Source organism: Dictyobacter formicarum (assembly GCF_016587435.1).
Genome location: NZ_BNJJ01000009.1, coordinates 1 through 115343, shown reverse-complemented (window position 1 = coordinate 115343; position 115343 = coordinate 1). Strand labels below are relative to the sequence as shown.

84 protein-coding genes, 2 tRNA genes and 1 pseudogene (1 of these 87 running past the window's edge) are annotated in these 115343 nt (G+C 51.2%); 32 read left to right on the top strand and 55 right to left on the bottom strand.

Translation table 11 applies throughout. The annotated features are described in order from the left end of the window. The 3 genes from JMI88_RS16970 to groES all read right to left on the bottom strand — a co-directional run. Positions 1–68, bottom strand: partial view of a class I SAM-dependent methyltransferase gene (locus JMI88_RS16970; protein ID WP_201363121.1) — the beginning only. The gene continues 733 nt to the left of window position 1, outside the view; the window shows 68 of its 801 coding nt (coding positions 1–68); its start codon is at positions 66–68; its stop codon lies off the left edge, out of view. A 276-nt stretch (positions 69–344) separates the two neighbouring features. Further along, positions 345–1994 (bottom strand): chaperonin GroEL, encoded by a 1650-nt coding sequence (gene groL / locus JMI88_RS16965; RefSeq protein ID WP_201363120.1) that lies wholly within the window; start codon positions 1992–1994, stop codon positions 345–347. A 41-nt stretch (positions 1995–2035) separates the two neighbouring features. After that, positions 2036–2329, bottom strand: coding sequence for a co-chaperone GroES (gene groES, locus JMI88_RS16960; protein WP_201363119.1), 294 nt, complete (start codon positions 2327–2329; stop codon positions 2036–2038). Between the two features lie 610 nt (positions 2330–2939). On the opposite strand from groES, the gene JMI88_RS16955 reads away from it, so the two are divergent. Beyond that, on the top strand, positions 2940–5333 hold the full coding sequence (locus tag JMI88_RS16955) for a serine/threonine protein kinase (RefSeq protein ID WP_201363118.1): 2394 nt from the start codon (positions 2940–2942) through the stop codon (positions 5331–5333). Between the two features lie 89 nt (positions 5334–5422). Here JMI88_RS16955 and JMI88_RS16950 read toward each other — a convergent pair whose 3' ends face one another. From JMI88_RS16950 to JMI88_RS16935, 4 genes are all read right to left on the bottom strand, one after another. Next, positions 5423–6079, bottom strand: coding sequence for a regulatory protein RecX (locus tag JMI88_RS16950; RefSeq protein ID WP_201363117.1), 657 nt, complete (start codon positions 6077–6079; stop codon positions 5423–5425). Between the two features lie 713 nt (positions 6080–6792). Continuing rightward, positions 6793–7221 carry an aspartate 1-decarboxylase gene (gene panD / locus JMI88_RS16945; RefSeq protein WP_201363116.1) on the bottom strand — a complete coding sequence of 143 codons (429 nt, stop codon included), beginning with the start codon at positions 7219–7221 and terminating at the stop codon, positions 6793–6795. A gap of 198 nt (positions 7222–7419) precedes the next feature. Continuing rightward, positions 7420–7692: a hypothetical protein gene (locus tag JMI88_RS16940; RefSeq protein ID WP_201363115.1), complete on the bottom strand. Its 273-nt coding sequence runs from the start codon at positions 7690–7692 to the stop codon at positions 7420–7422. Positions 7693–8021: 329 nt separating this feature from the next. Next, on the bottom strand, positions 8022–11555 hold the full coding sequence (locus JMI88_RS16935; RefSeq protein ID WP_201363114.1) for a beta-sandwich domain-containing protein: 3534 nt from the start codon (positions 11553–11555) through the stop codon (positions 8022–8024). Positions 11556–12060: 505 nt separating this feature from the next. On the opposite strand from JMI88_RS16935, the gene JMI88_RS16930 reads away from it, so the two are divergent. After that, the gene (locus JMI88_RS16930; protein WP_201363113.1) at positions 12061–12522 is read left to right on the top strand and encodes a hypothetical protein; all 462 of its coding nucleotides are present in this window, start codon (positions 12061–12063) and stop codon (positions 12520–12522) included. 100 nt (positions 12523–12622) lie between these two features. Here JMI88_RS16930 and JMI88_RS16925 read toward each other — a convergent pair whose 3' ends face one another. Next, complete coding sequence (locus JMI88_RS16925) at positions 12623–13183, bottom strand: ribonuclease FAU-1 family protein (protein ID WP_201363112.1); 561 nt, start codon at positions 13181–13183, stop codon at positions 12623–12625. Between the two features lie 389 nt (positions 13184–13572). On the opposite strand from JMI88_RS16925, the gene JMI88_RS16920 reads away from it, so the two are divergent. From JMI88_RS16920 to JMI88_RS16910, 3 genes are all read left to right on the top strand, one after another. Beyond that, positions 13573–14574, top strand: coding sequence for a TIGR03557 family F420-dependent LLM class oxidoreductase (locus JMI88_RS16920; RefSeq protein ID WP_201363111.1), 1002 nt, complete (start codon positions 13573–13575; stop codon positions 14572–14574). Between the two features lie 191 nt (positions 14575–14765). Next, the gene (locus JMI88_RS16915; protein WP_201363110.1) at positions 14766–16187 is read left to right on the top strand and encodes a class II fumarate hydratase; all 1422 of its coding nucleotides are present in this window, start codon (positions 14766–14768) and stop codon (positions 16185–16187) included. A gap of 302 nt (positions 16188–16489) precedes the next feature. After that, positions 16490–16565 (top strand) — tRNA-Ala (locus JMI88_RS16910). 58 nt (positions 16566–16623) lie between these two features. On the opposite strand, the gene aspS is transcribed toward JMI88_RS16910, so the two are convergent. From aspS to JMI88_RS16890, 4 genes are all read right to left on the bottom strand, one after another. Next, complete coding sequence (aspS, locus tag JMI88_RS16905; RefSeq protein WP_201363109.1) at positions 16624–17931, bottom strand: aspartate--tRNA(Asn) ligase; 1308 nt, start codon at positions 17929–17931, stop codon at positions 16624–16626. Positions 17932–19090: 1159 nt separating this feature from the next. After that, a complete protein-coding gene (locus JMI88_RS16900; protein ID WP_201363108.1) occupies positions 19091–20374 on the bottom strand; it encodes an MFS transporter in 1284 nt (427 codons plus the stop codon). Between the two features lie 530 nt (positions 20375–20904). Next, a complete protein-coding gene (locus tag JMI88_RS16895) occupies positions 20905–22569 on the bottom strand; it encodes a PrsW family glutamic-type intramembrane protease (protein ID WP_201363107.1) in 1665 nt (554 codons plus the stop codon). Between the two features lie 708 nt (positions 22570–23277). Then, on the bottom strand, positions 23278–26775 hold the full coding sequence (locus JMI88_RS16890; RefSeq protein ID WP_201363106.1) for a DNA polymerase III subunit alpha: 3498 nt from the start codon (positions 26773–26775) through the stop codon (positions 23278–23280). Positions 26776–27609: 834 nt separating this feature from the next. Between JMI88_RS16890 and JMI88_RS16885 the strand changes: the two genes are divergently transcribed. The 4 genes from JMI88_RS16885 to JMI88_RS16870 all read left to right on the top strand — a co-directional run bounded on the left by JMI88_RS16885 (position 27610) and on the right by JMI88_RS16870 (position 35030). Continuing rightward, positions 27610–30045, top strand: a complete 2436-nt coding sequence (locus JMI88_RS16885; RefSeq protein ID WP_201363105.1) for an FAD-dependent oxidoreductase — start codon at positions 27610–27612, stop codon at positions 30043–30045. 540 nt (positions 30046–30585) lie between these two features. Beyond that, complete coding sequence (locus JMI88_RS16880; RefSeq protein WP_201363104.1) at positions 30586–32535, top strand: cyclic nucleotide-binding domain-containing protein; 1950 nt, start codon at positions 30586–30588, stop codon at positions 32533–32535. Positions 32536–32621: 86 nt separating this feature from the next. Next, positions 32622–33515, top strand: a complete 894-nt coding sequence (locus JMI88_RS16875) for a hypothetical protein (RefSeq protein ID WP_201363103.1) — start codon at positions 32622–32624, stop codon at positions 33513–33515. 123 nt (positions 33516–33638) lie between these two features. Continuing rightward, complete coding sequence (locus JMI88_RS16870; RefSeq protein ID WP_201363102.1) at positions 33639–35030, top strand: zinc ribbon domain-containing protein; 1392 nt, start codon at positions 33639–33641, stop codon at positions 35028–35030. Between the two features lie 136 nt (positions 35031–35166). Here JMI88_RS16870 and JMI88_RS16865 read toward each other — a convergent pair whose 3' ends face one another. After that, positions 35167–35355 (bottom strand): hypothetical protein, encoded by a 189-nt coding sequence (locus tag JMI88_RS16865; protein WP_201363101.1) that lies wholly within the window; start codon positions 35353–35355, stop codon positions 35167–35169. Positions 35356–35640: 285 nt separating this feature from the next. Here JMI88_RS16865 and JMI88_RS16860 point away from each other — a divergent pair, with 285 nt between their 5' ends. Beyond that, a complete protein-coding gene (locus JMI88_RS16860; protein ID WP_201363100.1) occupies positions 35641–36489 on the top strand; it encodes a TRM11 family SAM-dependent methyltransferase in 849 nt (282 codons plus the stop codon). A 99-nt stretch (positions 36490–36588) separates the two neighbouring features. Next, the gene (locus JMI88_RS16855) at positions 36589–38565 is read left to right on the top strand and encodes a DUF6909 family protein (protein WP_201363099.1); all 1977 of its coding nucleotides are present in this window, start codon (positions 36589–36591) and stop codon (positions 38563–38565) included. A gap of 239 nt (positions 38566–38804) precedes the next feature. Here the strand turns inward: JMI88_RS16855 and JMI88_RS16850 are convergent, their stop codons facing one another. Both JMI88_RS16850 and JMI88_RS16845 read right to left on the bottom strand, forming a co-directional pair. Then, positions 38805–40100 carry a hydroxymethylglutaryl-CoA lyase-like TIM-barrel protein gene (locus tag JMI88_RS16850; protein WP_201363098.1) on the bottom strand — a complete coding sequence of 432 codons (1296 nt, stop codon included), beginning with the start codon at positions 40098–40100 and terminating at the stop codon, positions 38805–38807. Positions 40101–40424: 324 nt separating this feature from the next. Continuing rightward, positions 40425–41690 carry a hypothetical protein gene (locus JMI88_RS16845; protein WP_201363097.1) on the bottom strand — a complete coding sequence of 422 codons (1266 nt, stop codon included), beginning with the start codon at positions 41688–41690 and terminating at the stop codon, positions 40425–40427. 419 nt (positions 41691–42109) lie between these two features. On the opposite strand from JMI88_RS16845, the gene JMI88_RS16840 reads away from it, so the two are divergent. Beyond that, positions 42110–43069 carry a ring-cleaving dioxygenase gene (locus JMI88_RS16840; RefSeq protein WP_201363096.1) on the top strand — a complete coding sequence of 320 codons (960 nt, stop codon included), beginning with the start codon at positions 42110–42112 and terminating at the stop codon, positions 43067–43069. A 2-nt stretch (positions 43070–43071) separates the two neighbouring features. Further along, complete coding sequence (locus tag JMI88_RS16835) at positions 43072–43731, top strand: alpha/beta hydrolase (RefSeq protein ID WP_201363095.1); 660 nt, start codon at positions 43072–43074, stop codon at positions 43729–43731. 107 nt (positions 43732–43838) lie between these two features. On the opposite strand, the gene JMI88_RS16830 is transcribed toward JMI88_RS16835, so the two are convergent. After that, a complete protein-coding gene (locus JMI88_RS16830; protein ID WP_201363094.1) occupies positions 43839–46502 on the bottom strand; it encodes a serine/threonine-protein kinase in 2664 nt (887 codons plus the stop codon). Positions 46503–46930: 428 nt separating this feature from the next. Between JMI88_RS16830 and JMI88_RS16825 the strand changes: the two genes are divergently transcribed. Continuing rightward, entirely contained in the window at positions 46931–50551 is a 3621-nt protein-coding gene (locus JMI88_RS16825; RefSeq protein WP_201363093.1) for a BACON domain-containing protein, read from the top strand. Between the two features lie 29 nt (positions 50552–50580). Here JMI88_RS16825 and JMI88_RS16820 read toward each other — a convergent pair whose 3' ends face one another. Further along, the gene (locus tag JMI88_RS16820; RefSeq protein WP_201363092.1) at positions 50581–51561 is read right to left on the bottom strand and encodes a deoxyribonuclease IV; all 981 of its coding nucleotides are present in this window, start codon (positions 51559–51561) and stop codon (positions 50581–50583) included. Further along, positions 51521–52123 carry an SMC-Scp complex subunit ScpB gene (gene scpB / locus JMI88_RS16815; protein ID WP_201363091.1) on the bottom strand — a complete coding sequence of 201 codons (603 nt, stop codon included), beginning with the start codon at positions 52121–52123 and terminating at the stop codon, positions 51521–51523. The genes JMI88_RS16820 and scpB overlap by 41 nt, the downstream gene beginning before the upstream one ends. 141 nt (positions 52124–52264) lie before the next feature. Between scpB and ubiG the strand changes: the two genes are divergently transcribed. Next, the gene (ubiG, locus tag JMI88_RS16810; RefSeq protein WP_201363090.1) at positions 52265–52984 is read left to right on the top strand and encodes a bifunctional 2-polyprenyl-6-hydroxyphenol methylase/3-demethylubiquinol 3-O-methyltransferase UbiG; all 720 of its coding nucleotides are present in this window, start codon (positions 52265–52267) and stop codon (positions 52982–52984) included. Positions 52985–53013: 29 nt separating this feature from the next. On the opposite strand, the gene JMI88_RS16805 is transcribed toward ubiG, so the two are convergent. Together JMI88_RS16805 and JMI88_RS16800 are read right to left on the bottom strand one after the other, a co-directional pair. Beyond that, positions 53014–53604: a helix-turn-helix domain-containing protein gene (locus tag JMI88_RS16805; protein WP_201363089.1), complete on the bottom strand. Its 591-nt coding sequence runs from the start codon at positions 53602–53604 to the stop codon at positions 53014–53016. Between the two features lie 34 nt (positions 53605–53638). Then, positions 53639–54391, bottom strand: a complete 753-nt coding sequence (locus tag JMI88_RS16800; protein ID WP_201363088.1) for an RNA polymerase sigma factor — start codon at positions 54389–54391, stop codon at positions 53639–53641. 531 nt (positions 54392–54922) lie between these two features. Here JMI88_RS16800 and JMI88_RS16795 point away from each other — a divergent pair. Further along, the gene (locus tag JMI88_RS16795; protein WP_201363087.1) at positions 54923–56083 is read left to right on the top strand and encodes a radical SAM/SPASM domain-containing protein; all 1161 of its coding nucleotides are present in this window, start codon (positions 54923–54925) and stop codon (positions 56081–56083) included. Between the two features lie 62 nt (positions 56084–56145). Here JMI88_RS16795 and JMI88_RS16790 read toward each other — a convergent pair whose 3' ends face one another. The 5 genes from JMI88_RS16790 to purK form a co-directional block, all read right to left on the bottom strand. After that, positions 56146–57090: a ribose-phosphate diphosphokinase gene (locus tag JMI88_RS16790; protein ID WP_201363086.1), complete on the bottom strand. Its 945-nt coding sequence runs from the start codon at positions 57088–57090 to the stop codon at positions 56146–56148. A gap of 341 nt (positions 57091–57431) precedes the next feature. Then, positions 57432–58517, bottom strand: a complete 1086-nt coding sequence (gene queA / locus JMI88_RS16785; protein WP_201363309.1) for a tRNA preQ1(34) S-adenosylmethionine ribosyltransferase-isomerase QueA — start codon at positions 58515–58517, stop codon at positions 57432–57434. Beyond that, positions 58514–59545, bottom strand: a complete 1032-nt coding sequence (gene ruvB, locus JMI88_RS16780) for a Holliday junction branch migration DNA helicase RuvB (protein WP_201363085.1) — start codon at positions 59543–59545, stop codon at positions 58514–58516. The genes queA and ruvB overlap by 4 nt, the downstream gene beginning before the upstream one ends. Positions 59546–59756: 211 nt before the next feature. Then, positions 59757–60362 carry a 5-(carboxyamino)imidazole ribonucleotide mutase gene (locus JMI88_RS16775; RefSeq protein WP_201363084.1) on the bottom strand — a complete coding sequence of 202 codons (606 nt, stop codon included), beginning with the start codon at positions 60360–60362 and terminating at the stop codon, positions 59757–59759. A gap of 9 nt (positions 60363–60371) precedes the next feature. Next, the gene (gene purK / locus JMI88_RS16770) at positions 60372–61538 is read right to left on the bottom strand and encodes a 5-(carboxyamino)imidazole ribonucleotide synthase (RefSeq protein ID WP_201363083.1); all 1167 of its coding nucleotides are present in this window, start codon (positions 61536–61538) and stop codon (positions 60372–60374) included. 574 nt (positions 61539–62112) lie between these two features. On the opposite strand from purK, the gene JMI88_RS16765 reads away from it, so the two are divergent. From JMI88_RS16765 to JMI88_RS16755, 3 genes are all read left to right on the top strand, one after another. Continuing rightward, positions 62113–62334, top strand: coding sequence for a carboxymuconolactone decarboxylase family protein (locus JMI88_RS16765; protein ID WP_201363082.1), 222 nt, complete (start codon positions 62113–62115; stop codon positions 62332–62334). An 18-nt stretch (positions 62335–62352) separates the two neighbouring features. Next, a complete protein-coding gene (locus tag JMI88_RS16760; RefSeq protein ID WP_201363081.1) occupies positions 62353–62619 on the top strand; it encodes a carboxymuconolactone decarboxylase family protein in 267 nt (88 codons plus the stop codon). Positions 62620–62685: 66 nt separating this feature from the next. Beyond that, on the top strand, positions 62686–62925 hold the full coding sequence (locus tag JMI88_RS16755) for a hypothetical protein (protein ID WP_201363080.1): 240 nt from the start codon (positions 62686–62688) through the stop codon (positions 62923–62925). Between the two features lie 155 nt (positions 62926–63080). Here the strand turns inward: JMI88_RS16755 and ychF are convergent, their stop codons facing one another. Next, positions 63081–64256 (bottom strand): redox-regulated ATPase YchF, encoded by a 1176-nt coding sequence (ychF, locus tag JMI88_RS16750; protein ID WP_201363079.1) that lies wholly within the window; start codon positions 64254–64256, stop codon positions 63081–63083. Between the two features lie 373 nt (positions 64257–64629). Between ychF and JMI88_RS16745 the strand changes: the two genes are divergently transcribed. The 6 genes from JMI88_RS16745 to JMI88_RS16720 all read left to right on the top strand — a co-directional run bounded on the left by JMI88_RS16745 (position 64630) and on the right by JMI88_RS16720 (position 69014). Then, on the top strand, positions 64630–64860 hold the full coding sequence (locus JMI88_RS16745; RefSeq protein WP_201363078.1) for an FmdB family zinc ribbon protein: 231 nt from the start codon (positions 64630–64632) through the stop codon (positions 64858–64860). A gap of 71 nt (positions 64861–64931) precedes the next feature. After that, positions 64932–65441, top strand: coding sequence for a hypothetical protein (locus JMI88_RS16740; RefSeq protein WP_201363077.1), 510 nt, complete (start codon positions 64932–64934; stop codon positions 65439–65441). 302 nt (positions 65442–65743) lie between these two features. Then, entirely contained in the window at positions 65744–66514 is a 771-nt protein-coding gene (locus JMI88_RS16735) for a ParA family protein (protein WP_201363076.1), read from the top strand. Then, positions 66507–67505 carry a ParB/RepB/Spo0J family partition protein gene (locus JMI88_RS16730; RefSeq protein ID WP_201363075.1) on the top strand — a complete coding sequence of 333 codons (999 nt, stop codon included), beginning with the start codon at positions 66507–66509 and terminating at the stop codon, positions 67503–67505. Before JMI88_RS16735 ends, JMI88_RS16730 begins: the two co-directional genes overlap by 8 nt. 31 nt (positions 67506–67536) lie before the next feature. Further along, complete coding sequence (locus tag JMI88_RS16725; protein WP_201363074.1) at positions 67537–68019, top strand: DinB family protein; 483 nt, start codon at positions 67537–67539, stop codon at positions 68017–68019. 179 nt (positions 68020–68198) lie between these two features. Continuing rightward, positions 68199–69014, top strand: coding sequence for a response regulator (locus tag JMI88_RS16720; RefSeq protein ID WP_201363073.1), 816 nt, complete (start codon positions 68199–68201; stop codon positions 69012–69014). A 19-nt stretch (positions 69015–69033) separates the two neighbouring features. Here JMI88_RS16720 and JMI88_RS16715 read toward each other — a convergent pair whose 3' ends face one another. The 3 genes from JMI88_RS16715 to JMI88_RS16705 all read right to left on the bottom strand — a co-directional run bounded on the left by JMI88_RS16715 (position 69034) and on the right by JMI88_RS16705 (position 72133). After that, positions 69034–69276, bottom strand: coding sequence for a hypothetical protein (locus tag JMI88_RS16715; protein ID WP_201363072.1), 243 nt, complete (start codon positions 69274–69276; stop codon positions 69034–69036). 11 nt (positions 69277–69287) lie between these two features. Next, positions 69288–70775, bottom strand: coding sequence for a glycosyltransferase family protein (locus tag JMI88_RS16710; protein WP_201363071.1), 1488 nt, complete (start codon positions 70773–70775; stop codon positions 69288–69290). 110 nt (positions 70776–70885) lie between these two features. Further along, complete coding sequence (locus JMI88_RS16705; RefSeq protein ID WP_201363070.1) at positions 70886–72133, bottom strand: sensor histidine kinase; 1248 nt, start codon at positions 72131–72133, stop codon at positions 70886–70888. Between the two features lie 924 nt (positions 72134–73057). Here JMI88_RS16705 and JMI88_RS16700 point away from each other — a divergent pair. Beyond that, positions 73058–73951, top strand: a complete 894-nt coding sequence (locus tag JMI88_RS16700; RefSeq protein WP_201363069.1) for an FG-GAP repeat domain-containing protein — start codon at positions 73058–73060, stop codon at positions 73949–73951. Between the two features lie 345 nt (positions 73952–74296). On the opposite strand, the gene JMI88_RS16695 is transcribed toward JMI88_RS16700, so the two are convergent. From JMI88_RS16695 to JMI88_RS16660, 8 genes are all read right to left on the bottom strand, one after another. After that, complete coding sequence (locus tag JMI88_RS16695) at positions 74297–74680, bottom strand: hypothetical protein (RefSeq protein WP_201363068.1); 384 nt, start codon at positions 74678–74680, stop codon at positions 74297–74299. Between the two features lie 66 nt (positions 74681–74746). Beyond that, positions 74747–75703, bottom strand: coding sequence for a hypothetical protein (locus JMI88_RS16690; protein ID WP_201363067.1), 957 nt, complete (start codon positions 75701–75703; stop codon positions 74747–74749). Positions 75704–75747: 44 nt separating this feature from the next. Beyond that, positions 75748–76056 (bottom strand): 4Fe-4S dicluster domain-containing protein, encoded by a 309-nt coding sequence (locus tag JMI88_RS16685; RefSeq protein ID WP_201363066.1) that lies wholly within the window; start codon positions 76054–76056, stop codon positions 75748–75750. A gap of 36 nt (positions 76057–76092) precedes the next feature. Further along, the gene (locus JMI88_RS16680) at positions 76093–77913 is read right to left on the bottom strand and encodes an NAD(P)/FAD-dependent oxidoreductase (protein WP_236022957.1); all 1821 of its coding nucleotides are present in this window, start codon (positions 77911–77913) and stop codon (positions 76093–76095) included. An 83-nt stretch (positions 77914–77996) separates the two neighbouring features. Continuing rightward, complete coding sequence (locus JMI88_RS16675; protein WP_201363064.1) at positions 77997–78326, bottom strand: hypothetical protein; 330 nt, start codon at positions 78324–78326, stop codon at positions 77997–77999. 527 nt (positions 78327–78853) lie between these two features. Continuing rightward, a complete protein-coding gene (locus tag JMI88_RS16670) occupies positions 78854–79519 on the bottom strand; it encodes a response regulator (protein ID WP_201363063.1) in 666 nt (221 codons plus the stop codon). A gap of 46 nt (positions 79520–79565) precedes the next feature. Continuing rightward, a complete protein-coding gene (locus JMI88_RS16665) occupies positions 79566–80768 on the bottom strand; it encodes a GAF domain-containing sensor histidine kinase (RefSeq protein WP_201363062.1) in 1203 nt (400 codons plus the stop codon). 26 nt (positions 80769–80794) lie between these two features. Continuing rightward, on the bottom strand, positions 80795–83230 hold the full coding sequence (locus tag JMI88_RS16660) for an ATP-dependent helicase (protein WP_201363061.1): 2436 nt from the start codon (positions 83228–83230) through the stop codon (positions 80795–80797). Between the two features lie 324 nt (positions 83231–83554). Between JMI88_RS16660 and JMI88_RS16655 the strand changes: the two genes are divergently transcribed. The 3 genes from JMI88_RS16655 (at position 83555) to JMI88_RS16645 (ending at position 86960) form a co-directional block, all read left to right on the top strand. Then, positions 83555–84715: a M48 family metalloprotease gene (locus tag JMI88_RS16655; protein ID WP_201363060.1), complete on the top strand. Its 1161-nt coding sequence runs from the start codon at positions 83555–83557 to the stop codon at positions 84713–84715. 27 nt (positions 84716–84742) lie between these two features. Then, on the top strand, positions 84743–85498 hold the full coding sequence (locus JMI88_RS16650; protein WP_201363059.1) for a DUF554 domain-containing protein: 756 nt from the start codon (positions 84743–84745) through the stop codon (positions 85496–85498). A 583-nt stretch (positions 85499–86081) separates the two neighbouring features. Beyond that, a complete protein-coding gene (locus JMI88_RS16645; RefSeq protein ID WP_236022942.1) occupies positions 86082–86960 on the top strand; it encodes a PHP domain-containing protein in 879 nt (292 codons plus the stop codon). Between the two features lie 121 nt (positions 86961–87081). Here JMI88_RS16645 and JMI88_RS16640 read toward each other — a convergent pair whose 3' ends face one another. Further along, positions 87082–87897 carry a hypothetical protein gene (locus JMI88_RS16640; protein WP_201363058.1) on the bottom strand — a complete coding sequence of 272 codons (816 nt, stop codon included), beginning with the start codon at positions 87895–87897 and terminating at the stop codon, positions 87082–87084. Positions 87898–88485: 588 nt separating this feature from the next. Here JMI88_RS16640 and JMI88_RS16635 point away from each other — a divergent pair. Then, positions 88486–89787: a TolB family protein gene (locus tag JMI88_RS16635; protein ID WP_201363057.1), complete on the top strand. Its 1302-nt coding sequence runs from the start codon at positions 88486–88488 to the stop codon at positions 89785–89787. Here the strand turns inward: JMI88_RS16635 and purN are convergent. The 9 genes from purN to JMI88_RS16590 form a co-directional block, all read right to left on the bottom strand. Continuing rightward, a complete protein-coding gene (gene purN / locus JMI88_RS16630; RefSeq protein WP_201363056.1) occupies positions 89784–90470 on the bottom strand; it encodes a phosphoribosylglycinamide formyltransferase in 687 nt (228 codons plus the stop codon). The two genes, JMI88_RS16635 and purN, sit on opposite strands and share 4 nt — an antisense overlap. Positions 90471–90515: 45 nt before the next feature. Then, complete coding sequence (gene purD, locus JMI88_RS16625; protein ID WP_201363055.1) at positions 90516–91793, bottom strand: phosphoribosylamine--glycine ligase; 1278 nt, start codon at positions 91791–91793, stop codon at positions 90516–90518. A 133-nt stretch (positions 91794–91926) separates the two neighbouring features. Beyond that, entirely contained in the window at positions 91927–93423 is a 1497-nt protein-coding gene (gene purF / locus JMI88_RS16620; RefSeq protein ID WP_201363054.1) for an amidophosphoribosyltransferase, read from the bottom strand. A 68-nt stretch (positions 93424–93491) separates the two neighbouring features. Next, on the bottom strand, positions 93492–94256 hold the full coding sequence (locus JMI88_RS16615; protein ID WP_201363053.1) for a phosphoribosylaminoimidazolesuccinocarboxamide synthase: 765 nt from the start codon (positions 94254–94256) through the stop codon (positions 93492–93494). A gap of 120 nt (positions 94257–94376) precedes the next feature. Further along, the gene (purM, locus tag JMI88_RS16610; RefSeq protein WP_201363052.1) at positions 94377–96221 is read right to left on the bottom strand and encodes a phosphoribosylformylglycinamidine cyclo-ligase; all 1845 of its coding nucleotides are present in this window, start codon (positions 96219–96221) and stop codon (positions 94377–94379) included. Continuing rightward, complete coding sequence (gene purL, locus JMI88_RS16605) at positions 96221–99304, bottom strand: phosphoribosylformylglycinamidine synthase subunit PurL (RefSeq protein WP_201363051.1); 3084 nt, start codon at positions 99302–99304, stop codon at positions 96221–96223. The genes purM and purL overlap by 1 nt, the downstream gene beginning before the upstream one ends. 115 nt (positions 99305–99419) lie before the next feature. Further along, the gene (locus tag JMI88_RS16600) at positions 99420–100250 is read right to left on the bottom strand and encodes an NUDIX hydrolase (RefSeq protein WP_201363050.1); all 831 of its coding nucleotides are present in this window, start codon (positions 100248–100250) and stop codon (positions 99420–99422) included. 12 nt (positions 100251–100262) lie between these two features. Continuing rightward, a complete protein-coding gene (guaA, locus tag JMI88_RS16595) occupies positions 100263–101909 on the bottom strand; it encodes a glutamine-hydrolyzing GMP synthase (protein ID WP_201363049.1) in 1647 nt (548 codons plus the stop codon). Between the two features lie 302 nt (positions 101910–102211). Then, on the bottom strand, positions 102212–102571 hold the full coding sequence (locus JMI88_RS16590) for a cupin domain-containing protein (protein ID WP_201363048.1): 360 nt from the start codon (positions 102569–102571) through the stop codon (positions 102212–102214). 304 nt (positions 102572–102875) lie between these two features. Here JMI88_RS16590 and JMI88_RS16585 point away from each other — a divergent pair, with 304 nt between their 5' ends. Together JMI88_RS16585 and ftsH are read left to right on the top strand one after the other, a co-directional pair. After that, entirely contained in the window at positions 102876–103589 is a 714-nt protein-coding gene (locus JMI88_RS16585; RefSeq protein WP_201363047.1) for a zinc ribbon domain-containing protein, read from the top strand. Between the two features lie 639 nt (positions 103590–104228). Further along, entirely contained in the window at positions 104229–106241 is a 2013-nt protein-coding gene (ftsH, locus tag JMI88_RS16580; protein WP_236022941.1) for an ATP-dependent zinc metalloprotease FtsH, read from the top strand. Positions 106242–106354: 113 nt separating this feature from the next. Here ftsH and JMI88_RS16575 read toward each other — a convergent pair whose 3' ends face one another. The 8 genes and pseudogenes from JMI88_RS16575 to JMI88_RS16540 all read right to left on the bottom strand — a co-directional run. Beyond that, positions 106355–108847: an ATP-binding response regulator gene (locus JMI88_RS16575; protein ID WP_201363045.1), complete on the bottom strand. Its 2493-nt coding sequence runs from the start codon at positions 108845–108847 to the stop codon at positions 106355–106357. Further along, positions 108840–109421, bottom strand: coding sequence for a chemotaxis protein CheW (locus JMI88_RS16570; protein ID WP_201363044.1), 582 nt, complete (start codon positions 109419–109421; stop codon positions 108840–108842). Before JMI88_RS16570 ends, JMI88_RS16575 begins: the two co-directional genes overlap by 8 nt. A 17-nt stretch (positions 109422–109438) precedes the next feature. Continuing rightward, positions 109439–109828 (bottom strand): response regulator, encoded by a 390-nt coding sequence (locus JMI88_RS16565; protein ID WP_201363043.1) that lies wholly within the window; start codon positions 109826–109828, stop codon positions 109439–109441. A gap of 545 nt (positions 109829–110373) precedes the next feature. Next, the gene (locus JMI88_RS16560) at positions 110374–111498 is read right to left on the bottom strand and encodes a sensor histidine kinase (protein ID WP_201363042.1); all 1125 of its coding nucleotides are present in this window, start codon (positions 111496–111498) and stop codon (positions 110374–110376) included. A gap of 122 nt (positions 111499–111620) precedes the next feature. Beyond that, a tRNA-Asn gene (locus JMI88_RS16555) sits at positions 111621–111692 on the bottom strand. 77 nt (positions 111693–111769) lie between these two features. Next, positions 111770–113710 carry a magnesium transporter gene (gene mgtE, locus JMI88_RS16550; RefSeq protein ID WP_201363041.1) on the bottom strand — a complete coding sequence of 647 codons (1941 nt, stop codon included), beginning with the start codon at positions 113708–113710 and terminating at the stop codon, positions 111770–111772. A 659-nt stretch (positions 113711–114369) separates the two neighbouring features. After that, positions 114370–115065: a dTMP kinase gene (locus tag JMI88_RS16545; protein WP_236022940.1), complete on the bottom strand. Its 696-nt coding sequence runs from the start codon at positions 115063–115065 to the stop codon at positions 114370–114372. Positions 115066–115088: 23 nt separating this feature from the next. After that, positions 115089–115343 (bottom strand): annotated as a pseudogene (locus JMI88_RS16540) (hypothetical protein); the annotation flags it as partial.

Genomic DNA, 115343 nt, shown 5'->3' with positions numbered 1-115343 from the left:
CGCGCAGCATATGTATTGCGAATTTCTTCCGCATGAAAATTAATAGGCGTGATCAGATCTCCTTTCATTTTCATCGTATTTAAGTGATGAAACTCTAGTAGCTATTCTACCATATCATAAAGTGGCCTTCATCCTGCTTGCTGGCCCTTCTCAGGATCTCTAACTGCGCTTAGATTCTTTGTAAAAGATGCCATGGCTGGTTGAAATCTAAGACGCGGGGGCGTTAAATTTTGGGGAAAGATTGGCTATGTCTGTAGAGAAGAAAAATCCATCTGACCAAGGAAACTTGGTCAGATGGACTTCATTTATTGGTTCACTGCACAGAGGTGATGTTTGTTAGTTGATTACATCATTCCCATGCCGCCCATACCGGGCATGCCACCCATGCCAGGAGCACCAGCAGGAGCAGCGGGGGTCTCTTCAGGGATGTCACTGATCAGAGTGTCGGTCGATAGCACCATGCTGGCGATGCTGACGGCGTTCTGCAGGGCGGAACGGGTCACTTTCACCGGATCAATGATGCCAGCTTTGACCATGTCGACATATTCGTTGGTGAGGGCGTTGAAGCCGTAACCACGGGGGCTGTTGAGCACACCGGCTACGACTACGGCACCGTCTTTACCCGCGTTGTGTGCGATCTGGCGCAGTGGCTCTTCGAGGGCGCGGCGCAGGATGTTGACACCTGTGGCCTCGTCACCTGCTGGAGCCTGCACTTTGTCGAGGGCTGAGATGGCCGCGACCAGTACGGAACCACCACCAGGGACGATACCCTCTTCGATGGCGGCACGTGTGGCTGAGAGGGCATCCTCAACGCGGTGCTTTTTCTCTTTCATTTCCACTTCGGTGGCGGCACCTACGCGAATCACACCAACACCACCAGCCAGTTTGGCCAGGCGCTCCTGGAGCTTCTCGCGGTCGTAGTCGCTAGTGGTTTCGTTGATGAGCATGCGGATCTGAGCGATACGGGCCTGGATGCCCGAGTGATCACCAACACCTTCAACGATGGTGGTGGTCTCTTTGTTGGATGTGACGGTGCGAGCGCTACCGAGGTCTTGCAGGGTGGCGTTCTCCAATTTCAGACCGGTCTTCTCGGTGATGACTGTGGCACCGGTCAGGATGGCGATATCTTCCAGCATGGCCTCGCGGCGATCACCAAAGCCTGGAGCTTTTATTCCCAGTACGTTGAAGGCACCACGCATTTTGTTGACCACCAGGGTTGCCAGGGCCTCTCCGTCGATGTCTTCGGCGATGATTACTAGATCCTTGCGGCCAGTCTGCAGAACTGCTTCGAGGATTGGCAGGATGTCTGCAATGGCGCTGATCTTTTTGTCGGTGATAAGGATATAGGGATCATTCAATTCGGCGACTGTATGCTCGGCATTGGTAGCCATGTAGGGCGAGATAAAGCCGCGGTCGAATTGCATGCCTTCGGTGTATTCTTTCTCGGTTGTGATACCACGGCCCTCTTCGACTGTGATGACTCCGTCTTTACCGACTTTCTCCATCACTTCTGCGATCAGGTTGCCGATTTCGGCATCGCCAGCTGAGATTGCTGCTACCTGGGCGATCTCTTCGCGGGTCTCAACAGGCTTGGCCAGAGATTTGATCTCGGTAATAACGGCCTCAACGCCCTTCTCTAAACCACGGCGCAGAATCATCGGGTTCGCACCAGCTGCCAGGTTCTTCAAACCTTCGTTGACTACTGCATGAGCCAGCACGGTTGCTGTGGTGGTGCCATCGCCAGCGACGTCGTTGGTCTTGGTCGCGGCCTCTTTTAATAATTGGGCACCCATGTTCTCAAATGCATCAGGTAGCTCAATTTCGCGAGCGATGCTGACACCATCGTTCGTGATTGTGGGAGCGCCAAACTTTTTGTCTAGCACTACATTGCGCCCCTTTGGTCCAATTGTTACGCGGACCGCATTAGCTACCGTGTCCATTCCCTTTTTGAGGGAGTAGCGCGCCTTCTCATCAAACTGTACTCGTTTTGCCACGAAATTTACTCCTCTGATACAACCTAACTAAAACAATAGACCTATTCCACAATTCCCATAATGTCGCTCTCGCGGAGGATCAAATACTCCTGGCCGTCGATTTTGATTTCGGTGCCAGCATATTTGGCGAATAATACACGCTGCCCAACCGCTACTTCGAGCGTTGTGCGTTTGCCATTATCCAGAACTTTGCCGGGACCAACTGCCAGGATCTCGCCCTCCTGGGGCTTCTCTTTTGCTGTATCTGGCAGTACAATACCACTGCGCGTAACGGTCTCGCGGGCCAGGCCCTTGACTACCACGCGATCACCAAGTGGCTGAAGCTTTGTTGACATACTCCATGTCCTCCCTGTTCAGTGTGTATATGTGCAAGAAAGCCGTGTTTTCGCGACCTTCTACTATTTAGCACTCTAATTGAGAGAGTGCGAACCGGCTATATAATACAACATAGGTTTCCAATCCGCAAGAGGATGAGCATGCAATTATGGCCTTTGCTCTTCACTTCTGACTATACAAGTGCTATACTGCACATAGCATGTAGTTATGTAAAACCTTTCTAGTATACTGAAATCATTTTCGCCACACTCAAAATACAAGCACTTAGTACAAATTCTCTGTAAATCATCGTCCGAAAATCGGGGATGCAAAGGTCCTCCCGAGGTAGTGCCCTTCCATGTACAGATTTGGTAGATCATTGTCGGACAAGCGGGGATGCAAGGGGCCTCCCGAGGTAGTGCCCTTCCATGTACAGATTTGGTAGATCATCGTCGGGCAAGCGGGGATGCAAGGGGCGGCGAGCCCCTTGGCTGGGGGCTCCGGGCGAGCATGTCGGGGACATGATCTCGCTGTGCCCCCCGGCTCTCCCTTCCCTCCCCAGTGCCGCCGTCAGGCGGCACTGTGAGCTACTTACAGCTAGAACAATAACAACACAACAAAAGCAGATACATGAACGAACAATATGGTTTCTTTGCGGAGCGCAAGCGCCCTAAAATGGAAGAGGGACTCGACCTGCAAAAATTCGGAAATTACGACCTGGTTCGCCGCATCGATGTCGGTGGTATGGGTGAGGTTTATCTGGCCCATCAGCGCACTGCCTTTGGCCGAGAGGTCGCGGTAAAAATTATTCGCTCTGACCTGGTGAACGATGCCCGAGCACGCCAGCGCTTTTTGCGTGAGGCTGAGGTTGCTTCCTATCTCAAACATGATCATATTCTACCCCTGCTAGAGTTTGGTGAGGAGCAGGGGCGTCTGTTTATTGTGACTCCTTATATTAAGGATGGGACGCTCGCTCAGCGCCTGGCGCTCGGTGCGCTGCCGGTTTCTGAGGTATACGAGCTGTTTAGCGCGCTCTGTCGCGCGGTTTCTTATCTCCATAAACGTGGCATTGTGCATCGCGATCTGAAGCCGTCCAATATCCTGTTGGATAAAGAAGAAGATAGCGGTCGTGTCTATGTGCGGCTGATTGATTTCGGTATCGCCTCTTCGCAAGGTGTGTTGACTAGCGGTGCGCTTTCAGCCACTGAGCGTGAGTTTGGTACCGCCGATTATCTGGCCCCTGAACGTCTGCAGGGTGTTGCTGCACCGAGCAATGACATTTATTCGCTAGGCGTTATTCTACATGTGATGCTGACTGGCACCCTCCCTCATTCGGATGCGACGCCGAATCTGCCTTTTCCGCTGATCAGCGTTATCGATCGCTGCCTGGATGTTGAGCCGGAGGATCGCTTTGCCAGCGTTGATGATTTGTTGCTGGCGTTTGAGCATGCTTATAAGTCTTTGACAACATCCCAGCAGATGCAGCCGGCCTCTCCTTTGCCCGTTGAAAGTGTTCAGCCAGCACTGGATGTGGAGAGCCTACCTCTGGATGAGGATGAGCCTGCCGTTGCTCCTTTTGAGGAGCAGGTGGCGGAGCCTCCGTCTCGTCCATCTTTGCGCGCGAACCGGCAGCCCTCGGTGTCGCGACCTCCCTTGCGCGCCGGAATGGGTTCAGAGCCCACTTCTCGTCCACCTGTACGCAGAGATATAGCTGAACAGCCAACGTCGCGTCCGGCTCGTCGCGATATAGATGAGCAGCCGACTTCGCGGCCAGCCCGGCGCCTGGCGTCGGGTGAACATGCACCTTTGACGCGCCAGCCACGCCGCGCTGATAGCAATGAACAAAAGGTGGTGATGGCCTCGACGGCCAGTGGTTCTCACCCTCCTGTACGCCCTCGTGGTGCTTCCGACCCCGCGCTTACGCGCGGTACGGTTCTTCCGCATGTGCCGCAACGGGGCGACAATTTTAGCAAAGTTGATTATGATGCGCCAACGACTGAGCTCGGTCGGGAGCGTCTTCCCGCGCGTAAATCGGCTCCGATGGATAAGTACGCCCAGATGCAGACACGTAAACCAGCGTCGGCGTTGCCGAAGAAGACGAAGCGCCGTCGCCGTGTCTCGCCGTTTGTGGTCATTTCTGTGTTTATTGTTGTTATCGCCGTTGTAATCGGAGGCATTGTTTCTGTCATTTTTCAGGCGTCGATTACGGCCGACGTAACTGTGTCTCCAAAGGTGCAGACGGTCAGTGGCGTTTTTACGTTTGTGGCCCGACCCGGTGTTAAGACGGCCAATGCTGCGACCGGTGTGATTCCAGCCAGCGTGTTTACCAGTTCAAAGCAAACCTCTACCCAGGGACGCCCCACTGGTGTGAGCGGTTGTGTATTGGGTATCTTTGAGTGTAAAGAGACGGTGTCGCTGGTCGATGTCAGTGTGATATCTGCCCGGCTGCGCCCAACCTTGAAGCAGCAGATCGCGCAGGATTTGCATAACCAGGCTGTTCGAGCTGGCGCTACTACGGTTGGGGACATTTTTTATGCTGATGGACCAATTACTTCTACTCCTCCTGTGGGCACTGTCAGCAAGACAATGACGGTGACGATGACGGAACAGGGGAGCGTTGAGTATCTTAAGTCTAAGGATGTGCAGAGTCTGGCCTTGCAAATGCTGAAGCGGAAGTTGAGTGGCAATTATGCGCTATTGGATTCGACGACCCGTGTCGGTCAGCCGGTGGTCCAGAGTGTTAACGCCAATGGCGAGATTAAGGTATCTGTCGCTGCGGCTGGCGTTTCACGCTATCAAATTTCTGATGCTGAGATGAACACGATTAAAAATCATATCAAGGGCATGAATTTGAAGAAGGCACGGGCTACCATCCTGCAAGATGCTAATCTGGACCCGACCACGCTGTCGGTTCGTATGTCGTATGGCGATACGGTCCCTACCAATGTCCAGCAGATTAAGATCACACTGTTTAATCCTACTAACCTACCAGTTGTCCAATTGCCTGCGGTCCCTAAGCCGTAGCTGCGCTCCTCGCGGGCGCTTCCACCCTCGTCGCACGCTCGTAGCTGCGCCCCTTGCGGGCGCTTTCTTCCTTTCCGCTCGAAAAAGCTCTAAAAATCGTCATCTTCAACAGCTTCTTGTGATGTCTCTTCCCATAGCTGCTGTACTACCCGTTTGGTAACTTCATAGCTAAAACCGCGCCGCTGTAAAAACGGTCCTAGTTTTGTGCGAAAGGCGTTATAGTCTATGTCGGCCTGTCGCAGCAGCGACTGCGCCTTTTTACGGCCAGCGCGTAGCGCCAGCTCTTCATCCTGCTCGTCCGTCACTACCTCATCGATTACCTCGCGCTTCACGCCCTTCATTTTCAGCTCATTCTTAATGGCCTGCGCCCCTTTAGGGCGAAAACGCTCTCGTGACTCAATCCAGAACGAAGCAAATGTTTCATCATTGATCAGGTCGAGCTGATTTAGCCTCTCAATCACCGCATCAATCAGCTCAGCAGGAGTTTGCTTCTGCCGCAGATAGCGCCGTACCTCCTCGCGACTACGAGGCCGAAAAGAAAGATAGTTCATTGCTCGATCCACAGCCTTCTGTAGCGCCTCCTCCTGCTCCAACTGCTGCACCTGGACCGGCGTCAGCTCTTGATCGAGCCGCAACCCCATCTTTAGCACAATCAGCGTATTTACGCCTATCAAAAAATGCCCATCCACAAAGATGCTGGTCCGGTCCGGATTATTGGCCTGCGGCTGCAACCCCGTAATATGCATCGATCTGTACACTCCTCCCTTTTTCCTAATATATTCTAATTTACCAGTTCCCAAAAGGAAATTTCCATAAATTCCCTATGTCCCAAACCAGGTATGCATCGCTTCCACAAAAATGAGCACTATCACCATCCCAAACTAGGTATGCATCGCTTCCACAAAAATGAGCACTATCACCATTCCAAAACATTTATCATGTGGTGTGCGGTGTGCCTGCGGCTGCAGCCGCAGGCACACCGCACACCACACCAAAAAAGCGCCGCCGCATGATCTTTTACAAATAAAGCTGGTATAAGGCGCGAGGTGCAGGAGGGCCGGCGAGGCCCTCCTGCCGGGGTTCGGGGTGTCCCCGACTACTCCTCCCCCTCCGCCCGCCGAAGGCGGGAATGCAAGAGGTATTTTTATACCGTATTAAAAAGTAAAAGATCATCAGGCGGCGCCCGAATAGTAACTACATATTTGCCTGTGAAACATGAATCCCGCTGGTCAAGGCCAGCGGGATTCATGTTTCACAAGTATTCAATATAATTTTTTAAGTCTACTTAATTTCCTCTATGTATCACAGAAAGGGCATAATTATACACTCTTATATTGTGCTTTTATTGGGGAGATAAACACCAGGATGAGGAAATATACTAACTAACGTTTGTTAGGCGAGAGGCAAGTAGCAATTCATTCAACCCATCAGGCCGAATGAACTAGACTACTCGAAGTTCCTATGAGAGGGCAACTTCAACTTCTGGCATCAATTGATCATCGAATTCGGGCAACATTTCGATCAAGGGTACATCTTTTTTCTCAGTCAGGCGATTCTCATCATCTACGAAGGCGATCTGTGGGACCAGGCTACGAATCTCTTCCTCGTCATACTGGGCATAACTGATGATAATAACTTTGTCACCCTCAGCGGTCAGGCGTGCAGCTGCACCGTTCAAACAAATGACTCCGGAACCACGAGCACCTGCGATGGTATAGGTTTCTAGGCGTGAACCATTGTTGATATTTACCACTTGTACTCTTTCATAGGGGTAAATGTTCGCTGCATCCAGCAAATCCTGGTCAATCGTAATGCTGCCGACGTAGTTCAGATTGGCCTGGGTAACAGTGGCACGATGGATCTTCCCTTTGCACATGGTACGTTGCATAAGTGTAACGGTTCCTTTCCCGTAATAGAATAACTAAAAACTAGTGGAGATATACTTAAAATTGTTATCCGTTTTTACTCCACCTAATAATATTAAACGACATTGGGGTCAAATTGGAAACAGTATAGGAACAAGGTAACGGTATATGAGAAATAGTACCGCTTTGCTTTATTCTGTCTGCTCTGTTTCAGTATGTACTTAATGCCTGTCTTGTTTATCCATAGCTGGTTGTAGTAGCGCCAGGAGGCCCATAGCATAGGCTTCGGATACGTTCTGGGCATCGTACATGCTTTCTTTCATCATCAAGCGATATTGGCATTTCCAGCGCCTGGCAGGCCATTCAGCCAGTTTGATCAGGGTATAGGTAGTGGTGTGCTTTTCGAGGGCCTGGCGTAGCGCTACCTCATCAAACTGCGTGATATTATATCGTGCGAGTTGCTGCTGTAGCGCCTCCGACAATTCTAAGGCCATGTGCTCCTTTTCCTTCTCTCTCTGTCTTTTTCACCCGCTATTCATCCTTTTGCTAACATATATGCCAGATTTTATTGCTTGCTTATAAAAGTATATTTAAATTATACGTCTTGCTCTGATCGTGTACAAGCCCTTACGCATAGCCTGGATGCCCGGTATGCCCTTTGGGCTACTGAGAATACTCTGCATGGGCTTAGCAAGGCCTGATGGTCATTAGAGGGCGTTGTAAGAAGGAAATCTTTGAGGTTTTCTGTATAAAAAAAAGAGGTAGGGCTAACGAGATCAGCCCTACCTCTTTACTATGAAGTGATGGTCACTTCGGGTTGCTATTAATGGGTTCCCACTGCGAAGATGTGAATGTGATTGTTGTTTGGCAATGTTACGCTGACCACCGGCAGATTCTGACGCAAGCCGATTTCAATGTAGTAGACGTAGTTCTTGACTACCTGCCTACCACCTGAGTAGTTGCGATAGCTCTGTGTGGTTGCGATCGAGTTGCCCACCGAGATCTGCTGTGTACCACCGCCCAGTGTCCAGTCACTGAAGTTCACGGTATCCTGTTCGGTGACGCCGTTAGCATACGTAATAGTGATTGTGCCGCTGGTTGGTCCACCGTGAGCACTGGCCAGGAAGGCTAGCGCTGTCGCTCCGTTGACCGCATTGACCGGGACTACCTGGCCACTGGCTGCGTAGTTGTTGTTTTGAGCGATACCACCGGGCCAGATGAAACTGGTGGAGTTGTAGGTAAAGATGTTACCAGGAGTCAGACCTGATTGCTTTAAGGCCTGGGCTGAGTAGCTATATTTACCGTCCAGCGAGGTTACTCCAGGATGGTTATCGTCGGTCGTACCTGCGTTGTTGGCGCTAATTGCTGCATAGGGAGCAGCGCTCTTGGTAGTGATCGAGAAGATGTGCATCTGTCCACCAGTTGGATTGTTGGGCAGAGTCACACTCTTGATATTCTTGCCAGCAGTTAAGCCAACTTCAGTGTAGAAGACGAAGTTGTTGAGGGTCTGTCTGCCACCAGAGTAGTTACGATATGGCATGGCTACCGCGATCTGGACGCCTGGGAACAGAGACTCGTTGCCTCCACTGAGGGTCCAGTCGTTGAAGTTGAGCGCAACCTGCGCCGATGTGCCGTCGTCGTAATTGATAGTGGCGGTTCCCTTTGAGTCACCATTGGTGGCTGATCCCAGGAAGGCCAGGGTCTGGGCATTGCTGACAGGCGTTACCGGAATTACCTGTCCCTGTGCTAAGTAGTTGTTGTTCTGTCCCGCGTCAGCTACTGGCCAGGTGAAAGTGCTACCATAAGCATTGACTGAGACGCCTGGGATCAGTCCCTGCATCTGGGATGCCTGGAATGAGTAGCTGTATTTACCGTCCAGGTTGCCGACTGTGAGGTTGTTGTCGTCTGTGGCACCGGCGTTGTTGTATGGTACGCTTGGTACCGGTGTCGTTGGCGTTGGACCATCTTTGGTGGCTACGGAGAAGACGTGCATGGTACCACCAGTGACTTTCGATGGCAGTGTGACGCTCTTAACCGCTTTGCCCGGCTGGATGGCGACGTCTGTGTAGAAGACGTAGTTGGTAACCAGTTGGTAGCCATTCGGTGTGTTGCGATATGGCAATGCTACCAGTGTGCCGTTGCCGAAGGAGATCGGTGATTTTCCACCACCGAGGGTCCAGTCGCTGAATCCTAGAGTAAATGACTGGGTTGAACCATCAGTATAGGTAATGGTGGCTTTGCCGTAGCTCGGCCCATTTGTTGACGATCCCAGGAAACCCAGGATGTTGGCGTTTGGTACCGAGTCAACGCTTAATGTTTGACCACCCGCTACGTAGTTATCAGGCGCGCCTGATGGGACGTTTGGCCATGTAAAGACCATTCCTGTTGGATTGTAGAAGGTGTTGTCACCAGCGTTGATGCCTGCATTACGCAGAAGATCTTCGGAATAGCCGTTGTGCGAGTTGTCGTAGCTGGCGCCGCCAGGATTGGTGTCCGGCGTGATACCGACATTATTAAATGTAGCTCCCCCTGGGTTAGGCGTTGGCGTTGGTGTTGGGGTACCGCCTGGTGTAGGAGTGCCGCCTGGTGTTGGCGTTGGTGTTGGGGTACCAGTAAACAGGCCATAGATGTCCAGGGAACTCTTTGTGCCGACAAAGACTTCACCATTGGCAACTATAGGTGTTGAGAATTTTACATATGTACCACTCGGTCGATCCTGTGAAGCATGCGTTTCACTGTTGTAGATTTCATTGCCCAGGTTTGTGGCGTCATATGCGCGCAGTACTGCTGTGTAATCTGTACCATTGCTGGTTCCTGGCGAGATGCTCCAGAGGATGCCTGTTCCAGCCTGGGTTCCATTACTCGAGATAACTGGATTACCACCAGTAAACGGTGATGTTTCCGGGCTACGTGATGAGTATGGTGTTGTGAGTTTTCCGGTAGTTGTATTGAATTTGAATGCTTTGATGTATTCGTGAGAACCAGCGATGTAGACGTTGCCGTTCCAGTAGGCTGGATTGCTGTAAACACCACCTGTGGTGTTGGGTGGCAGCTCCTGGACGACTTTATCGACGTCTGTACGTGTGCGCTCGGTTGAACTCGATGCGCAGTTCAGGTTGGGGTCTGCGGTGAAGCGTCCCATTGAGTTGGGATTGAGTACGTAGATGCGACCTTCTTTGCCACCCTGGATTATTTCAGGCCCATTTGCAGTTTGGACAAATAACAAACCGCCTGAGCCCAGATCGGCGTCCGCTTGTTGCAGACATGTCTGATTGAAAGGCGAGAAGTAGTCCAGCACTTTGGACAGGTCTGGCGACAGTTTGACGATTGAGTCGCCACCGTTGACGCCACCGCTGTTCAGGTTGAAGTCACCGTTGCCACTGACGTAGTAGATATTGCCATTTGCGTCTGTGGCTAATGGTCCACCGGAGGCCCAGATGCCGCCATCTTGACCGTTAGCTGTGGTGTTATAGATGTGTGTTTGTGTTAGATTTGTGCCATCGTAGCTATAAGAGATAATCCAGCCATGATATGGTCTGTAGTCACAGAATGATCCAAATGAGACGTATACCTGTCCATTTGCTAACATGAGAGCCGAACGCTGACGCTCGAATTTAGCCTGGAAGGGTACACGACCATTAACTGTGGCAGAACCTGTTCCGGGTACAGATCCGCTGATCACTGTGGGGCTACCCGGTTTCTCCTGGCCTGTCGTTACATCGAGCGCATGTATGCGATAAATCAGGTTGCCACCTTCGTTGGTCATGGCTACCACATACATGGTGTTGGTTGCTGGATCAATGACTGGTGTGCCGGAAAGGCCAACCTCGGGTTTCATGTCATTACAGCCACCGATGTCCATGTAGCTCGGTGAGGTAGCTCCATTGATCAAGAACGATGTCTGCCACAAAGGTGGTGTGTTGGGATTTGTCTGGTCTGCGTCAAAAGCATAAACTGTGTCATGCTCGGTTTCAACTATTACAACGTTATGTGTAGCGCCATTAATTGAAACATTAGGCAAATATAATGGCTGAGTATATACCTGTCCATCAACTTGATATGACATGCGTTTGCCAAATTTTGAAGGGTTAACGTTGCCTAAATTCAGCGTTTTTTCAGTGGAATAATTGCCGGTATGGCTATTATCGCCTTTGAAGGTCACTACTGCTGTGCTTGGGTCGGCCGCGAAAGCCGATTTTAGCGTTGCGAAGTTGAGTGAGATGAGTGTTCCACCTGCGATACCTATCAGCAATAGTGCACTTACAATTGCAAATAGATGTGATGGTTTGCTACGCTTCGTGCCCGGAGAAGGAGGCTGGGCACCCGCGTTAGGATGAGATGAATTCTGGGAAATCATCCATAATCTCCTTGGATATAAACTTTCTCTGCTACATTTTTTATAAAAAGAATAGTTATAGGGTCCGAGTTTTTGCCATAGAGAACCACTGTGTGTGCATTGAGATATTGAATGCAGACATTAGTAGGAAAGGGCATATTGATCTGTTTTTACATTTGCATATTATAATATATAAATCATATAATTGCAATAAACAATATTGTGTCCAAAAGTGGGCATAAAGTACTTAAATATGAATCCTTTTGAATCTTCAGGCGGTAAAAGTGTACAATTCTCTTTGTGAATGGCGAGATCTTCTATAAATCGCGAGATATTCTGTGATTGCGGAACCTCTTGTGATTGCGGGACCTTTTGTGATTGCGGGACCTTCTATGAATTAGGGGTTACAGTTATGGTTAGCAATTGTTTACGTTTTTAACTAAACTGAATACGAATATATGTTTGCTCTTGTGGCTTAAACGTTATTAAAGTAAAATAACCTTTTAAAATGATTGGGAGATTTATTATGAAGCGGATTATTGTCGCTGGTTTTTTTATTTGTCTGCTGTCTTTACTTTTGTTCGCGTGTAGTAGCGGGGAGAATCCTGCACCTGTTAGTAAGGCGACGCCGTATCCAACGCCAACACCGATGACCCTACCTAAGAGTTCGGTTCTCAGTATTCCTACGGTGGCTTTGTATTATGCGGCTGCCAAGGCGCGGAATTATGATAAGGCCTATACTTTCCTTTCTCCCGATGCTGTCGATGATAGTGGTAAGAAAGTGACGAAGGATGTCTTTATGCGTATGGCTCAGGAAGGCGATAATATGAATGGGGCGATCACTAATGTCGAGCTGGCTCCTTATGGAAAGGATTCAACTCAGGTGATTGCGACGATCGATCGCAATTCGGGCATTCGCTATCATGCACATTTAACCTTGAAGCTTGAGGGGAAGACCTGGAAAATTGTTTCGCTGGACCGTGTGTAGTTAAATATGCTGTGGGCCGTAGCATCAAGAACCATTATATCTGCTGGTGCGAATGAGTATGCGCTGGCAGATTTATAAACAGTATCTTGCTCTCAGGCATCTACATTTGCTCTTTCAGGATTTTTGCCGCTTCCTCTGGACTGTATATTTCAAAGTTTGTGCTGGGCAATTGGCGGGGGATAACTTTAAACGGCCCTGTCCATTGCCTGGCCTGTTCTTCTAACTTATCTAGCGTTTCATATGATTGTTTGCGCACCTGCTCTACAATTGGATAGGCTTTGGCCGCTCGCTCAAATACTTCCTGGTCTTTGGTGTAGACACTGTAGTCTTCTCTTACTACTGCATCTATGTATAGGTCCGTATAGATGAGCTCTTCCGCAGTATTCGTATAACTCGAATTTGGCAATACCACATCACAATATACGCTGATACACTTCCCCTGTTCATTATACCCTGCATGTATTGTGTACCAGGCTGCTGGCCAGAAATAGCTCAGTTGATGTTTATGGGCAATCCATGTACCGGGTTTCCAATGCATAGAGGTGCCAATTGGCGTCCAGATGACAAAATAATGTTCACTTACCGGCACATGATAGCCCTGCCAGCTGGCCCATTGATCACCATCTACGAGCATTTTGCGAATCTGCGCTTCTAATAACATGCCTTCCTCCCTCTAAACAACCTGCTATTCACTGTGTTACGCCCCAGCCGAGTTTATACGTACGATTATAAACGAATCTGAGGCACAGAGACAAGTTGACCTCTCTGTTACTCCACCTGTGATCTTCAATCGGACTCGTAAATAGTTAGACATCGAAACTTTCTTGATGGCTAATGCATGTAACAAGAGATATTGAAACGTCAGGTATCGCTATTATTTATCAGCTCCCAGACTGTACAAATAAGTGGCTATGCCTCTATAAATAGGAAGCCGATGCCAACCATCCGATGATGTGAAAATTACTTTGAGGAAATTTTGCCTGCCAACAGGCTTTTGGTTTTGTCTCAGGTATGTTCTGCATTAAGTATGAAGATTGGAGTGAGGAAAGTATGTTACAATTTGGTTGGAAAGCGGGAACAGAACAGTATGCTCCTGTGGAGTTGATGGAGTACGCGGTCGCAGCTGATAAGGCTGGCTATGATTGGATTGATGTCAGCGACCATTTTAATCCCTGGAGCGAGGAGGGGCAATCGGCTTTTACATGGACCTGGCTGGGTGCGGTTGCTCCCCAGACGAAGCAGATCAGGTTGAGTCCTGGTGTCACTTGCCCGATTTTGCGTTACCATCCAGCTATTATTGCTCAGGCGGCTGCTACTTTGTCCCATTTTGCTCCCAATCGTACGGGACTGGGATTGGGCACCGGCGAGGCTCTCAATGAGTTCGCTGCAATCGGTGAGTGGCCAGGCTATGCTGAGCGGCGCAGTCGCCTGGCGGAGGCGATTGCGATTATTCGCGGTTTGTGGAGCGGGGAAGAGGTAAATTATAAGGGCAAGTATTATCAGACACGTAAGGCTAAGCTTTTTACTCCCCCTACCTCTCCAATTCCTATCGTGATTTCTGCTCTGGTACCACATAGCGCCGAGTTTGCTGGCCACTATGGCGATGGTCTGTGGACCTTTGGTGGTAAGAAACCAGGTCTCTATCAGGAGATGATCAAGAATTTTGAGGCGGCGGCTCGCAACGCGGGGAAAGATCCTTCGCGTATGGTGCGTATCATCGAGTTAAATGTGGGATACGGTAGTGATATGGATGCTACTATCCAGCAGCAGTTGAAGTTCTGGGCCGGTACCTATATTCCCGCCCTCTTTGACCAGAAAATCTATACGCCCGCGATGTCGCAGGAAAATGGTGAGGTGGTAGGACCCGATACGGTTAAGAGCACTGGCTGTTTCTCTCCTAATATTGAGGACCATGTGAAGTTTGCCCAGCAATATATTGATATGGGCTTCGATTGCTTGATCTTCCATAATCCTGGTCCCGATCAGAAGGGCTTTATCGGAGCGTATGCGCGCGATGTTTTGCCTCGTATTCGCTCAAATAACACCCGCTAATCTGAGCGTGCATTACTTTTTTTACATGCGGTATTGGCTGAAGTACGCAGCGCCTGCTTCAGCCAATACCGCATGTAATTTTTTGAGCGCTGCAGGTGCTCAAAAAAGCTTTCCTGATTTCTGAACAGAAACTGCATGGCGGGTGGTGGTATAATACTTGAGTGATAAACAATGCTCAAAGAGGAGGCTTTATGTCGCAAACAGCGCAAGATACCCGGGTAGAACGCGATTCTATGGGTGAAATGCAGGTACCCGTTCAAGCATATTATGGCGCGAGTACACAGCGTGCTGTGCTTAATTTTCCGATCAGTGATCTTCGTTTCCCGCGTGAGTTTATTCGTGCGCTCGGCCAGATTAAGCAGTCAGCCGCGCGAGTAAATCGTGAACTTGGCCATATCGATGCCCAGATTGCCGATGCCATTATTCAGGCCAGCCAGGAGGTGATCGATGGTAAATTGGACGATCATTTTGTGCTGGATATATTTCAAACTGGTTCAGGCACATCGACAAATATGAACGCCAATGAGGTGATCGCTAATCGTGCCAGTGAGATCCTTGGCGGCTCTCGTGGCTCGCGCAAGGTTCATCCCAATGATCATGTTAACTTTGGCCAATCCTCCAATGACGTTATTCCTAGCGCTATTCATCTCTCTGCTCTTTTAAGCATTGAACAACACTTGATTCCAGCTCTGCTTGAATTGCAGCAGACTCTCAGCGATAAGGCTGAAGAATTTCATGCGGTCATCAAAACAGGACGTACCCATCTACAGGATGCGACACCGATTCGGCTGGGCCAGGAATTCAATGGCTATACCGGACAAATTGAGCGTGCGATCATTCGTTTAAACCATGCGCAGAGTGAATTATCCGAACTGGCACTTGGTGGCACAGCGGTTGGCACCGGCGTCAATACCGATCCAGTTTTTGCTTCACGTGTCTGCGATCGTCTTTCAGAGATCAATGGCATCGATGTTAAAGAGACCAGCAATCATTTCCAGGCTCAAAGCACATTGGATAATGTGGTTGAGGCCAGTGGTGTGCTTAATACTATCGCCGTCAGCTTGATGAAGATCGCTAATGACATACGCTGGCTTGGCTCTGGACCGCGTGCGGGCATTGGTGAAATTGAACTGCCTGCCGTACAGCCTGGCAGCTCTATCATGCCTGGCAAAGTAAATCCAGTTATCGCTGAATCGGTCTGCATGGTTTGTGCGCAGGTTATGGGTAATCACACTACGGTTACCGTCGCCGGTCAGTCTGGCAATTTTGAAATCAATGTCATGATGCCAGTTGTGGCCTATAATATCCTGCAATCTATCAGCCTGCTAGCAGCTGTCAGCCGCAATTTCAGTCGCCAATGTATCAAAGGTCTTAAAGCCACCACTCGAGGACCTGAAATGGTCGAACGAGGACTCGCTATCTGTACCTCGCTGGCACCTGTAATCGGCTACGATGCCGCCGCTGATATTTCCAAACACGCCCACAAAACCGGCCGCACCGTCCGTGAAGTAGCCCGCGAAAAAACCAACCTCACCGAAGAAGACCTCGACCGCATCCTCAACCCCGAAAGCATGACCAAACCCGGCCTCGAAGGTGGCCCTGCTGGAGGCTGATTTTAGCGTCGAAGTCCCACTGACTGGCAGGCGGGCGCATCAGCGCCCGCACTGTTTTCATTATGTGGTGATGCAGAAAATGTGCCCGGCACATTTTCTGCATCACCACATAATGAAAATTTTTGAGCGCCAAAGGCGCGAACAGTCCGGAGTCGCGGGCACAAAACGCATGCTTTTTCAAACATTCCCCCAACCAATTTTGCTGAATTTATATAAATTCAGCAAAATTCCCCCCAAATTCTATTGAAAAAATGGAAGAGATAGCGTATAATTTTACCTCGTAAGCAACAAATACAGGACATGGGCTTGTAGCGCAGCTGGTAGAGCGCCTCCATGGCATGGAGGAGGTCAGGGGTTCGAGTCCCCTCTGGTCCACCACTATAAAAACCCTTTCATTCACGTGAATGAAAGGGTTTTTTGTATGTATCATTCAGGCCTATGGGACCAAACGATGTATGTCGCGTGGAAAGAGTGTGGTGAGTTTGACGTTCTGAGTGCCCAGCAATTGCATCAATAGACGCTCGGAACCAATAGCGAACCCTCCATGAGGAGGCATGCCATATTTAAAGGCCTCCAGATAGTACTCAAACGGCTCGATCGGCAGTCGCGCTTTCTCCAGGGCCGCCATATAATCCTGATAGCGGTGCAGGCGCTGCCCACCTGTTACCAGTTCTGTTCCTCTGAAGAGCAGGTCGAATGAGTTCGAAAACTCGGGACGCTCCGGGTCGGGATATGTATAAAAGGGCCGTTTGCGCATTGGATATCCGGTGACAAACAAGAAGTCGCTATTAAATTCCTTTTTGGCCCATTCGCCCAGCCAGCGCTCGTCCTGCGGAGAGAGGTCTGGCTCTCCTCGCACGTCAACTTTGTGTAGTTTGAAAATCAGCTCTTGCGCTTCGGCGAAATGGATATGTGGCACCTGCGCTGGTATGATCGGCATCTCAACTTTTAATAGCTCCAGTTCGGCACTATAGGAGTGTTGGAGTGTTTGTAAGATGTGGGCCATGACATCGCGCAGCAGAGCCATGACTGTGAAATGGTTTTCGATAAAACCGAATTCGGCATCCAGGCTGACATATTCGTTGACGTGTCGGGTTGTATCATGTGGCTCGGCTCGGAATACGGGTCCGACCTCGAAGACGCGTTCAAAGACGCCGACCATGATTTGTTTGTAGAACTGCGGACTCTGTGCCAGGTATGCTGGTCGTCCAAAGTAGTTGAGCTCGAAGACGTTCGCACCACTCTCGGTGGCGGCAGCAACTATCTTTGGTGTTTGAATTTCGGTAAAAGCTCTGGATGTCAAGATGTCCCGAAAAGCGGCCATCACGCCTGCTGAAAGTCGCAGGGTGGCGCGCCGCAGCAAATGACGATTGGTGACCGGCGCATGGTCTAGTAAGGTACTGGGTTGGGCGTTGAGCTTGCGTTTGTTGAGTGAAATCGGCGGCAGCTCCGCGATGGGATTGAGAACCTCTACCTTCAGTTCGTGCAATTCGACGCCCCCGGGTGCCTGGGTTTCACTGACCACCAGACCTTCGACTGCAATGATGCTCTCTACCCCTACGTTTTCAGGCAATAAGGCTGTGATCTCAGCCTCTGTTTCTGTCACGGCCTGCAGCAGTCCCCAGCCATCTCGGATCACTAGAAAATTGATGCCGCCCATGCGGCGCAATGAATGTAGCCAGCCCGCAACGCGCACGCGTTTTCCTACCTGCGCTGCCACTTCAACAGTACGAATACGTTCCATCTGAAAAACTCCTTTTAGATCTGCCATCATCGCGACAGGCTTGCCATTGTCGGTGCTAAAGAGGAAGGACACCTGGCAAGCCTGTCGGTATATTACAGACCATGGGTGCCTTCCTCCAGATCGTTATCGTCTCCGTCGTTATCCATCGTGCATTCCTTTCGTGGGTTTGGCTGCAACGCGCTTTCGTTTTTTGACCATTGATAGGGAAAAAAGGACAACAAAAAACCCTCATCCTATCAGGAGGACGAGGGCGCATTTCTTCGCCTATCGTGGTACCACCACCATTTATCCCACATAGTGGGACCTCAATCGATTCTATCGCTCTCATCTCTATTAGTGCTTGAGAGCCGCTATAAATCGCTGCGCTATAACGGGCGCGAACCCGAAGTCCAGCTACTACTGTACAAATCACTCAAATCACAGGTTCGCTGGTTGGCTCATGGGTGTCATTGGTGAAGGACTAATGGCAATGCTTTCAGCCTGGACATTGCTCTCTGTCTATTAGCTTGTCTCCCCAACCTGCCCCATTCACTGCCTCTATTGTTTTTGCTTCTTTCCAAACTATATCATGACACCAGAAATGCTGTCAACCTTATGCCTGACCTTTTCTCACAGCTACCTATAACTGCTTTATATCCTGACCTTTTTATCCATTCCTCACTTTTTTATCAAAAATATTGACATGATTCATAAGGCAAGCATATATTAGCTGTTGCATATGCATTTGTAATTTCGTTGATTACCAATATTAAGTCGTAATCATCAAATTTTGTCTTTGTTTATGCCCTTCGTATTGCCCCTGTTGCCATTTTTGTATATTTACCTATACTGATGGAACAACTCAGGATTTCCAACTGGATTTTACTGATTGGTGTGCCAGCACGGTCTCGTTCAACAATACTGTGGCCGTGTTAACCCATTATCGCAATACGCCTGCTGGTCAGCAAACACGGAATGTATCAATTTACTACACTGATGTAGCTTTGGATAGCAGCAAGGTTATTCAAAGCGTTACATTGCCGGTGAATAGCCATCTGCATATCTTTGCTATTGGCACCAAATAGTTTGTAATTCTATATCTTCCCGCATAAAGAAGAGGATCGAGGCCCTACGTGGGTCCCGATCCTCTTCTTTATGCTGCTAATGATACATCGATGGTTTAGACTATGGTTGTTTCCTCGATGCTATCTACTTCTTCCTCGCCGTATGTTGGGACCTTCTGGCTGAGCCCCAGGGCACGCCAGAAAAAGACGATGGTTGGGGTGAGGATGGCGCTGGTGCTGATCAGGGCGGCCCGTAGGGATGCTATAGTGCCGATATAGCCCACTGCCGGTCCTCCTGCAATTTGTCCGATGGCATCTACCTGGCCAAACATTGATATGATGGTGGCGCGCATCCCTGGCTGGCTGTTCTGTGTGATCCAGGTCATGTAGAATGGATTGGCTGCGCTACGGCCAATGCTGGCACACCAGAAGGCAATCAAGGCCAGGTAAAAGTTGCCCGAGAGGGCGAAAACCACCAGGCTGACAATTAAGAGCATCTGAAAGCCGAACATCACTTTGATCATCTGTGTGTGCTGGTTGACGTGGACGCGTCGACGTACCAGCTCTGTGATGATCAGGCAGAGAATAGCGGATCCGGCGCTGATGATGCCAAACCAGGCCAGACGATTTAGTGGTTCCAGTGCTGGAAATGTAAAGTTTTTGATGAAGTGGTCGGTTTGTAGTCGATCAAAGCCTTCGCTGGCCATGGCTGAGAAGGCTGTGATGCATAGAATGGTCAGCAACATTTTGCTTCGCGTTACTGCTTTTCCTCCGTCCACCATCATTTTACCCATGGCCTGCCAGGAGCTGTGCTCGCTGCTCTTGCTGGATCGGAAGTTGCGCTCGGGCATCCAGATGTACAATAGCACAACCAGTAGCAGGTGGAGCATTGCGCCCAGAATAATTGGCAGGTTGAGCCGATAGGTTGCCAGCCAGATGCCCAGTAGTATACTCACCAGGGAGGCTGCCTGCCCGATCTGGTTGCCGCGAATAAACGCGTTGCCAACCTGTTCTTCTCCTAGTTCATCTGCACACCAGGCCTCTTCAGCTCCAGTAACAAAGGTAGCACCCCATCCCCAGAGTACATTTCCTGCTATAACTGCCAGGAAGGTCGGTACGAACCCTTCCAATAAGAAGCCGACCCCCATCAGGAGGTAGCCCAGCATGACCGCCATGCGCCGACTATACGTGTCTGCTAGTATGCCGGTGGGAACCTGACAAACAAAGCAGGCGATTTCCATTGCGGTGCCTACCAGGATAAGTTGCAATGGATTGAGCTTGACGGTCTCGATCTGATATACCATGTTGATAGAGAAGATGATGTTATTGGCAAACGAACCCAGGCCCGCGATCAATAAATAGATCGCGAAGGCATTAAGTTTGCGCTGCTTGAAATGCATGCGGTGTCACTCCTTGCGTCATAATGACGTCTGTATGTTTGTGGCTAAAATGGGGGAAAGAGTGCACACGTGGCATCAATAGCTATATAAGCTATGTGCATGACATTTCTAGCATAACTCTGGCGAGCCACAGTGTGCGGCACGGCTAGCAGTTATAGCTTAGTTTGGCATGAAGAAATGTATTGGAGCGTAATTTTTTTATAATATTTACGCTTAGTGAGAGCACTCAACCCCGGAAAAGCTGTTTGTAGTCGTTGCAGCAACTGCTGAGAGGATGGTTGGTGCTATTAACATTTGTGGTGTCCCTTTCTGCTATGCAGATATCTCTATTTGTAGAGATTAACCGTCTAAACAATAACATAAAATCTTGCGCAATACAAGCTTCGCTCTCTGCAGACAAAACATCAACCGAACAAAAAAGCATCAAGATCGTAGATGCGCCCCTTGCGGGCGCTTTTAACCCTCGCAGCACGAAAAATCGTAGGTGCGCCTCGTGGGCGCACCTACGATCCCTTTTTGATCTGTGCGATTTAGCGCGCTGAATGCGGTTGAGGTTGAGGATGTGGATGCGCGTAAGAGACACTGTGTACCGCTTCTTGTGCCTGTCGCTCCTTATCAACCGGTTTAGGGGCATTGCCCGGTTGCCGATTGTCGGTGCTATTTCTTCCCAGTTTGCCTGTGACAAAGAGGAAGAAGACTATCATCAGCGCAGTTTCAATGCTGTAGATGATCATGATGGATGGTATTGGATAGCTTCCAATCGTGATCGTCCCTTTGTCAAAGTATGGGCCAAGGGGAGCGGGCAGCAATTGGAAGACAAATGAGCCGTTCCAGATGGCGTGCTGCATTATGGCGTATACTCCACAGCCCAGGCCGATCCAGATGCGGTTGCGCTGGAGGGATTTCGAGTGGGTCAGGTAATACCAGCCCAGAGCCGTCATGCCTGCTCCAAAGCTATGCAGAAGTCCGGCTGAACTACGTTGGATGGCAACGTCGACCCAGTTGCTGTACCCCATGCCAATGTAGCCTGAAGTCTCGACGAGGTCGAAACCTATGCCACAGGCCATGCCGAGTAAAAAGGCTTCCGAAGCACTGCTGATTCGTCCAATCAAAGCTACGACGGCGAGCGGCTTGACGCCTTCCTCAACCAGTGGCGCGACAACCGCTACCAGCAGAAACAGGTAGACAATGGCACGCATATTGTTAGGTATCGGCATATTTGGATCATCTAGCTGAAAACCATTAATATGCAAGCCAGCCTGGATTACAAGGCCTAGAAGCAGTTCAAAGATCATGGCAAAAAGGATGGCGGAGGTTGCACCGCTGGTGATCGCGACTGCTACGCGCCTCCAGGTGGTTGTCCAGTGCTCATCATTTTTGTGGCGAATACGCCAGGCTCCTAGCGTGAAGATTGTTAGTGCCGGCAACAAGCCTGCCAGGCCAATCATGAGAACGGTTAGCCAGGTGGTTTGGGCAACCTGTACATTGCCACGGATCATCAGGCCGATGGCGACCATGACAATATAGAGGACCAGGAAGACGGCAAACCATGGAAGCTTGAAATTGCTCAGCTTGATTGACGGAACCTTGAATTCCCACGATTTCTTGCGGCGTAGGGCTTGTATACTGTGATAAAGACTAAATGTGCCTCCACCCAGACCCGCGATGGTCAAGGCCGTAAACATTGTAATGCTGCCAAACATCTGCTCTGGTTTGTTATGGAGCGTGCTGTAGGGCATCATGATCACTGTTATAAACAGTATAAATCCACAGATAATGCCTGTGAGGCACACAATACTTGAACAGATGGTGGCGATAATGGCAATTACAAATTGATAGGTGTCCCGTGCTGGTTTAGGTGGTTGCCAGGTATAGGGCGGATATCCATAGGGTGGATAACCATACGCATTATAGTAACCATTATATGGTTGATAATATCCATGAGGCGCATAGTTATACATAGGTTGACCTGCCGCATAGGGAGGAGCCCAACCGTTGCCTCCAGCCTGCGACCCCGGCTGATGTTGTCCATACCCATTTTGAGGCTGCCCGTATCCAGGCTGAGGTTGCCCATAGGCTGGATAAGGTTGCCCAGGATGTGGTGCCCCATAGACTGGTTGATGCTGTACAGGATATGGTGGTCTATATCCAGGTTGCTGGTTATTTGTTGGATAATATGTTGTCTGCACCGGCATCTGAGATCCATGTGATGGTTGTATGGGGGCATTGGGTGGTGCCTGTGTGCCTGAAAACTGTAATGGTCCCGAAACATGCTCCCTGTATTGCGGTTCCCTATAATTCTCAAGCTCATTTGCAGACTGGTTTGACGTCAACCGCGATGGCTGTCCGCCATCCTGTTGCGCGGATGCGTTGGCTTCTGGAGAGGGCTTTTTTTGTGTAATGTGTCTATTGGCGTCTGATTCAGAACCCTTGTATTCGAAACCCACAATCTTATAACCTTTTCTGCTTTTTTTGAGTTGTATCAATCAATGTATCTGCTAGTGAGTATACGAGTGTAGAAATGTTTAGGTTTCCTCTCAGTATAACGAGTATCATACTGAACTGTCAAAATTGGAAGCAACTGAATAGGATCAGGCATATGCTTACGCACTATGAACGCTCTGCCGGTTGTTTTTTTTTACCATCGAAGAATAACGAGCGCCGATAAGATTTTTTCACTACTTAGTAGTGTGTCTGAAGTCCATGACGATGGGAAGTCAGGCGCCCCCGTACGGGCGGGCGCATGCGCGCCCGCACCCCTGTAATGAATGGTGCAGAAAAATGTGCACAGCACATTTTTCTGCACCATTCATTACAACTGTTTTGAGCTCCGAAGGAGCGTAGTGTGAGGGGCCGATTTGTGTGTCCTGATGGCCGAGCAGGCACACCTGGATTGGCTGTGCTTATGCCAGCACTTTGGCTTCGATCATGCCGGGTCCGAGCTCGTCCTCCAGCCTGCTCCGTAGTTCCTCGGTATAGAACATGGTGTTATCTTGAGGCGTCAGGCGCATTTCCCATTCGCCGTTGGCGACCAGAATTTCATAGTGGTCGCGTCCCGGTTTTTCGCTCAGGTAGCGCTTGATGTTCTGAACCTTCATGATGTCGTTGGAAACAGAGATTTCGTCGGTGCCGGTGAGCTGGAGCTTGAGCCAGACCATGTATTGTTTGCGATTCATCTCTTCTTCGACGGCTTTGAAGGTGCTGACACTGTTGCAGAGGATACAGGGCTCGTCTCGCCTGAATTGGACTTCACCGCGTACGATGACAACTGTGTCTTCTACCCATTTGTCGGCGGTCTCTTCATATGTGCGAGGGAAGATGGTGACGCTTATGGTGCCAAACATGTCTTCTAGCTGCACAATGCACATGGTGTCGCCTTTTTTGGTGGTGATACGCCGGGCCTCTTTGATGGTACCACAAACGACGACTTTTTGTTTGTCGATCTCCTCTGTGATGTCGGCTGTACTATGGGTGGCTTTATCTTTGATCAGATCGCTGATGTAGGCCAGCGGGTGTTTGGAGATGTAGATGCCAACCAGTTCTTTTTCCCATGCGAGCAGCTGTTTGCGCGAGATTTCTGCGACGTTCTGGTTCAAGGAAAAGCTCAATGAACTGCTGATCTCTTCCATGTCTCCAAACAGGCTCATCATGCCGCGCTCCTTGGCTGAGCGCTCGCTTTTGCCAAATTGCATGGCACGCTCCACGGAGGCCAACATCTGGTGGCGCTTGTTCTCTCCTTCGAGCGAGTCCAGGGCGCCTGCTTTGATCAGTGTCTCTATCGCGCCTTTGCCGACCGCTTTGGGATCCACACGCGTGCAGAAGTCGGCCATAGATTTAAAGGGGCCACCTTCTGCACGTGCACGGACGATTTCGTTGATTGGTCCGTCACCGATGCCTTTGATGGCGAGCAGGCCGAAACGCACGCCATCGTTTTCGATGGTAAATCCGCGCTCAGAGTGGTTGACATCGGGTCCGTAGACTTCGACGTTCATGCGTTTACATTCCGCGATGGCATTGGATATTTTGTTGGCGTCGGCGGCCTCAGCGGTCATGGTGGCGGCCATAAACTCGGCCGTATAGTTGGCTTTGAGATACGCGGTGTAGAAGGCTACGACGGCGTAACTGGCGGCGTGGGCCTTGTTGAATCCATACCCACCAAATGGCAGGATCAAGGTGAAGAGCTGGTCGGCAACTTCAGGCGCCACACCATTTTTGATGCAGCCCTGGATGAAGTCGTTTTTATAGCCCTCAACTTCGTGCATGATCTTTTTACTAAGGGCTTTACGGAACTTGTTCACTTTACCCCAGGAGAAGCCGGCCAGGTTGACGGCGATCAGCAGCACCTGGTCCTGGTAGACGATGACGCCATAGGATTCGGCCAGCCACTGCTCTAGCCGTGGATCAAGGTAGGTAATCTTCCTGCGCCCGTGTTTGGAGTCAATAAACTCTGGAATACTATCCATTGGACCCGGACGGTAGAGGGCGACCATGGCGGTGACGTCTTCGATGCAGGTTGGGCGCAGCATTTTAATATATTCGCGCATCTTCGCACCTTCTAACTGGAAGACGCCGGTCGTTTCGCCCGCCGCCAGCAGATCAAAGGCTTTTTGACGCTTGGCGTTTTGCTGTTCGTTCCCCTTAACTTCATCCAGGGGAAGCTTCTCCAGGTTGATGTCTTCTCCACGCGCCTCCTTGATAAACTTGAGGGCGTTATCAAGGATGGTCAGGTTGGACAGTCCCAGAATGTCATATTTGATCAGCCCGAGCTCTTCCAGGTGGGCGTGCTCATATTGAGTTGAGTAGCGACCCTCACGAATCTGTAAGGGGACAAAGTTGTCGAGGGCTTCGTTGGCGACGAGCACGCCGGCGGCGTGGACGCCGGTTCCGCGTACGGAGCCTTCGAGCTCTAAGGCCAGGTCAAGCAATTCTTTGGCGTCTGGATCCTGGTCGCGCAGATCACTTAGTTCTTTGACGGAGTCCAATGAGCCTTGTAGGGTGACCTTCGGGCCGCTCGGAATCAGGCGCGCGATGCGATCGCCCATGGTTTGTTTTTCCAGCACACGGGCGACGTCGCGTACGGCTCCTTTAGCAGCCATGGTCATGAAGGTGGCCATCTGGGCGACGCACTCGTGCCCATATTTGTTGGCCAGGTAGTTGATGACCTCTTCACGGCGATCATCCGGGAAGTCCATGTCGATATCAGGCATGTCGTCGCGTTCTGGATTGAGAAAGCGTTCAAAGAGTAGTTGATAGCGCAATGGATCGACGTTGGTGATGCCCAGAGAGTAGGCGACAACGCTTCCCGCGGCCGATCCTCTGGCCAGACAACGAATGCCGTGGTCACGTGCCCAGCCAACGTAGTCCGCCACGACCAGGAAGTACGGGACGAAACCTTTCTGGATGATGATGCTGAGCTCGTAATCCAGTTGCCTCTTGATTGGCTCGGTCATCTCGCCATAGCGATAGGCGATGCCTTGTTCGCAAAGGGCATAGAGATATTCATCTGGCGTGCGATATTGGGATGGAATATCGACCGCTGGCAGTTGCGCTTTATACGCGAAGGGATCGACCTCACACCGCTCGGCCAGCCGTACGGTGTTGAGAAGTGCATCGCCCAGTTCAGGGAAGAGCTGCTGCATCTGGTCTGGACTGCGCAGGAAGAATTCGTCGCTCTCAAATTTGAAGCGCTTGGGGTTGTTGATGCTGTTTTGCGTCTGTACACAGAGAAGGATTTCGTGGGCACGCGAATCTTCATGGGTGACGTAGTGCAGGTCATTGGTTGCCAGCAGGGGTATCTGCAGATCTTTGGCCATTTGATAGAGATGTTGATTGACGCTCGATTGCTCTGGATAGCCGTCGTGATCCTGGATCTCTAAATAAAAGTTGTTGGGACCCAGCGTGTTGCGAAACCAGCGGGCGGTATTATAGGCTTCGTCAATTTTGCCTTCGATTAGTAGTTGGGGAATTTCGCCACCCAGACACGAGGAGGTGGCGATGATGCCCTCGCCGTATTGTTCGAGCAGATTTTTATCGATACGAGCCCGGTTGGCGTGCATGCCAGCTGTATTGGCTAGCGTCATGAGCTTCATGAGATTTCGATAGCCGGTATTGCTTTCAGCCAGCAGCAGCAGGTGATAGTAGCGCTTGTCGCCTTGTTTAAATTTCGGCTTATCTTTATGATCGGCGACCAGATAACTTTCTACACCCAGAATAGGATGAACCCCACCTTTACGGCACTCTTTATAAAATTCCAATGCCCCATACATTGCTCCGTGATCGGTAATAGCCAGGTGATTCATGCCCAGCTCTTTAGATTGCTTTACCAGCTTCTTAATGCGGCTGAATCCGTCCAGCAGCGAATATTCTGTATGAACATGTAAATGCGCAAAGTCCGCCCCCATTAAATATCCTCCGTCTCGAAAAACTCAAAAAATAGCATAGCAAGCAAGTGATTTATGAATAAGTTAGCTTTATAAGTATGCCTTATATTTCAGATGATTGGCAATATCCACTTCGAACACTTGTTTTTGTACTAGCCTTTTTGGGGCTATCTGCTAGCTGCTAAATCTCCTCCCCACTGCCATTGTATCCGCATCTCTAAAATGCTATCCCTCCCTCAATTCTCAAAAAAAGGAGATGAGAGGATGTTTGAAAACTATGCTTTTTGTGCCTTCAGCCCCTGACGGTTCGCACCTTCGGCGCTCAAAATTTTTTATTGTGAGGTGGCGCGGCGCCCGGCGCCGCGCCACCTCACAATAAAAAAGATATGGTATGGATGCGCGAATCCTCGGCATACTCAAAAAACCTGTATGTTGCAACAAAATGCACCCGGCGCATTTTGTTGCAACATACAATAAAAACCCCGGGCGGGCGCGTCAGTGCCCGCCCGGGGTAAAAAGGAGCTGCTTGTGCCCACGCACAAGCAGCGTCATCATTACTTTTTCATAAATTACTAGGAAATGGGTAATGGTAGCAGAGTCAAGATAGATACATTTCTAGCTTTCTCTGGTAAGATGAAAGGTGATATAGGTACAGGGCGTTTCAGGAAATATAGCGAGATATGTACCTATAGTTATGTCAGGGTGTGCAATCCTGTATATTGGGAGGTTGTATGTGGGCATGTGGGTTGTGTGGGCTGCACAGATTTATCTATCTCCACGTTTCTAATGGAGTGCTCTGTCTGCCCTGTCTCGATTTTTCACGTTGTAGCGGATTAATGGGTGTTGAGGATACGCATGGCTGATCAGATTTCATTTTTAGTTATCGGGAATGGTATTGCGGGAATTACCGCGGCTGAAACGTTACGCCAGGAGGCTCCGCAGGCGACGATCGGAGTGATTTCTGAGGATGCGCATCCTGTCTACTTTCGTCCAGCCCTGAAAGATTATCTGGCCGGTCGTGTTGTTGAGGAGAAATTATGGGCTCGCCCGACTAACTATTATCAGTCTCAGCGTATTCATTTCCTGGCTGAGAAGGTAATACGTATACAGCCCGAACAACATACGGTTTTGTTACAGAGTGGCGGTCAGGTGAAATATGAGAAGTTGTTGCTGGCCAGTGGTGCTCGGCCGGCGCATCTCACCTGTCCTGGTATTGATCTGGCGGGTGTATTCACTCTGCGTAGCGTAAAGGATTATCAGGCTATAATTGAGCGCTTGCCTTCTGCGCGCAGAGTTGTGGTGTGTGGCAGTGGGACGCTGGCTCTGGAGACAGTGGAGACGTTGCGCCATTGTGAGCATCAGGTTTCGCATTTAATTCGTAAGTGCCTGCTCTGGTCCGAGGTTTTAGACGCTACAGCGTCAGACCTGGTTCTACAGGAGGAGTCCCGCGATGGAGTGGATGTACAGCTAGAGACCGAAATTACTGAGATTATTGGGTCGCGTGGCCAGGTTTCCGCCGTTAAGACCAGTAGAGGCGAACGTATTGCCTGTGATCTGGTGCTGGTCGCCATCGGCGTTAAGCCGAATATTGACTACGCTCAGGCCAGTGGATTACGGTGCCGCCGTGGATTGCTGGTAGATGAGCAGATGCGCACCAGCGCCAGGGATATATACGCCGCTGGCGATGTGGTGGAAACAATTATTCCAGGCACGCAGCGAGCCCGCGTGATCGGCCAGTGGTATCCATCTATTCAACAGGCGCGGGCCGCTGCCTATAGCATGCTCAATATTCTGGATACGAGCCGGCCATTTCAAGCCGACACCTTTTATAACGCTACATTCCTTTATGGGCTACCTTTTGCATCTGTTGGTTTAACAAATGACAAAGGTTATCGCGAACTGGTTGCCGAACCGCAGCCACGTTCCTATCGTAAGGTTCTGCTTTGCGATGGCGTCCCGGTCGGTATGCTGGCTCTGGGAGATCGCAAGCATACGCTGGCTTTTAAACGCGCAATCGACTACCAGGTCAATCTGGCGTCTGTCGCCTCCTCTTTGATGAAGGAGGATTTTGATCTGGCGGCCTACCTGGATCGCTTAAAGGTTCCTCCGCTGCAGTTGGGGGTGCAGCGTGCAGGTGATACTGTTATGCGACAAGCGGTTGCTATATCTGGCAATAGCCAGGAGCCGCAAGCGGGGGAAGATCCTATGTTACATGAACTATTACCGTCTCAACATACAGAGGCACTGCTGGTGCACGTGGCCGATCCGCATGTTCCATTGCACATTGCCGAAACTGCTTTGAGTCGCGAAAAGTCTGTGACGATTGGACGCCAGCCGGGGGTAAACCTGGTCGTCAATGAAGGTTCGATCTCGCGCCGCCACGCTCAGATAGGTTTTCAGAATGAGCACTATGTAATTATTGATTTGAAAAGTCTAAATGGAACTTTTTTGAACGAGCAGCGGCTTGAACCCGAGCGACCTTATCCCTTGAAGGTTAATGATGTGTTACGTTTGGGCAATATTGTAACATTTTGTTTTCTCTTGCGCGCCCTGGATTTTGATAATCTTGCTCCTGCACGCCAGAAACTTCCCAGCGCCCCCGCTCCTGCCAGGCCACAGCAGCAAGAACTGGACGAGAATTTATTGCCCGCCGGCGCAGCCCAGCCCTTGCCACCGGCGATAATGAATGCCTTAAAGATGACACCTGCGCTGATCATTCTGCCCGCTAACGGCAAAAATGGACGCAAACAATCGCCACGTGTACATCTCTTGCAGCCAGAAAAATCCATTATCATTGGTCGCGAAGCAGGCAACGACCTTGAGATCGGTGACATGATGATCTCGCGTCACCATGCTGAAGTCTTTTCCACCACAGAAGGTTTTTATATTCGCGACATAGGTAGTAGCAACGGTATCACTATCAACCAGAGCCAGATCGATCAACCATATCGACTCTCACACGGTGATCATATCGTCTTAGGGAGCACTATTATATTCTTTATCGACCTGCAATCTGGACAGGAAAAGACCTCCAAAATGCAATCAATGGCTGTTAGTAAGCCACCTGTGCCACGGAACCCAAATCCAAATGTCAGTAAGGGATCGTCTATTGCCATTCAGCCGACATTGGGTGCCCAGACACAGGTCAAAATACCAACCGTGGCCACGGCCCGCTCAAAGCCAGCCACCAAACCGCCGTTCTCGGTTGTCATATGTCCAAATTGCGGAGTCGTCAACATGCCGATTGCCCGTTTCTGCGCCGGCTGCAGCTCTGCACTACACGCATCCTGATCACCAAAAGGCCCGGAGGGAACACTGTTCCCTCCGGGCCAGGAATGACAAGGAGTAGTACAGAGGACTGCCAACCCTCTGTCTGGAGGAAAGGAAATAGTGTTCCCTCCCGCCCATTGCTACCACATGATCTTTTACTTTTTAATACGGTATAAAAATACCTCTTGCATTCCCGCCTTCGGCGGGAGGGGAGAGAGAAGATGATGCGGGGACACCCCGCACCCCGGCAGGAGGGCCTCGCCGGCCCTCCTGCACCTCCCGCCTTATACCAGCTTTATTTGTAAAAGATCATCAGGTAGCAGCAAGCGGGAGTGCAGAGGGCGGCCGCCCTCTGCCTGGGGGCATGGAGGCTGTGCCCCCATCGCTTCCCCTTATCAATTGCCGCCGCAGGCGGACACAAGTGGGAGTGCAGAGGGCGGCAGCCCTCTGACTGGGGGCGCGGGGGCTGTGCCCCCGTCACTTTTCTTTTGTCTGGTGCTGCCGCAGGCAGCACCAGACAAATACCGCCCCTTTGAATAAAAGGAAAGAAACAACAACAACATGCAAATACAAACAACCCAAAAACCCTTCAAAGTCGGGATGACCCATCGCACAGATATGCACACGCTGACCGCAGAAGAAATCAACTTTGAAATAGACATGTGTATTGGGTGTGATCGTTGTATGCGTGCATGTCCAGTACCCCTATCAAGCCAGGTCACCATCGCTGACCTCAACCACGCCACCAACTCAGAAGAGATCACTCCCATAGTCGCACGCTTTACCGACGAATGCGTCATGTGTGGTTCATGCGTCCCCGTCTGCCCGGTCGACAACCACCGCGACCTCCTGATGCTCTCACTCAAGCAGCGCCTGGGTATTTCCTGGGATGGTCAGGTTGATTTATCTAAAGCCATGAGACACTTACCTGCTGGTTGGGATGTTTCACTGGTATTGCGTTGCTTGCGCGAACAGACTATATTTCGTGATGCGCAACTGGTACCAGATAACTATTTGCTCCATTTTGTGGCCACCTCGGAGATGCAAACCTTGTCCGCTGGCACCGAGTTGATGCGCGAGGGTGACTTTGGACGCGATATTTTCTTTATCCTGGATGGTCAATGTGAGGTCTTTTCCCAGGGAACCGATCAGAAGTCTCTGCCATTGGCGGTTTTGCGCCGTGGCGAATATATAGGTGAACAGGGGATGCTGACCGGCCAGCAGCGCAGTGTGACGGTACGGGCCGCCCAGGATCGCACCATTGTTCTTAAGGTTCCTGAGCAGGTTATGCAGCGCCTGATGGAAGTTGTTCCGGCGGTCCAGGATTTCTTTGTGCAATTGAGTAGCGCACGGGCGGTTGAGAACATGCTCGCGCACCTGGAACTATTTGCGGGTATTGCAACTGAAGATATGCGTGCGTTGGCTACGCAGGCGACCATTCGACGCTTTGAGCGCGATGAACAGCTTTTTAGTGAAGAGCGGAAAGCGCAGCCTGTGCGTGAGACCTTCCATTTACTGTTGGATGGCTTTGTGAAGGTTGCCCGCAAAACGGGGCGCCCCCAGCATCCAGAGCGTATTATCGCTTATCGTCAACGCGGCGACTATTTCGTTGGTGGACTGGATATGCTGGGCGATCGACGCGCGGTGACGGTGACGGCGATTACACGTGTGACCGTTGCCGAGATTACGCGTGCGCAATTAAAGTCGCTATTGACGCGCTATCCGGCGTTTAAAGAGCGTATTCAGGAACGCGTGAGATTGTACCAGGAGGCCAATACCGCCGCCCATAGTGCGGTGTTCGAGCCTTTTGATCGAATGCAGTTAGAGCAGGCATTGGTGAACACCTCTTCAGATGCTGAAGCTCGCTCAGGCCTGCATGCACTGGTGAGCGACGGAGTTGTCGAGGGCACCGAGGTACTGGTAATCGACCTCGACAAGTGCATTCATTGTAACGAATGTGAAGAGGCCTGCGAGCGTCGCCATGGCCAGTCCCGTATGAATCGTGAGGGCATGGTCGTTGGCAATATGAGTATTGTGACGGCCTGCCGCCAGTGTCAGGACCCCGTATGTATGCTTTGTAGCCGGGCTGGGATTGCGCGTAAGCCGAGCGGCGAGGTCTATATTACTGAAAGTTGCATTGGGTGTGGTATCTGTGCTGAGCGCTGTCCTTACGATAATATTTCAATTGTCTCTCTGACCGAAGATGGGGATGAAGCCCAGCCTCCCAGTTGGCAGCGTTTCAGTCGCTTTTTCAGCAAAGGCTTTGGTAAAGAGCGGGGTCGCAAAATGTTACCCATGGCCCAGACTCCTGCTGAGCCCGGCCCATTGCAACCTTTCGCTAATAATGGCCTTGAGAATCTACGCAAGAAAATTGCTATCAAATGCGATCTCTGTGCAGGCTACAACAATCAAGCCTGTGTACAGGCATGTCCAACAGGCGCGGCCATTCGAGTGAACCCAGTCACCTTCTTTGGCTCAACCGAAGACATCCTGAGTCGCAAAGCCCGCTGATCTATTATAGGTTCTGGATATAGGTTTTGGATCGTCTTCGGAAAAGTGGGATGCAAGGGGCGGCGAGCCCAGGAAAGGAAAAATGTATGTCGGTGACTACAAAACAACCACAGGTATCTCAACCTCGCGGCTTGCGGCGTTTATGGAAGTCTCCCACTTCTCGAGCCCGCTGGTTCTGGTTGGCAATTAGTGCATTGTTCTACGTTGCCCTTCTCGCTTGGTATTATTATGCGCTCCGTACACAGGATGATCCTGAGCCATTTGCAGATCCACTGCGCCTCTTTGGGATCATTGCCTATGTGCTGGTTCTGGGAACCGCTAGCTATTCGTTGCGTCGCCGCTTTGTGCGTGGCTTGCCCGGTAAAGTACAAAACTGGTTATGGATGCATACCTGGCTGGGTGTGATTACTATTTTGATTGCGGTCCTCCATGAAAATTATGTGCGTATCACCCATGACTATTGCCGTAATTTGAGCTGTCTGACGGAAACTTACTGGGCGACCAGTGCGCTTTTCGCCTTGATCTTTCTGGTTGTCAGTGGTGTCTTTGGCCGCTTATTAGATGTATGGCAGACCAGGGTGATAGCGCGTGAGGCCAGTTCTAATGGCATCGGGATCGAGCGTTCGATCGAGGAGCATCTGCGCACATTGAAGTATACGGTTGGACGCTATAGTGCCGGTAAATCAGATGAGTTTAAACGTGCTTGCGCTGAAGCTTTGGAGTCCCAGGGACGCACGATCTATCCAGACTCAGACCTAGCTCCTCATGAGCGAGCAGATTGGCAGCGTGTCCAGCCTACTCTGCTGGAGCATGCCAAACTGGAGCGCTCACTATTCCGGCAAAAACGTGCTAGACGCGTTATTCAATCATGGCGAACCCTACATATTCTGCTGGCTTCCCTTGCTCTGGTCATAATTTCCTATCATAGTATCATGGAATTGCTGACAAACGTACTGCATGTAATAAGGATTGCTGAATAAAAACGTTGTATTGATTAATATAGAGGGTAATTATTTGATAGCACATGTTGCTATCTCGCGTGGCACACTGTCGCGTAGGGTTTGTAGTTGTAGAGTAGTGTCTGGTTAAAGGAAAAAGTATTAATGTTGTGCCCCGGTTGTCAGGCGCCGATTGAGTCGGATGCTGTTTTTTGTGGACATTGTGGTTCGCCGCTACCTCCTGTTCATTTATGCCGATCAGAAGTTGAAGAGTCTGTTCAATCACAATCAGCGGAGCAGTGGTCGGATGATGGTGCGAGCGTTGCTGAGGAACAGGAGCACCAATCTTTTGTTGTTCCTGAGTATCCATTGACGCCTTTGCCAGCCAGTAAAGTTTCTGGCTCAACTCCCTCACCGGCTCCGCTGCCGTTTACGGGAGGACCATCCCTGCATCGTCCCGCTCAAAAGGCGGGGGCGCCCTCTACTGGTCGTAATCTCGTCTTTATTGCGGTCATTCTTGCCATTCTGGGAGTTGGTATTGCGGCTGGTATCTTTGCGCTTTGGCAGAACAAGCATATCCCTTCCCATCAACCTTTTACTACCGCTACTTCTATGCCGCTTCCCCGCATCAGTGGTGTAGCCACTTTTCATGATACTTCTAATGCCCGGTCGGGTATTAATAGTGTGTCTCTGAGCGTGCATGGCCTGCAACCGCTGGCAAACGGCTCCCATTATGAGGCCTGGCTGGTCAATGAACACGAGTTACATATTCAGCCACTGGGTACGCTGGCAAAGGCAGGGGATACCTATGCTGTGAACTTTAGCCAGCCGGATGGCAATATCCTGGCTCTGGGTAATACGCTGCAGGTGACGGTAGAGACAACGCAGGCCACGCTCCCAAGTGGACGAGTTTTGCTCAGCGCGCACTTTCCACCCATGGCCGGGATGCATATCAATCATTTGTTGGTCTCATATCCTGAGACGCCTGATAAAATAGCCTTATTGCCCGGCCTGCTGGCCCAGACTCGTCAGCTCTATGATCAGTCCCAGCAATTGCGTACAACCAATGATAAAACCGCCATCCAATGCCTGGCCCAGAATATGCTCGTTTTACTGGATGGTCAGTCGCCAGCAAAACCAACTGTTAAATCTCATACATGCTCCTCAGCCCATGTGCCTCAGCTCTCAATCAATTATGGTTTATTGGGACAAAATAACAACGGTTATGTCAGTACCGTGGGCGCTCATGCATCGCTGGCCGCCACGCAGACCGATTCTACAGATAACATCAGGAAATACGCGCAGCAAGTTATCTTTTCCAGTGAAAACCTCTCAAACTGGTTTTCAACTTTACATCAAGATGCTCAGGACCTGCTTGCGCATCCCAATGATCACAACAAAGCGGTCGAGATTATGAGCCTGGCTGATCATGCGTTGAGTGGTGTCGATAGCAATGACAATGGTAGTGTTGAGCCCATACATGGTGAAGCAGGTGCTATGCAGGCATATCTCTCTGGTCAGTCCATGGCAACACTTAACCTCACCAGCAACAAATAAAAAGCTATTCAAAGCTTTCTTCTATTCGATCATTATTCTCACCGGCATGGCCTCGCCCTCCAACGTGGAGGCGCTGACGCCCCCATATTCTTATTTAGTGTTGCATGAATTGCACTATAGTGCAATTCATGCAACACTAAATAAAGCCCTTTTTATTCGTTGGATGCAGCATTCGCGCTTGCGCGAATGCTGCATCCAACGAATAAAAAACCTTTTGGGCGCCGAAGGCGCGTAGCGTCAGGGGCCGCAGGCGCGAAATCTCACGAGGAGCGCGGACGAGCGCGCATGCGCCCGTCCGTAAGAACGGCACTGTGGTTCCCATCATTATGGGAACCATCCCTTTCCACAAAAATGCCGCTAATTGTAGCCGAGCAACGTATAAGCATTATAATTACTATTCCACAGTAGTCGCCAAAAGCAAAAGATGGAGATATTACTAGGGGGAAATGTCAGGCATGGGGACACCCAACATTTTAGTAATACCTCCTCTCAATAGTGTACGCTAAAATAGCCCGTTTTGGCGCGATGATTTGCGTTTATCAATGCATAGGTAGGTATATCCGGGGTCAATGCCTGCTGGCATTAGTAGCTTTTTATTGGGAGTGGTACCATGGAAAATGATGATATTTCGATGCGTAACACTTTGAATGAATTGACTGGAGCTGAGTGGCTCTATTTTACAAAAAGTATTATCACAACTGCGTACCCTTCCGAATATGGACATCAGCATCGTAAAGCTCATGGTGCCAACAAGCCTCCTCAGTTGATGTGCCAGTTGATTGAGTTTTTTACGAAACCTGGTGGGAAGGTGCTTGATCCTTTTGCTGGTGTTGGTGGTACACTGATCGGCGCCTCCATCTGTCGCAAAGCGCGCCAGGCTCTGGGAATCGAAATTAACCCGAAATGGGTCGATATTTATCGGCTTATCCTGGCTGAGAGCCAGGGGGCGCTCTTGCCACAGACGCTCATCTGTGGCGATTGTTTGCAGGTACTAACTACGCTTGAGCCTGCCTCCTTTGATTTTATTGTGACCGATCCCCCCTATAATATTCACCTGGAGCAGACGATGGTGAATGGGCGCTATGCCTCGACTTATTCTAATCGGCGTACCGATTATGATATGCGCTCGACCGATCCATCCGATCTGGCGAATCTCACTACCTATGAGGCTTATCTGGATGCTATGGAGCAGGTGTTTTCTCACTGCTACACTTTGCTTAAGCCACAGAAATATATGGTGATTATCGTGCGTAACGCCTATCAACATGGCGAGTATATGTTTACACATGTAGATTTAGCGCGTCGCGCCAAGCTACATGGTTTTGTGCCCAAAGGGGAGATTATCTGGTACCAGGCGGGCACTCGTTTGCGTCCCTATGGTTATCCTTTCGCTTATATTCCCAATATTGCCCACCAATATATTGTTGTGTTACAAAAACCTAAGCAATTAGTCGTGTAACTTTCTCTTTTCTCCCCATTGTGTTGGTGTACGCGTTATAATAGATGAAACATATTGACGGTACGTTAACCTCCTGCCTCAGAGAAGAGGAGCACATTTATGCCATATAAACGGAAGCCTGATGATCAACATAGTAATGATATCCATCCTTTGAAGCACGTTCCTCGTGATGAAACAGCTGGCGATCAGCGGATGGACGATGAGGTGCTGAGCGAGCAGAATCGGCAGGCCACCACTCTGACTCCTAGCTTTGAACATGGTGAGAAATATCATGCAGCCGGCAAACGCGATGTTGAGCTTTACATTCGAACCTATAATACGCTGCTGCGGAGCTCTGGTGAGATTAATCTAAAGGCCTTGATACAGGCACATTATAATATTGATTCAAGCCTCCATCCCGATGCTCGTAGGCCTTATCCAGATATGTCGGCGTTTATCTATAGCGTATTGCGTTTACCCGATGTGATTAATCAGTGTGAGCTAGTGTTATTGGGTCAGTCTGAAGAGGTTTTTCTTCAGCAGGGCTTTCATGTAAATAAATGGCAGGCTGTGACGGCTTCTGCGCGACGCCGTAAGTGGTTCTATAATGGCAAGAAAACATTGGCCGCCTATGTTGCCAGTGTCAGCGATACAGATGATATTGTTCCCGTGCTGGTGGCTTTCCAGATTGAGTGGAACAAAATATATTATCTATTGAAGGAAGACCCCACTACTATGCAGCTTTTGGAGACCCAGGTGGATCCAGGGTCACCGGTTTTTGCTGAGATCAGTAAGGTTCTGCGCCAGCGCTTGCATATTGCTGAGGATGATTGGCAGCGCCTGCAGGTGATCTGGGGCGAGCATTTGTGGGAGAAACTGCACGAGATTGGCTCTCAAAAGAAGAGCTTTAATCTGCGGATGCTGGGTGGCTCGCACGTTGGATATGTGAAGGCTACGCGCAAGTGGTGGGCGCCGGTCAGGAGTCTGCTGGATACCCTGGGATTGCCCGATCGCCCGGTCTACTTTGTTTCTAGTAATACCCATAGCTTGATTAATCTGCTTTCGGGTTTTTCGCTGCGCCATGAGAAGGCGTTGTCTGAGTTCGCACGCAGCGGAGCTGATCCTTATCTGGCCGAGGAATGTCTGAAGATCCAGGATGGGACGGTGCCGGGTAACTGGCAGAATTTCCTTTACTTTGCTACCCGTGAGTGGCTTAATACCTCTGCTGGTCGCGATGCTGCCCGTACGCGACTGCAGGAGGCGCAGGATCGTGGTATCTGGCATGTCGGGGCTCGTCATGGCCTGGAGATTGATGCTCAGGTCTTCGAGTTGTCCAAGTTGCTCCCTGCCGAGCTTGATCCTCGTAGTCGTATGTCTGGCCTGGATATCCTCAAAAAGAGTGATGCGGTCATTCTGAATATCGATTATCCTCTAGGTATGGCGGCTTATCGTATGATGCGTGAGATTATGGAAAATCTCTCTCAGATCTGTGGTATCTATGTGCTGGGTAAGGCTGCTACCCTCAATGGGAGCATTGGTGATGTGATGATTTCCAACGTGATTATGGATGAGCATAGCCAGAATACCTACTGGTTTGATAATATGTTCCGCGCTAACGAGGTTCAGCCTTACTTAATTTATGGCTCTGTGCTGGATAATCAAAAGGCTGTTTCCGCCAAGGGCACCTACCTGCAAAATCGCCAGTACCTGGATTTCTACTACCAATCTAACTACACCGTTGTTGAGATGGAGGGCGGCCCTTATCTGAATGCGATTTATGAGGATCAGTATCTGACCCGCTACCCCACCAGCGATAATATCAATTTGTTGAGTCTGCCATATGATCTGGGTATATTACACTATGCTTCAGATACTCCATATACACGCGGCAAAAACCTTGGCGCTGGTAGCCTTTCCTACTTTGGTATGGATTCTACCTATGCCAGTACGGTTGCCATTGTGCGGCGCATCTTTGCGAATGAGATCGCGGCCATTCAACGCCGCCTGACCCATCCCCTGGATGAAGCCTTGACTCCTCTGCCCGATGAGGGTATTCCCGCCGAAAATAACGTTGACAAAAAAACTAAAGCCGTTTAATCAATATGCCTCGCTCCACTGCCATGGCAAAAGCTTTTGCCATGGCAGTGGAGCGAGGCATGCTGTTTTCTTAATGTGCGTTTCAGGAGTTCGTTTGTATGATTCAAGTATTGCTACTCGATGTCGATGGCGTTCTCGTACAAGGTGAAGCATTTTCTAAACATCTCGAACGTGACTATGGAATTTCCCCTGCCATTACTGCTCCTTTTTTCTTGTGCTTTCACCCTCACATTGACACGTTAAGCCAGATCGATTATGGGTGCAATCTCTTCCCATTCGACGCTGGTCTGACGACCTGCATCAAATTCTTGTAAGAGCCAGGCATAAGCTTTTTGCAGCTGTGTGTCGTCTTTGGGCAACTCGCGTCCTGTATGCTGGCGTACCAGGAAAATCAGTCCGGCCAGGCCACTTTCTTTAGTGAGTGAGACCTCCAGCGGCCTATCAAGTAGCTCGGGCACGTTGAAGGGAGCGTACATCCACCAGAATTTGTTGAGTCCGTCGGCGTGCACTCCAGCTCTGGTGCGATGTGCATCGCGGCCGTAGAGTGGATATTTAGGGGGGATTGGCTCATTCATTTCATCATACAGCCGTACAAGTTCATTCAGAGCCGGGAATTGCGGCTGCTTCTCGCGATAATATCCCATGCCAATCAGGTGTAGTAAGACGGCTTCGAGCGGCGCATTGCCGGTTCTTTCACCTTTTCCAAGTGATGTGCCGTTGATAACACTACAACCAGCGCGCACTGCTGCCAGACAATTCGCAACGACGAGCCAGGTATCGTTGTGCGGGTGAAATTCAAGATCGCTGGATTGTAGGCCGAGCTTGTGCATCTCCTGAAAGATGCGTGGTATGCTGCGTGGCAGCGCTACCTCCTCGAATGGCAGGCCGAGCCCCATGGTATCGCAGACGCGAAATTTCGGGCGTAGCTCAGGCCCATAGGACGCGCTGATCTCCTGTACGTTCTGGATAAAAGGACGTAAGAAATCCATCGAGGCGCGCGTGGCATCTTCTAGATGGAGCCGAGGACGAATGCCGGCATCTAACGTCATCTTTACTGCATCCAGGTATGTTTGCGCAGCCTGGTTTCTGCCTCCTGGTTTGAACTTGTGAAATGTATGGTAGTCTGAGGCTGAAGCTAACATCCCTGTCTCTCGAATGCCCAGACTCTGAATGAGCACGACATCTTTGGCCGTGGCTCGTATCCAGGTTGTTGGCTCAATGGGAGCACCGCTGTGGTAGCGCTCCAGCGCACCCTCCAGCGCAGCCCGATCCGAGGCTCGATAGACAAAAAACTCTGCTTGTCTGATGGCCCTTGAGTCGGCGGTGAAGCGGCAGAGGATATCATAAATCTTCAAGCTCTGCTCAGTGGATAGTGGTAGGCCTCCCTGCTGACCGTCGCGATGGGTTGTCTCCGTGGTCCAGGCATCGTCGGGTAACGTGGCGGGTCGCTCCGTCCAGTCGTAAGTGGGAAAAGCATCACGTGGGAAACTCGTAAGAAAGTATTCAGGCTCTGTTGGCTCAGGAATTATGTGCACTTTCTCTCTCCTTTGATAAGCAAGTTGCATGTCAAATCATACTTCTCTCTTCTTTCTCTATTAGTTGTACGCGATAGCTCGACAAAAGTCAATTATCTTTGACCTTACTCGATATTACTTGATTTATGTCGATTAAAGTAGCGTCCTAATCAATAGAAACGGTTGAACATTGGTAAGTGGATCGAAAAAAGCAAGCGGTATTGTTTTCACAAAATCGCTGCTGGAGTGAATGAAGGAAGGTTTTTATGCTACTTTGCTGATGGGTTTTAAGTGCCACAAGTAATAAAAAGTCAGCGATAGCTGGCCGGATTTGATTACTCTGTATTAGCGCCAGATCAGGGTATCTTCACTTCCGGGCACGCGCTCGCTTCCCTCGGCAGGCGCCTGTCTCCATACACAGCGTACTTCCTGTTGTGCTATCAACTGCTGCATACAGTGATCATATTCCTGGCAGGTAAATTGCCCGAAGCTGTCGAGGATAAGCTGTTGCCGTAGATCGGGCCAGCGGCGGATGCGCAGGGTAGTTCCCTGCTGCTGAATCTGTTCGCGTAGCCATTGCAGCCCTTCATCCAGACGTTTCTGGTGCTGCAGGGCGAACCAATCTTCGCTGAGGACACCCTGGTAACTTTGTTGATAGGTGCGGCGGCGATACTGGCAGAGTGCGTCGTTCATAATCAGCAGACCATCTGAGCGCCTGGTTGCGTAGATCAGTGTGTAAGGGAGGGATGTGACGCTGGCCGGTCCGTTTTGGATGGGTAGCTCAATGCTCTGTGGTGACCACTGGAAGTGTCTGCGCATCGATGTAATGAACAGGCGTGCAAAGCCCTGTATGGTCGTTTCTTCTGTAGAGAGCAGCGTTTTCCAGCGGTCGCTGCGCAGTAGTGCGGTCAGGGCATTGGCCTGCGCTGTATGGGTGGCTGCGGCTCGTAAATGTTGCTCGATCTGTTTATGCGCCAGCAAGAAACATAATTCAGTTGGTCCGGTCCGTTTGTACAGAGGTGCCAGATCTTCGTAACTGAACGTGGTTGGTCCCAGGGGATTTAAAAGAAATATGGCGGGCGATTGTTCGATTTCTTTGAGCAGATTACTGGCGATATCCAGCCAGCTGGTAGTAAGTATGCTGCTTTCTCTGACTAAGACATTGCCGTCGTCGACGTTTTTGTTATCTCGTGAGCGGCGCGTGCTGCTGCCAGCGCTGAGTAGCAGGCTATGCAGAGCGATGGGACAACTTTCCTGGGCCAGCGTCTGGGCTAGCGTTACGCCGGGCTGTAGTGCTGCTGGCAACGCTATGGCTACGCTTTTCTGTTTGCCTTTCCCTTTCCCGTTGCTGGACGGTGGATTGACCTGCTCTGCCAGTGCACTCAGGCTTTTCGCTGTATATCCTCCCAACGCATCTATCCAGTAGCAGTGTCGGAAAATGCGGCTGGCACCCAGCGAGCGGCAATAGGCGGCCCCAAACTCTTCGAGTAGCCAGTTTCGCAGCAACGACAAGATGGCGCGATCGGAAAGCCGGCGTGTGCCACGTATGGCAGCTGTAGAGCCGTTTTCCGCTGCGCCTGTCAGCGTTTGATCGTGTTCGTCTTTGTTCATCCATAGGTTCATCTTGTGCGTATTCTACCACAAAGATACCCATCATTTCGCAACCCTGGTGAGCAAAAACCAGAGCAGGGTGCAGGGGCACAGCCCCTGACTGGGGTTTGGGGCTGTGCCCCGATCACTCTTGCCTTTCCTCCCTCTGCTGCCGCAGGCAGCAAAGCGGGGTGCAGAGGCACAGCCCTGACTGGGGTTTGGGGCTGTGCCCCAATTAATCTCTCCTTCCCTCTGCCCCACCGCAGGCAGCGCGTGGGGCAGAGGGAAGGAGAGACCTGATCTGCAAAGTTGCTGACTTGACAAAACTTGTAACGTATGTTAGATTGATTACTAACAAAATAAAAGTAACTATTGTTTAGATAGTTAAAAATAGAACTCGCCTTTACCAATGTGGAGCCTGGCTCCATAGGAGAAATTACATGGAAAATCATGTTTTGGGTATTCATCACGTGACGGCTATCACCGATGACCCACAGCGCAATGTTGATTTTTACGCCGGCATTCTCGGCTTGCGCTTCGTCAAAAAGACGGTTAATTTTGATGCTCCAGATACATATCATTTCTATTATGGAGATGATATCGGGCGGCCGGGTACCATTCTGACTTTCTTTTCCTGGCCTGGTTATCCTAAAGGACGCCAGGGGGCCGGGCAGGTATCGGCCATTGCGTTTTCTATTCCTGAGTCTGCGCTGGCTTACTGGCAGGATCGCCTATCGCGTAATGGGGTGACGGTTAATGGTCCGATTCCTCGTTTTGATGATCAGGTGTTGTTGTTCAATGATCCTGATGGGTTGCCACTGGAACTGGTGGCGCATCGTGGTGCCGATCAGGGCTCGGCCTGGACTGAGGGGCCTATTCCTGCTGAATCCGCCACCCGTGGTTTCCATAGCGTGACCCTCTCTGTGGCTTATGCGGAGGCTACTTTTAAGGTGTTGACCGATGTTCTGGGCTTCCATGAGGTGGCGCAGCTGGGCAATCGTCGCCGCTACGCGGTAGGTGACTCGGGTATGGCTACCCTGGTGGATGTGTTGGCGGTCCCTGGCAGCCGACGTGGTGCGGAGGCCGTTGGTTCTGTACATCATGTGGCCTGGCGCACGGCGACCGATGAGTATCAGGTGGCCTGGCGACAGAAAATTACTGAGGTAGGATTGAATGTAACGCCGATTTTGGATCGCAATTACTTCCATTCGATCTACTTCCGCGAGCCGAGTGGTGTGTTGTTTGAGATCGCTACCGATCAGCCTGGTTTCCCGGTCGATGAGGCTCCGGCTGAATTAGGTACCCATTTGAAATTGCCAGAGTGGCTGGAGTCGCGGCGGGCTGAACTGGAGCGCGCCTTGCCAGCTATTACGCTTCCAACTAGTGAACAGGGTAAATAGTTATGTCCACCCATGAAAATATTACTGCCCAATCTTTGACGACCTTTGTCCATCGTTTTATTCCAGCCTCGGCTCCTGCTACTGCTCAGCAGCAGGTTCCTACCCTGTTATTGCTGCATGGTACAGGTGGCAATGAGGAGGACTTGTTGAGCCTGGGAAATATGTTGTTTCCAGGAGCCGCTCTGTTGAGCCCGCGTGGTAATGTGCTGGAGAATGGCATGCCGCGTTTTTTCCGCCGCCTGGCTGAAGGTGTTTTTGATCTGGAAGATCTGCGTCAGCGAACGCAAGAGCTGACCGCTTTTGTGCGCGCCGCTGCTGAAGCTTACCATTTTGATCCCTCTAATGTGATTGCGGTAGGCTATTCGAATGGCGCTAATATTGCCGCCAGTATGTTGCTAGCATCTCCTGGCGTGCTACGTGGGGCCATCCTGCTGCGCCCGATGGTACCTTTTATACCGGAGCAGTTGCCCGACCTGGCAACCACCGCTGTTTTTGTGAGCGCTGGACGTATGGACCCGATTGTGCCTATGGCCCAGACCGAACAGTTGATCCAGTTGCTTAAACGGGCTGGCGCCAATGTTCGCGTTCACTGGCTCAATGGCGGCCACGGCATCAGTCATGAAGATGTCCGCGCAGCTCGCTCCTGGCTTGCCACCATCTAAAAAGCGGATAAAAAGTGAGATGTACAGGATGGGCCTCGTCGGCCCATCCTGTACATCTCACTTTTTATCCCTCAAGCGCCGCCGCAGGCGGCGCTTGAGCTCAACTCTTATTTCCATACTTTGGCGTGGCTGAAAATTACGTCGGTGGGAGTATTGGTGGTTGAGTCTGCGCCTGTATCGTTACCACCTGTGGCCATGACGCCAATGTTTCCGCTACTGTATGGTGCGCTGATCTGGTCTGTGACGGTGCTGATTTTCTCTTTATTGATGAACAGCGTAAAAGTGCCTCCGTCGGCGACGACTGCCAGCGTGTTTGTCACGTTGATCCCTTGTTTAAAGGTAGTCAGAGCAGGCTTCCCCAGCTTGTAGCCGTCCATTGAATTGGTGCAGCCTGCGGTTGTCGTACATTTTTGCAGGCTGTAGTTGCCGCTGCCATAGATTTCGAAGAAGTAATATTCTTTTGTGTTGATATTGCCACGGAAGACGATTCCTGCTCCGCTGAAACTTTGTCCGATATTGGTGAATGTCATGTCGACCTGGTAGGTGAAATTGCTATACGTTTCTTTATTTTGGAAGCACATGGTTGGTTCAAGAGCTGGTGCCACTATTTTATAGCCTTGATCCGTGAATGAGCATGTGCCGGCGGTGATGCCGGTGGAGTCGGTTCCCTCTTGCCAGGCGTTGCGGTTGCTGGTGAGGGGATCATCCAATATCAGTGAGCCTGTGCCGTTGGTGACATAGGGATTGGCATTTGCTATTTTTACCTGGGCGGTTTGGGTGGCCTTTAAGGCTGCCGCGGCTTTGTTGCTTGTGACGGTGGACTGCGTTGAGACGTTGGTAGCAGTGGCATTTGTCTGCCGCTGTGGCGCGTTATTGCTTAAGATTAGCGCAATACCAATGCTCCCGACGATGACGACGATGATGGCGACGGCGACAAGCAATATATTGCCCGCCAGTAGCCGACCCGGTTTCCCACTTGCTGTTTCTTCATCACTACGATTGATTTTAAAGGCAAATTTTGCCGCTATCTGCTCGTCTCTTGAACTGGTTGTTTTGAGAGCATCCCTTGTATTCAAAGGCATACCTGACTGTTTCTGTAGTTTAGATGACCAGGATAGCTGTGTTTGATGTGCGCCGGGGATCGAATCCGGTCCCTCCGTTGCCTTTTCGGTTGCATGTATGCCGCTGGGCAGCGACTGTTGCAAGCCAGTCATCAAGGCTGGATTTGCCGGGGCAATTGGACGTGCCCCCAGGGGAGCTTTGGGGAGCGCTGCTGGCGTTACGTTGGTTGGCGCGGATTGCCCCGGAAGCGTTAGCTGTGTCTTTGAGGTATGGCTTTCCTGGCCGGTGTGTGGTGAGGCCTGTCCAATATTTGCTGTATACGTGTTCTGACCACGCGGTGAGAGTTCAATTGGGAATAGCGATGGGCTGTCCTGGAGTGAATGATCCTGCATCATTCGATGTGGTCCCTGTTCGTTAGGGGAAAAATACGGATGTTGTTGCGTCGGCTGATACTGTGCTGGTTGGCTCGGTGATTGTTGTTTTGTTGGGAATGTGGGCAGATTCTGCTGTGAAGCTGGTGGGGTTGGCTGTGCCCGCATATTTAAAAATGATCCGCCGAAATCTTTGCTGTGAACAGGAGGTGTGGTAGGGGGTGTGTTGGCGAATGCTGTTGGTTGTATAGCCGGTCGCAGACGTTCTGGTTGAGAGATCGCTGCTGGCGCCTGCCCTAAACCCGCTGGACGCTTGAGATTTGTCGATGTGGTGCTCTGATCCGGTCTCACAAATGGCTTTTCTGTGTGTGCTGCTGGTTCATTCCATGCTTTTCTTATAGTTTTATTTTGTTGCGCATGATTGGTCCCGGTCACTGTCTGTGATGTTACATTTCCATGTATGGATGCAATGGGGACGCCATCATTATTGACCAGCGGTTGTTGCCACTTAAAGGAATATTGTTTGCTCGCCAGGCAGGCTTCTTCGAGGGCAAGCGCAAAGTCACGCACATTGGGAAAGCGTTTCTGTGGATCCTTTTCGAGTGCGCGTATAACGACTTTCTCGACCTCAGCTGGTGTGTGGGGCGCTCTATCCCGCATTGGCGGTGGTGGGGTCAACACTTGCTGGCTAGCGATTTCAAAAAATGAGCCCTGGAATGGGCATAAGCCGGTTAGCCATTCATAAGCAATTATGCCGAGCGCATATTGGTCACTGGCTGGTCGAGATTTGCCTTGCAATTGTTCGGGCGCCATATAAGCGGCCGTGCCAGCTGTTTCGGTCGGTGCGCGTGAGTTTGAGTTGTATGCTATCAGTGCCAGCCCAAAATCACTCAACAATACCTCATCGTTTTGGCTAAGGAGCATATTTTCTGGCTTGACGTCGCGATGGATGAGTTTTTTATCGTGCCCGTATTGCAGTGCTGCTGCGGTCTGTTTTATATATGGCACCAGCGGTGCCGCAGGCAGTGGTTTACCCTGCAGGAAGCGCTGGCGGAACGTTCCGTTTGGAGCATAATCCATGACCAGGAATGGGGTGTTGTCTTGAATGCCGAAGTCTAGGACGCGAACTATGTAAGGATGGACCAGGTGTGCGATGGTGCGTGCTTCGTTGAGGAAATTGTGTTTGTTATTCTCGCCCAGGCGCACCTGGAGAACTTTTATAGCTGCTTGTGTTCGTAGATGAATATGTTCGCCCAGGTAGACATTGGCGAAGCCACCCTGCCCTACCATGCGCAATAATTTGTAATTTCCTAGTTGCTGACCAATGTGGCCTTCCATTTTATACCCTCCGGCACGTGTGCACGTAGTTATCGTCCCATCGTAGTTTAAAACGAATATACATCAATCCTGTAGTTCTTTCAGATTGTATTCAGTACGTAAGGGCTATTACTTCCAGCGTGATCAGCTTATTTTCCATACCAGAAGTTGATATGCAAATTTGATACATATGCATCGTTATACTGATGTATCAAGGATTTATATGCTAAAGTGGAGTTGACAGTATTCATCTTCTTCCGTACACTTCATGTATAGGGGTGTATGCCTTTTAACGTGAAGTAGGGGGGCTGCCATCTTTGAATAGAATTCATTGTCCACATTGTGATACACCGTTACCGGATAAAACATCTGCCTATTGTGCTCTTTGTGGTGAAGCTTTTTTATCACATACGGCGGTAATAGATGCTGATGCGTCTACTGAGGTGATTATGCGCCCTAGTACCGCTCCGGTGTTACGTGCTGCTCACGTGAGAACTCCTGCTGAGCGTGTGAGTTCCTCTGCTGGCAATGCTGCACTTACTAAGAAGCGTTCACAGGCTGCTCGCTCAAAGGTTCTGGTGGCTCCTTCCACAGATGGTTTTGATACAGAGCCTACGCGCCGGTTGACCTGGCAAAAAGTTGTTGAAACTCCCAGTCGTCCTGTCGCGGTATATCCTCCACGTCCTCCTTTGCCCCTGCAATCCTTACCAGTATTGCGGCACCTGCCTTATAGCTGGTTTGCGCTGCCGCGCGTATTATTTGGGCCAAAATCTATCTTTTGGGTTTGCCTGGTGCTGGTCTTATTGTTGGTTGGTGGTGGCACGCTGAGTATGGTGGAAGCATTCAAGCATAATTCTTCCGCGGCCAGTCAGTCTTCTGGGCCGGCGTTGCAGGTTAATCCTAGCAGTGCCGATGTCGGGGCTATTTTATCTCTCTCTGGTAGTGGATTATCGCCTCACGCGCTGATCGGGCTCTTCCGCGATAATGCTATTCCGATTAGTGATACGAATAACGCTTCTGCAATTTATGCTGATGCCACTGGTACAATTAATGATACTGTGATCATCGGTTCAGATTGGGGTGGCGGTCCACATACTATTATCTTAGAAGATGCCCATACCCATCGCTATATCTCGACTCCTATTCAGGTTACTGGCAGTATTGGTCCGTTGCGCCCGGCCCATCTGCGTTTGTCGGACAATGAGCTGGATTTTTCGGCCGGAGATCAGGCGACTAATACGCTGAAGAAGATGTCGTTATCCAATAGTGGCGCTGGCCAGATTACATGGCAGGCTACCACTACTCAGCCCTGGTTGATGTTGAGTCCTCAGGGGGGAACGCTGTCCGCCAATATGCCACCTACGGATGTAATGGTGGCCGTTAATCGCGCGGATCTACAGCCTGGTGATTATACTGCCCAGGTACTCTTTTCTTCCAGCGCTGGCGATAGCAAGCTTCCGGTTAAGATGAAAGTTTTGCCGTTGCAGGCGGAACATGGCCCTGTGTTGCAGTTGTCTCCTGCGCTCTTATCCTTTACTGGAACTGATGGTGGCTCTAATCCAGATCCACAGGTGATTACGGTGAGCAATCCTGGTGCTCTGCCATTAGATTGGAAGGCGACCGCCGATGTTCCCTGGCTGAACGTCTCGGCTTCTAGTACGCGAGTTGAGCCTTCGGGTAGCTCGACTGCTACCATTAAGGTCAATACGAGCTCGCTCTTGCCCGGTACATATAGTGCCCATGTCACCTTTACTGGTACAGGTACAACGTCTGTGTTGCATAGTCCTCAGAGCGTCTATGTGAGTGTAACCATTACGCCAAATTGTAGCTTGATGGTGTCTCCAGGCATGCTAAATCTCACCAGCATCTATCAAAAAACTGATCATGTCTCGCAGGCGATTACATTAAATCAAACCCAGAGTTGCGCTGGCTCCGTTTCCTGGAGTGCGAAAAGTAATACAGCCTGGTTGTCAATCAATCAGGCGCATGGAGTGACGCCCGCGGCCCCGACGGTTGTGGCGAGTACTGTAAATCTTGATCCGGGCAATCATACCGGCTCAATCACTTTTACCTCCAGTTATGGAACTCAGGTATTATTAGTGAGCGTAGCTGTAAGTCGGTCAAATGCACCATCATTAAGCGTTGGCCTGTCTACTATCTCTTTTGGAGCTAATGCGAGCGGAACCAGTCCGCCTGCGCAGGTACTCAGTTTGAAGAATAGTGGCGGGGCTGCTCTTTCGTGGTCGGCTTCGGCGACCACGCTGGTGGGTGGTAACTGGTTGCACCTGAATCAGACTTCGGGTCAGCTGAATGCTTATCAGTCTATGTCTATCAAGGTGCAAGCTACTGTGCTTGATACGATGACTCCCAATACCTATTCGGGCATCATCCGCATCTTTGTTCGCGATGCGGCGGGTAATTTACTGTCGCAGAATCCGCAGGTTATCCCTGTCAACTTTGTTGTGGGAGCCGCCTGTACGTTGCAGGTTTCTACCCTGCCATTAACGTTCTATGGCTCTGCTAATCAGGTGAATACGAGTGGCGCTGGTAGCGCCAATTCGGTCCATGTGGTGAGTATGACCGCGAGTAGCTCTTGTAAGAGTAATTTGAACTGGCAGGCTAGTCCATCTACTACTGATGGCGTGAAATGGTTACAGGTTACCCCCGGTAGTGGTTCTATTGCTCCCACTAAGTTGGCTAAGACACAGGTCAGCGTTAAGCTGGCTGGTTTGAATGCTGGTCCCTATTCAGGTCAGGTGACGTTGATTGCGACCGATCGCAGTCAGAAAATCGTCAGCAAGCAGCACATCAATGTTTATTTGACGGTGCAGCCTCCCTGTACGTTACTGGCTCCTACACCCGCTAGTTTAAATTTTTCGGCCCTGGGCAGCGCAGTACCGGGCCCGCAGACCTTTAAGGTCGGCGTGGTTGGTACCTGTGATGGTGGCACTGTGAATGTTAGTGCTGGAGGGGTGACGGCAAATTCACAGGACTGGTTGGTCATTTCACCTCAGCATGTCGCCCTTCATAGTGGGGAGACCGCAACGTTTACTGTGAAACCGAATACGGCAAATCTACCTCCAGGAAAGCAGTACCTTGGCGCTGTTGCTCTGGCCGCCCTTGATAATGGAATAGCGATTGTAGCAAGCCCACAGTCGATACCGGTGTCATTAAGCCTGGGTGGAACTCCTAAGCTGACCGCTGGTCCCGGCTCTTTGAATATGAGTTCCTCTGCTGGTAAGTCATCTCAGTTGATTGCTATTAGCAATATCGGGGATGCCCCTTTAGACTGGACTGCTTCTTTGCCGAGTGGTACGCCTGCGTATTTTTCGCTGTCGGCCAATGCGGGCAAGCAGCTTGCGGCGGGCGCTTCCACTAATGTTGCTCTGCTGATCGATACTACCAATGCTCCTGCAGGCCCTTATTGGCCAAATGTAATCATCAATGCTACCAATAGCCTGACCGGTGGGAACGTTGGAACGGTGACTATTCTTGTTACGATTACGGTGGTTGCGCCGCCAGCGATGAGTATCGATAAGGCAGACCTGTTTTTTAGCACAACTGCAGGCAGCGATCCAACTAACCAGTCTGTGACGATTAGCAATAGCGGTGGGGGAACTTTGAATTGGACTGCGTCGGTTCCTGATCAGCTCTGGTTGAGCCTGGGATCGACTTCGGGCCTGGCGAATGCCAGCACTACTTCGACATTGGTTTTTAAGGTGAGTGCCAGTGGTTTAGCTGCTCAGGCTTATACTGCTTCTACTACTGTAACACCTTCGAGCGGGACTCCAGTGACGATTACGGTACACTTAACGGTGATAGCGGCTGCTCCCACTCCTGTGGTTACGCAAGCGCCTGTTCCATCTCCTCAGGTAATGCTAACTCCAACCGCGCAGGTGAATTTGACGCCTGCGCCAGATCCAAAACCGTCAATTGGCCCCATGCCTACTGTGGCAGCTCAAATACCGGTTGCTGCCACTCCTGGTGTGGCTTCAACGCAGGGGCCGGTTGTTAATTCAACGACTGGCCAGGGGGTTCAAGCTGCTAACACAACCCCGCATAAACGCTGAGATCATTGCTCCGCACGTCAGGATTGCGCTTATGCTTGTACCTGTATTTCTGCGTTGCTGAGCTGCCGCGTCGGTTGAGGATAGCCAGCTAGCTCTTTGGCTCTGGCGATCTGGCGGCTATCATGTTCCCAATCTTCTTTACTGTTTTCGTCCAGCTTGATCGGCGTCTCCATGAGAATCGCACTATGCTGTACGCGTAGGTCTTGTAGAAGCGTTTTGAGGCCTGCCTGGCCAATGATGCCTTCACCCAGCCGAGCATGGACATCGCGATGGCTACCCAATGCTTTCTCTGTATCATTGAGGTGAATAACCTGCAGGCGCTCCAGGCCAAAGGTATTATCGCACTGGTTCAGGACCTGCAGGGCGGCCTCGGCTGTTGAGATGTCATGGCCAGCTCCCCATAGGTGGGCTGTGTCAAGGCATACTCCCAGTCGGTGTTGGTACTGTGGTAGTTGATTAAGTACGATGGCGAGATGGTCAAAGCTATGTCCCAGGGAGTTTCCTGCTCCTACATCATTTTCCAGCAGGAGCATGACTTCCTCGGGCGTCTCAGGTAAGATGCGTTCAATTCCCCGTGCGATACGGGCCAGGCCTGCTTCTATACCAGTGCCTCGATGGCTGCCAGTATGAAAGACTACATAGCGGGCCCCTAATAGTGCTCCCCGCCGTAAGGTCCAGCTCAAGAGCGCAATGGATTTTTCCCAGACGATATCATCAGAGGTACCTAGATTGATCAGGTAAGGTGCATGTAGTACGATTGGATCTAGCTGGCAGGCGCGAGCCGCTTCCGCAAATGCGGCGCAGAGCTTTGGATCGTCGGCGGGTGGTCGCCAGCTGGTCGGATTGCTGGCAAAGATTTGGATGGCTTCGCAACCAATTTGTTGCGCTGTCTGGGCAGCTTTTACCATTTTTGAGTTGGTGGGCATGTGTCGGCCAATACGCATGGTTAGTTGTTCCTCTTCCTCTGCTTTACTGGGGAGTATTTGTTGCTGTGCCAGTATCCTGATCATCTGAATGTTCTTCAGCTGGCCTCGATAGCGTGAAGCCCGGCAACTCTTCAAGCGATGTCAGACCAAATTGTTGTAAAAATTCTGCCGTCGTGGCAAAGAGGGCAGGACGTCCTACTGTCGGCGCTCGACCCACCTCTTCTACCAGCCCATGTTGCAGTAAACTCATCAATGCGCGGTCGCTATTGACACCACGAATGGCTTCAATCTGGTTGCGCGTTAAGGGCTGTCGATAGGCGACCACTGAGAGCGTTTCTAACGCTGCTGAGGTTAGTTTGGCGGTCATAGGAAGCCCTAACAGCGCAGCCACATAGCGTGCGTTCTCTGGCGCTGTCACAAGCTGAATTTGCTCACCCAGCAATTGCAATCTTATGCCCCGCGTTTGCTGGCGTAAATCCCGTTCTAACACCTCAAGAGCAGTAGTCAGTTGCTCTTCATTAACCGTCAGCAACTTACGTAGCTCGCCCCGTTCTAGAGGACGCCCTGCAACAAAAAGCAAGCTCTCGATGGCAGCTGCCCACTCTTTGTGATGCACCTGCTCCCGTCCACCCTGATCATCTAACATCTTCTGTTCCATTGTAGAGAAAAGTATACCATAACCATAGATTTTTGTGTGAAAAAAACCAATGTGGCACGTTACTATGCTATAACTCCTACAATGGTTGTGTAACGCATATACTGAAACAGTGAAAGTAGGTCATTACATATGGTGTCGCGTCCATTTTCCCAGAACGATATCTTTGCTAACTATGGATGGTACGAGAAACACAATTTGCTTTATCGTATAACCTCGGATCGTTGTAACTATATTGAGTCGCGTATTGAGCGTGTATTTGGTCGCAACGCTCTGGCTCAGCAAGAGATTCTAGAGGTTGGCTGTGGGGGCGGCTTGATTTGCCGCGAATTGGCGCGCCGTGGAGCTGTTGCGACCGGCATCGATCCAGTCGAGGGTGCGCTGGCCGATGCCCGGCGTTATGTACAGCAAGGGCGCCTGGGACATAATGTTTCATTCGATCATGGTTATGCCGAGTCTCTGCCCTATGCCGATGGTAGCTTTTCGGTTATTGTGTGCCTGGATGTGCTGGAGCATGTGCGCGATTTACAGGCTACGATCCATGAAATCGCGCGCGTACTGGCCCCCGGCGGTATCTTTGTGTTCGATACCATCAATCGGACGTTGCTGGCACGGCTGGTTTTGATCCAGATTGGTGAGCGCTTCTTCCAGAAACAAGGTCTGGTGCCAGGATTGCATCATTATGAGGCCTTTATTAAGCCAGCTGAGCTCCAGTCTCTGATTAGCCGCGAATCGCTACAGGTTCAGGAGCTGACCGGCTTTATGCCAAAGGTGATTGAGGGACGCGTGGCCCTTGCCCCGGGTTGGTTTAAGGGCGTTTCGTATATTGGTTATGCCACAAAAGGGAGATAGGAACGGACATACTCTGCTGGTTGCTGCGGTCAGTCTAGCCAGAACTGTTGATCTTCTCTGGACATTGTGCTGCGTGCGATAGCTTCGGCAAAGCTCTGCTTCTTGGGACCTTGCTGCGCCTGGCTCGCCGCTTCACGTGTCTGGCGACGGTTCATGGTCAGGGCTGGCTGGCTGCCACCGAGTGCGTTGCTAAATTGTTCGATGCTAACCTGAAAAAATTGGGCCAGTTTCTCTAATTGACGCTGACTCAAGCTGACCAGTTCGATGGCTCCGCTTTCGAATTTATTCCAGACGTCTACACTGAGGCGTAGTCCTCTGGCGGTCTCTACTTTGTTCAGATTGCGGCTCTTGCGCAGTTCGGCCAGTGTCGCGAAGGCGGTCTGGGGCTCAAAAACGCGCTCAAGCGCGCTGTTCAGCGCACGCCTGGTTAATGGCAGCAGGCTTGCGGTTTGATCAATTGCTTCTGTGCCGCCAGTGGCTTGATAACCAGCGATAAAGTCGATCAATTCATCTTGATATGCTGGATACTCCTGGAGGATACGTATCTGCGCCTGAGTATCTCCTGATTCTTTGGCGGCAATCCAGGCCATTTTGAGTTGTTTTAATTCGGGAGTGTTCATTTGAGTACTCCTTTCCGTTCCCTTTTGCTTGGTATTATGATTGTTGCTGCAGTGCTGATTTATATGCTGGCTGATGTTGTTCTCTTATCACACATTCACGTAGGTAGCTACGCGCCCGTTCATAGCGCAGGCGTACCGTGCGCTCCGTTTTTTTACATAGTCCCGCAATATCGTCCCACTTGAGCCCCTCGATGGCCCGCAAGGTCATGATCTGGCGGTCCAGTGGATCGCGTAAATACGTTAAGATACGCTGGCTTTCATCCTCTGCATGCATTTCTTCATACTGGTCACGCGGATCTGCAACATCCGATGCTGACTGATTTTCATCATCGGCCGGAGCTGGTTGCAGCGTTTCTATCAGTGCGCGTGGCACATGCTGTGGTCGTCCGGCGGGGCGACCTTCGGCGTCACGTCGATAGCCCAGGCCTTCTTGACGAAGAACGCGGTTAAATTCATCGACGCAGAGACAACGTAGATAGTGAATAAAATTTTGTGTGATAAATATTTCTCCCGGATCTTGCGCTTCGCGTAACAGGTGCTCACCCATGTTCGCGATCGCTTCTTCCCGTAATTCTGGACGGTGACGTAAGCCCTGCGTGTGACGCTGAAAGGCCGGTGCGCTGCGTTGCAGCAACACCTCGCAGAGAAAACGCATTCCAGCATCATTGCCCGCAGTCTTTTGTGCGCGAATGTTTATAACAAGCTCACTCTCACCGATCTCATAGCGTCCCTCGGCCGTTCGACGGTGTAAGCGCTCATTAAGTGTATGATCACTCAGGTCGATCATTCAGTCCCCCAAAAGTAGTACTACGGTGGTTTGCTTTTGTGGCTCCTACCAACTCTATTCTTCTACACTCGCTAAAAGCGGAAATTTTTGTTGACGCTTTCTTTAGGATAACAGAATTTGTTAAGCGTGGAAAGTACAGCACAGCATCAGAAAATCCATGACGATGGGAAGTAAAGCGCCCCCATACGGGCGGGCGCATGCGCGCCCGCAACTGTTTTAATGAGTAGTGCAGAAAAAAATGTGCACAGCACATTTTTTTCTGCACTACTCATTAAAACAGTTTTGAGCTCCGAAGGAGCGTAGTGTGAGGGGCCGAAGGCGCGAAACGTATAGCATTCAGACACACTCTTATATTGGAGATGTGCCAGCACATTTAATAGCTATGATACGAAAGTATATAGCTATTGATACTTTTGCTCCTACCGACGAACGCTGCTCTGATTTATATTTGCAGGGTGATGATTGATTATAATATCTACCCCTGTTTTGCGATAGGCATGCGGAAGTGGTAGGAGAGAGGATCTATGGAGTGTGCTTGAGATCTTACCAAAAGTTGCCAGGCTCCAGGCATCGTATGTGCTGGGAAAGCCACTGGCGTTACCAATCAATCTGACGGTCAGTGTCAGCTACCGTTGCAATTCGCGCTGCAAAACCTGTAATGTCTGGCAGCGTCCCAACGATGATTTTACCCTTGATGAATATGATCGCACCTTTGCCTCCCTGGGTCGGGCGCCCTACTGGTTTACATTCAGCGGCGGCGAGCCGACGTTGCGTAAAGATTTGCCCGCTATTGTTGCCTCGGCCTATCACCATTGTCGCCCGGGCATTATCAATATTCCCACCAATGGTATCCAGGATAAAATTATTCCCACGCATATTGAGCAGATTTTGCAGGCTGCTCCTGCTTCAGAGGTGATAGTTAATCTATCATTGGATGGCATCGGGGAGAAACACGATCAGATCCGTGGCGTTGACGGCAATTTTGAACGCGCTATGCGTACTTATGCGGGCTTGAAAGCTCTTAAGGCCAGCTATAAAAATTTTACCCTGGGCGTACATACCGTGATCTCAAACTTTAATATCGATGATTTTGAGGATATCTATCATTTTGTTAAAAATGAGCTGCAGCCTGATTCGTTTATCAGCGAGATCGCTGAGGAGCGCGTCGAATTGGATACTGTGGGTACGGGTATCACACCTTCTATTGGTTTGTATCAGCCGGCGATTGAGCGTGTGCAGGAGGGAATGCGCCAATCGCAGCCAGTCGGCGTTTCGCGCATTACCCAGGCCTTTCGCGATCGCTACTATGATCTCGTTAAGCGTACGCTGGTGGAGCAACGCCAGGTTATTCCTTGCCTGGCTGGTGTGGCTTCAGCTCAGATTGCCCCCAATGGTGACGTGTGGACCTGCTGTATCCGCGCTGAATCAATAGGCAATTTACGGGATTTTGACTATGATTTTGGCGCTACCTGGCGTACTGCTAAAGCCGATGCTCTGCGCCGTAGTATTAAAGCCGGCGAATGTTATTGTCCTCTAGCCAATGCCGCTTATACCAATATGCTTTGTCACCCATATACTGTGGCCAGCGTCGTTCTGGAAGTGGGACAGCGCACCCGTGCCAATATGCTCAAAAAGTATCGCCGTACACCTCCCGGCCGCATGCTACCCGTCGTCTCCATTAACCAAAAATAGGCGCGCCCCTTGCGGGCGCTTTAATCCTTGTCGCCTTGAAATGTGCAGAGGCGCACCTACGGTTAGATGGTGTCAAACAGGCTGCTGACCGATTCACCATTATGGTTGCGGCGGATCGTTTCGGCGATCAGGGGGGCCAGCGAGAGAATGGTCATGTTAGGTAGTCGTTTCTCGGCCGGTATCGGTACCGTATTGGTGGTGACAATCTCTTCGATATCGGGCTGATTTTTGAGGCGCTCAATGGCTTTACCGGTGAAGAGGCCATGGGTGCAGGCAACGAAAATTCTGCCGACTCCACGTTCGCGGACGTGCTGCAGAATTTCAACGATGGTGCCACCATTGGCGATCTCGTCGTCAATGATAATGACGTCTTTGCCACCCACGTCGCCGACAATGCTGTCGATGATGACCTTGTCATCGCTGACTCTTTTCTTGCTTCCTGCTGCGACTGGCATATTGAGGAGGCGTGAGAAATAGGTGGCCGATTTGGCGTTGCCGAGATCGGGCGAGACGACAATACCGTTGGTCAGGTTATAAGAGCGGAAGTGCTGGGCCAGCACGTTGAGGGCGTTTAAGTGGTCGGTGGGGACACTGAAGAAGCCATGTACCTGCGGGGCGTGCAGGGCCACTGTGATGACACGATTGGCTCCGGCTGTCTGCAGCAGATCGGCTACCAGGCGGCCTGCAATCGAAATACGTGGAGCGTCTTTTTTGTCCGAGCGTGCATATGCATAGTATGGTATAACTGCTGTCAGGCGTGCCGCGGAGGCGCCACGGGCCGCGTCTAACATAAATAACAGTTCCATCAGGTTTTCCTGGACCGGGGTTACCAGTGGCTGTATCAGGTAGACATCACTCTCACGGCAGTTTTCATTCATCTGAACATAGAGGCAGTCATTGCTGAAATGTTGAATGTGAGTCGGCGAGAGCTGAAGGCCCAGATATGCACTGATTTCTTTGGCCAGTTCCTGATGAGCACTGCCACTGAAAATAGTAATGTCACGCATAAATTTTTATCCTTATATTCCTACTTGAAGGTATACCACTCAATCGGATGAGCTGTCCTGGGGACAGCATCGCTGATATTTTTATATTACTATAATAATGAGGCCAGTAGGGCACAAAATAGAGAAAGAAAAGGAAATCCTTCTCTTTTCAAATTATTGCTGTGAATTCTCATTAGTTATTGTGACATTTGTGTTATTGTAGCGTCAAGGATAGGTGCCGCAAAGTCCTCCCATCCTTGTGGCTAACTTTATACTGGCCCGCATCAGTTTTTTTACGGTTTTTTCCGATTCTGCTGTTGTTTTGTAACGATTTCTGGCCCGATTTGTTGTCGGCTATAGAGCTATAGCAATAACATTGCATCTCCAAAGCTGAAGAAGCGATAACGTTCTTTTATTGCTTCCTGATAGGCCTGTTCCATCAGGTCTTTTCCCATGAAGGCGCTGACCAGCAACAATAATGTTGAGCGGGGCAGATGAAAGTTGGTGATCATGGCATCTACGACCTTAAAAGGGGTACCGGGAGTGATAAAGAGCCGGGTGTTGCCTTTGTAGGGAGCGATTTCTCCGTTGTGAAATTTGGCGATGCTTTCAAGTACACGCACCGAGGTGGTACCCACTGCTACGACGCGTCCACCGGCTTGCCTGGTTTCGTTAATGAGTGCTGCCGTGTCTGCATCGAGCTCGATTTCTTCGCTGTGCATTTTGTGTTCACTGACGTTTTCGTGCTCAACTGGTCTGAATGTATCCAGTCCGACATGCAGTGTGACAAAGCTGGTACGTACACCCTGCTGGCGTAAGCGTTCTAATAGTTCCGGGGTAAAATGCAGGCCAGCCGTGGGTGCAGCCGCCGAACCCTGAATGCGTGCATAGACCGTCTGATAGCGCTCTTGATCTTCCAGCGTTTCATGGATGTAGGGGGGGAGTGGCATACGGCCAACCTCATCAATGCGTTGGCGCACATTGAGTAGCTGATAGGGATCGTTGCTATTGGCCGACTGCTCGGGAACCGAGAAATGCACGATACGTCCACCAGCCTCGGTACGCTGTTTAATTTCGCCAATCAAGCGTGGAGGCTGGCCCTGGTGTCCAAAATGGATACGAGCTCCCTCGCGCAGGCGGCGTCCAGGTCGCACCAGGGTTTCCCAGTGATCTGGACCCAGGTTGTTGCGCTCGGCGAGCAGCAGCACCTCGGCGACGCCGTTTGTCTGCTCCCGATAGCCCAGCAGACGAGCCGGGATGACGCGACTCTGGTTAGCGATCAGAAGATCGCCAGGCCGCAAGAACTCGCCCAGATCTCGAAAATGCCGATGTTCGAATGTTTTGTTCTCGCGCCGCACAACGAGGAGCCGCGAGGCATCTCGCGGCTCAATCGGGGTCTGCGCGATTAATTCTAATGGTAAATCGTAATCAAAATCACTTATCTTCAGGATGTTGTCCACAGACTCTGTCCACTTTCTCCGCCTGGTGCTGTCAAACCTAAATGTTGATATGCGGCCCTCATGGCAATACGGCCGCGTGGCGTGCGTGCGATAAAACCTAACTGCAGTAGATAAGGTTCATAGACATCTTCGATCGTCTCTGAATCTTCGCTGGTGCTGGCCGCCAGGGTATCCAGTCCCACGGGACCACCATTAAACTTGTTAATAATGGTCAGCAGCATGTTACGGTCGGTTTGATCCAGGCCGATTTCATCTACTTCCATTGCGTCCAGCGCCGCTTTCGCTACCTCTCGGGTGATCACGCCATCGGCTTTGACCTGTGCGTAGTCGCGCACACGCTTGAGCAGGCGGTTGACGATACGAGGGGTACCTCGTGCCCGACTGGCAATCTCCTCCACGCCTTCCATGTCGGAGGCAACCTTCAAAATGCGCGCCGACCGGGCCACGATCTGTTTCAGTGACTCCTGATCATAATATTCCATGCGATAGATCGCGCCAAAGCGATCGCGCAGTGGGGCGGTCAACGAACCTACGCGCGTGGTTGCCCCTACCACGGTAAATGGAGGCAGGTTGAGTCGTAGTGACCTGGCGCTAGGACCTTTACCAATCATAACATCCAGCGCAAAATCCTCCATGGCGGAATAGAGACGCTCTTCTACCGCGCGTGCCAGGCGATGGATCTCATCAATAAACAAAATCTCGCCCGGTTGGAGCGACGTCAGGATTGAAGCCAGATCTCCGGCATGTTCGATCGCTGGACCCGAAGTGGTGCGCAAATTCACACCCATCTCGGCGGCAATAATATTGCACAGCGTCGTTTTGCCCAGTCCTGGCGGGCCATACAGCAACACGTGATCCACCGATTCATTACGGCGACGCGCAGCTTCCAACAAAATACTCAGGTTTTCTTTGATTTTTTCTTGACCGACGTATTCAGACAAGTGACGAGGGCGCAAACTTCCTTCAATCAGTTGTTCCTCTTCACTGATGTTGGGTGAAACGAGGCGGTCCCCCATATTTATCTCCGATATGAAACTAGTGTTCTACAACGTGTCGCTCACATTATATCAGAGTTTACCCCCCTCGTCGAGCCAACCAAAATACCCTCATCCTTTCGGATAGGGAACGGCATCGCCCATAGGTTCGGGCCTTGCGCCCGATTTCCCTCTCGCCACGAGCGCCGCAACAAAAAACAAGGTGCGGGCGCGCATGCGCCCGCCAAAAGCGCTACGCGCTATACCCTTTTAATTTATGTTCGAGGGTCTGGTTTTGTTTGGCCACGCGTTGTTTACGCTTTTCGGCATATGCCAGCAGCCGCTCTTTGATGGTGGGATCGGCAATTGCCAGCTCTTTAGCCGCATGGATGGCCGCATTCACGGCGCCCGCATCGCCAATTGCCATGACCGCGACAGGTGCGCCCTCGGGCATTTGCACCATAGAGAGCAAGGCATCGATCCCTTTGAGCGCACCAAGATCGCGCGGAACGCCAATCACCGGCAGGTCAGCTCGCAGGTCAGCGATATTGCCGGGCAGATGGGCCGCTCCACCTGCGCACGCAATGATCACCTGGACCGAAGCGGGCAGATTATCGATATGCCCGACCACTGTGCGCAAGTCGCGATGTACCGAGTTGATCTGCACCAGGCAGGGAATACCAAACTCGTTACGTAACGTGTCTACCGCTTTCATCATTAAAGGAAGATCCGAATCACTTCCCATCGTGATTAATACCTTAGGCTCCCCTCGTGCGGCCGAGCCGATGCCTTCGGGAGAGACCAGTACTCCGTACTCCTGGTTGAGCGCTGCGCGTATAGCTTGTTGGTTGTCTGACATGATGTTTAGCTATATCGAGAGTGTTGCCCTCGCCTCCTTCGCTTGCTTATAGACTGTGGCCAGGTCTTCGCCGACAACGGTGATATGGCCCATTTTGCGATCAATTTTGGTTTCTCGCTTGCCATAAATGTGTGGGAAGACATGCTCATGATCATAATCACGGGACCACTGAACGTTGGCGGATCCATTGCGCTCGCCAAGGATGTTTTCCATCACCGCTGCCGGGTAGAGTAGGGTTGTGGAGGGAAGTGAAAGATTGGCGATAGCGCGCAGGTGTTGTTCAAATTGGGACGTCTGGCAGGCTTCAATGGTGTAATGACCTGAATTATGTGGTCGTGGGGCAATCTCGTTCAGCCAGAGCTTGCCTTGCTTGTCCAGAAACATCTCGACTCCGAAGATGCCGATGCCTTCCAGCCTGTCGATGCTCTCGCTGGCCATCTTTTGTGCTTCGGCCTGTAATGTGGCTGAGATCGGAGCGGGCGCCAGCACTGTGAGACAAATGTCGCGCTCGTGAATCATCTCGACAACTGGAAAGGTAGAACTCTCCCCGCGTTCATTGCGAGCAATCATGATACCGAGCTCTTTATCCAGGTCCAGGCATTTCTCAACATAAAGCTCGCGATCACCTAATTTTGTGCGTGCCTTCTCAATATCATCAGGACCATTGATGCGGGCGTTACCTCGTCCATCATAAGCATCTTTTTTAGCTTTCAAAACAAGTGGATAATCCCATTCCTGCGCTGCTTGCTCAATATCATGCGGCGAAGAGACTGAACGATAAGGCACCACTGATATACCGTGGCGCGCCAAAAATTCCTTCTGCTCAAATTTATTCTGGATAATAGCAAGCAACTCGGGCGAAGGATAAATTTTTACGCCCTCAGCCTGCAAATCTTGCAAAGCCTGCGTATTGATATGCTCGATTTCATAGGTCAAAATATCTGCACGCTTGGCCAGTTGACGCAATGCAACTGGATCTTTCAAACTGCCCATAATCTGTTCCGCTACCGTAGAAGCGGGACATTCAGGCGTTGGATCCAGGACCACGACTGAAGCAAAGCCCAGTTTACGCGCCGCTTCACTGATCATCAATCCTAACTGCCCACCTCCGATAATACCAATCCGGGTTCTAGTAATAACTGCTAATTCCTGAGTATGTTGTACTGCTGTATTCACTTGCTCGGCTCTCCTTTGTATCACGCTTATTCATTGTAAACATGAGCCAGCACCCCTGTCAAACGGAAATCATAATTGAGACTTGTAGGTTCGACCCTTGCGGTCGATTTCCCTTTCCCCATACGATCCCGTTCCCTGTACACATGACGTACATATGACATTCGCCAACATCCATCCGTGCCGTCCTTGCGGTCGGATAGGGGGGTCAGGTAGGGAGGAATCTGACGCAAAGGTCGAACCGAGAAGGGGATGTTTCGAGCGCAGGAGGAGAAATCGGGCTCAAGGCCCGAACCTACGTTTGCAAAAATTTGAATGATACGCTTACCCTGTTTTGCCCTTGATTTTTGGACCAAAATATGTTATTATATATAAGTGTTCGAGAGAAGTCAGCTGATTGACTTCTTTTTTTTACGCCCATTTTCCCACTCTGCCTCTCTCTCAAGCTTCCTGATACATATTTTTGTAGGCCGACCGACTGCCCCCCATTACCCTGTTCTGGCTTGCATGCATTTCGTCTGTCTCATAGAATAGGAATGATATTATTCAGTATGTATTTTTGGGGAGGAGGTTGTGTATGCCACGTATTCAACCTGATGACTCGGTGCAACTACCTGAGCATGCAACCAATGGTAGTTCTACCATGACGACTCTGTTTAAAACGATGGCGCATCGACCTGATATAATGCAGAGTTCTATGCAGCTGGTGGAAGCTGCCATGCGCGGCGGCACCGTTGAGCCACAGCTCAAGGAGCTATTGGCCATTCGAGTGTCACAGGTGAATTTATGCTTCTATTGAGAGCACGCTCACACTGCCTTGGCAAGGCAGATGGGATTGGACGAGGCGCTGCTTGACGCTCTTTATCATATCGATCAAAATCGACACTTGTTTACGGAGCGCGAGCTGGTAGCCTTGCGTTATGCGGAAATTGTAACTACAAGCGCCCGTGATGTGAATGAAGATTTGTGGGATGAACTGCAATTCCACTTTAACGATGGCGAAATCGTCGAACTGACCACTGTCATCGGCATCTTCAATTTCTTCAATCGTTTCGCGGATGCTTTAAAACTTGACGAAGCTTAAAAACCGGGTATTGAATATTTACATCAAATTGTTGAGGGCCCGGCTAAATTCAGGAGTAAAGACGTTATGCCTACTAACGAAGAGAAATATCAGGCACTTTTAAAAGATTTACGTGAGCTGGGTGTGTATTTGCATGGGCGCGGCGATAAGACGCACGCCCTTTCCCAGCAGTTTGCTGAAAATGCTAAGAAAGATGCATCCAATCGCGAGTTTGATCTCAATCAGTCACGCATGCTGGACTATCAACACCACCTGTGGCATGAGATAGGGAATTTGGTCGATAAGCTGATCAAGCAACATGGTTAATATTACCTTTTATATTCGTTGGTACAAACTGCGCGCCGCGCAGTTTGTACCAACGAATATAAAACCTTTTGAGCACCGAAGGTGCGAAGCGTCAGGGCCGAAGGCGCGTACCGCCTGGCTTTCAGACACATTCTGAGCTAGTGGCCTGGATTTGATCATTTGCCGACGTTGAAGCGGAAGTGGGCAATATCGCCGTCTTTAATCACGTATTCTTTACCTTCCAGGCGCAGGACACCTTTTTTGGTGGCAGCAGCAAATGAGCCACACTCCATAAAATCGTTAAAATGGACTACTTCGGCACGGATGAAGCCACGCTCAATATCTGAGTGAATCTTGCCAGCCGCTTCTGGTGCTTTGGCGCCCTGGGTGACAGTCCACGCGCGAACTTCGTCTTCGCCAGCTGTCAGGAAGGTGATCAGGTTCAGCAGGCGATATCCCACCTGGATGACACGATCAGAGCCCAGTTTAGGTAGGCCCAGCGACTCCAGATATTCCTGCGCATCCTCCTCTGGCAACTCTGACAGCTCCGCCTCCAGGCTGGCGGAGACGGCGGCTACCTCTGACCCCTCGCTCTTTGCCTGTCGGGCCACGCGCGCGATGCCCTTGAGCTCTGCGTTCAGACTCTCGTCATCGACGCTCTCACCGGCGTTAATCTTGTCCAGGAGCTCGTTGGCCTCGCCCAGCACACCCTCGCTGACGTTCAGCACATACATGCGCGGCTTCATTGTCAATAAGAACAACTCTTTGAGCAGGGCATGTTCTTGTTGTCCCAGTTCCAGATCCTTCACCAGCTTAAACTCTTCTAAAGCAGCCTGGAAGCGGTGCAGAATCTCCAACTCGTGCTGATATTTTTTATCGCCCGATTTGGCGGCCCGCGATGTACGTTCTATACGCCGTTCCACCGAAGCTAGATCGGTGATCATCAGCTCCGCATTCAAGCTCTCCAGATCGCGATAGGGATCGATCGTCTCATTGATATGGGGTACATTATCGTTGGTAAAGCTGCGCAGCACTACCGCCAGTGCATCAGCATTGCGAATGTGTCCCAGAAATTCAGCGCTCAAGCCTTCCTTTTTATCCTTGCCCGACTGTGCCGCCTGTCCCATACCGGCCACATCCACAAACTCAACCGTGGTCGGGGTAACCTTTTTAGGCTGAAAGATTTCGGCCAGCGGCTGTAAGCGCGTATCTGGAACTTGAACCACTCCCACATTAGCCTGAACGGTACTGGTGGCATACCCACTGATCGGCGCTCCCGCCTGCGTCAAGGCATTAAACAAACTCGTCTTACCACTTTGTGGCAATCCGATAATTCCTATTGTCAGGGCCATATTGTCCTCTTCCTTCTCCTTGATAATCTATCTAATAGCAATAATCTATCTATAACTGGCACACATTGTACCTCAATCCGCAAACTATCCCCTTCTCCCCCACCCACTTCCTCTCCCCCTCCCTCCGCCGCCGCAGGCAGCCTCAAAAAGCGGGGATGCAAGGGGCGGCGAGCCCCTTGACTGGGGGTTTGGCGAGCATGCTGGGGGCATGATCAAGCTGTGCCCCCAACTTGCCCTCCTCCCCCCGCCGCCGTAGGCGGCAAAAAAAGAGAATTATAAAGTGACCACATTATAGCTGACTTGACGCAGTCAAAGCCAGACACTACAATATCTGTTGATATACAGCACTTTCCATATATAGGAGGAACCCTTAATGCCATTGTTCGAGTACTATTGCTCAGACTGCAAAACCAGATTTGAGCTCCTTGTCAGCCATAAACATGCTGACGACGTTGTATGTATGAAATGCCATAGCGAAAAAGTTCGTCGCCTGCTCTCCGTTTTCGCAGCTCCCCGTGGCGCTGGCGAAGATTATGCATTCGACGACGCACCAGGAGCCGAAGGAGGCTGTGGTTGCGGTGGCGGTTCTTGTGGTTGCCATTAATCTTTCATATGGACAACAACAAATCCCTTTTTCTTCTATCAATTTTCCTAAGACGAAATCAGGTTTGTCTTATGTTATTCAATAAAGTGAGCTACCGGCGGGGCATCATCGAAGGGGTTATTATTTATGCCATCGGTAGGCTCGGAGCGCTAATTACCCCCGCTTTCTTTCCCGATTGGATGTTTGTCGCGGTCCCCTTACTGTTTTTGGTATTCCAGTATATTCTACCACCAGTGTGGGCGGCACGCCGTATGACTTCAACGAAGCGAGAGCGACTCAGTAAGCGCTTCTGGCTTTTGGGGCCACGCATCGCGGCTATTTGCTTTGGGCTGGATGTCGTCATTAGCCTTTTTTGCGGCTTGCCCTTAACGATGTTCGAGGTACAACAGGGTCCCGTCGTACTACGCCTGTTCGCGAGTGGTGCCAGTCATCTGACTATACCTGGCTACCTTTTCTATGAGCTGCGAACCGCCGTCTTTTTGTTTGTATTTTATACAATCGCGGTCGTTTGTACACGCCTGGCCGGTGGTGGTTTTCTGCGCTTCACTATGCCCGCGGGTGGCAATCGTGTAACATTGTAAATTGAGCATCTATAAGGGTTCATACTATTATAAGGTGAACCCTATTTGTCATTCTGTGAATTCTTTCTTACCCCTCCATTATATTGTTTATTGTAGCCTGTATTATCCTTTTTATTATTTTATCTACATGACTGATTATGCTGACACGCCCTTTGCTCACATAGGCAGTTGTGCGCTCAAATAAATATAATCACACTATTGTGATAAGTCATGTTGCTTCTCGCTGATACATTTGTTACAATGTGCCTGAAGCGGAGCTTTATGGTCTTCGGCATGGAAGAGGAAAGGTATGGTAGCATCCGGTGTCAAAAGTGTACGCAATTACGAACCAAAAAGGCGGGGTCGGCAAGACAACTTCTGCTATCAACCTGGCTACGTATCTGGCCGCCGCCGGGCGCAGGGTACTGCTTGTTGATATGGACCCACAGGCCAATGCCTCAAGTGGGATTGGCGTCTTGAAAAATAAGCGGACGCATACGATTTATGATTTGCTTATACAAGAGAATGACGAAATTTCTATATTTGATGTGATTGTTCCAACTTCACGTCGGGAACTGGTGGTGGCTCCCTGCACAGTCGATCTGGCGGCAGCCGAGATTGAGTTGGTTGGCGCGATGGCTCGCGAGCATCGCTTGCGTCAGATCCTGGAGCCGATTCGTGAGCGTTGCGACTATGTTATTATTGATTGTCCTCCCTCTCTTGGTCTATTGACGATTAATGCTCTGGTGGCTGCTGATGGTATTATTATTCCCATTCAGTGCGAATACCTGGCGCTAGAGGGGTTAAGCCAGCTCCTGAATACTGTGAATATCGTTAAATCAAAGTTGAATGCCAACCTTTTTATTGTTGGCGTAATTTTGACGATGTTTGATTCTCGTACGCGGCTGGCCGCTGATATTGTGCGCGAGGTGCGCAGTCATTTTCCCCAAGAAGTTTTCCAAACGATTATTAATCGAAATGTTCGTCTAAGTGAGGCCCCTAGCTTCGGCCAGTCGATTATGGATTACGATCCTACTTCCCCTGGGGGTCTGGCGTATCGCGCACTTGCCGAGGAGGTAATGGCTCGTGGCTAAACCAAAATCTGGGCTGGGACGTGGTCTGGATGCGTTGATTTCTGGCGCTTCCGATGTGATGTCTGCCCAACAACCGGCTAAAATTTCTGCCGATACTTTGCCTTTTGTTCCGATTGATAGTATTATCCCCAATCCACGGCAGCCACGGCGTACTTTCCGTGATGATGATCCTCTGTTATTTGAGCTGCGGGATTCCATTAAAGAGCATGGTTTGATTCAGCCGATTGTGGTGACGCGCCTGGATGGAGCGGATAAGATGCAGTCGGCGCAGGCTGAGAACGATTGGTTTGGTTCTTCTTCGGCAGCTCCTGCTGCGCCGTCGGTGGTGCAGTATCAGATTATCGCTGGTGAACGTCGCTGGCGCGCTTCTAAGCTGGCTGGCTTGACCAAAGTTCCGGTGGTGATTAAGGATGTCACTCCATTGGAGATGCTTGAGCTGGCCCTGATCGAAAATATCCAGCGTTCAGATCTCAATCCAATTGAAGAGGCCCTGGCTTATCAGGCATTGGTGCAGGAGTTTGGTCTGACTCAGGAGTCGGTGGCAAAGCAGGTCGGTAAAGATCGGGCGACAGTGACGAATGCGCTACGCTTGCTGCAACTTTCTCCCCGCGTACGCGAGATGCTGGTTAATCAAGTAGATAACTTCACGGCTGGCCATGCGCGCGCTTTGATTAATATTACGAGTGAAGAGGCTCAGATTCAAGCGATGGAGCAGATTATTGCTTTGCGTCTGAATGTGCGCCAGGCGGAAGAACTGGCGGCGCGTATCAAAGGCGCTGAAGATGTGGAGGCAGCTATCGAGCAGGCCACTTCTATACCTCCCCGCTCTCCTGAACTGGCCAGTCTGGAGGAACATTTCCGTGAGGCCTTGATGGTGAAGGTCGATCTGAAATGCAATGCCAAAGGCAAGGGAAAGCTGGTACTCCACTTTAATAATCAGGATGAATTGGATGGTCTGTACGATCGACTGGTAAAGCCACAGGAAGACTAGACATGTTATAGAATCATATTGGGGAGGCTATATGGCGGGGATTGAGAGTCCTTTTGTAAAGGTGCGGCGCCGGTTGGTCATGGCTCGTGTCGAGTTTATGAGCCAGTTGGCCGCGTTTCAACCTGAGGATTTGAATCGCTCCCTCACTGCTGATGGGGAGTCTCCTTTGCTGATCGCCCACCATCTGGCTATGATAGAGGCTGTGGCCTTGCAGCAGTTGCAGCGTATTCAATCTGAAGATAATCCTCATTTCGATACTTTGATTCAACTCCTTCCTGTTGAGACGGAGTTGGGTGATACTGTTCTCTCTTTAGAGACGGTGTTGGCCGAGATGTTCGCTCGCCGGTCCGAGCTCCTTTCCTATCTTTTACAAGCTCCTCTTACTAGCTGGGAGCGCCCCTTCGTTTTTGCCTCCTGGGGCTCTCGTAAGTTTTATCAGTTAGTCAATATGCTACCTTTACATGATCGTCAGCACGCTCGTCAGCTTGCTACTATGCGTTCCCATCTACCATAGTTCTGTATTTATGTACTAATTTTATATGTCGCTTCGCGAGATGAATTTTCCCATTTGTTCAAGGGCTATACTGGGAATATGAAAGTGTATGAAGCAACCTGGCATGTTTTCTATCTGTAAGTAAGCGGCTTTCACAATCATTTTGCTGTTTGGCTGTTCTGGTTAAAAGGAGTCTTTTTATGCGCTATCCTGATACCGATGATCATCGCTTGCATACGATTGTGGCTACAGAGTCCATGACTCTCCCTCCTGCACTTTTAACTGATAATGAAGAACAACGGCTGGCGACTGGTGTTGCTGATAGTCACAATGCTATGACGAGTCAACCTACTACCCAGGTACGTGTGCTCATTGTAGATGATCATGCGTTGATCCGCGAGGGGCTGAGCCAGCTTTTTTCTCTGGAAGATGATATTCAGGTGGTGGGTGAGGCGGTGGATGGCTTTTCGGCTCTGGAGAAGATTCGCCAGACGCATCCCGATGTGGTGCTAATGGATATTAATTTGCCCGTAGTGGATGGCATTGCGATTACGCGCCAGGTGACCCAGCAATTTCCCGCTGTGGCGGTGATTATGTTGACGATGCATCGCCAGAATCAGCAGATCGTAGAGGCGATGCGCAATGGAGCGCGTGGCTATATCTTAAAAAACGCTACGGCTCGCGAGGTGGCGCAGGCTATCCGAACTGTTCATGCGGGTGGCGTGGCTATTTCTCCCTCTCTGACCGGCGTGCTGGTTAATGAGCTGCGCCGTCAACCTGAGGCTACTGCTCCGATCGGTCAACATGTGGCTCAACTCTCGGAAAAAGAGGTTGAGATTATTCGTTATCTGGCCGCTGGCATGAGCAATAAAGAAATCGCTGAGCGCCTGGCTTATTCTGAAAAGACCGTAAAAAACTATCTTTCGATTATTTTCCAGAAACTGCATCTGCGCGATCGAACCCAGGTGGCCATTTTCGCTCTGCGCCAGGGCCTGTTACCTGATGAAGATGTCTGAGCCGCATCTTTCTAGATGGTTATCTGGTTGCCTGGATAGGTCGATGAAATTGTGGTTTGAGCATGTACAGCACATAGCCGTCAAACTCGTAGCGCGTGAAGCGTCCGGCCGCCTTACTGTTGATCCAGCTTTCGACTTTGGATAGGCAGCCGTATTCAGGCATGGTGAGATTGGGGTCTTTGGGGCACAACCAGGATGCGTTCCAGGCATCCTTTTCGACGGCTTCGTGAAACTCTTTGACGCGATTATGAGTCCCCTCCATATTGTAGTCGATTACGGAGCATAAGATTTGCTCTTTACTGGCGAAGGCCAGGCTATTACAGGTCCAGTAGTCGGTGTAGATGCGCGTGGCCCCCGTTTGATCAGATAGTTGGCCAGGTTCTGGCGCTTAAGACTGGCGGCCTGCGCTTTGGGTACCTCTTGAAATGCAATGATCGTGCCAATGACCAGGATGACGGCCATGGTGGTCAGCAAGATGCGGCTGCCGTAGATTTTGATGCTTGACCAGATGGTGCTCGGTTGCCACTGGCTGGCGGCTGTCCAGAGGGGATAGATGATGGTGGCTGGCGTCAGGACGATCAGGCTGATGATGTAGCGCGCATGATAGCCGGGCTGGTCGTTGGGACCCGCGCTGATGATGTAGGCGATCAGGATCAGGATGGCGGTTATGGCCATGCACAGGTGGGTGGTGTGTAGGACCAGTGTGCGGTGATAGGCGCGCTCATCTAACTGCGCTCGTTGTCGTCGCAGTGCGCGTATGGCGATCAGTGCCATCCAGCATGAAGCCAGTATAATCACAATGTAACCGATACTCCAACTTGACTGTACGATGCCACAGCTCAGAGTCCTGGGTGTGTTGTCTCCCAGAAAAGGATATTCAAGCACCGGACAAAACGGAAAGCCGGTGGCAGTCGGCAGGCTGACCTGGAAGGTTTCGACGACATTGTGCCACAGTCCGGGATTTGTCTGTGAGGGACTGTTCAGGAACATGGAGAAGAGGACCTGGATGATGTTTTTGCCGACTTCGTTGCCGTGGATGATGGAGGGTAGGATGCCGATGAGTCCCATCAGGATGGCGACCAGCCAGCCACCCCAGACGAAGAATTCGCGCCAACAGAAGATGACGAGCAGCAGCGTGGCGCAGGCCAGGATGGGGAGCATGACCATGTCACTCCAGACGCCGATGCCGACGATGAGCCCAAAGACCGCGTAGCCAGGCAGGCGCAGGAGCCTGGTGTGCCGGGAGGCGTGAGGATCATAGGCGTGGGCGATGCGGGTGGCCAGTAGCAGGGAGAGAGTGCCAAAGAGCAGGGTCTCGGCTGAGCCTCCTGTGGCGATGGTTTGCCGGGTCAGGTAAGGGATCGAGCCTACACTGAGCAGTGCCAGGGTGAGCAGGGCAACCTTCCTGTTAAAGATAAAGCTGGTGAGCAGATACATGACAAAAAAGAAAAGTCCAACCAGCACAATCACTCCCAGGCGCAATGCTGCGATGGATGGTCCACCGGTGATCTGGTAAAAGAGCGCCCCCAGGTAAGCTTCTATCACACCCATGTAGTCTTGTCCATAATAGATCAGCGGTCGCTCTCCATGATAGGCGATATTGGTGGCCATTACAGCCATGGTTCCTTCGTCGCTATTGGTGGGAGGCCAATTTAACGCCACCAGGAGCACGCGTAGACCGACGGCGAAGAAGATAATCGCGACTGCTGATAGGCTATAATTGGTATTTTTTTGTAGTTTCATTATACGCACATCTGACAATGATGCCTCCTCTATTTCAATAGCCTACATAAATAAATACATTACTTCCTGGTATGTAGTGACACATAATGTGATAAGCTCCTTCGTTCTACTGAACGCGATCTGGAGCGTCAAGAAAAAGGGGGATCAGTCTCTTCTGGTTGCGTCAGCTCTATGCCTGGGCTGGTCAGTGGAAAGCTGGCCGTAATGGTAGTTCCCGTTCCCGGTTGACTGTGTAGCTGCCAGCTACCTCCTGCCTCCTGTACGCGTTCACGCATTGTGCGCAGTCCCATGTGACTATGATTGTGTGCTTCTGACTGGCCGCTGTTTTTACTATCGGCCTGTGTGGTGGTTGTGCCCAGGTTTTGGATAGAAAATCCGGTTCCGTTATCTTTAATGGTTACTGTTAGCAGCTTGTTTTGAATTTCCATCTCTACCCATATTTTAGTGGCATGCGCATGCTGATGGATATTTGCCAGCGCCTCTTGGAGAAAACGAAAGATCGGTGTTTCTAGCCGCTCTGGTATGCTCTGGATGGCCGGGAGATGCTGTTGGATAGTAAGGCCAGAATTGTCGCTGCCATACTGGTTGAGTAAGTTTGTGATCGCTGTTTGCATGGTATGCTGCTCAAGCTGCATGGGCCGCATGGCGCTGATACTGGCGCGTAGCTCTTGCAAACTTTCCTCTAGTATTGTTGCCGTCTTCCTGATTTCCTGATTGGCGGCCTGCAATTGCTGTTGCTCCAGCAAGCGTTGTATAAATTCCAATTTGTAGAGTGTAAACGCGATCTGCTGGACCACACTATCATGCAGGTCGTGGCCGATGCGCTGGCGTTCCTGCTCAATTATTGTGTGGCGCTCATTTGCCCTTTGCTGCTGCGCATACAGGATTTGACCGGCGATATTCCCTTGATACGTTAAGAGTAGCCCTCGGGCGTCCAACAGCATGTTGTTGTCAGCAAGCGAGAGCGCCACCAGCCCGATCAAGGTTTTATGACAGCTGAGGGTGACGAGTAAGAGAGTTTGCTGATTCAATGTGATGGTGTCGAGTGTGGATCCGGGACCGCGCAGCGAGAGCTGTTCCATTTCTTGGCCATTAATACTGGTGGAAAGTAAGCCGCAGGGGAGTTTTTCTCCCTGGTGCGCTACCGCGATAAAGTGTTGCTGGGCCGCGTGATATAGCAGCAGACAGGCGCCTGCCGCCTGAATTGTACGGCGCATATGCGTAAGAATGTGCTGACGCAGCTCAGGAGGCTCTGTGTCGCTGCCCAGCACAAATCCCATTTCGTAGAGGTCGGTCAGGCTGGCCAGGCTATACATCACCTCTGGCAGTGTTCCAGTGGCTGAATCCGGCGGAGAAGTGTTGCTTGCTTTATCCATTTGTGTTTCTCCAGTCTGCCATGCAATCCTATTTTCATCATACTCTGTCTGCAAAGCTTTGCTTTTGTCACCCAGAAAGTCATCCATACGTAAGAAAGGTAGTAGATTAAATTGGAGTGCAAGTGAATAGTTTACCAGGACTGTGTCAACCCTTTGCGAACGGGCGCATCCGCGTCCGAACCCTTTTTATTATCTGGTGCAAAAATTGCGCTGTGAGCGTGTTTGAAAAGCATGCGTTTCGTGTCTTCGACCCCTGACGGTTCGCGCCTACGGCGCTCAAAACGTTTTGTGTGTTGTTGCAGCACATGAGCGAATGCTCATGTGCTGCAACAACACACAAAAAGAATGGGGGCGTCAGCGCCCCTACAGGTATAGGTTTTTTGGATTCGTGCTAAGAAAGCGGGGATGCAAGGGGCTGGGGGATTGGGGGCTGTGCCCCCAACTTCTCCCCCCTCTCCGTGCCGCCCGCATGATCTTTAACAAATAAAGCAGGTATAAAGCGGGGAGGTGCAGGAGGGCCGGCGAGGCCCTCCTGCCGGGGTTCGGGGTGTCCCCGACCACTCCTCCCCCTCCTCCCGCCGAAGGTGGGAATGCAAGAGGTATTTTTATACCGTATTAAAAAGTAAAAGATCATCAGGGCGGCATCAGGGGTCTCAGGAGCTACGCCCCTAAAAAAACCTATACCTGTAAGGCGTCAGCACCCCATGCTGGGGAGATCGACGATCCCGTCAGGGATAGAATATCGGTATGCATCGATAAAAATCTGGCATGCTGCGAGTATTTTTGTTATACGATGGAACAGCAATATTTGACACTGGTAGCACTCTGATAGTATGATAGCTTTCGATACAGTTTTAATGCTAAACTGTAATATCTTCCTGTATTGTTGGCAAGTAAGCCATGCAGAGAGAGAAAGGATTACCAATGGCCGCCGATGGTGAACAGTCCGCGTCGCGAAGACGCGCAAGAGGAATGACTGGCAGTCAGACCCCCCATCCCTCGGTGTATCAGCGACCAATGAGCCGTGCCGATACATCGCCTCACACTGATGGCTATCGTTTCGATGAAGGGATGATTGATCCACCACGTTCTAGCTCTAGCGTTGTGCGTTTTACGAATACGCAGCCACCGCGTTATCCGAATACTCAGCTGGGGACATCTGCGGTTCCGGCCAGGCGTCAGGGAATGACGAAGGATTTACCGCCTCAGATGCGCTCAACCGGGCATACCGGCCGGCAGCCGCGTCTGCCTATGCAGCCACCTCAAGTGTATACGACTGCGGGCGCGAGAAATGTGGGCGCAAAAAATACCAGACCATCGAAGCCGCCGGTGAAGGAGAAGCCGTCTCGACGTGTGCATTGGCTCTTGCCCGCTGGTGTAGGTATGGTGGCGATGCTGGTTCTCTGGGTTCTGGGTAGCACGGCTCTTTCCTGGGGTATCGCACGCTATAATGATTTTAAATATGGTTACCCGCGTACCTATCAAACTGATGCCGTGGTTGGCCACAATGATAGTCCGACGCATAAAAGTCACTTTATCGCGATAAATTACAATCATCAAGCCGTAGTTATGGAAATGATGGGTGGCGATACAGGACCTGGTAAGTCGATAAGCTACGTTGTAAATTTGATGAGTAGCGATAGTGTTGATCTGGCGCCTGTGACGGTGGATTTCAAGGATCTGAATGGCGACGGTAAACCTGATATGATTGTTCACGTTCATCTTTCTAATCAAGATCAGGTGTCTGTGTTTATCAACGATGGTAAGAAATTCAGGCCGACAAATGCCAATGATAAATTTACTGCGCCGATTAATTAAATGTTCTCTACTCTGAAGGTACGCTGATTACCTTTTAAAACTATTAAAATTACATCTGGTCTCTATTACTGGAGCAAACCTCTCTCTTTCCCGTTTTGATTGTTGCGGTTATGGGGGAAGAGATATATAGACATTTATCTATATAAGTTGGAGGCGATTTGCTACAGCGGAGTTTTGCTTACCTTTGTTTCTCTATTAACGCACAGATACGATCAGGAAGATATTGGCGAAATGAGGACAGAACAATCCCCCAGGATCGCCGACCGTGGCTGCTGAGGAGCAGCTTTATTAGTGGTCAGGTGATGTGGGGGCTGGATAAATTGTTTTCGGTTGTCTGGTGCGTTTCTATTTATCAAAAATGCGACTGTAATGTTCAGAAACGACTTCGGCTGGGAAGTAGCGTAACAGGTTGACCGCTACTAGCGTAAAGGCGATCCAGTCAAATCCCGCGTCCAATGGTACCCCCAGGATCGTTCCCACTAGCGGCAATACTGCGCTCAAGATGGTCTCATTAATTGCGTCCGGGAAGAGCAAGATGGCCACAATTGCTGCGATGGATCCCACAAAGAGTACTTTTTTAAAGGCGGACACCCTTCTGTCTACCATCAACGCTTTGATCAACCTGGCTGTTTTGAATCCATGCAAGAAAATGTCTAATCGTTTGGGGTGAGCTAGCTTCCTGGCTAGCTGATTGCCAGGATATTGCTGTTCTGCCGATTGTTGTAGCATATCTTTTTCCTCCTGCTAAACGCTCTATAGGTAATACGTGCAAGAGTACGGTCTGGTTTTACTGATCTAGTGGTGGAAAAATGTTGGGATGAGTAGCTGCCCTGCGTAGACCAGGTGCCAGATGGTGAGGGTGAGGGTTAATAGCACTAGCAGAACGTGGAAGATGCGCCAGTAGCGGATCAGGGCTCGGTAAAATTGTTCGCGCTGCAGTGCACGTTGTACTGACTGTAGCTCTTCGATTTGCTCGTTATAGCCAGGCATCAGGGCGCCGGGTGTGGCTAGCGCGCTCTTTTTGTCTGGCACAAAGCGATATTGCTGACTGTTACGACTGACTTCCTGGGGCATCTCTTCTAATGAAATATAGGCAATGTCCCAGGAACTGGGAAGCGCTGTACCTCCAAGACTGACCGGATCAGGCGTGACAACCTGGGCTGTTTGTGGTGCTATTGAGCGGATAGCTCCCTGGGGCCTGAAGGTACGTAAATTTTGCGTATTATATGTTACTATTTCCTGGACGTTACGCGAGATATCTTCGATGCGGTCGTCTCCATGTTCGGTGAGGGCTTTTTTGACCTCTTTGGTGATCTGCCTTGGCGCAAAGCGGTCGATGATTCGTCCGATGAAGCCGCTGATTACCAGGGCAATCATGCCCTCGAGGGCGTAAGTGCCGGTGCGGGGATTGAAATTGCCGAAGGAGTGGAGCAGCAGTATCACTATCGCTAATACGCCAAAGCAAATATGCCAGTTCAGGGATTGATTGAGTTGACCTACGCGGCGCCGGCGCTGGCGCCTGGAGCGTGTGTAGAGAAAAGTCGCTAGCAGCATGAAGCTGTTGCCGACAATGCCATAAGTATAACCCGCCAGGCTATCGGGCGACAGGTCTTTGCTAAAGTGAGCATAGACAAAGAGGCTCAAAATAAAGATGAGGATCAGGATTAAGGTGACGAACCATGTGTTTAGCCATGGCTGGCTGGTATCCAAAAAGAACCAGGGATAGCCCTTCTCATCACTTAGTCTCTTCATGTATTATTCCCTCTTCTACGCTGATAAATACCCGCTTTAGCCAATTACACTTCTTCCATTGTGCTGAGAAGCCGCACTTTCAGCCAGAGCATCATTGCATCCCTGTGCAGTCCAACTGGACAGGGTGCGACACAGGCTCCACACTGGTAGCAGGCACGCGTGAAGCGTGCGACAGACTCTGAAATGGGCCCTGAGAGGGTCTCACGGTTGAGCATATCGATGGTGATTGGCTCCGCCAGCGCTGGACATGCCAGCAGGCATTCGTTGCAACCAATGCACGCCTGAATCTCCTGCCCCACCTGTGGCCTGGTCTTGTGAAGGGTGATGGCGTTCGGTTTTAGCATTCTTAGCATTCGTGGTTGCTCCTTCAAGCCTATCTGGCCTTGTCTTTAATCGATATCTTGAGATTGATCGATGTAAGCCCAGAGTTTATAGTGGAGTTGTTTCTTTTCGCTCGCCTGTACTGGTATTTCTGGTTCGCGTGCGACTGGCGATAACTGGTGTCCACCTGGCGGTGTAATGGGACCATCCATCAGTTGTCGGGCCTGGCGCATATATGATTGGGCGGCGTTGTTTTCAGGCATGGCTACCAGGTTTTCTGCACCGCTTAGCGAGATGTCTGGCAAGTTGCCGGTAAAAGGATTAATTTCATCCTCATTGTGTATTATCGGCATGGCTGCTCTGCCGGCTGCTTGCTCTATGACGCGCTGGGGTATCGGACCGGTCTGTGGAAGGTGTGGTGGCGGCAGCTGTTCGGGCATGCGTTGTTTTACTTGCCCTGGCTTGGGGTATGGGCGCAACTCACCGGTGTTGGGCAAACTCGCTGGCGCATTGTTAACTTCTTCACCTCGCAGCAAGGTGGGCAGTTTTTGTTCGAGCAGATTTCTGGTGGCCCTTGAGCGCTGATGTGAGAGATATGCGCGCGAGTCGAATTGACCCTTGAGTAAGGGTTTGATCACGCTACGGACCGAGATGCCTTCGTCTATCAGGCGCTTGATTGCCAGGCTATCGGGTTGGGCATGGCCCAGCGAGAGGTAGCCTACGAGCCGATCATCTAACATCGTTATGCGTCGATATCCTCCCTGGCTGGTGTCGGTCAGGGTTGTCAGGCGTGGATCTTTGCTGAGCGGTTCGCCAACCGTCAACATCGAGAGCTCTCCCAGGTGAGTAGCATGCCAGTGTACTCCAAATGGTTGTAGGGCCAGTTCTTTGTGCCCGGCCATCATTGAGCCGGCTATGCGGCCCTGGGCGACGGCTGCATACCACTGGGCTCGCGGCTCGTAGTTGCCGGTCTGGGGATTTTTGAGCGCGGCTACGTCTCCGGCGGCGTAGATGTCGCGTACACTGGTACGCAGTTTGTCGTCAACCATGATGCCGTTTTTATGCATCATGGGCACTGTACAATTTGCTGCTAGCTGGGTAGCGGCCTGCGTACCTGTACAACTTAAAACCAGTTGGCAAGGGAGCATTTCTTGATGGCTGGTTATTACCCCCGCTACGGCCCCTACACGTCCCACAATGCCTGTGACTTCGGTTTCCAGGTAGACAGTCGCACCCGCCCGTCTGACGTTGTTCAGCACGATCTCAGAGGCGTATTCGTCCAGCACTTTTCCCATGAAGGTCTTGCCACGAATTAACCAGTGGACATGAATACCCCAATAGAGCAGACCCATGACGGTTTCAATGGCGTGTGCACCGCCACCAATAACGGTTGCCTCGTTGATTTCTCCTAGCCGTCGCCGCAAGTCGAGGTAATCTTGTAAGCGATGCAGTGTGAGCACTCCATCGAATTTGCGTCCAGGTGTGTTCTTTGGTAGCCCCTGGGGAGAACTACCGGTGGCGATCAGGAGTGAGTCATAGCCGAACCCGCGATTGCCGCTCAGTGTGATGTATTTGCTCTGGGCATGTATTTCGGATACATGTGAGGTCACGACATGGATACGCTCCGTACGTTCGGTTCCTGCTGGATAGGCCAGCAGTTGCTCGCGCGTGAGTTTGCCCACCGCGAATTGTTTCAGTGCAGGTGTATTGATTGTGGGATGGATCTGGTCGGTTATGATCACAATGCGTTTCTCGGGAGCGAGACGGCGCGCTTCGATCGCGGCAGTCAGGCCTGCAATACCATTGCCGATGATCACAATCTCCCCATGATCGAGGGTTGGGTTATACTTCTGTTGTGCCGATAAATATCTTTTGTCTGAATCGTTCATCACAATCTCACATCCTGACCACACATGGATAAATATATGATGCTTGTTTTTCGGAATTAATGCGAAATGAATGCATCTATCCCTTAATCTACATCTGTCGCTATCAATGTACCGTTGGCTGTACGCATGAAATACACATCGGTATGTGCGTGCTCTTTCAGATGGCGGTACATATGCGATTCTCCTCCCATACAACGTTCATTACATTGGAAATGCTCAAGGGTACCATTGGCCGTTTTTAGCATAAAACTGTGATCAGGGTTTATGCTGACGATTGTTCCCGAAGTTTGTTCCAGGCCGGGACCATGCGTTATGAACATTCCTATTCCTTGCACAATTCCAATGGTTACTAATGAAGCAATGACAATGAGTAGCATTACCGCGATAAAAGCTGTTAAGCGCGAATTTAGCATTTCTAACTGTCCTGGCGTTTTTTAGTTAACAATGGTACACCGCATTAATAAATGCAAATATTTCCATTAGTAAGGGACAGAAAACTATCGATCTAGTCGCTTATGACTATGTGGTATTGTATATCATGTTGTTTCGGAGTTCAGGACTTCTTGCAAAAATTAGCCTGAATTTCTTATTGTCCGGTTAATGTGCATTGAGGTAAGAAAGTGTCTGAAGTCCATGACGATGGGAAGTAAAGCGCTCCCGTACGGGCGAGCGCATGCGCGCCCGAGCCTGGGGAACGCAGGCGTTCCCAATCTCTTTTTCATGGTTGGTGCAGCAGGTGCGCATTCGCGCACCTGCTGCACCAACCATGAAATACATTTTGAGCGCTGTCGGCGCGTAGCGTCAGGGGCCGAAGGCGCGAAACATCTGGCTTTCAGACGCACTCTAAGCTCTAGTAATTACAATATTGAGTATAGATTTTTTAAGGGGAATATGGTATTTTAGTATGCTCTTCAACCGGATAGGCGTATTTGCCTGGAAATTACTCGTTCAGGTTAATAAGTCCTCTTTGGGCCGCCAGGGCAACTGCCTCTGTCCGGTTGGTGGCTCCTAATTTGCTCATGATTGAGCTGACATGAAATTTGGCGGTGCGCTCGCTGATGATCAGGTGGGAGGCGATCTCTTTATTTGGCATGCCCTGGGCGAGCAGGCGCAATACTTCTAACTCGCGTTCAGTCAGTTCTTCTACCGGTGGCATGGCGTTGGTCAGGCGTGGGGTGGACGTCCTTTGTTGTCCAACATGGCGTAACAGTTTGGAGGCGACCAGCGGCTGGAGCATTGAGCCTCCATTCATAGTGATGCGAATGGATTTGAAAATTTCGTCGCGTGGCGCTTCTTTGAGTAGATAGCCATCGGCTCCTGCTTGTAATGCGTGAATGATCCTTTCATCATCGTCAAATGCTGTGAAGACAATGACGCGTGGTCGCTGGGCTAGCTGTGAGAGCTGGCGCATGGTCTCTACTCCGTCTTTTCCAGGCATTTCAAGATCCAGTAGCAGCATATCTGGTTGGAGGCGGGCCGTGGTTTGCAGGGCTTCATCTCCGTTCGCGCATTCGGCGATCACTTCAAAATCGGGCTGCGTTTCCAATAGAGTATGGAGGCCTTCTCGGACGATGGGATGGTCATCTGCTAGTATGATACGGATCATTCTTTTGCCTTTCAGCTGTAATGTGGAGGCCGCGCAACATTGCCTGCTAGTAGGGCACTGAGACCTCAATGCACGTGCCTGTGCCTGGTTCACTGAAAATACAGATACTGCCGCCTAAGATACGGACGCGCTCACCTATTCCTGTTAGCCCAAAGTGTCCTGTGTTGGGCCCGTTGTTCTGTGGCATATTCGTTGTCTCGAAGCCGTCTCCGTCGTCTTGAATTCTCAGGCTGATCCATTGTTCTTCGGCGATGAGCCGCATGTCAATGTGCTGGGCGTTGGCATGCTTGCGGGCATTGGTCAGCGCCTCCTGGGCAATGCGATAGAGGCCTGCTTCAATACGTGCCGGCAGGGCGGGAAACTGTAGCATGGGCGTATAGCTGTATTGTACAACAGGGAGCGGCTCAGCGGTAGCCAGGGCGGCCAGGGCTTCCGGCAGGGTATGTTCCTGCAGCGGGGCGGCCCGCAGGTCCATGACTGAGCGGCGCGCTTCTTCCAGATTATGGCGTGCCAGGCTGAGGGCGCGTTGAATCGCTTCGTGCGTCCGTTCAGGTCGTGTTTGAATCAGTGCGTCTGCGGTCTCCAGTTGTAGGGCAATGGCGGCCAGCCCCTGGGCCATGGTGTCGTGGATTTCGCGTGCCAGGCGGTTGCGCTCTTCTGTGGTGGCCAGCCGCGCGGCTGCCCGCGTATGTTCAGCTGATAGACGAGCTCGCTGCAATGCCAGCCCGATTTGATCGCTGATAATATGCAACAGTTGCAGTTCATCGGCTCGTAGCTCGCGCCAGTCTTCACTGGCTACATTCATGACGCCCAGCAGGGTTGAACTGGCATAGATTGGGACGCTGGAGTGGAAGCGCAGCCCCAGGGCGCTGGGATCACTGTCGCGCTCGGCGTTTTTGAGGCGGCTACAGCGGAGCACATTGATGTTTGAGGCCCCTTCCATGCTCCCCCCCATGAATGTGTCCAGGCACAGGCATGAACCACACATCCGTTCGGGATGATCCGCCAGGTAGGGTGGTAGATGTTGTGAGGCGGCGACGGTGGGATTACCCGCGTCGTCGAAGAGCCAGACCCAGCCTGTACGCAGGCCGAGGAGCTGGGTAACATGGGCCAGTACCTCTTGCAAGGCATCATGTACATCTACCTGGCGATTCAAATAGCCCGCGATGGCATAGAGCACTGCTAGCTCGCGGTTGCCGTTGAGTAGCGATGACGATTCAGTTGGTTCGGTTGGTTGCTGTTGTTCCATGCGTTTTACCTGAGTGATGCAGTGACTTAGGATAGCTTGTCCAGGCGGGCGAAGTCCAGGCTGAGGCGTTTCTTGCCGTGCTTGCCTGGAAATTGTACCTCCACGAATTCTGTACCAGATTCCATCTCGCTTTTCAAGACGATACCATCTCCAAAGATGTTGTGACGTACGCGATCACCAGGCTTGAAACGTTGTATTTTGGGTTGTGGTTTGGCGGGTTCGTTGCCTTTGAAACCGCTTCCCGCTGGCATATTTCCTCTGCTTTTCGGGGCGGATGGGAGCGTTGAGTAGCTACGTGTGGCTGGACTATTGCTGCCCCGTCCAAAGACACGGCCACCTGTATCTCCATATGGGTCCTGGTTAAAATCGTCTTCCCAGTTGCGCTCCTGCTGTGCGTTGCGCCCTTGCTGGCGGTTTCTATATGTGTCCTGCCCGCTGGTTGTTTGTTGTGCTGCGGCACCGCCTCGTTTGACGATCAGCCTGGTTGGAATATCAGCCAGGAAGCGTGAAGGTTCGGTATATTGCGTTTCCCCGAATAATGAGCGGCGGCGCGCCCGGACCAGGTAGAGCTTTTTCATGGCGCGGGTGAAGCCGACATAGGCCAGGCGGCGCTCTTCTTCTACCTGTTCGGGTTTGTCGATTGAGCGCGAATGGGGCAGCGAGCCCTCATCCATGCCAACGATAAAGACGACGGGATATTCCAGTCCTTTGGCGGCATGGAGCGTGATTAACGTCACGGCGTCGGTGTTCTCTTCCTGTATGAGCGAGCCATCTTCACTGGACTGGACGGTGTCGGCGCCTCCGACCAGGGCTACGTTCTCCAGGAAGAGCTCCAGTGCGGCGTGGGTCTCGATTTCTGAGTAGTCCTCGGCCACGCGGCGCAATTCCAGTACGTTGCCCCAGCGGTCCAGTTCTTCTCCTTCGGAGGCGACGCGTAATTCTGGACCATAGCCACTGCGTTCGGCGATGCGATCCAGCAGCTCGGGCAGGTGAAGTTCGTCAATGGCTCCCCGCAGGTCGTTGATCAGCTTGTGAAAGGTTTCTAACGCGCTTTTGGCGGCCTTGCCCAGTGTCGGATGAGATTGGATGCTATCTAGGGCTAGATAGAGTGAGCTGTTCTGCTGGTTGGCCCATTGCTGCAGCTCTCCGACGGTTTTGGGCCCGATTTTGCGGTTGGGAACGTTGATAACGCGTAGCAGGCTCAGGTCATCATTGGGATTGGCTAGCAAGCGCATGTAGGCCAGCATGTCTTTGATTTCTTTGCGATCATAGAACTTACGGCTGCCGATTACTTTATATGGGATGTTCATGCGCAGGAATTGTTCTTCTAGGGCACGAGATTGGGCGTTGGTGCGGTACATCACGGCTACTTCGGCGCGCTTGTCGATCTCGCCACGGGCTAGCAGACGTACAATCTCCTGGGCGGTGTAGAGGCCCTCCTGCTCTTCATTGTAGGCCTCATGGACAATAATTTTTTCACCGTTCCCCTGGGCGGTCCAGAGCTTCTTATCTTTGCGCAGGCTATTGCGTTTGACGATGCCCTGCGCGGCATCCAGAATGGTCTGGGTGGAGCGATAGTTTTGCTCCAGCAGAAGAATTCTGGTCTGGGGGAAGTCTCGCTCGAAGCGCAGCACATTTTCGGCACTGGCTCCCCGCCAGGTGTAGATCATCTGGTCATCGTCGCCCACCACACAGACATTACCCAGTCCTTCGTGGTGGCTGTCGGTGCCGTAACCCAGCAGGCGGATGAGCTTATACTGGGGAAGATTGCAGTCCTGGAACTCGTCGACGTGAATGTAGTGCCAGCGGCGTTGATAGCGCTTGAGGACTTCTGGTTCGCGCCTCCATAGCTGCTCGGTCAGCATGATCAGGTCATCAAAATCGACGCTGTTATTTTTGCGCATCATTTTTTGATATTCCTTGTAAACGCGGGCGGCTACCTCTTCAACATATTTTGTGGCCATCTCGGCCATCTGGTCGGGACCCTGCATGTCGTTTTTGGCTCGCGAGATTAGCGCCTGGATGGTGGCCGGTCGATATTGCTTTTCGTCCAGGTTGAGCTCTTTGATGGCTTTTTTGAGCAGGGTGTTCTGGTCATCGGTATCCAGGATGACGAAGGAACGTGAGAGCCCTAGCGGAGCCAGGTGCTCGGCTTCGGTGCGCAGGACGCGGGCGCAGATGGCGTGGAAGGTGCCAATCATCATTTCTTTGGCTTCGTTGACCCCAACCAGCTTTTCCATGCGCTCGCGCATCTCGCGTGCTGCCTTATTGGTAAAAGTGACGGCCAGAATGCGCCAGGGCGAAATCTGTGCCTCCTGAACAAGATAAGCGATGCGATGGGTGATTACACGTGTCTTGCCGCTACCGGGCCCGGCCAGAATCAAGACTGGTCCCTCGGTTGTCGTAACGGCTTCTTGCTGTGGCTGATTAAGGCCTGCCAATAGATCTTGTTGTTCCAACATCGTTCATCACCCTCCATATCACGAAATAACAGCAATGTTGTATCTAAAATAAAAAATAAAATTGCATAGTATTGAATTTGTCGGTCGGTCGCAGGTATCGGTAGATTGAATCGACGCTATTGTACCACAGATGCACACCTTGCTGGGATAACCAGTGCCCCATAACTGTGAGGAATCTGTGAGCTTTCGTTGGCTGCTAGCTTGCCTGTATATGGCTTAGTTTATATGCTATAGTTGTTTTGGTAAGCACTTCTTGTTGAACTGAGCTGCGTTCATCATCACTTTGATCGTTTCATCTGCAGTCTCTTGCGGAAAGGTCCTGCTGTGCAACAAATTAATGCTGAACGGCAAAAACGCTTGTGCTCTTATCGTGCGGCTCGTGGCACGCTGGTGCGCCTGTTAGGGCTTCCTTTTACTATTCTACTATGTTCTCTCATATGCGTTGATCCTGTACATTCCGTCAGCCTGGTGGGCTTTTTCGTTTCCCTGTGGCATCATTGTATGTGGCTGTTTCTATGGCAACCTGTTACCGACTGGTATCCTGTGCCAATCTTATTGAGCTACTTACTGTGTATGCTGTGTCTGGAGGCCATCTATCTACCCCTCTATAGCTATATTGATTATGGTCTTAAACGCTATCATCGCTTACCGACTTTTCCGTTGCGTACCTGTCTTTTGCGCCATTGCCGCGCTCAGGGAAAATTGGTAGTAAAGTGGGCAGTGCTGGTACAGATTATCTATTTGATGTATGCGACGCTGCAGGAATGGTGGTGGTGCGGCTTTGTTTGCTTTCAATTACTGCTGGACATCGGCTGGGAACAATGTAAACCATTCATTTTGTCCCGCACTTATACTTTGACTCCTCTGGTCGATGGTGAACTCAAACAGCGGTTGCAGAATCTGATGCGGCGTCTTTCTACTTCGGTGAGGGGTATTTATGTGCTAACGAAGCCAGGTGCGAAAGTGGCTCCTAATGCCTTTGTAGTTGGTTGGGGCTGGACACGCCAGATCAGTATTGTACATACGATGCTGGAGCGCTTCTCGTTGGATGAGATCGAGGTTATTCTGGCCCATGAACTGGCCCACCATGTCTATTTTGACATCTGGAAACGCCTTTTTGCCCGCGCTGGTATACGCGTGATTGCTTATTACCTGATTGCTATGCTAATGCTGGGATTGGTAGATATTCCGATCTATCTGTTTGATGGCTTCTCTGATAGCACAACCGTACCCTTTCTTTTAAGTCTGTTTGTGCTATCCTGGTTAGTAACAACTTCGATTATGAATAGCTATAGCCGTATGATGGAACATCGCGCGGATGAGTTCGCCCTGCGTACGACCGATCTGCACCAGGCTTTTAAAAGCGCCATGGTACGGTTAGCGAATATCAACGAAATTCTCGCCCATGAGGATAGCAATTCCAGCCATCCCTCAATTGTGAGCCGGATTCGCCACGCTGAAGAGTGGGCGGCTCGCAATACCTGACCATGATATCTGGAGGACTGTTTTTTTATGACTGGAACATTGATTAATTTCACTACTGTAATGATAGGTGGTGTGCTGGGATTGCTGATTGGTGAGCGCTTACCGGACCGCGTCAAAACGATTGTGATTGCTGCCATCGGCCTGATCACTGTCGTGATGGGCATTTCTTCTGGTATCTCTACCAGAAATGCTTTGATCCCTTTGCTGGCCCTGGTTATTGGCTCTGTCATTGGCGAATTAATAGATATTGATCGAAGAATTAACTGGCTGGGCGATTGGCTGAAAAAGCGTTTCAGTCGTACCGATAGTCACCATAGCGTGAACTTTACTACAGCCTTTGTGATTGCCAGTCTACAATTCTGTGTCGGACCACTCACGATCCTTGGCTCTATCAATGATGGTTTGACCGGCGATTATCGCCTGCTTGCCATCAAAGCGGTTCTGGATGGCTTCTCGGCGATTATTTTTGCCAGTAGCTTCGGCATTGGCACGCTCTTCGCTGGTGCGACCATTTTAATCGTGCAAGGCGGCATCTCACTGCTGGCTGGGCTGGTTAAGCCGCTGCTGGTCTCTGATCCCCATCTTAGCATGGCGCAGCAGCCGCGCGTCATCGAGCTGGCGGCCGTAGGCGGCGTTATTCTGGTTGGTCTGGCCCTGAATATCCTTGACATCAAAAGGGTTAAAGTCGCCAATATGCTCCCTGCCTTGCTGGTGGCACCTCTACTGGTTGCCCTTCTCAGCCTCCTTGGCATCCCCATCGACTTCGGCCTCGGTGGTCATTAAACATAAATTGTCTTTCAACCCCGGATAGGCGGTGTTGCGAGGAGACGGTATCGCTCGTCAAGGGAGTAAATCGGGGCTTGCCCCCGATTTATCACTCCACGCCCAAAAGGTTCAAGAGATAATGTCATGTTTCCGCTCATCAGCCAGCGGAACAACAAAAAAACTCTACCTGTAAGCTCCTCTTTCCTCCCATCGCAGGAGGTGCAGGAGGACGGCTAGTCCTCCTGCCGGGGTTCGGGGCGTCCCCGCTTCATCCATTCTCTCCTTCCGCCGAATGATGTTTAACAAATAAAGCAGGTATAAAGCGGGGAGGTGCAGGAGGGGCGGCCAGCCCCTCCTGCCGGGGAGTGGGGTGTCCCCACCAACAACCTCTCCCCCTCCTCCCGCCGCAGGCGGGAATGGAAGAGATCATTCATGCCTTCTTAAAAAATGAAAAATCATAAGGCGGGAATGAAAGGACTGGAAAACCCTGATTGAAAAGAAATTGATTTCTACCATCAAACAGATCTGTGGTACGATTATAGATAAGAAGAGTACCGGATTTGATCCATTGTCTATCATCTCTTTTTAAAAGGAGTTAATCTTGCCTCGTCTGACTACAACTGTAACATTACGCCCCGATGATTCTATTGATCTTCATATGCACACAACTTATAGTGATGGACGTTGGCCAGCCCAGCAGGTGATTGATTTCCTGGCTAAGGAAAAGTTCGATCTGATCGCTGTGACTGACCACGATCGTGTTGATAAAGTGGCTGAAATACAAGCGCTGGGTGCGGCCCGGAATTTATTTGTATTATCCGGCGTTGAGATGAGCACTGAATGGAATGGTCCTGTTGGCAATGGTCGGATGGGTGATATGCTCTGCTATGGCTTTGATCCTGAGAACAACGAGCTGGCTCCCCTGACGGCCAGGATAGAGCAGCGCAAGCTGGAGAATACCTACGAGATTAATGAAAATCTGCGCCGTATGGGCTATGATTTTCCGCGCCAGGAAGAGCTACTGGCTGCCAACGGTGGTAAGCTCCGTTATCAGATGGATAATGCTATGTTGCTGCGTGAACATGGATATGTTCCAAGCTGGCAGGCTGGCATTCAGAAGGTGAAGGAGGCCGGTTTTTATTCGGTGCGCACCGATATGGCCGAGACAGTTGAGGCGGTTCATCGCAGCGGTGGCGTCTGTTTGATTGCCCATCCGGGTCGCCGTGAGAGCGGCTTTACCTTTTATGATACAGCCCTGCTAGATCAGTTGCGGGCTGAAATTCCTATTGATGGTATTGAAATGTATCATCCTTACCATAGCCAGGAGATGGTGAAAACCTATGTCGCCTATGTTGAGGAGCACCAGTTGTTGGGAACCACTGGCTCGGACTCACATTGTATCCCGGGTCGTATGCCTATCAAGCATCGTGCGGCGATCAGCCGCCGCTTCCTGGACCGTGTAGGCGTTCACGTAGAATAATGTCGCCAACAAAAGGCAGGCGCGCCACTGTCAAATCACAGTGGCGCGCCTGCCTTTTATCATGTTTTTTATAGCCTGCGGGCTATTAAAAATACGAGCGAGCTTAGCGACGGTTGTCGCGCTAGAAGTTGTTGTTTTCGCGCTCTTCACGCTCCATCCGACGCTCTTCGCGATCCACCCGACGCTCTTGTTCTGCATTCTGGGTATTGTTCTGGAATGCATTTGGATCATAATTCTGCGCCTGATTGAAGCCCTGGTTCGGATCATTGTTAGCGTAGCCAGCGTTGTTGTACTGCTGCTGATCGTTGCTGTATGACTGATCAGTATTAGCCATACCCGCATTACTATAATTTTGGTTATTATAGTTGGGGTTAGCATATGCCTGCTGTTGATTTACGCTATTGTTATAGTTAGGATCGTTGTATGTCTGCTGGTTGGCCATGCCGGCGTTGTTGTAATTAGGATCGTTGTATTGCTGCTGGTTGGCCATGCCAGAGTCGGAATTGTTGTAGTTGCCAGCAGGATAAGCAGGTGCCTGATTGGCTGCATTCTGCGATGGATCTACATAGGTGTTGTATGCCGCCATCTGTGAAGCGTCATTGGGCATGGCAGTGCCGGCATTAGGATCACTGTTGAGGCCCGTTGCGCCATAATTGCTGAGAATGCGAGCTGCATCTTGTTCGCGGCCATCGGCGCGAACGGAGACTACATTCTGGCCAGCCTGAAAGGCATTGTGATAATATCCGGCATGTTCCTGTGGCACACCAAATTTCATTAATTCTGATCCTAAGTTGGTGTTGGCTGTTTCGCCCTCGGTATTGGCAAAACCAAGTTGATCTTTAGCAAATCCGGCATTATTCAATTCGGTCAGGACCTGTTTGGCTTTGGCTTCATCTTGAAAAATGCCTATTACCAGTGGATTTTGAGATGCTGTCATTGCGTTGTTCCTTTCTGCTTGTCGTGCTGTTATCACTTACAAGGTTAATGGAACCCTGCTTAATTTCCTAAAATGGATTTTATCGTTTTTATATTTCATGATACCATTTGACGTATGGCAGCGTGTATAGGGATTTTACGATTCACACGCTAAAATAGTGTCAGTTTAAGCGCGGCCATATCAATTTTTGATGCCAATTGCTACTCTTTAAAATTTGCTCTGGCCGCTTCCCATGCCTATCCTTTAAGCATGCTTACAAATGGTCCGCAGAATATATTTAGAATGTGTCTGAATGCCTTGCTGTTCGCGCCTTCGGCGCTCAAAAGGTTTTATGTGATTGTGGAAAAAGGGCTCGGGCGCGCATGCGCCTGCCCGTACGGGGGCGCTTTGCTTCCTATGGTGATAGGCTTCAGATACGCTCGTAGAAACTCCATATAAATAAAGATGTGTGCGCATATATAGTGTGCATATATTTATATAATAGCTATTAAAAATATTTTGAAATACGTATATAATGTAGAAAGGTATTTTGATGTCTTACATAGGTGAAGATGACTGAAATTTTTATTTCACAGGGAGCAACTGCCGATGTTTCGTTCCCGGCAATTCTTAGTTTGTGCGCTGATTCTTGCTTGCCTCTGTCAATCTAGCGCTATCGCCCGGCCACTCCAGGTTCAGGCTGTCCGCAGTAGTAGTTGTCCGGGCACCGGTAGTGCGCGGGCTGTGTTTATGCCTGCCTTGCCCGCTACAGGGAATCACCACTATATCGTTTATACCCTTATGCGGGGTGGTGGACAGTCGTTGGTCCGTTATGATCTGGCCAACGGACAAAAAAGTACATTGGTGCAGTTGGACGGGGACGATTATACCGTCAGTGCGCGTGTTTCGCCAGATGGTGAGTGGGTGCTACTTAAACGCAATGACCACCAGAGATTGCAGATGGTGCAATTAGTGCGGATCGACGGTAAATATTTACAAACTCTCTATTGTGCTCCTTTTATCTCTAATGTTCAGATGTCGCCCGATCAGCGCTATGTAGTGGTCAGCAGGCTGTATGAGAGCCAGCGCTACAATGGGATTAGCACTTATAGCATCGAACTGAGCAAGGGAACGCTGCGCCTGGTGTTGCGACAACCTGCAGACCAGTCTGGCTATGAGCCTCTCAAGTGGGCTGGTAACCATAGTCTCTATATGACGAAATCATTGACCGGGGTCGGCGGTGGTGGTCCTTTCCTTTTGCGCGACCGTTTCAATCTTTATCTCTTGCAGGATGTTGGTTGGGATCAGAGTCGGCAGGCCAATAATCTGAAACTGCTGCTGGCGATGCCCTCGCACCAGCCTTGCCTGGATCTGGATGTGACGCCCGACAATGCCTCTGTGATTACCAGTACGTGTACTATGAGTAGCGATAGCCAGAGTACCGTCCAGACCGGTCCTGCTCGTATCCAGATCCAGTCACTGCGGGGTGGTAGCGCACACGTTATCTATAGCCTGCCGCACCAGGCAATCACTTATGTGCGCTCTATCTCTACCACTACCCTCCTCTTTGTTATCGGCGATCGGCGCTATAAGTTCGCCAGCACTTTCACGCTTGATCCTCGTGGTGAAGAACAAAATGGACTCTGGACTATCCACACCGATGGTACCGCTCTGACGAGGATCAGTACCGCTGCTCGCGGCAGCACCAGTGATTTTCCCCAGTTTGGCTATACTCGCGGCGATATTCTCTCAAACGACAACCAGCGTTATGCTGTTCTGAATAATACCTTTAGTAGCCCGGGCGTCGCTAGCAGCATCGTTATCGGCTCAATCCCCAGAGGCAAAGAGACCACTATCGAAACTACTCAACAGCCCGACCAACTCCACCTGATCGGCTGGTCCGAATTCTAGGAGGAGGTGACGAGGCGGCCCTGCTCAGCATATGCGCGGACGGCCTCTACGATCAAGCGGTGCTCCTGGTTTTTGAGCTTCTCTTGCAGGGTGTCAGGAGTTTCGTCGACGTCTATCGCTACCTCGGCGCGGCAGATGACCGGGCCGGCATCGACCGCTGGTATGACATAATGGACCGTGCTCCCGGTTACTTTCAGGCCTGCTTCGATGGCTCGCTCGACCACATGAAGGCCACGCAGGGCCGGGATAACGCTGCCATCGCTGGTGGTATAGCTATCACTGCTGTCGTCGGGCAGCAAGGCTGGATGCAGATTGATCATGCGCTGTGGAAACTGGGCGATGAAACCAGCGCTCAAGATGCGCATCCAGCCTGCCAACACAATCAGATCGGCCTGGAAGAGTTGAAAGAGGGCGGAGATCCGCTGTTCCGCTTCTTCGCGCTTCTTCCAGGGAATATAGGCTACCGGTAGCTTGTGCTTGAGCGCGCGCTGTAGTCCCTGGGCATTGGCTTTGTTGCTGATAACCAGCACAATTTCAACGCCGGGTAACTGTTGGCTCTCGATGGCGTCGATTAATGCCTGCAGGTTGCTTCCGCTGCCCGAAATAAGCACGGCTACGCGCAGGGGGGTAGCCGGATTGACGTCTGACTGTTGGCTGTGTGTACTATGTTCAATACCACTCATCCCTTGTTATCCTCTTTATCTCCTCGATGGCAGTTAATGCTTCGATTAATGCTTAATAGCTTCAAGCCCACGGTGGGCGATGTCTTTGCGATAGTGCATCCCCTCAAAGGAGATATATCTGGCGGCGTCATAAGCGCGATCGACGGCTTCTTGCAGGCTGTTGCCGCGCGCCACGATGCTCAGTACGCGACCACCGGCTGTAACCAACTGATTGTCTTTCAGGGCAGTTCCAGCGTGGAAGACCTGTACCTGGTCGAGCTTGCTGGCCTCCTCTACGCCGGTAATGGGAATGCCGGAGCGGTAGCTACCGGGATAGCCGCCTGAGGCCAGAGTCAGGCTAACGGCTGAGCCTGGATGCCAGAGTGTGTCCGGATTAACCTGGCGGCCTGAGGCGAATTCGAGCACGTTAAGGATGTCCTCTTTCAGGAGTAGCATAAAGGCCTGGGTTTCTGGATCGCCGAAGCGTGTGTTGTGCTCGATGACCATAGGGCCGCTGGCTGTGAGCATGATATTTGAGTAGAGGACGCCAGTGAAGTTGACGCCTGTGTTTTGCATGGCGTTGAGGGTGGAGGCAATCACCTCTCGATAGATGCGCTCACTGGTAGTTGTATCTACAAATGGTAGTGGGGTAAAAACGCCCATGCCACCGGTGTTCAGCCCTTTATCATTATCCAGGGCTCGTTTGTGGTCCTGGGATAGAGCCAGCGGCAGGAAACTGTTGCCGTTACAGATGGCAGTGGCGCCAATTTCGTCACCTTCCAGATAATCTTCGAGCACTACAATATTGCCTGCGGCCCCAAAGATGTGATCTACCATCATTTGTTTAAGCGCTTCTTGCGCTGTGTTCATATCGAGGGCGACTATCGCCCCTTTACCCGCGGCATTGCCATCCGCTTTGACAACAATGGGAGCTCCATGCTGCTCCAGGTAGGCCCTGGCCTTTGTATAGTCGTTAAAGGTTCGGTGTTGGGCGGTTGGAATGCCTGCCTGCGTCAATAATTCTTTGGTAAAGGCTTTGCTGCCTTCCAGGGCGGCTCCGGCTTTATCTGGACCAAAGATGTTGAAACCACGGCGGCGGAAGAGGTCGACTATGCCCTCGATCAGAGGGGCCTCAGGACCCACTATCGTGAAGTCGATGGAGTTGTTTTTGGCGAAAGCGGCCAGTTCATGCAACTGGTTGACTCCGAGGGGAACACGTTCTGCATAGGGAGTCATACCTGGATTGCCCGGGGCCGCATAGATTTTAGTGACACGTGGGCTCTGTGCTAGCTTCCAGACCAGCGCATGCTCTCGCGCCCCTGATCCAATAACGAATACGCGCATAAATATACCTCCAATATCATATAACCGTAACCGTAGGTGCGCCCCTTGCGGGCGCTTTCTCCCTTCCCGCTCGAAACCGTGGGGCAAGGTTTGAAGCGCCCGCAAGGGGCGCACCTACGTACGGTTGTGTGATCTATTGTCCTTTTACCGCCGTGTCACGAGGGAAAAAAGTGGCCGGTTGGGCGCTATGTTTGGCAGCCACGATTGGATCAAAGGGCCAGCCTTGTTTTTCCATGCAGCCATAGCAGAATTCTTTGTTCAAAAAGGAAATGGCCTCTTTGTCATCAGGATGCAGGTTGGTGGCTTCAGCCGTTTGAATAGCTCTTGCCAGTCCTGGCAGGCTGACATAACCCAAGCTGTCAACCCCGATATATTCAGCTACTTCCTGGACGGTGCGTCCGGCGGCGATCAGTTCATCTTCCTGTGGAATGTCGATGCCAAAGTAGCAGGGATGGCGCAGCGGGGGCGCGCTCGAGCGCAGGTGAATTTCTTTGACTCCACGGTTGCGTAGCGCGGAGACCAGGCGTTTCATCGTGTTGCCACGGACGATCGAGTCATCGACAATAACCAGGCGTTTGCCTTCAACTTTGGGCTGCACAAAGTTGAATTTCAGGTCTACCTCTAACTGGCGCAGACGCTGGTCTGGCTTGATAAAGGTGCGATCGCTGTAGCGATTCTTGATGATGGCCTGGCTGTATGCAATACCTGAAGCATTGGCATAACCAAGCGCGGCGGGTATCGATGAGTCAGGTACGGGCACAACCAGGTCGGCTTCGACGGGATGCTCTCTGGCTAGCTCGCGTCCCAGAGCCTCGCGCACATCATAGATATAAGCATCGTTGAGACGGCTGGTGGCATCTGAAAAATAGATATGTTCAAAGACACAGAGAGAGGTTTTCTGGGCTTTGACCAGGAGCTCTGAGTGCATACCATTTTCGTCGAAGGTGATAAATTCGCCCGGTTCTACTTCGCGTACATAGGTGGCCCCCATGCGATCCAGGGCGCAGGATTCAGAGGCGGCGATCCAGCTATTGCCGATGCGGCCAATACACAGCGGACGCATACCCCAGGGGTCGCGCATCGCATAGAGTTTACCTTCAGCCAGCAGCACCAGGCTGTATGAACCACGCAGCGCAGGGAACGTCTCTATCATGCGCTCGCGCAAGGTCTTGCCCTGTGCATAGAGTAACATCAGTGCTATGATTTCGCTTTCCGTGGTTGATCTTAAAATCCCATGGGGAAAGAGTTCTCGTAACGTATTGCCATTGACGATATTCCCGTTGTGGGCCACCGCAATTGTGTCGTATTGACCACTGCGCTCACCGACCACAAATGGGCCCGCATTTTCCACACAGCTTGAGCCAGTGGTGGAATAGCGCACGTGCCCGATGCCACAATAGGTCTCTGGCAGGCTTGTGCCTGAATCTTGAAAGACTTCGCGTACTTTTCCCATTCCAACCCGGTGGGCAATCTGACCATTGTCGTCGTAAACGGCCATGCCAGCGCTCTCTTGTCCTCGGTGTTGTAAGGCGGTCAATGCCAGGGTAATGTAACGCCGCACGTCGAGACTATCGTCGCCCTTCGGCATATAGATCCCTACTATTCCGCAAGCGTCGTGTAGTCGCTCCATACTCGGCTCCTCGTATTCTGCTTATGCAAGATATGTAAACCAATAATCATATGAGTTTGAGGTCTCTCTTAGTTGACCTTTAACTTCCCTGTTAGATCTGCCACTAACGCATAGCGGTCCGCGATATCTTGCAGTGCCGCGGGTGTGACATCCTGGAGATTGCGATAAACTTGTTTGTCGAGCATACGTGATTTGTCACCACCGGGCCAGAGGCGCCAGCTGTCGTTGTCAATGACGTCGGCTACCATGAGGTTTCCGTGGAGGTCACGGCCAAATTCGATTTTGAGATCGATGAGCATGACATCGGCACTGCTCCAGGCGCGTTCTAGCACGTCGAAGACGCGGCGCCCCTCCCGGGCCATCCATGCGATCTCCGCCTCGCTTGCCAGTCCTGCTTCGATGATGTCTTTGGACCAGATTTGTGGATCGTGGCGCGCATCATCCTTTAAGAAGGTTTCGATGAGCACAGGATCAAAGCGCGTCCCCTCGGTGATCTCCGGATGACGTTTGAGATATGATCCGGTGGCGATGCGGCGCTGTACATGCTCTATCGGTAGCATATCACAGCGTTTGACCAGCAGGGTGGTATCGTCGACCTTTTTGACGAAGTGGGTGGCGATATTGTTTTCATTGAGCAAGCGAAAAACATTGGCGGTGGTAATGGTACTTAAACGTGATTTGCCTGCAATCTCGTTGCGGCGCGCACCATCGCCAGCCGTGATCTGATCTTTGCCAACCATATAGACCAGGGTGTCGTCGTCAGGATAGGCATAAATCTTTTTGGTTTTGCCTTCGGTTAGCAGGGAACCAAAGAGAGCGTTACTATTGGTCATGTTGGGATATCCTTTCTCGAAACCCTGACCTACTACGATGAATGAGAGTTACGGGGCACGGCCCCGTAACTCTGCCAGGAGTATATGTCACCTGGCATATACATACTCCACTGTAAACGCTTAAAATTTCAGACAGACTCCTTCGCCTTTGGTGATGGTGCCGATGGTTTTCAGCTCTGGTAGGCAACTGCGTGCTTCAAGCGCCGCTTTGGGCCCTAGAACAATGACCATGCCAATGCCCATGTTAAAGGTTCGATAGAGCTCTTCCGGCTCGATATTGCCCAGGCGTGCGATCAACTGAAAGAGCGCGGGAACGGTCCAGGCTTGCGTGTCGATGTTGGCTTGTATACCAACCGGAAGGATGCGAGAAATGTTTCCTTTGAAACCTCCACCGGTGATATGCGCTATACCTTTGATGTATCGACCACGATCTGCCAGGTACTCTCGCAGTAGACTGATCTCACGCAGATAACTGCGATGGGGTCGCAGGAGCGCGTCTGCCAGCGTTTCCCCCAGCTCAGGGAAAATAGTATCCAATGGATAGTTTGCGAAGACGCGGCGGGCCAGGGAGTAGCCGTTGGTGTGCAGTCCATTGGAAGGGAGGCCCAGGATCACGTCTCCTTCGCCGATGGTGGCCCCGTTCTGGGCTTCATCTTCTTCGACGACGCCGACGATCGTTCCAGCCAGGTCAAAGGCGCCCGCCACATAGACGTCGGGCATTTCGGCGGTTTCACCGCCCAGGAGCGCGCAGTCCGCTTCATGGCAGGCGTTGGCTACACCCCGCACAATGGTCGCAACCTGTTCGGGATCAAGTTTATTGACGGCCAGGTAGTCCATGAAGAAAAGGGGCTTCGCTCCCTGGGCCAGCAGGTCGTTGATAGAGTGATTAACGATATCAAAACCAATCGTGTCATAGCGGCCAGCCTGTGAGGCGAGCAGGGTTTTGGTCCCTACTCCATCCGTTGAAGCGACCAGCGCCGGCTGGTTCATTTTGCGCAAGGCTTTGGCACTGAAGACACCGGCGAAGGCGCCGACTCCGGCCAGCACATTAGGACCCTGCGCGGCGCGCACCGCCTCTTTCATCATGCGTACCGCTTTTTCACCGGCTTCGATGTCTACTCCACTGGCTGCATACGAGATGGATTGGGGCAGACTGCTAACCTGCGGGGTTGATGTGTCCCCCTGCTGTAACAGTGTCTGCGCATAGTCGTAGGCATTCTGGAAGATCAGCAGTCCATCCCCCAGATCATGGCTCTGTCCCCTGCGCTGTGGATGCTGCAGAGTATTGACATAGCGCTCGGGATGCGGCATCAAGCCAAAGACGTTACCCTGTATGTTACAGACTCCGGCCACGTTGCCGAGCGAGCCATTGGGATTGTCGGGATAGCTGACCTCCTGGTTAGTGCTGCTGCTGACATAAACCAGCGGTATCTGGCCGTTGTCTTGCAGGCTGGCAAGATCGCCGGCCAAGACAAATTGTCCTTCACCATGGGCAACAGGCATTTCGATGGCGCGCTCAATGCCTTTGGTGAAGACGCAGGGACTTTTCTGCGCTGCCATGGTGATCCAGCGGCACTCAAACTGGGCCAGTTCGTTTTCGGTTAGCGTGGCCCGTGGAGCGCCATTGGCCTGGTTGCCGGGTAGCAATCCCAGGCGCACCAGCACCTGGAAGCCGTTACAAATGCCCAGGACCGGCCGGCCCTCCGTGACGAATTGTTTTAGCTGCTCCCCCAGGTGCAGTTGCAGTTTCTTGGCCAGCAATGTTCCGGCTCCCAGGTCGTCTCCATACGAAAAACCACCCGGGATCGCCAGAAAATGATACTCTAGCAGTTGCTCTGGCGACTTGATGAGCTGGTTGATATGCAGGAGCTCGGTTTCAAAGCCGACTAGCCGACAGGCCTGGGCTGTTTCACGATCACAGTTGATGCCCGGGGCACGTAAAACCAATGCACGTAATGCGCCCATTATGCCCGCCCTCCTTTCCAGGATGTTTGCAGCTCGTCGATGCCGACATTGAGCAACTCTTCTTCTCCATTCTGAATGATGAAGCGTGAGGTGTTGCTGACATTACCAATACGGTAGAGCTCCTCTACTCCGTTGGCATGCATGTAGTTCTCAAAGGCTCCTAGCTGTTCAGGTGTCACTTCTACCAGGAAGCGCGTAGCGGATTCGCTGAAGAGTTTGGCGATGGCGACGGCGCTGCTTGATAGCCCATCCGCACTCTGTAAGCCGAAGCGATTGATGTGCAGGGTGGCTCCCCGCATTCCGGCCAGCGACATTTCTGCGGCTGCCACAGCCAGCCCACCTTCAGATAGATCATGGCAACTGCGCACCAGCCCCCGCCGAATCGCCTCCCCAAGTGTGGCCATGGTTTGTCGCGCATGCGCAATCCTGACCTGGGGAACTCTGGTCACAGGGAAGAGCTGGGAGAAAGAATCAGTGTCGATCAACTCTCCATAATGCGAGCCTGCTAGTTCGTTGCGTGTTCCACCCACCTGGTAGAGCAGGTTGCCTGGTGTCTTCAGGGCCATATCTACCGTCGGAGTAACGTCCTTTATAACGCTGACCGCTGAAATGACCAGCGTGGGAATGACCGGGAAGCGTTGTCCATCAGCCCTGTATTCATTGTTCAGGCTATCTTTGCCCGAAATAAATGGGGTGCCGAAGCCGACCGCCGCGTCGTGACAGCCTTTGACCGCCCGTACCAGTAGACCTAGTTGCTCGGGATCGGTGGGATTGCCCCAGCAGAAGTTGTCGAGGATCGCGGCGTGGGTGACGTCACCGCCCACGGCGGTCAGGTTGCGTAGTGCCTCGTCTACAGCATTGACGGCCATATGATAAGGATCAATCTTGCCATAGAGCGGATTAACCCCATTTGAGAGTACAACGCCAGCTTTTGAGCCTGGATCTTCCTCAATCAATGGCTGAAGCACTGCTGCATCTCCTGGACCATTGCCCGCACGTCCGACCAGCGGTTTGCGCACGGTGCCGCCCTGTACTTCGTGATCATAGCGCCGTACGACTTCTTCTTTTGAAGCGATCGAGGGATGGCGCAGCAGGGCCAGCAAGGTTGGAGCTAACGATCCAGCCACACCCTGAGGTACGGGGCTCTCGCTACCAATTCTGGTTTTGCCTGTCGGTTTGTTTTCGGGTAGTCTCCATACCGCATCCAGTGTCTTTCGCGGTAGACCATCATGGAGGAATTCCATGTCCATATCGGCTACGACCTGCCCATTGTAGGTCAAGGTCAGGCGCTGGTCACCAGTAAAGGTACCCAGGATACTAGCCTCAACCTCTTCAATTGCACATATCTCCAGCAGTTCGTCGAGGTGGGCCGGCGGGACGGCCAGCACCATGCGTTCCTGGGCCTCGGAGAGCCAGATTTCCCAGGGGGCTAGCCCCTGATATTTGAGGGGCGCTTTGCTGAGCTCTACGCGGGCCCCCGTTTTGGAACCCATTTCGCCGATGGCGGATGAGAAGCCACCCGCCCCACAGTCTGTGATGGCGTGATACAGGCGGCGGTCGCGTGCCTGAATAATGACGTCCGTAACCTTTTTCTCGGTGATGGGGGCGCCAATCTGTACGGCGGTCCCGGCCTGTGTATTGATCTCCAGGCTCATTTCGCCTGAAGAGAAGGTCGCGCCATGTACACCGTCTCGGCCGGTGCGCCCTCCCAGCGAGACGATCAGGTCGCCGGGCTCAACTTTGGTTGGATGGCTACCATGGGGCAGGATACCCAAACATCCACAGAAGACTAGAGGATTATATGTATATCCTGGGTGGTAGAGGATGGCTCCGTTTACGGTCGGGATACCCATTTTATTGCCGTAGTCGCGGATGCCGTTGACGACTCCGCTGGCGATGCGCCTGGGCGTTAATATGCCAGCTGGTAGCTCATCGGCTGGCGTGTCCAACGGCCCGAAGCACAGAATATCAGTACAGGCGATGGGGTGCGCCGAGACGCCTACGACGTCGCGAATAACGCCGCCAACTCCTGTATTGGCGCCACCAAAAGGCTCGATGGCCGAAGGATGATTATGTGTCTCGACTTTAAAGGCCACATCCTGGGAATCGGTCAGCCGAATGATGCCGGCATTATCGCTGAAGGCTGAGACCAGCCAGTCCTGTTTGACCTTGTCGGTCGCGCTGACAATATAGCGTTTGAGCAGGCCCTCGATGGTTTCACTTTCGACTGTCTTGCCCTGGGCGTCTACCTCGCGGTACTGGATGGATGCTTTAAATGTCTTATGGGAACAGTGCTCCGACCATGTCTGGGCCAGTGTTTCTAGCTCAACGTCGGTTGGCTCGCGTCCCTGTTGCTGATAATACTGTTGAATCGCGTGCATCTCTTCCAGATTGAGGGAGAGAAGGCCTGCCCGACTGACTTCTAATAGCTGCTCATCGGTCATACTAGATAGAAAAATAGTACGTACCGCTTGCTGCGCTTGATCCGTGCTAACCACATCGGTTGTCTGGCCGTCCGCTTGTGCAGCAGTGATCGGTGGCAGTTCGTGGGCCGTTTGCGGCGCTGCCTGCCCCTGGAAAGGATCAAGCGTATAGTGTTGAATAACGGCATTAAATAATAATGCCTGGGCAATGCTGTGAGCGTCGGCCTCGCTGAGGCGACCATCCAACACATAGCGGTGGCCGGTTTCGACATATTCAAGCCCGGTGATCCCCACCATTTGTGCGCCGGCAACCACGCTTTCCGCCAATGTATCAGTGACGCCGGGATGAAAAAACACATCGACAATGTGACCTGTCTCTGTGTTTTTGGTGTGCTGCCCCTCTACTGTATAGGTTGCCTCTTGTACGACTGGATCAACTAGCAGTTGTTGTATAAGCTGATCAATTTGCGCGCTACTAAGGTTTCCTTTAATACGATATAGCTGGGCTGTGCGAATAGTAGGTTGTGGGGTATCCGCGGATAATTCCGCGAGGGACGGAAGATGTTTTGTTGGTAGCTGTAATATTTCATGAACGAGCTGGTGCGCGTGAACGTCATGACGATCCGCGACTGCTCGTACTTCTATTTGATATAGTGTCACGTTCCTCTGATCCTGGCTGGCTGACTCGATGTCTGATTAATGACATCAGGTGACTGCTAGTAAATAGAATGACAGTGCTGGTCTCATCCAATGGGACAAGCTCATTGTAACATCTTTAATTACGAGATGGCAAATTACTAATGGATGAGGTAATGGATGCGAACCAGGCGTTTCCATACTGTATCTGGCCATATAGAAGCAGGTTGGGCTCACCTGTGGCCGAGATGTTGCCATGCTGCTGGCGTATAAATTGGGCCAGGCTTTCAGGGCTGTTGTACACGGTGTGGAGGGTCTTGATCTCGCTGTCCTCGGGCTTGCGTTGCCTTACTTCATCTAATGAAATGTGCAGGCGGGTGAGAAAACAGAGCTCGGCATGGGGTGTGGCCAGGTCATAGACCAGTCCCAGGCATAATTGATCGCTGATGTCGCTTGCCTGGATGCCTGTTTCCTCGCGGATCTCGCGCCGCATGGCGGCAAATGGATCGGGCTGCCGGGTTGCGTCAATATCGATGTCGCGCTCAAAAAAACCACCGATCACATGATAGCGGCCGACATAGAGATCCACGCCCTGGCGCTTATCCAGCAGGATATGGCCATCGGCAGTTTCGACGACCGAGCACACGGATAAGGGATTGCCCAGCTCGCTGCGTGCTCTTCCTGCCGCGAAGTCCTGGCTCCGTGTGGCAACATATTCTTTGTAACTGGTCTGGCCCAGCGTCAATTGTAAGGTTTGTGCTGTATCTTGCCGGGCGGCGATGAACCGATAGAGGGGAGCATCGAAGAGCAGACTTTGTTGTTGTTGGGCCTGGCGCAATTTTTCCTGCCAGAATTGCTCCATCCATTCCTGCAGCTCTGGTGTGAACTGCAGGAACTGATCAGGTTGATACGAGATGTGCAAATCCTCGGGCTGATATAGACCCCGGGCCAGAATCTCAAACTCGAACATACACGCCTCTGTTTATTCCCATTCGATCGTTGCCGGTGGCTTTGATGTGATGTCATAGACCACACGATTGATTTCCGCGACTTCGTTGACCAGGCGATTGGAGATGCGGCCAAGCAGTTCCGGGGAGAGCCTGGCCCAGTCGGCGGTCATGAAGTCGCCGCTGGTGACGGCCCGCACGGCCACCAGGTTGGCGTAGGTACGATAATCGCCCATCACGCCCACGCTTTGAATGGGGGTTAGCACGGCAAAGGCCTGTCCCAGATGGCGATAGACGCCCGCCTTCTGGATTTCTTCGATCACGATCTTATCGGCGGCGCGTAGCACATTGAGGCGCTGCTCATCAACGGCTCCGATGATACGAATAGCCAGGCCGGGTCCCGGGAATGGATGGCGCCAGACCCAATCTTCGGGCAGGCCGAGCGCGGCACCAATCTCGCGCACTTCATCTTTGAACAACATGCGCAACGGCTCGACCAGCTTCAGCTTCATCTCTTTTGGCAAGCCACCCACATTATGGTGCGACTTGATGCTTTTGGCAGTGCTGGCCGTATCGTGGCTGGTGCTCTCGATCACATCCGGGTACAGTGTTCCCTGGGCCAGGAAGGCGATGTTACCCTGTTCTTCCGCCAGGCGCACCGCCTCATCTTCAAAGACACGGATAAACTCCGAGCCGATGATTTTGCGCTTCTGCTCTGGGTCAACGACATTAGCCAGGCGATCCAGGAAGCGTTGGCGCGCATCGACCACCACCAGGGGAATATGCATGTGGTTGCTAAAGGTATCCACTACCTGCTCACGTTCGCCTGCGCGCAGCAGCCCGGTATCTACAAAGATACAGGTTAGCTGGTCGCCGATGGCTTTATGGATGAGCAGTGCGGCTACCGCCGAATCGACGCCGCCGGAGAGACCGCAGATGACGCGTTCGTTGCCCACTTGCTGACGAATCATCTCAACGGCCTCATCGATGACGTGTCCGGGGGTCCAGCTTGGCTCACAGCCGCAGACGCGGAAGAGGAAGTTACGGATAATGTCTTTTCCCTGTGGCGTATGGGTGACCTCGGGATGAAATTGCAGGCCGATATAGCCCTGTGGACTGCCGATGGCGGCCACTGGATTGCTCTCTGTGCAGGCCAGAACGCGGAATCCTTCAGGCAGCCTGTCTACGCTATCCCCATGGCTCATCCAAACCGGCAGGCGCAATGTCTGGTTCTCAGGTGCCTCTAGATTATCGGTCTGTTGTGGTGAGACTCTGATGCCCTCAAAAATACGGAAGCTAGCGGGATCAGTGGCGGCCTCGGCCAGCACCTCGACGGTAGCTGGTCCGTATTCGCGTAGCCCGTTAGAAGGCGCCACATGACCGCCCAGATTCTGGGCCAGTAACTGCATTCCATAGCAAATACCTAGAATCGGCAGCCCGCTTTTGAGAATGGCTGGATCGCATGAAGGGGCATCAGCATCATACACGCTGGATGGTCCACCAGAGAAGATAAAGCCTTTAATATCGAGGTGCTCATTCTTCTGTAGCTGTTCCAGGGTGGTATCTGCGGGAACAAGTTCACTATAGACATGGCATTCGCGAATACGACGTGTGATTAAGCGACTATATTGGGAGCCGTAATCGAGAACAATAATGGCCTCGCGGCGCTCTGGTGCGTGCATGGGTTCCTTTCCTTGTCCTCATTGCTTTAATTCGTTTGAGTGCGGTGTTGATTTTAGAGTATATCACAGATATTTCCTGGCGGTGTTTTTTTGAGCAGGACACCCCGTATCTCTTCAATTACTGCTGTATGAATAACTGCATAAGGTTGTGCTCTACCTGACTATTAAGAAACCTCGTTTGTGGCGTGCCTGCCCCTCTCCTGAAGAGTTGCCTTATCCTGACGGATGCGGAATATAGTTTTTCCGCTCGTGCTTCGCTTGAGGGGCGAGATAACACAGCGTTAAGATGTGACGGCCAGCGCCTATACCGCATAATTATTCTTCTCGGCCAGAGGTATAGTATAGCGGGCTGCCTCCATACATGTCACGCCCCTGGTGCTTACCTGGGCACTATGACGTACCCCGGCTGGCAGCACCATACAATCGCCTGGTTCTAAATCCACATACACCGCATTTCCAGTAGCATCTAATTGATCAGGCAGGATAAAACGGATTGAGCCTCGTATACAGTACAATACCTTCTCATAGCTATGGGTATGTGGAGAGTAAACGTCGCCAGGCCTATTGGACCAGGAATACGGCCGTAAGCCCTGCTGCTGCATCCTCGCACGTATCTCCTGTCCCTCTGGTGGGCTTTGACCGTGCCAACGAATAATCTGCATTCCAGACTCCTTGTCACACACTATTGCAAATCACACTACTCATATCATAATTAAATTGGCAAACCAACGCCCTTTCACTCTTCTAAAAAGGTAAAAGAAAGGCATCAGCTCTACAAAAAAGGTAGAAATTTGACTTTAGTATACCGACCTTCTATGAACATCATGTGAAAGGACCGCAAAAAACATGTTAACAAATTGCACTTGTGTGCACCTTAACTATTGCTGTGAATACGGGAAAACTGTACAATGATAAGAATATCCTTTTTGCACATTGTTGGCTTTGATAAGGAGGAGCCCTCTACCCATGAGCACATCACAGGTGACAGCGGTACTGTATCAGCTACAGATGATCGATCTGGAACTGGATCGCGTTACAGCTGAGAAACAATCGATCTCCACCTCCTTGCAAGGTAGTGCCACACTACGAAAATTACGCGCGGAGTGTGACACTGCACAGCAACAACTGCTCGCTGGTCAGCAAGCCCAGAAGGATGCTGAATGGTCGCTCGAAGATACCAGTCAGCGCCTTGGTAACCAGGAGCGTCGTCTCTATAGTGGCTCGATCCAGAATGGAAAAGAGCTACAAATGCTTCAACAAGAAGTCCAGAATTTGCGCGCCCAGCAGAATCGCCAGGAAGAACGCTTGCTGGAAGTCATGGATACAGCCGAGTCGCTAATGGAAACAGCGCAGCGCAAAGCGGTGGCGTTGCAGGAGGCAGAAGAGCATTGGAAGCAGGAAAATGCTATCCTCCAGACGCGCCGTGAACAGGCTGAGGCTCGTTTTCAGCAACTTCAGAGACAGCGTCAATCTCTCTCATCGAAGGTCGAGGAAGCCATGCTCAAGCGCTATGAAACTATGCGGCGCACTAAACAGGGGCGCGCCGTCTCCAAAGTTGATCAAAACTCCTGTCAGTGGTGCCGTGTCATTCTAACGCCTAGTGAAATGCAACAGGTGCGTATCAGCCCTGAACTGCAAACCTGTACAAACTGTGGTCGCATTCTCTACTATGAGCGCTAAACGTTGATCTGATAGCATTATCATATTGATTGCGTAGTTTTTGTTGTGGAATGCTTCCTCCTTGTTAAGAACACGAGCGCCGTGCGCATCGTGTTCTGAGGAGGTAACGCAACTTGTTCATCCCCCTATAGTCACTTCCCCTACTTCCTACTTTTTTGTTGCCTTCGCCTCCCCTTCTCGCCGGATTGGTGCGCCATTCGGGAAAGTTTTATGTTGGCTGATGATCGGGAACATAGTACACATGGGGTTGCGTAATTGTATAATATCTACCAGGATAGGTAGTGTGGAGAAATGGTAGTAAAAATTTGCTGCTAACATCGTATACGAAAAGCGATTGGGTTGCGTCAAATTCCAATGGCAGTGGTTCTTTTTGATTGATAGATAAACTGGAATATGTTATCCAGACCCAACAGTGTAACCCACCACTACTTTGAAACGTATCTATTGCGTATCTCTCAAATTTTCGTTTTCCTATTGCTTGCATGTGACGGATGCACTATGTAGCCTCGTTTAAAGGCGCTAGTAACCGGTAAACCAGGGCCAATAGTAGTAGACGAAAGATCGTTATGCGTGTAATATGGAGAAAATTATAACGTGTTCAATACCCGGACTCTATTAAGAGCATCCTCTCAGGATGCTTTGACAGATGCAGAAAGCAGGTCTGAACGGATGGATGCTCAGGCTACATATATGTACCAGAATCCCAATGATCAGGGCCCTCGATCTCCCAGGCGGCCCGATAATGGTGGAAACGGTAATAATAACAATAATCCAGGTGGTCCGCGTGAAGGTGGAAATGGCTCTTCGATTCTTTTCCGCGTCATTGTGATTGCTGTCGTATTGATCGTGGGTTTTTACCTTTTCCGGATGTTTACATCCGATAACAGTACAATATCGGCCGATACGATTGAGGTGCCTTACAGCACTTTCTATCAGCAGATTAAGAGCGGCAATGTGGAATCGGTTACCTTCCAGGGCCAGGATGCGACCGGTCAATTCAAAAATGCTATTACGGTCAATCAAAAAACAAGCAATAAGTTCCATTTTATGACTTTGCCCGATGGCGATCCGACATTGATCAAGTTGTTGCAGCAGTACCATGTTACGTATCAGGCGAAGCCTGTTCCCGACAATAATCTGTTGTACATTCTGATCAATCTCTTGCCATGGTTGCTTGTAATTGGCATTTTCTTTGTGATCATGCGACGTGCGACTCAGAGCCAGCAAAACATCTTTAGCTTTGGTAAGAGTCGAGCAAAGCTGATCCTGGAAGATCGTCCTTCCACCACTTTTGGGGATGTGGCGGGTGTCGATGAGGCGAAGAATGACCTGGTTGAAGTGGTTGAATACCTGAAGACGCCCCAGAAGTTTCAGCGCCTGGGTGGTTTGATTCCACGCGGCGTGTTGCTGGTGGGCCCTCCAGGAACTGGTAAAACGTTGCTGGCACGTGCTGTGGCCGGCGAGGCAGGGGTGCCCTTTTTCTCGATGAGTGGCTCCGAATTCGTCGAAGTGCTGGTTGGTGTTGGCGCCAGTCGTGTGCGCGACCTGTTCGAGCAGGCCAAAAAAGCCTCGCCCAGTATCATCTTTATTGACGAAATTGACGCGGTCGGTCGCCAGCGCGGCTCCAGCATCAATAGCAATGACGAGCGTGAGCAGACCCTGAATCAGTTGCTGGTTGAGATGGATGGTTTCGATGCGCGCCAGGCCGTAGTTGTGCTGGCTGCCACCAACCGTCCCGATGGCCTGGATAAAGCGCTATTGCGCCCGGGACGTTTTGATCGCCGTGTGACGGTGGATCGTCCCGACTGGAATGGCCGTCTGTCGATCTTGAAGATCCATACGCGTACGGTTCCCCTGGCCAAGGATGTTGATCTGTTGGCGATAGCTCGCTCCACGACTGGTATGGTTGGTGCCGACCTGGCCAATCTAGTAAATGAAGCCGCTCTGCTGGCGGCCCGTCGTAATCTGGATTATGTGACCCAGAACTGTTTCCTGGAATCGCTGGATAAGATTCAGATCGGTGCTGAGCGTCCATTAATCTTGAGCGATGAAGATTTGAATGTGATTGCCTATCATGAAGGCGGCCACGCCCTTACTGGTCTGCTGACCGAGTATGTTGATCCCGTTACGAAAGTAACGATTGTGCCGCGTGGACAGGCGCTGGGCGTGACTCAGTATACGCCGTTGGATGATCGCTATAACTACGCCCAGGATTACCTGGAGGCTCAGTTAGTAACGGCCCTGGGTGGTCGCGCGGCGGAGCAGGTGGCGATCGGACATATTACGACGGGTGCCGAAAATGATCTGCAGCGCGTCACGGCGATTGCGCGTCAGATGGTTACCAAGTGGGGTATGAGTGAGCGCCTGGGCACAATTTCATACAGTGAACGCGAAGATCCTTTTGCAGGTACCGCCCTGGCCAGCAATTCTCGCGAATATAGCGAGAAGACGGCGACTTTAATCGATGATGAGGTCAATCGTATTGTCAAGCGAGCTTACGAGCGCGCTGTCAGGCTTTTGACGGAGCATCATGTCACGCTGGATCGGATCGCGCAGGCATTGCGTACCAATGAGATCATTGATGCCAAGCAATTGCGTGAAATTATGATTGAAACTGGCTCTATCGAGGCCACCCCGGCTTCTTATCGCTAGTTGACCTGCAAAATTAAACTATAAAAAACCTGGCCTTCTCTCGCAAAGGCCAGGTTTTTTATTGCCTGTCCAGCCACCATCGACATATTGCTGGAAACCACTGGTGCCAGTGGTTATGACCTGGTCCTGGGATGCTTGCTCTTGTTTTCATTCAGGAAACCTCGAATCGTATTGAGCAAGGTCGTTTGTGGACATGGTTTGACTAAATAAGCCTGCGCCCCTAATTCACGAGCGCGCTGGATGTGTTTATCAGATGTGCGGGATGTCAACATAATGGTTTTGACATGTGCCAATTCAGGATATTCACGGATAATATTCAAGACATCGTAACCATTGAGATTCGGCATCTCAATATCAAGCAGAAAGACATCAGGCGTATTTTCTAGCAGTTGCTCAATCGCTTCTATGCCATCTCTGGCCTCAGCCACTTCATAGTTGCCTTGTTTCAGGGTCTGGAGTACCGCCTGCCTGAGATAGGCCGAATCATCTGCTACCAGAATTCTGGGCTTTCTATCGCTTTTCTTCTGCTGATCATCGCTACCATTGGCCGTCTCCGCTTCCTGACCATTGCGCGGCATTGATCGTTGTAGATAGTTCCGAATCAGTTCCGGTAGATCGAGCATCAGCAATGTATTCCCCTGACCGGTGATGGCTGACTCGGTGATACCAGGACGCCGTAAATAGGAGGGGAGCGGCTTGACCGTCAAATCTTGTTCGCTTAGAATCTCGTCTACCAGAATACCCACTGTTTTGTTGCTTGAGGACTGAATAACCAGGATTGGTTGTGTTTCGGTTCCTGACGTGTTGGATGTTGAATCTTCAGTTAAACCCAGCAAATCTTTGAGCTGATAGCAATGGTCCAGTTGCTCTTGTTCGTGGATGCTGATGCGCTGTACTTGAGTAATAGGGGCAACCAATTGCTGCTCTCCACTGCGTACGAGCAGACATTGGACGGTGCCGTGGGAGCGAGGTATTGAAAGATGAAAGCTGACTCCACCGGCGGTGTTGCGCTGGAGGTTGATGGTGCCATTGAGCCTGTGTAATGGTGTTTGTAGTATTTCTAGCGTTCCACCTATGACAGGCATGGAGAAGCCGATCTCAATCGTGATGTTATTACCTCTGGCGTGGACGTGCAGCCAGACATGATATGTCTCGGCCTGCTCTTCTTGAAGCACAGAGGTGTCGGAGATACATGTCTGGAGCATGTGTAGCAACGATGGAGATAGTGTTTCCAGAATCTCCTGGTCGATCTCTAATGTGTCGCCGATGACTTCAAAATCTACTTTGTATTGTTGTGCCAGGGCACTCGCGGAGATAACTTTTTGTAGCCGTGGGACCAGTGTGGAAAGTGGGGTCAGGCGCATCATCTGGGTGTCTTCACGCACAACGGCGGCTCGTGTCATATATTCTTGCTGAACGATCTGCAGCGCTGTATTGGCCGTATTGACACGTGCACTGCAGATGGCCAGTTGATTGATAGCTTCGCGCAACGCCTGCAACAGCAGATCCTGTTCAGTGTAGTGCTCCAGATCTAGCTCATCCCAGTTTGCTTCTGTATGGGGCGTCTGGATTGGCAGGCGGTTGCGATGCCGGCGACTGCGTGGCTTCTCCTGGTAGGCATCGCTAAGGATGCGCGCAATCAGTGAGGACGAAGTCGCCTCTCCCTGTATTTGCGTGGCAGGTTTTTGTTGAAGCACATTGGTTAAGGATTGCTCCACTTGCTGTAGCCGGTTTTGTGCCGCTTGCTGGGCCTGGAGGGCTGCTTTAACATCGCGCTGAGCACTTTCCAACGCGGCATGCATTTCTATGAGCTGCCCGGTATGGCGCAACAGTTTTTCAAAGCGCCGATTCTCGATGTGTACGAAAAGCGGATAACTATCGGCCGAGTGGCTGTCGGATCCGAATAGACTATCTGCGTGTCCGGTCGCCTGGTCTGCGGTAGATTGAAAGGTACCTGCTAGCTCCAGGGGGATCGTCGCTTTGCTGCTGATTTCTTCCTGGTGAGTTTTTTGTAGCGCTGCCGTTCCGGGTGATGCTGTAGTAATGGTGATGCCCAGGCGCTGGTAGATTGCCTCGAGCGCGGTGAGTAGCTCGGGCGTATCTGGTTCTTGCCCTGCTTCTGTCAGGTAGTTCTGACAAACGTCCAGGACAGAGATTGCCTGCGTGATCGCCTCCAGGCCAGTTGCGGGTTTGATATTATGGTTCAGTACCTGTTCCGCTATGGTCTCGACGTGCTCGGCAGCCGTGGACATGATCAGGTAACCAACTGCCCCGGCGGTACCGCGTAGCTTGTGGCCTGACCGCTGAAAGACTGTAAACCGTGCCGCTGAAAGCTGGTTTTCCCACGCGAGCTGCCCGGCTGCCTGGCGCATTTTAGCAATGTCTTCTGTCGCTTCTTCGAGAAAGATAATGAGCATCTCCGCATCCACATCCATATCACCCTCAGCTTCGGCCTTTGTATATTGCTCACCGCTGGCAGTGCCAGAGCTTTTTTCACTGCTTTCTTCGCTACTAGTGGGCCAGCTTTCTATGGCATCGAAAGCTTCCAGGATGGCCAGATCTTCAGTTGTCAGTTCATTCTCATCAAATGAAGGATTTTCAATCATGCGATATACGAAGTTGTTGAACTATATCACTAATGATAACTGGTATCTGCAATATGGGTATACCGGCATGGGTGCTCTGCACGCTATGCTCGGGCAAGTGCCAGTCATCTGTTTTGATAGCATTGCCAGGTTTATCTTGTCTGTTAGTGAAGGATGTGGGTGTGTCGCTGATGGTTACGGCCAGGCCCAGGGTGATATCAGCTAGCTGAGCGATCAAGAGCACAGAGTGGCTTGAGAGATAGGTGGATGGCTGTGTTAGATATGCAGCCAGGTCGATGACAGCGATAGATTCACCGCGCCAGGCCGTAATTCCCAGCATCCAGTGGGGAGAGGCGGGCAATTGAGCAAGATAACGAGCCGCGGGTAGTATTTCCCGTAAGGCAGTCAGTGGAATCAGTGCCCGGCCTATCTCGAAGACGCACTCTAAATATTCTTCAGCCTGCATCGTAGGTACCAGAGGTGCCTGCGCTAGCTGCTGCGCATACTTCCAGAAGTCTTGATCACTAAGCTGTTCAAGATACTGGACATGGCTGCCTCTTAAAGTAACGGATGGCAGAACTGGACGTTGGCTCATAGCGGCTGTTTCTTTTCCTAATTCGGGGCGGGTGCGCCCAGATGGGATTCGATGACGGCAATGAGATCCTGGGTTTTGAATGGTTTGGTTAAGTAGTCTTTTGCACCAGCGAGACGGCCCTTGAGTTTATCGATCATACCATCACGGCGCGACAGCATAACGATGATGGTACTACTAAATTGGGGTTTTGTTTTGAGGCGCCGGGCAACTTCATAGCCATCCATTTTAGGTAGCCCTATATCTAAAATAACCAGGTCAGGAATGCGTGCTTCCGGCTCAGTTAGCCAGCGCATAGCTTCAACGCCATCGGGAAAACTCTTGACATCAAACCCTTCACGCCTGAGGCAGGTTTCCACTATTTTTCGGACTGTCGCGGAGTCATCGATAACCATAACGAGTTTGCTCATATACTGTCCTCTCTCTCTCGTCCCACTACCATCCCATTGTACCTGACATTATGTCAATACACAAGAGCAAGTGCTATTACGACCTACTGCGCTTCACGATGCTCATATTACGCTGACTCTAGCCGTATCAGGTCTTCTTACTAAGAAAACGTATTCTAATCAGTTTTTTGCAGTTAATGAGGTTACTGCTAGGCAATGTACCATATAGTTGAAGTATTTAGCAACGAAAATCTCGTAAAGATTGTCTTAAATTTTTTCGGATCCTATGTTCCTATATCTGCATTTAAGAAATTAGGTCTCAACTAAAACCTATAAAACCTGTATAGCCCTTTTGATTATTTGCGCCGCGCAATCAAGCGCCTTCGCCGCTTGAATAGGTTCGGCCCTTGCGGCCGATTTTACTGCCTTTGCGCTCAAAAAATAAACAATAATCACGATATGCATCGAATCAAAGCGCTCGCAAGGGGCGTATCTACAACATTATCGTGGAGCGAGGATGGAAGCGCCCGCAAGGGGTGCACCTACGACGCCCGCAAAGGACGCACCTACGGATTGTGGTCTATATCCTGCCCATCGCCAGGTATGGCGACTGGTAGCGTAAACGTGAAGGTGCTGCCTTCCCCGACGGTGCTCTGCGCTGCGATGCGACCACTATGCGTCTCAACGACGTGGCGCGCAATGGCCAGCCCCAGGCCTGTGCCACCACCACCTGGGCCAATATATCCAGCCTTGGCCCTGGCGCGATCGGTTTTGTAGAAGCGCTCAAAGATGCGGGATAGCTCTTCGGCCCGGATTCCAACGCCGGTGTCTTTGACAAAAAAACGTTGGGCATGCTGGTCATTCTGTAGTGCGGTGCCAATCACGATTTGTCCGCCCGAAGGGGTAAACTTGATAGCGTTGTGTACCAGGTTAACCAGTACGCGTGTAATTTGTTTGCTGTCGGCGGCGACCAGCGTCTCGCCTTGATGGATATCTGTCATCAGCTGCACGCGGTGGCGTTGTGCCAGTGGGAGCATGCGGGCCATAACTTCGCGTACCAGCTGTTCAGCTCCGATTGGCTCTATGGTCATCGAGGTCTGTCCCGACTCTATGCGAGAGAGTTCCAGGAGTTCAGAGACGAGTTCGCTCAGGTAGTGTACCTCGTTTTCTATCTTCTCAACAAACTCCTGGGCTTTTTCGGGATCGGTGTCGATCGTATCTTCCAGTGTTTCGGCCAGCAGGCGTACCGAGGTTAACGGGGTGCGCAATTCATGCGAAATATTGGCGATGAAGTCGCGCTGAATACGTTCGATGTGCCGCGCCTCGGTCATGTCCTCGATAACTATCGCAAAGTAGCGATACTCGCTGCCCGTGAAGTGTTCCTGGTGGGCCACGGGAGAGACGGTGACTTTCCAGGCGATGTCTGAATTGCCCTGCTCAAACTGTCCCTTTTGCTGTGTATTGCTGGCAATACTATTCTGAACCAGCTGGATGATTGCCTGATTGCGAATTACCTGAGTCAGGTAGAGACCCGGCTGCCATTGCGTGGGAGTGTAGAGGTCAAGTCCTCTCTGATTGCAATAGAGGATCTCGCCATTGCGATCAATCACAAAGGTTGGCAGCGGAGTGGCTTCCAGCAAGCTCCTGGAGAGCACTTTAAAATCGATATCGGTTCGGTCTGTATTCAACATTGTTTATCCTTATGCCTTGCCTGGCGACATATTGTGCTTGACGACTCCACTGGAACAGTGCGAGGAAGGAAGCTTTCTGTTAACACGAAAAAAGGCCACCGCTTGGTGGCCTCCAGTAGTAGCTCCTCGAATAGGATTCGAACCTATAACCCATCGGTTAACAGCCGATTGCTCTACCATTGAGCTATCGAGGAAGGTCGTTCGCTTGGAACACTGTTAATATATATCATTTGTAGTGGTTCGTCAATACTTTTCGCCATCAAATTTGACATTATCCGATAAATTCATTTATGAGTGCCAGGCTCGTAGCGAGGAAAACGCTTAAACTAGCGATGGCAATGACTGGATTGAGCAATGGGGCTGCAATCAGGCTGCCACGCAGACGCACGCGTTGTAAGACGTTCGGCAGTGCCAGGCCACAGAGTACGGCGATCAGTAAGGTGAAACCAAAGCTCAGGCTGACGGCGATACTCAGTAAGAGTGAGCGATAGAGTAGCCAGGAGAGGATATAGACCAGGATGGTGGTCAGGACTCCTCCTGTGGTGCCGTGGAGTACTTCACGCCAGAGTGTGCGGAAGAAGTCGCGCCCACGTTTGGTGCGCATCTCCCAGCCGGCAATGCCCAGGGCCTGTGATCCGGCTGCTCCAGCGGTCAGTAATAGCATCGGAATCAAGCAGAGTACACCGCTAAGGGCCAGGTGCAGGTTCAGACCTGGCATGGTCCCGTTCAGCAGGCTCAGCGCGCTGGCACTCCCCAGCACCGGTTTGAAGGCGCTGGAGATTATCATGGCGATGAAAAAACCGACGATCACATTTAAAATTAACCACGAGGAACGACTGATAGTGCTGCGACGGCGTGAATCCTCATCGGATTCGTGCTCTTCTACATCGGTACCGGTAATCTCAGATACATCTTCGGCCTGCTCTTCGTGGATGACATCGATGACATCGTCTACGGTTACCATGCCTTTTAGATGGTTATCGGCATCTACCACGGGCACACCGAGCAGGTCATATTTGGCAATGATACGTGCCACTTCTTCCTGATCGGTATCAATCTGTACCTTAATGATATCCTGATCCATCAGGTCGCCCATACGAGTATGGGGTTCGGCAGTGACGATCTGGCGCAACGAGACCACACCAATCAGATGCTGCTCTTCATCAACAATATAGAGATAATAGACCATATCCAGGTGCGATGAGTGCTGGCGTAAGTAGATCAATACCTCTTCGACGGTCGCTTCCAGTGGCTGGGCCAGTACTTCCGTGGTCATGATGCCGCCGGCGGTCTCGGCACCATAGCGCAGCAGATCGCGAATTGGCTGGGATTCATCGGCGGGCATCAGGTTGAGTAGACGCTCAGCTTCTATCGCTGGCATATCGGCCAGAATGTCGGCGGCGTCGTCCGGGGCCAGGCGCTCCAATAGATCGGAGGCGCGATCAGGCCCCAGTTCAGTTAAGAGTTCAGATTGTAATGGATACTCAACTTCATTAAGTGTGTCGGCGGCGGTCTCATCATCCAGGCGTTCCAACACGGCCCCGGCTTCTTCCAGGTTCAGTTGCTCGAGAATATCAGCGATATCGGCTGGATGGAGCTCGGATAATTTATTGTGGCTGACATTCAACTGGACCTGAGGAATAACACCTACAGCTCCTACACTGGCGGTGCCAGCTCCTACGGCTGCCAGCTGGCTGGTGTTCGAGCTGACCACTTGAATTGGCTCGACATAATTCCAGGTTACGGTGCGCTCGGCCAGCTGGAGTGGCGTTATGCGGCCAAGCATATCGAGCGCTGGCTGCCAGCCCAGGCGGCGCAGCAGTCCGCTTAATCCAATGTCTACCCCGACCAGGCGGGCCGTTTTTTTGATTTGTGCTAGCTTTAAATCATTGACTTTGACCACGCGGAAACCCTGGGTATCTACAATCTGTTTGTCCAGGATATCGCGCTTCAATAGAATCTCTACAGAATTGGGTTCATAAGTATTAATTTGTGTCTGGGGTACCGCAAGCTGGACGGGGGTCGTTTCAATGCTCTGTACCTGCGACCAGGGAATAATCAGGCGCTCACTGCCGCTGGCCGGATGGACCACCAGCGCGGTTACCACCGGAAATGTCTCGTTTAATGTTACACAGATATCCCGCAAGGAGCCAATGCGGCGATGATCAGCATCAAAAATGCTTTTATGAAGTAATGCACTTAAAAAAATCATGGGTATCACCACCTTTTTTGCAAGTAAACAGGGTTACGTTATGTAATCGTTACGCTCAGGCGCGCACTGATTACACAGGCATAGTCCATCTAGCCATATCCGACTGGGGATATGGCACACAGCGGTCTGCGAAATGCATGGTGATACAATCAACTGAGCTTGCGTGATGCATTTCGAAGAATGCGCTGTATTTTCTGGGGATGCTGCAAAGCAGCGTAAGGACTTACTGGCAAAAATGGAGTATTCTTACTCGACATCAGTCACATCTATGGGGGCGATGCCTGTCTCATCGAGTAAGGGGGTGGTGCTTGTTTTACCCCAAAGGATCAAAGATGAAGGAATCCAGTTACTTTACTCGATGAGGAGAAGAACAGTCCTGAAAGCAGGTATGCACTGGTAGTCTTATGATAGGCACACCTACTATGACTAGGGCCAGCGTCCATGTCCCTCACCTCCTTTGCCCGGACAATTGCTACCTCCGCAACAGGGGATAGTTATTCACAGACTATCCGCTTAATTGTTATATGCGAAACCTGGCAATTGTGGGTTATAACAAAATTTTTCCTGTGTCAGTATAACATCTTAGTGCAACTTTAAGCAAGGGTTGACGTGATATTTGATTAAAATTCTCTAAAATTCTTGGGTATGAGGTAATTATTTTATCCATTGGGAAGTAGTGGCAGTATTTTTTGTTTGAGCTGGGTGGCAATCTGTTCGGTGGCGCGTGTGGCGTCTATGACCTCAAAGTGATATTCGAGGGCCATCTTATCGTATTCGGTGAGCATCAATTTTTGATAGCGCACAAAACTTTCGAAGAGGTCATCACCCAGGCGCATGTCCATGCCGGACTCCCAGTAGTCAAAGCCACGTCCCTGGAGAACGCGGGGGACGAGGTCTTCGAGTTCAACGCGCAGATAGAAGATTGCGTCGGGCTTGAGGGCGAGTCCATAGATGGAGCGCAGCCAGTGTGTATCGGCTCCACGCACCAGGGCACGCGCCATGAGGGAGTAGATGTAGCGGTCGGTAAGGACGATAAAGCCAGCACGTAAAGCGGGCAGGATCTGGTTTTCAAAGCGATCGATAAAGTCGGTGGCGTAAAATAGATTCAATGTGATTGGACCAAGGGTGTTGCCTTCTTTGGCATCTTTGAGTCCACTACCCGCCAGCTCGGAGCGCGTCATTTCGCTGTCGACGACGGCATAGCCGCTGCTCTCCAGCCACGGTCGCAGGAGTTGAATCTGGGTGCTGCGGCCCACACCATCCGTCCCCTCAATGACAATCAGTCGTCCCGGCAAAACCTCTTCTTTGGCGCGCAGGCCGATAGCATCTATACCGTAGAAATCTAATGCTGTCATGGTCTGTTTATCCTCTAGTGTAATCATAACGTTTCTCTGCTATTGTTACTATGAAACACTTCGGCTCGGCGGGCAATATGTTCCAGTTCCTTCTCCCGCAATGGGGGACGCAGGCGGCGTACACCTTCGAGGTGTGGAGTGACCAGTTTACGCATCTGGCGTTGTTGTTCTGGAATGGGTAAGGTCGCGTCCATGACGGTGAGGTCGAACTCATCAATCATGGCTTCGTATTCGTTGATGATGCGCTGTTGAAAGAGGGTAAAGCTTTGGCGGATATC

Excerpts from the sequence above, each read along its gene's own strand:
- JMI88_RS16585 (WP_201363047.1), top strand. The coding sequence starts at position 102,876 with ATGAGCACATCACAGGTGACAGCGGTACTGTATCAGCTACAGATGATC.
- aspS (WP_201363109.1), bottom strand. The coding sequence starts at position 17,931 with ATGGAACGTATTCGTACTGTTGAAGTGGCAGCGCAGGTAGGAAAACGC.
- JMI88_RS16615 (WP_201363053.1), bottom strand. The coding sequence starts at position 94,256 with ATGACCAATAGTAACGCTCTCTTTGGTTCCCTGCTAACCGAAGGCAAA.
- JMI88_RS16695 (WP_201363068.1), bottom strand. The coding sequence starts at position 74,680 with ATGCTACAACAATCGGCAGAACAGCAATATCCTGGCAATCAGCTAGCC.
- JMI88_RS16690 (WP_201363067.1), bottom strand. The coding sequence starts at position 75,703 with ATGAAGAGACTAAGTGATGAGAAGGGCTATCCCTGGTTCTTTTTGGAT.
- JMI88_RS16640 (WP_201363058.1), bottom strand. The coding sequence starts at position 87,897 with ATGACAGCATCTCAAAATCCACTGGTAATAGGCATTTTTCAAGATGAA.
- JMI88_RS16670 (WP_201363063.1), bottom strand. The coding sequence starts at position 79,519 with ATGATCCGTATCATACTAGCAGATGACCATCCCATCGTCCGAGAAGGC.
- JMI88_RS16935 (WP_201363114.1), bottom strand. The coding sequence starts at position 11,555 with ATGATTTCCCAGAATTCATCTCATCCTAACGCGGGTGCCCAGCCTCCT.
- JMI88_RS16660 (WP_201363061.1), bottom strand. The coding sequence starts at position 83,230 with ATGTTGGAACAACAAGATCTATTGGCAGGCCTTAATCAGCCACAGCAA.
- ruvB (WP_201363085.1), bottom strand. The coding sequence starts at position 59,545 with ATGGGGGACCGCCTCGTTTCACCCAACATCAGTGAAGAGGAACAACTG.
- JMI88_RS16895 (WP_201363107.1), bottom strand. The coding sequence starts at position 22,569 with ATGCCGGTGCAGACAACATATTATCCAACAAATAACCAGCAACCTGGA.
- JMI88_RS16870 (WP_201363102.1), top strand. The coding sequence starts at position 33,639 with ATGTTGTGCCCCGGTTGTCAGGCGCCGATTGAGTCGGATGCTGTTTTT.
- mgtE (WP_201363041.1), bottom strand. The coding sequence starts at position 113,710 with ATGATTTTTTTAAGTGCATTACTTCATAAAAGCATTTTTGATGCTGAT.
- JMI88_RS16600 (WP_201363050.1), bottom strand. The coding sequence starts at position 100,250 with ATGTTCGAGTTTGAGATTCTGGCCCGGGGTCTATATCAGCCCGAGGAT.
- JMI88_RS16590 (WP_201363048.1), bottom strand. The coding sequence starts at position 102,571 with ATGCAGATTATTCGTTGGCACGGTCAAAGCCCACCAGAGGGACAGGAG.
- ychF (WP_201363079.1), bottom strand. The coding sequence starts at position 64,256 with ATGGCCCTGACAATAGGAATTATCGGATTGCCACAAAGTGGTAAGACG.
- JMI88_RS16685 (WP_201363066.1), bottom strand. The coding sequence starts at position 76,056 with ATGCTAAGAATGCTAAAACCGAACGCCATCACCCTTCACAAGACCAGG.
- JMI88_RS16915 (WP_201363110.1), top strand. The coding sequence starts at position 14,766 with ATGTCGCAAACAGCGCAAGATACCCGGGTAGAACGCGATTCTATGGGT.
- JMI88_RS16575 (WP_201363045.1), bottom strand. The coding sequence starts at position 108,847 with ATGATTGAAAATCCTTCATTTGATGAGAATGAACTGACAACTGAAGAT.
- JMI88_RS16900 (WP_201363108.1), bottom strand. The coding sequence starts at position 20,374 with ATGCATTTCAAGCAGCGCAAACTTAATGCCTTCGCGATCTATTTATTG.
- JMI88_RS16740 (WP_201363077.1), top strand. The coding sequence starts at position 64,932 with ATGTTATTCAATAAAGTGAGCTACCGGCGGGGCATCATCGAAGGGGTT.
- groES (WP_201363119.1), bottom strand. The coding sequence starts at position 2,329 with ATGTCAACAAAGCTTCAGCCACTTGGTGATCGCGTGGTAGTCAAGGGC.
- JMI88_RS16675 (WP_201363064.1), bottom strand. The coding sequence starts at position 78,326 with ATGCTAAATTCGCGCTTAACAGCTTTTATCGCGGTAATGCTACTCATT.
- JMI88_RS16560 (WP_201363042.1), bottom strand. The coding sequence starts at position 111,498 with ATGTTGAATACAGACCGAACCGATATCGATTTTAAAGTGCTCTCCAGG.
- purD (WP_201363055.1), bottom strand. The coding sequence starts at position 91,793 with ATGCGCGTATTCGTTATTGGATCAGGGGCGCGAGAGCATGCGCTGGTC.
- JMI88_RS16920 (WP_201363111.1), top strand. The coding sequence starts at position 13,573 with ATGTTACAATTTGGTTGGAAAGCGGGAACAGAACAGTATGCTCCTGTG.
- JMI88_RS16950 (WP_201363117.1), bottom strand. The coding sequence starts at position 6,079 with ATGCATATTACGGGGTTGCAGCCGCAGGCCAATAATCCGGACCGGACC.
- JMI88_RS16775 (WP_201363084.1), bottom strand. The coding sequence starts at position 60,362 with ATGTCAGACAACCAACAAGCTATACGCGCAGCGCTCAACCAGGAGTAC.
- JMI88_RS16725 (WP_201363074.1), top strand. The coding sequence starts at position 67,537 with ATGGCGGGGATTGAGAGTCCTTTTGTAAAGGTGCGGCGCCGGTTGGTC.
- JMI88_RS16545 (WP_236022940.1), bottom strand. The coding sequence starts at position 115,065 with ATGACAGCATTAGATTTCTACGGTATAGATGCTATCGGCCTGCGCGCC.
- JMI88_RS16875 (WP_201363103.1), top strand. The coding sequence starts at position 32,622 with ATGTCGGTGACTACAAAACAACCACAGGTATCTCAACCTCGCGGCTTG.
- JMI88_RS16635 (WP_201363057.1), top strand. The coding sequence starts at position 88,486 with ATGTTTCGTTCCCGGCAATTCTTAGTTTGTGCGCTGATTCTTGCTTGC.
- JMI88_RS16865 (WP_201363101.1), bottom strand. The coding sequence starts at position 35,355 with ATGATGGGAACCACAGTGCCGTTCTTACGGACGGGCGCATGCGCGCTC.
- JMI88_RS16840 (WP_201363096.1), top strand. The coding sequence starts at position 42,110 with ATGGAAAATCATGTTTTGGGTATTCATCACGTGACGGCTATCACCGAT.
- JMI88_RS16720 (WP_201363073.1), top strand. The coding sequence starts at position 68,199 with ATGCGCTATCCTGATACCGATGATCATCGCTTGCATACGATTGTGGCT.
- JMI88_RS16835 (WP_201363095.1), top strand. The coding sequence starts at position 43,072 with ATGTCCACCCATGAAAATATTACTGCCCAATCTTTGACGACCTTTGTC.
- JMI88_RS16790 (WP_201363086.1), bottom strand. The coding sequence starts at position 57,090 with ATGCGTGACATTACTATTTTCAGTGGCAGTGCTCATCAGGAACTGGCC.
- JMI88_RS16825 (WP_201363093.1), top strand. The coding sequence starts at position 46,931 with ATGCGCCCTAGTACCGCTCCGGTGTTACGTGCTGCTCACGTGAGAACT.
- JMI88_RS16765 (WP_201363082.1), top strand. The coding sequence starts at position 62,113 with ATGCCACGTATTCAACCTGATGACTCGGTGCAACTACCTGAGCATGCA.
- JMI88_RS16890 (WP_201363106.1), bottom strand. The coding sequence starts at position 26,775 with ATGGGGGCGGACTTTGCGCATTTACATGTTCATACAGAATATTCGCTG.
- JMI88_RS16845 (WP_201363097.1), bottom strand. The coding sequence starts at position 41,690 with ATGAACAAAGACGAACACGATCAAACGCTGACAGGCGCAGCGGAAAAC.
- JMI88_RS16885 (WP_201363105.1), top strand. The coding sequence starts at position 27,610 with ATGGCTGATCAGATTTCATTTTTAGTTATCGGGAATGGTATTGCGGGA.
- JMI88_RS16940 (WP_201363115.1), bottom strand. The coding sequence starts at position 7,692 with ATGGCCTTAGAATTGTCGGAGGCGCTACAGCAGCAACTCGCACGATAT.
- JMI88_RS16820 (WP_201363092.1), bottom strand. The coding sequence starts at position 51,561 with ATGATCAGGATACTGGCACAGCAACAAATACTCCCCAGTAAAGCAGAG.
- JMI88_RS16805 (WP_201363089.1), bottom strand. The coding sequence starts at position 53,604 with ATGAACACTCCCGAATTAAAACAACTCAAAATGGCCTGGATTGCCGCC.
- JMI88_RS16955 (WP_201363118.1), top strand. The coding sequence starts at position 2,940 with ATGAACGAACAATATGGTTTCTTTGCGGAGCGCAAGCGCCCTAAAATG.
- JMI88_RS16925 (WP_201363112.1), bottom strand. The coding sequence starts at position 13,183 with ATGTTATTAGAAGCGCAGATTCGCAAAATGCTCGTAGATGGTGATCAA.
- JMI88_RS16745 (WP_201363078.1), top strand. The coding sequence starts at position 64,630 with ATGCCATTGTTCGAGTACTATTGCTCAGACTGCAAAACCAGATTTGAG.
- JMI88_RS16855 (WP_201363099.1), top strand. The coding sequence starts at position 36,589 with ATGCCATATAAACGGAAGCCTGATGATCAACATAGTAATGATATCCAT.
- JMI88_RS16715 (WP_201363072.1), bottom strand. The coding sequence starts at position 69,276 with ATGGAGGGGACTCATAATCGCGTCAAAGAGTTTCACGAAGCCGTCGAA.
- purF (WP_201363054.1), bottom strand. The coding sequence starts at position 93,423 with ATGGAGCGACTACACGACGCTTGCGGAATAGTAGGGATCTATATGCCG.
- JMI88_RS16650 (WP_201363059.1), top strand. The coding sequence starts at position 84,743 with ATGACTGGAACATTGATTAATTTCACTACTGTAATGATAGGTGGTGTG.
- purN (WP_201363056.1), bottom strand. The coding sequence starts at position 90,470 with ATGAGTGGTATTGAACATAGTACACACAGCCAACAGTCAGACGTCAAT.
- JMI88_RS16570 (WP_201363044.1), bottom strand. The coding sequence starts at position 109,421 with ATGAGCCAACGTCCAGTTCTGCCATCCGTTACTTTAAGAGGCAGCCAT.
- JMI88_RS16880 (WP_201363104.1), top strand. The coding sequence starts at position 30,586 with ATGCAAATACAAACAACCCAAAAACCCTTCAAAGTCGGGATGACCCAT.
- JMI88_RS16930 (WP_201363113.1), top strand. The coding sequence starts at position 12,061 with ATGAAGCGGATTATTGTCGCTGGTTTTTTTATTTGTCTGCTGTCTTTA.
- panD (WP_201363116.1), bottom strand. The coding sequence starts at position 7,221 with ATGCAACGTACCATGTGCAAAGGGAAGATCCATCGTGCCACTGTTACC.
- JMI88_RS16705 (WP_201363070.1), bottom strand. The coding sequence starts at position 72,133 with ATGGATAAAGCAAGCAACACTTCTCCGCCGGATTCAGCCACTGGAACA.
- purM (WP_201363052.1), bottom strand. The coding sequence starts at position 96,221 with ATGGGCGCATTACGTGCATTGGTTTTACGTGCCCCGGGCATCAACTGT.
- JMI88_RS16665 (WP_201363062.1), bottom strand. The coding sequence starts at position 80,768 with ATGGAACAACAGCAACCAACCGAACCAACTGAATCGTCATCGCTACTC.
- guaA (WP_201363049.1), bottom strand. The coding sequence starts at position 101,909 with ATGCACGCACCAGAGCGCCGCGAGGCCATTATTGTTCTCGATTACGGC.
- JMI88_RS16755 (WP_201363080.1), top strand. The coding sequence starts at position 62,686 with ATGCCTACTAACGAAGAGAAATATCAGGCACTTTTAAAAGATTTACGT.
- JMI88_RS16565 (WP_201363043.1), bottom strand. The coding sequence starts at position 109,828 with ATGAGCAAACTCGTTATGGTTATCGATGACTCCGCGACAGTCCGAAAA.
- JMI88_RS16800 (WP_201363088.1), bottom strand. The coding sequence starts at position 54,391 with ATGATCGACCTGAGTGATCATACACTTAATGAGCGCTTACACCGTCGA.
- ubiG (WP_201363090.1), top strand. The coding sequence starts at position 52,265 with ATGGTGTCGCGTCCATTTTCCCAGAACGATATCTTTGCTAACTATGGA.
- scpB (WP_201363091.1), bottom strand. The coding sequence starts at position 52,123 with ATGTTAGATGATCAGGGTGGACGGGAGCAGGTGCATCACAAAGAGTGG.
- JMI88_RS16860 (WP_201363100.1), top strand. The coding sequence starts at position 35,641 with ATGGAAAATGATGATATTTCGATGCGTAACACTTTGAATGAATTGACT.
- JMI88_RS16830 (WP_201363094.1), bottom strand. The coding sequence starts at position 46,502 with ATGGAAGGCCACATTGGTCAGCAACTAGGAAATTACAAATTATTGCGC.
- JMI88_RS16680 (WP_236022957.1), bottom strand. The coding sequence starts at position 77,913 with ATGAACGATTCAGACAAAAGATATTTATCGGCACAACAGAAGTATAAC.
- JMI88_RS16700 (WP_201363069.1), top strand. The coding sequence starts at position 73,058 with ATGGCCGCCGATGGTGAACAGTCCGCGTCGCGAAGACGCGCAAGAGGA.